The sequence below is a fragment of the Burkholderia sp. Bp9090 genome, from assembly GCF_003857985.1.
In the GTDB taxonomy this organism is placed as follows: Bacteria; Pseudomonadota; Gammaproteobacteria; order Burkholderiales; family Burkholderiaceae; genus Burkholderia.
The window spans coordinates 169,760-284,248 of the sequence record NZ_QTPV01000004.1; the positions used below are offsets into that span (position 1 = coordinate 169,760).

The 114,489-nt window shown below is 67.5% G+C and carries 101 protein-coding genes and 1 tRNA gene (1 of these 102 running past the window's edge); 40 read left to right on the plus strand and 62 right to left on the minus strand.

Translation table 11 applies throughout. The features are described from left to right. Positions 1–28: 28 nt before the first annotated feature. Complete coding sequence (locus DIE16_RS05895) at positions 29–763, minus strand: peptidoglycan DD-metalloendopeptidase family protein (RefSeq protein ID WP_124486412.1); 735 nt, start codon at positions 761–763, stop codon at positions 29–31. Between the two features lie 428 nt (positions 764–1,191). On the opposite strand from DIE16_RS05895, the gene DIE16_RS05900 reads away from it, so the two are divergent. Continuing rightward, positions 1,192–1,512 carry a hypothetical protein gene (locus DIE16_RS05900; RefSeq protein WP_044845295.1) on the plus strand — a complete coding sequence of 107 codons (321 nt, stop codon included), beginning with the start codon at positions 1,192–1,194 and terminating at the stop codon, positions 1,510–1,512. Between the two features lie 115 nt (positions 1,513–1,627). On the opposite strand, the gene DIE16_RS05905 is transcribed toward DIE16_RS05900, so the two are convergent. From DIE16_RS05905 to DIE16_RS05920, 4 genes are all read right to left on the minus strand, one after another. Next, positions 1,628–1,972, minus strand: a complete 345-nt coding sequence (locus DIE16_RS05905) for a DUF4148 domain-containing protein (protein WP_044845294.1) — start codon at positions 1,970–1,972, stop codon at positions 1,628–1,630. Between the two features lie 200 nt (positions 1,973–2,172). After that, positions 2,173–3,585: an NADP-dependent phosphogluconate dehydrogenase gene (gndA, locus tag DIE16_RS05910; protein ID WP_044845293.1), complete on the minus strand. Its 1,413-nt coding sequence runs from the start codon at positions 3,583–3,585 to the stop codon at positions 2,173–2,175. 97 nt (positions 3,586–3,682) lie between these two features. After that, positions 3,683–4,324: a DUF938 domain-containing protein gene (locus tag DIE16_RS05915; protein WP_124570558.1), complete on the minus strand. Its 642-nt coding sequence runs from the start codon at positions 4,322–4,324 to the stop codon at positions 3,683–3,685. Then, a complete protein-coding gene (locus DIE16_RS05920) occupies positions 4,321–5,217 on the minus strand; it encodes an NAD-dependent protein deacetylase (RefSeq protein ID WP_124486414.1) in 897 nt (298 codons plus the stop codon). Before DIE16_RS05920 ends, DIE16_RS05915 begins: the two co-directional genes overlap by 4 nt. A 1,181-nt stretch (positions 5,218–6,398) precedes the next feature. Between DIE16_RS05920 and DIE16_RS05930 the strand changes: the two genes are divergently transcribed. The 5 genes from DIE16_RS05930 (at position 6,399) to DIE16_RS05950 (ending at position 13,293) form a co-directional block, all read left to right on the plus strand. Then, positions 6,399–7,358 (plus strand): LLM class oxidoreductase, encoded by a 960-nt coding sequence (locus tag DIE16_RS05930; RefSeq protein ID WP_185735453.1) that lies wholly within the window; start codon positions 6,399–6,401, stop codon positions 7,356–7,358. Between the two features lie 352 nt (positions 7,359–7,710). After that, positions 7,711–10,197: a mechanosensitive ion channel domain-containing protein gene (locus DIE16_RS05935; protein WP_124892049.1), complete on the plus strand. Its 2,487-nt coding sequence runs from the start codon at positions 7,711–7,713 to the stop codon at positions 10,195–10,197. A 257-nt stretch (positions 10,198–10,454) separates the two neighbouring features. Further along, complete coding sequence (locus DIE16_RS05940) at positions 10,455–10,712, plus strand: hypothetical protein (protein ID WP_124892025.1); 258 nt, start codon at positions 10,455–10,457, stop codon at positions 10,710–10,712. A 318-nt stretch (positions 10,713–11,030) separates the two neighbouring features. Beyond that, on the plus strand, positions 11,031–11,216 hold the full coding sequence (locus tag DIE16_RS05945; protein WP_124521312.1) for a hypothetical protein: 186 nt from the start codon (positions 11,031–11,033) through the stop codon (positions 11,214–11,216). Between the two features lie 241 nt (positions 11,217–11,457). Continuing rightward, positions 11,458–13,293: a protease pro-enzyme activation domain-containing protein gene (locus tag DIE16_RS05950; protein ID WP_124646441.1), complete on the plus strand. Its 1,836-nt coding sequence runs from the start codon at positions 11,458–11,460 to the stop codon at positions 13,291–13,293. 136 nt (positions 13,294–13,429) lie between these two features. Here DIE16_RS05950 and DIE16_RS05955 read toward each other — a convergent pair whose 3' ends face one another. The 10 genes from DIE16_RS05955 to DIE16_RS06005 all read right to left on the minus strand — a co-directional run bounded on the left by DIE16_RS05955 (position 13,430) and on the right by DIE16_RS06005 (position 27,668). Beyond that, positions 13,430–14,980, minus strand: a complete 1,551-nt coding sequence (locus DIE16_RS05955; protein ID WP_124892026.1) for a phospholipase D family protein — start codon at positions 14,978–14,980, stop codon at positions 13,430–13,432. A 410-nt stretch (positions 14,981–15,390) separates the two neighbouring features. Further along, on the minus strand, positions 15,391–17,841 hold the full coding sequence (locus tag DIE16_RS05965; protein ID WP_124892027.1) for a glucose/quinate/shikimate family membrane-bound PQQ-dependent dehydrogenase: 2,451 nt from the start codon (positions 17,839–17,841) through the stop codon (positions 15,391–15,393). A 630-nt stretch (positions 17,842–18,471) separates the two neighbouring features. Next, a tRNA-Ile gene (locus tag DIE16_RS05970) sits at positions 18,472–18,550 on the minus strand. Positions 18,551–18,688: 138 nt separating this feature from the next. Beyond that, on the minus strand, positions 18,689–21,106 hold the full coding sequence (rpoD, locus tag DIE16_RS05975) for an RNA polymerase sigma factor RpoD (protein WP_124486422.1): 2,418 nt from the start codon (positions 21,104–21,106) through the stop codon (positions 18,689–18,691). Positions 21,107–21,194: 88 nt separating this feature from the next. Then, the gene (gene dnaG, locus DIE16_RS05980; protein ID WP_124486423.1) at positions 21,195–23,066 is read right to left on the minus strand and encodes a DNA primase; all 1,872 of its coding nucleotides are present in this window, start codon (positions 23,064–23,066) and stop codon (positions 21,195–21,197) included. Between the two features lie 72 nt (positions 23,067–23,138). Next, a complete protein-coding gene (locus DIE16_RS05985) occupies positions 23,139–23,585 on the minus strand; it encodes a GatB/YqeY domain-containing protein (RefSeq protein WP_059524656.1) in 447 nt (148 codons plus the stop codon). Between the two features lie 185 nt (positions 23,586–23,770). Continuing rightward, positions 23,771–23,983: a 30S ribosomal protein S21 gene (rpsU, locus tag DIE16_RS05990; protein ID WP_006479415.1), complete on the minus strand. Its 213-nt coding sequence runs from the start codon at positions 23,981–23,983 to the stop codon at positions 23,771–23,773. Between the two features lie 105 nt (positions 23,984–24,088). Continuing rightward, a complete protein-coding gene (locus DIE16_RS05995) occupies positions 24,089–25,309 on the minus strand; it encodes an NAD(P)/FAD-dependent oxidoreductase (protein ID WP_124892028.1) in 1,221 nt (406 codons plus the stop codon). 630 nt (positions 25,310–25,939) lie between these two features. Then, positions 25,940–27,016 carry a TIGR03118 family protein gene (locus DIE16_RS06000; RefSeq protein ID WP_124892029.1) on the minus strand — a complete coding sequence of 359 codons (1,077 nt, stop codon included), beginning with the start codon at positions 27,014–27,016 and terminating at the stop codon, positions 25,940–25,942. Between the two features lie 235 nt (positions 27,017–27,251). Then, positions 27,252–27,668 (minus strand): sulfocyanin-like copper-binding protein, encoded by a 417-nt coding sequence (locus DIE16_RS06005; protein WP_124486426.1) that lies wholly within the window; start codon positions 27,666–27,668, stop codon positions 27,252–27,254. A gap of 777 nt (positions 27,669–28,445) precedes the next feature. Between DIE16_RS06005 and tsaD the strand changes: the two genes are divergently transcribed. Continuing rightward, positions 28,446–29,486 carry a tRNA (adenosine(37)-N6)-threonylcarbamoyltransferase complex transferase subunit TsaD gene (tsaD, locus tag DIE16_RS06010; RefSeq protein ID WP_044845274.1) on the plus strand — a complete coding sequence of 347 codons (1,041 nt, stop codon included), beginning with the start codon at positions 28,446–28,448 and terminating at the stop codon, positions 29,484–29,486. 128 nt (positions 29,487–29,614) lie between these two features. Here tsaD and folE2 read toward each other — a convergent pair whose 3' ends face one another. From folE2 to DIE16_RS06030, 4 genes are all read right to left on the minus strand, one after another. Beyond that, positions 29,615–30,424: a GTP cyclohydrolase FolE2 gene (gene folE2, locus DIE16_RS06015; RefSeq protein WP_124486428.1), complete on the minus strand. Its 810-nt coding sequence runs from the start codon at positions 30,422–30,424 to the stop codon at positions 29,615–29,617. Between the two features lie 154 nt (positions 30,425–30,578). Beyond that, complete coding sequence (gene dxs / locus DIE16_RS06020; protein WP_044845272.1) at positions 30,579–32,483, minus strand: 1-deoxy-D-xylulose-5-phosphate synthase; 1,905 nt, start codon at positions 32,481–32,483, stop codon at positions 30,579–30,581. An 80-nt stretch (positions 32,484–32,563) separates the two neighbouring features. After that, entirely contained in the window at positions 32,564–33,448 is an 885-nt protein-coding gene (locus DIE16_RS06025; protein WP_044845271.1) for a polyprenyl synthetase family protein, read from the minus strand. After that, positions 33,445–33,738, minus strand: a complete 294-nt coding sequence (locus DIE16_RS06030) for an exodeoxyribonuclease VII small subunit (RefSeq protein ID WP_044845270.1) — start codon at positions 33,736–33,738, stop codon at positions 33,445–33,447. Before DIE16_RS06030 ends, DIE16_RS06025 begins: the two co-directional genes overlap by 4 nt. A 270-nt stretch (positions 33,739–34,008) precedes the next feature. Here DIE16_RS06030 and DIE16_RS06035 point away from each other — a divergent pair, with 270 nt between their 5' ends. Both DIE16_RS06035 and DIE16_RS06040 read left to right on the plus strand, forming a co-directional pair. After that, entirely contained in the window at positions 34,009–35,115 is a 1,107-nt protein-coding gene (locus DIE16_RS06035; RefSeq protein WP_044845269.1) for an aromatic ring-hydroxylating dioxygenase subunit alpha, read from the plus strand. 116 nt (positions 35,116–35,231) lie between these two features. Beyond that, the gene (locus tag DIE16_RS06040; protein WP_124486430.1) at positions 35,232–36,101 is read left to right on the plus strand and encodes a sulfurtransferase; all 870 of its coding nucleotides are present in this window, start codon (positions 35,232–35,234) and stop codon (positions 36,099–36,101) included. 49 nt (positions 36,102–36,150) lie between these two features. Here the strand turns inward: DIE16_RS06040 and DIE16_RS06045 are convergent, their stop codons facing one another. The 3 genes from DIE16_RS06045 to polA form a co-directional block, all read right to left on the minus strand. Continuing rightward, positions 36,151–37,026 (minus strand): dienelactone hydrolase family protein, encoded by an 876-nt coding sequence (locus DIE16_RS06045; protein WP_124486431.1) that lies wholly within the window; start codon positions 37,024–37,026, stop codon positions 36,151–36,153. Positions 37,027–37,464: 438 nt separating this feature from the next. Continuing rightward, positions 37,465–38,799: an NAD(P)/FAD-dependent oxidoreductase gene (locus DIE16_RS06050; protein ID WP_044845266.1), complete on the minus strand. Its 1,335-nt coding sequence runs from the start codon at positions 38,797–38,799 to the stop codon at positions 37,465–37,467. Positions 38,800–39,079: 280 nt separating this feature from the next. Further along, positions 39,080–41,833: a DNA polymerase I gene (polA, locus tag DIE16_RS06055; RefSeq protein ID WP_124522662.1), complete on the minus strand. Its 2,754-nt coding sequence runs from the start codon at positions 41,831–41,833 to the stop codon at positions 39,080–39,082. A gap of 1 nt (position 41,834) precedes the next feature. On the opposite strand from polA, the gene DIE16_RS06060 reads away from it, so the two are divergent. Together DIE16_RS06060 and DIE16_RS06065 are read left to right on the plus strand one after the other, a co-directional pair. Further along, positions 41,835–42,593: a TIGR00730 family Rossman fold protein gene (locus DIE16_RS06060; RefSeq protein WP_044845264.1), complete on the plus strand. Its 759-nt coding sequence runs from the start codon at positions 41,835–41,837 to the stop codon at positions 42,591–42,593. Positions 42,594–42,987: 394 nt separating this feature from the next. Beyond that, on the plus strand, positions 42,988–43,278 hold the full coding sequence (locus DIE16_RS06065; protein WP_044845263.1) for a hypothetical protein: 291 nt from the start codon (positions 42,988–42,990) through the stop codon (positions 43,276–43,278). Between the two features lie 119 nt (positions 43,279–43,397). Here the strand turns inward: DIE16_RS06065 and DIE16_RS06070 are convergent, their stop codons facing one another. Then, positions 43,398–44,924, minus strand: a complete 1,527-nt coding sequence (locus DIE16_RS06070) for an AMP nucleosidase (protein WP_124646476.1) — start codon at positions 44,922–44,924, stop codon at positions 43,398–43,400. A 140-nt stretch (positions 44,925–45,064) separates the two neighbouring features. Between DIE16_RS06070 and DIE16_RS06075 the strand changes: the two genes are divergently transcribed. The 5 genes from DIE16_RS06075 to DIE16_RS06095 all read left to right on the plus strand — a co-directional run bounded on the left by DIE16_RS06075 (position 45,065) and on the right by DIE16_RS06095 (position 48,563). Then, positions 45,065–45,472 carry a hypothetical protein gene (locus DIE16_RS06075; protein WP_044845262.1) on the plus strand — a complete coding sequence of 136 codons (408 nt, stop codon included), beginning with the start codon at positions 45,065–45,067 and terminating at the stop codon, positions 45,470–45,472. 107 nt (positions 45,473–45,579) lie between these two features. Continuing rightward, complete coding sequence (locus tag DIE16_RS06080) at positions 45,580–46,578, plus strand: homoserine kinase (RefSeq protein ID WP_124892030.1); 999 nt, start codon at positions 45,580–45,582, stop codon at positions 46,576–46,578. Continuing rightward, a complete protein-coding gene (locus tag DIE16_RS06085; protein ID WP_124486434.1) occupies positions 46,569–47,378 on the plus strand; it encodes a BPSS1780 family membrane protein in 810 nt (269 codons plus the stop codon). The genes DIE16_RS06080 and DIE16_RS06085 overlap by 10 nt, the downstream gene beginning before the upstream one ends. 159 nt (positions 47,379–47,537) lie before the next feature. Further along, positions 47,538–47,990 carry a MarR family winged helix-turn-helix transcriptional regulator gene (locus DIE16_RS06090; protein ID WP_124892031.1) on the plus strand — a complete coding sequence of 151 codons (453 nt, stop codon included), beginning with the start codon at positions 47,538–47,540 and terminating at the stop codon, positions 47,988–47,990. Between the two features lie 153 nt (positions 47,991–48,143). Continuing rightward, positions 48,144–48,563 carry an organic hydroperoxide resistance protein gene (locus DIE16_RS06095; protein WP_040139352.1) on the plus strand — a complete coding sequence of 140 codons (420 nt, stop codon included), beginning with the start codon at positions 48,144–48,146 and terminating at the stop codon, positions 48,561–48,563. Between the two features lie 108 nt (positions 48,564–48,671). Here the strand turns inward: DIE16_RS06095 and DIE16_RS06100 are convergent, their stop codons facing one another. Then, positions 48,672–48,848 carry a DUF3563 family protein gene (locus DIE16_RS06100; RefSeq protein WP_006753395.1) on the minus strand — a complete coding sequence of 59 codons (177 nt, stop codon included), beginning with the start codon at positions 48,846–48,848 and terminating at the stop codon, positions 48,672–48,674. 97 nt (positions 48,849–48,945) lie between these two features. Then, positions 48,946–50,040 carry a PHB depolymerase family esterase gene (locus DIE16_RS06105; RefSeq protein ID WP_124892032.1) on the minus strand — a complete coding sequence of 365 codons (1,095 nt, stop codon included), beginning with the start codon at positions 50,038–50,040 and terminating at the stop codon, positions 48,946–48,948. Between the two features lie 248 nt (positions 50,041–50,288). Here DIE16_RS06105 and DIE16_RS06110 point away from each other — a divergent pair, with 248 nt between their 5' ends. The 4 genes from DIE16_RS06110 (at position 50,289) to DIE16_RS06125 (ending at position 53,417) form a co-directional block, all read left to right on the plus strand. Next, positions 50,289–50,987, plus strand: coding sequence for a phosphatase PAP2 family protein (locus DIE16_RS06110; RefSeq protein WP_124486436.1), 699 nt, complete (start codon positions 50,289–50,291; stop codon positions 50,985–50,987). A gap of 136 nt (positions 50,988–51,123) precedes the next feature. Next, on the plus strand, positions 51,124–51,921 hold the full coding sequence (gene modA / locus DIE16_RS06115; protein ID WP_124486437.1) for a molybdate ABC transporter substrate-binding protein: 798 nt from the start codon (positions 51,124–51,126) through the stop codon (positions 51,919–51,921). 10 nt (positions 51,922–51,931) lie between these two features. Continuing rightward, positions 51,932–52,609: a molybdate ABC transporter permease subunit gene (gene modB / locus DIE16_RS06120; RefSeq protein WP_124486496.1), complete on the plus strand. Its 678-nt coding sequence runs from the start codon at positions 51,932–51,934 to the stop codon at positions 52,607–52,609. A gap of 106 nt (positions 52,610–52,715) precedes the next feature. Continuing rightward, positions 52,716–53,417 carry a sulfate/molybdate ABC transporter ATP-binding protein gene (locus DIE16_RS06125; protein WP_124486438.1) on the plus strand — a complete coding sequence of 234 codons (702 nt, stop codon included), beginning with the start codon at positions 52,716–52,718 and terminating at the stop codon, positions 53,415–53,417. A 182-nt stretch (positions 53,418–53,599) separates the two neighbouring features. Here DIE16_RS06125 and DIE16_RS06130 read toward each other — a convergent pair whose 3' ends face one another. The 3 genes from DIE16_RS06130 to DIE16_RS06140 all read right to left on the minus strand — a co-directional run bounded on the left by DIE16_RS06130 (position 53,600) and on the right by DIE16_RS06140 (position 56,654). Beyond that, positions 53,600–54,445, minus strand: coding sequence for a TOBE domain-containing protein (locus DIE16_RS06130; protein ID WP_124486439.1), 846 nt, complete (start codon positions 54,443–54,445; stop codon positions 53,600–53,602). A 48-nt stretch (positions 54,446–54,493) separates the two neighbouring features. After that, complete coding sequence (locus tag DIE16_RS06135) at positions 54,494–56,131, minus strand: CHAD domain-containing protein (RefSeq protein ID WP_124892033.1); 1,638 nt, start codon at positions 56,129–56,131, stop codon at positions 54,494–54,496. A 139-nt stretch (positions 56,132–56,270) separates the two neighbouring features. Further along, positions 56,271–56,654 (minus strand): tautomerase family protein, encoded by a 384-nt coding sequence (locus DIE16_RS06140; RefSeq protein WP_124571627.1) that lies wholly within the window; start codon positions 56,652–56,654, stop codon positions 56,271–56,273. Between the two features lie 109 nt (positions 56,655–56,763). Here DIE16_RS06140 and DIE16_RS06145 point away from each other — a divergent pair, with 109 nt between their 5' ends. The 5 genes from DIE16_RS06145 to DIE16_RS06165 all read left to right on the plus strand — a co-directional run bounded on the left by DIE16_RS06145 (position 56,764) and on the right by DIE16_RS06165 (position 61,457). Continuing rightward, positions 56,764–57,621 (plus strand): LysR family transcriptional regulator, encoded by an 858-nt coding sequence (locus tag DIE16_RS06145; protein ID WP_124486442.1) that lies wholly within the window; start codon positions 56,764–56,766, stop codon positions 57,619–57,621. 41 nt (positions 57,622–57,662) lie between these two features. Continuing rightward, the gene (locus tag DIE16_RS06150) at positions 57,663–58,586 is read left to right on the plus strand and encodes a DMT family transporter (protein WP_124486443.1); all 924 of its coding nucleotides are present in this window, start codon (positions 57,663–57,665) and stop codon (positions 58,584–58,586) included. A gap of 67 nt (positions 58,587–58,653) precedes the next feature. Beyond that, entirely contained in the window at positions 58,654–59,433 is a 780-nt protein-coding gene (locus DIE16_RS06155) for a sensor histidine kinase KdpD (protein WP_124486444.1), read from the plus strand. Between the two features lie 76 nt (positions 59,434–59,509). Then, on the plus strand, positions 59,510–60,850 hold the full coding sequence (locus DIE16_RS06160) for a hemolysin family protein (protein WP_124486445.1): 1,341 nt from the start codon (positions 59,510–59,512) through the stop codon (positions 60,848–60,850). Between the two features lie 22 nt (positions 60,851–60,872). Beyond that, complete coding sequence (locus tag DIE16_RS06165; RefSeq protein WP_124486446.1) at positions 60,873–61,457, plus strand: thiamine phosphate synthase; 585 nt, start codon at positions 60,873–60,875, stop codon at positions 61,455–61,457. Positions 61,458–61,494: 37 nt separating this feature from the next. On the opposite strand, the gene DIE16_RS06170 is transcribed toward DIE16_RS06165, so the two are convergent. Further along, the gene (locus tag DIE16_RS06170) at positions 61,495–63,144 is read right to left on the minus strand and encodes a DUF3459 domain-containing protein (RefSeq protein ID WP_124892034.1); all 1,650 of its coding nucleotides are present in this window, start codon (positions 63,142–63,144) and stop codon (positions 61,495–61,497) included. Between the two features lie 301 nt (positions 63,145–63,445). On the opposite strand from DIE16_RS06170, the gene DIE16_RS06175 reads away from it, so the two are divergent. Next, the gene (locus DIE16_RS06175) at positions 63,446–64,159 is read left to right on the plus strand and encodes a class I SAM-dependent methyltransferase (protein WP_124892035.1); all 714 of its coding nucleotides are present in this window, start codon (positions 63,446–63,448) and stop codon (positions 64,157–64,159) included. A gap of 216 nt (positions 64,160–64,375) precedes the next feature. Here DIE16_RS06175 and DIE16_RS06185 read toward each other — a convergent pair whose 3' ends face one another. Further along, on the minus strand, positions 64,376–65,029 hold the full coding sequence (locus tag DIE16_RS06185; protein WP_124486449.1) for a DUF1345 domain-containing protein: 654 nt from the start codon (positions 65,027–65,029) through the stop codon (positions 64,376–64,378). A gap of 136 nt (positions 65,030–65,165) precedes the next feature. Here DIE16_RS06185 and DIE16_RS06190 point away from each other — a divergent pair, with 136 nt between their 5' ends. Then, the gene (locus DIE16_RS06190; RefSeq protein ID WP_044846585.1) at positions 65,166–65,891 is read left to right on the plus strand and encodes a metallophosphoesterase; all 726 of its coding nucleotides are present in this window, start codon (positions 65,166–65,168) and stop codon (positions 65,889–65,891) included. 100 nt (positions 65,892–65,991) lie between these two features. On the opposite strand, the gene DIE16_RS06195 is transcribed toward DIE16_RS06190, so the two are convergent. Next, positions 65,992–66,690, minus strand: coding sequence for an RES family NAD+ phosphorylase (locus tag DIE16_RS06195; RefSeq protein ID WP_124486450.1), 699 nt, complete (start codon positions 66,688–66,690; stop codon positions 65,992–65,994). 2 nt (positions 66,691–66,692) lie between these two features. Further along, positions 66,693–67,112 (minus strand): MbcA/ParS/Xre antitoxin family protein, encoded by a 420-nt coding sequence (locus DIE16_RS06200; protein ID WP_044846587.1) that lies wholly within the window; start codon positions 67,110–67,112, stop codon positions 66,693–66,695. A 233-nt stretch (positions 67,113–67,345) separates the two neighbouring features. Between DIE16_RS06200 and DIE16_RS06205 the strand changes: the two genes are divergently transcribed. Further along, a complete protein-coding gene (locus tag DIE16_RS06205) occupies positions 67,346–68,128 on the plus strand; it encodes an ABC transporter substrate-binding protein (protein WP_124486451.1) in 783 nt (260 codons plus the stop codon). A gap of 976 nt (positions 68,129–69,104) precedes the next feature. Here the strand turns inward: DIE16_RS06205 and DIE16_RS37500 are convergent. The 3 genes from DIE16_RS37500 to DIE16_RS06230 all read right to left on the minus strand — a co-directional run bounded on the left by DIE16_RS37500 (position 69,105) and on the right by DIE16_RS06230 (position 72,375). Beyond that, positions 69,105–70,577 carry a sigma-54 dependent transcriptional regulator gene (locus DIE16_RS37500; RefSeq protein WP_124486452.1) on the minus strand — a complete coding sequence of 491 codons (1,473 nt, stop codon included), beginning with the start codon at positions 70,575–70,577 and terminating at the stop codon, positions 69,105–69,107. Between the two features lie 437 nt (positions 70,578–71,014). Further along, positions 71,015–71,932, minus strand: a complete 918-nt coding sequence (locus DIE16_RS06225) for a metal-dependent hydrolase (protein ID WP_124522642.1) — start codon at positions 71,930–71,932, stop codon at positions 71,015–71,017. After that, positions 71,929–72,375: a hypothetical protein gene (locus tag DIE16_RS06230; protein ID WP_124892036.1), complete on the minus strand. Its 447-nt coding sequence runs from the start codon at positions 72,373–72,375 to the stop codon at positions 71,929–71,931. The genes DIE16_RS06225 and DIE16_RS06230 overlap by 4 nt, the downstream gene beginning before the upstream one ends. Before the next feature lie 138 nt (positions 72,376–72,513). Between DIE16_RS06230 and DIE16_RS06235 the strand changes: the two genes are divergently transcribed. Further along, the gene (locus DIE16_RS06235) at positions 72,514–72,855 is read left to right on the plus strand and encodes an FKBP-type peptidyl-prolyl cis-trans isomerase (RefSeq protein WP_044846591.1); all 342 of its coding nucleotides are present in this window, start codon (positions 72,514–72,516) and stop codon (positions 72,853–72,855) included. Between the two features lie 26 nt (positions 72,856–72,881). After that, positions 72,882–73,649 (plus strand): AraC family transcriptional regulator, encoded by a 768-nt coding sequence (locus tag DIE16_RS06240; RefSeq protein ID WP_044846592.1) that lies wholly within the window; start codon positions 72,882–72,884, stop codon positions 73,647–73,649. Positions 73,650–73,943: 294 nt separating this feature from the next. Here the strand turns inward: DIE16_RS06240 and DIE16_RS06245 are convergent, their stop codons facing one another. Continuing rightward, entirely contained in the window at positions 73,944–74,402 is a 459-nt protein-coding gene (locus DIE16_RS06245; protein ID WP_124571626.1) for a helix-turn-helix domain-containing protein, read from the minus strand. Positions 74,403–74,560: 158 nt separating this feature from the next. On the opposite strand from DIE16_RS06245, the gene DIE16_RS06250 reads away from it, so the two are divergent. Next, positions 74,561–75,796, plus strand: coding sequence for an MFS transporter (locus DIE16_RS06250; RefSeq protein WP_124892037.1), 1,236 nt, complete (start codon positions 74,561–74,563; stop codon positions 75,794–75,796). Positions 75,797–75,937: 141 nt separating this feature from the next. Here the strand turns inward: DIE16_RS06250 and DIE16_RS06255 are convergent, their stop codons facing one another. From DIE16_RS06255 to DIE16_RS06300, 10 genes are all read right to left on the minus strand, one after another. Continuing rightward, the gene (locus tag DIE16_RS06255) at positions 75,938–77,062 is read right to left on the minus strand and encodes a glycosyltransferase family 4 protein (RefSeq protein ID WP_124486456.1); all 1,125 of its coding nucleotides are present in this window, start codon (positions 77,060–77,062) and stop codon (positions 75,938–75,940) included. A 41-nt stretch (positions 77,063–77,103) separates the two neighbouring features. Continuing rightward, complete coding sequence (locus tag DIE16_RS06260; RefSeq protein WP_124522634.1) at positions 77,104–78,288, minus strand: glycosyltransferase family 4 protein; 1,185 nt, start codon at positions 78,286–78,288, stop codon at positions 77,104–77,106. Next, positions 78,285–79,751: an O-antigen ligase gene (locus DIE16_RS06265; RefSeq protein ID WP_124892038.1), complete on the minus strand. Its 1,467-nt coding sequence runs from the start codon at positions 79,749–79,751 to the stop codon at positions 78,285–78,287. The genes DIE16_RS06260 and DIE16_RS06265 overlap by 4 nt, the downstream gene beginning before the upstream one ends. A 10-nt stretch (positions 79,752–79,761) precedes the next feature. After that, positions 79,762–80,898: a glycosyltransferase family 4 protein gene (locus tag DIE16_RS06270; protein ID WP_124486459.1), complete on the minus strand. Its 1,137-nt coding sequence runs from the start codon at positions 80,896–80,898 to the stop codon at positions 79,762–79,764. A gap of 148 nt (positions 80,899–81,046) precedes the next feature. Then, complete coding sequence (locus tag DIE16_RS06275; protein WP_044846599.1) at positions 81,047–82,006, minus strand: glycosyltransferase family 2 protein; 960 nt, start codon at positions 82,004–82,006, stop codon at positions 81,047–81,049. A 62-nt stretch (positions 82,007–82,068) separates the two neighbouring features. Further along, positions 82,069–84,294: a polysaccharide biosynthesis tyrosine autokinase gene (locus DIE16_RS06280; protein ID WP_044846600.1), complete on the minus strand. Its 2,226-nt coding sequence runs from the start codon at positions 84,292–84,294 to the stop codon at positions 82,069–82,071. A 50-nt stretch (positions 84,295–84,344) separates the two neighbouring features. After that, complete coding sequence (locus DIE16_RS06285; RefSeq protein WP_044846601.1) at positions 84,345–85,523, minus strand: polysaccharide biosynthesis/export family protein; 1,179 nt, start codon at positions 85,521–85,523, stop codon at positions 84,345–84,347. After that, positions 85,517–85,960 carry a low molecular weight protein-tyrosine-phosphatase gene (locus tag DIE16_RS06290; protein WP_124486461.1) on the minus strand — a complete coding sequence of 148 codons (444 nt, stop codon included), beginning with the start codon at positions 85,958–85,960 and terminating at the stop codon, positions 85,517–85,519. Before DIE16_RS06290 ends, DIE16_RS06285 begins: the two co-directional genes overlap by 7 nt. Before the next feature lie 49 nt (positions 85,961–86,009). Then, on the minus strand, positions 86,010–87,425 hold the full coding sequence (locus DIE16_RS06295; RefSeq protein ID WP_124486462.1) for a UDP-glucose/GDP-mannose dehydrogenase family protein: 1,416 nt from the start codon (positions 87,423–87,425) through the stop codon (positions 86,010–86,012). 67 nt (positions 87,426–87,492) lie between these two features. Continuing rightward, positions 87,493–88,866, minus strand: coding sequence for an undecaprenyl-phosphate glucose phosphotransferase (locus DIE16_RS06300; RefSeq protein ID WP_124892039.1), 1,374 nt, complete (start codon positions 88,864–88,866; stop codon positions 87,493–87,495). A gap of 426 nt (positions 88,867–89,292) precedes the next feature. Between DIE16_RS06300 and DIE16_RS06305 the strand changes: the two genes are divergently transcribed. Next, complete coding sequence (locus DIE16_RS06305; protein ID WP_124522628.1) at positions 89,293–90,819, plus strand: mannose-1-phosphate guanylyltransferase/mannose-6-phosphate isomerase; 1,527 nt, start codon at positions 89,293–89,295, stop codon at positions 90,817–90,819. 129 nt (positions 90,820–90,948) lie between these two features. Here the strand turns inward: DIE16_RS06305 and DIE16_RS06310 are convergent, their stop codons facing one another. From DIE16_RS06310 to DIE16_RS06350, 9 genes are all read right to left on the minus strand, one after another. Then, on the minus strand, positions 90,949–91,890 hold the full coding sequence (locus DIE16_RS06310; RefSeq protein WP_124486465.1) for a transposase: 942 nt from the start codon (positions 91,888–91,890) through the stop codon (positions 90,949–90,951). Positions 91,891–92,117: 227 nt separating this feature from the next. Continuing rightward, complete coding sequence (locus tag DIE16_RS06315; protein ID WP_185735454.1) at positions 92,118–92,471, minus strand: hypothetical protein; 354 nt, start codon at positions 92,469–92,471, stop codon at positions 92,118–92,120. 151 nt (positions 92,472–92,622) lie between these two features. Continuing rightward, entirely contained in the window at positions 92,623–93,204 is a 582-nt protein-coding gene (locus tag DIE16_RS06320) for a DUF3501 family protein (RefSeq protein WP_124486466.1), read from the minus strand. Positions 93,205–93,248: 44 nt separating this feature from the next. Next, positions 93,249–94,586, minus strand: coding sequence for a heterodisulfide reductase-related iron-sulfur binding cluster (locus tag DIE16_RS06325; protein WP_124486467.1), 1,338 nt, complete (start codon positions 94,584–94,586; stop codon positions 93,249–93,251). Positions 94,587–94,711: 125 nt separating this feature from the next. After that, a complete protein-coding gene (locus tag DIE16_RS06330) occupies positions 94,712–95,134 on the minus strand; it encodes a rubrerythrin family protein (RefSeq protein WP_040140994.1) in 423 nt (140 codons plus the stop codon). Positions 95,135–95,378: 244 nt separating this feature from the next. Then, positions 95,379–96,647 (minus strand): RNA polymerase sigma factor, encoded by a 1,269-nt coding sequence (locus DIE16_RS06335; RefSeq protein ID WP_124892040.1) that lies wholly within the window; start codon positions 96,645–96,647, stop codon positions 95,379–95,381. Next, positions 96,644–97,060, minus strand: coding sequence for a VOC family protein (locus tag DIE16_RS06340; protein ID WP_124486469.1), 417 nt, complete (start codon positions 97,058–97,060; stop codon positions 96,644–96,646). Before DIE16_RS06340 ends, DIE16_RS06335 begins: the two co-directional genes overlap by 4 nt. A 35-nt stretch (positions 97,061–97,095) precedes the next feature. Next, on the minus strand, positions 97,096–97,515 hold the full coding sequence (locus DIE16_RS06345) for a YciI family protein (protein WP_044846609.1): 420 nt from the start codon (positions 97,513–97,515) through the stop codon (positions 97,096–97,098). 125 nt (positions 97,516–97,640) lie between these two features. Further along, a complete protein-coding gene (locus tag DIE16_RS06350; RefSeq protein ID WP_044846610.1) occupies positions 97,641–97,994 on the minus strand; it encodes a YciI family protein in 354 nt (117 codons plus the stop codon). 209 nt (positions 97,995–98,203) lie between these two features. Here DIE16_RS06350 and DIE16_RS06355 point away from each other — a divergent pair, with 209 nt between their 5' ends. From DIE16_RS06355 to DIE16_RS06370, 4 genes are all read left to right on the plus strand, one after another. Further along, entirely contained in the window at positions 98,204–100,087 is a 1,884-nt protein-coding gene (locus DIE16_RS06355; protein ID WP_124892041.1) for an ExeM/NucH family extracellular endonuclease, read from the plus strand. 338 nt (positions 100,088–100,425) lie between these two features. Next, positions 100,426–100,812: a YqjD family protein gene (locus DIE16_RS06360; protein WP_044846611.1), complete on the plus strand. Its 387-nt coding sequence runs from the start codon at positions 100,426–100,428 to the stop codon at positions 100,810–100,812. 51 nt (positions 100,813–100,863) lie between these two features. Then, complete coding sequence (locus tag DIE16_RS06365; RefSeq protein ID WP_124486471.1) at positions 100,864–101,448, plus strand: YSC84-related protein; 585 nt, start codon at positions 100,864–100,866, stop codon at positions 101,446–101,448. A gap of 231 nt (positions 101,449–101,679) precedes the next feature. Then, positions 101,680–102,732, plus strand: coding sequence for an AI-2E family transporter (locus DIE16_RS06370; protein WP_044846613.1), 1,053 nt, complete (start codon positions 101,680–101,682; stop codon positions 102,730–102,732). A gap of 9 nt (positions 102,733–102,741) precedes the next feature. Here the strand turns inward: DIE16_RS06370 and DIE16_RS06375 are convergent, their stop codons facing one another. From DIE16_RS06375 to DIE16_RS06405, 6 genes are all read right to left on the minus strand, one after another. Next, positions 102,742–103,245 carry a thioesterase gene (locus DIE16_RS06375; RefSeq protein WP_124486472.1) on the minus strand — a complete coding sequence of 168 codons (504 nt, stop codon included), beginning with the start codon at positions 103,243–103,245 and terminating at the stop codon, positions 102,742–102,744. 172 nt (positions 103,246–103,417) lie between these two features. Further along, positions 103,418–104,434, minus strand: coding sequence for an NADP-dependent oxidoreductase (locus tag DIE16_RS06380; protein ID WP_124486473.1), 1,017 nt, complete (start codon positions 104,432–104,434; stop codon positions 103,418–103,420). Positions 104,435–104,468: 34 nt separating this feature from the next. Beyond that, positions 104,469–105,257: an SDR family oxidoreductase gene (locus DIE16_RS06385; RefSeq protein ID WP_124486474.1), complete on the minus strand. Its 789-nt coding sequence runs from the start codon at positions 105,255–105,257 to the stop codon at positions 104,469–104,471. 505 nt (positions 105,258–105,762) lie between these two features. Next, positions 105,763–106,350, minus strand: a complete 588-nt coding sequence (locus tag DIE16_RS06395; RefSeq protein WP_124522618.1) for a phosphatase PAP2 family protein — start codon at positions 106,348–106,350, stop codon at positions 105,763–105,765. 80 nt (positions 106,351–106,430) lie between these two features. Beyond that, positions 106,431–107,747 (minus strand): Nramp family divalent metal transporter, encoded by a 1,317-nt coding sequence (locus DIE16_RS06400; RefSeq protein WP_124522616.1) that lies wholly within the window; start codon positions 107,745–107,747, stop codon positions 106,431–106,433. Then, entirely contained in the window at positions 107,696–108,769 is a 1,074-nt protein-coding gene (locus tag DIE16_RS06405; protein ID WP_124486478.1) for a helix-turn-helix domain-containing protein, read from the minus strand. Before DIE16_RS06405 ends, DIE16_RS06400 begins: the two co-directional genes overlap by 52 nt. Positions 108,770–109,248: 479 nt before the next feature. Here DIE16_RS06405 and DIE16_RS06410 point away from each other — a divergent pair, with 479 nt between their 5' ends. Beyond that, positions 109,249–110,169 (plus strand): LysR family transcriptional regulator, encoded by a 921-nt coding sequence (locus tag DIE16_RS06410; RefSeq protein WP_124892042.1) that lies wholly within the window; start codon positions 109,249–109,251, stop codon positions 110,167–110,169. A 118-nt stretch (positions 110,170–110,287) separates the two neighbouring features. Then, positions 110,288–110,689: an OsmC family protein gene (locus DIE16_RS06415; RefSeq protein WP_063551251.1), complete on the plus strand. Its 402-nt coding sequence runs from the start codon at positions 110,288–110,290 to the stop codon at positions 110,687–110,689. Between the two features lie 100 nt (positions 110,690–110,789). Here the strand turns inward: DIE16_RS06415 and DIE16_RS06420 are convergent, their stop codons facing one another. Beyond that, positions 110,790–111,671, minus strand: a complete 882-nt coding sequence (locus DIE16_RS06420) for a Dyp-type peroxidase (protein WP_124892043.1) — start codon at positions 111,669–111,671, stop codon at positions 110,790–110,792. A gap of 486 nt (positions 111,672–112,157) precedes the next feature. Between DIE16_RS06420 and DIE16_RS06430 the strand changes: the two genes are divergently transcribed. Beyond that, positions 112,158–114,020 (plus strand): ABC transporter ATP-binding protein, encoded by a 1,863-nt coding sequence (locus tag DIE16_RS06430; RefSeq protein WP_124892044.1) that lies wholly within the window; start codon positions 112,158–112,160, stop codon positions 114,018–114,020. Between the two features lie 229 nt (positions 114,021–114,249). Continuing rightward, positions 114,250–114,489 carry the beginning of a riboflavin synthase subunit alpha gene (locus tag DIE16_RS06435; RefSeq protein ID WP_124646456.1) on the plus strand. Its footprint extends 474 nt past the window's final position, so 240 of the gene's 714 nt are visible here — the first part of the coding sequence; the start codon lies at positions 114,250–114,252; its stop codon lies beyond the right edge, outside the window.

A 114,489-nucleotide genomic window follows, 5' to 3' on the forward strand; every position in this document is an offset into this window, starting at 1 on the left:
CACGGCGCACACGTCGTGAAGCGGCGCGTCAGCCGCCGTTGCGCGGCAGGAAGTTCATCGGGTCGACGACCTTGCCGTTCTGCCGGACTTCGAACTCGAACGTCGCGCGGCCGCTCGCGTCGGTGCCCATCTCGGCGACCGGCTGGCCCGCGCGCACCGCGTCGCCTTCGTTGACGAGCAGCCTGCCGTTGTGCCCGTAGGCCGTGATGAGCCCGTTGTCGTGCTTCAGGATCACGAGCGGGCCATACGCCTTGACGCCGGAGCCGGCGTACACCACCCGCCCGTTGGCCGCGGCCCGCACCGAACGGTCGGGCCCCGACGCGGCGATCACGATGCCGCGCGTCTTGCCGGCCGAGAACGGCGTCGCGACGATACCCGTGGCCGGCCATGCCAGCGAGCCCGGCTGCGCGGCCGCCGCGGACGGCTGCCCGAGCGACGTCGCGGCTGGCGGCGGCGCGACGCGCAGCACCTGGCCGGGATACACGGCGTCATTCGGCGACATGTGGTTCCAGCCGGCCAGGTCCTGCACGCGCTGCCCGTAGGCGGCGGCGATGCCGGCGAGCGTGTCGCCCGGATTTACGCGGTAATAGCCGGCGATCACGCCCGGCGTGGCGACCGACGCAGGCGTCGACGGCCGCACCGGCTGCCAGCTGTCGGTCCACGGCGTCATCGTACAGCCCGTCAGCGCGGCGGCCGCGGCGACGAACGCCGCCTGCGGCAACCAGCGCGTGAGCGCATCGTGGATCGGAATCGTTTTTCTCAAGGGTCCTCCCGGATTTGCGTCGTTGCGCCGCCCACCGCCCTCCGGCGTGCGACGCACGATGTCCGGCCGAACGGCCGGACCAACCAGTATCCGACCGCTCTCGCGGCCGTCAGTTTCCACCGCGGGACGTCGACGCGAAAGGGCTCACCGGCCCCTTTTTCGCGCCATTTCTGCGTCGTCCCGACCGGCAAAGATACCATTTGTCGCGGTCAGGACCGCGGCAGGAGCCCCAGCCGGCAACAATCTTGCGGCGCCACGAACGGGTACCGGCGGGCTGCGGGCCGCGCCGCGCAGGGTGTCCCGCGGACTTCGGGCCGGCCGTCCCGCGGCGGGCAGCCGTATCGCGCCCATGAGCGCCGCCCCGCTGCCGGCCGCCTCCTATACTCGGAGGAGCACCACACGTTCCAGCGATAACGAGGAGAAAAACCATGAACAATGCGACGTTTCTGTCCGTGCAGCTCAACGCCGAGGATTTCGCCGGTTCCAGCGGCCTCGTCGAACTGCTCAACCGGCACCTGCTGTTCGCGACGGACGTCGCCGAAGCCGCGGACGCCCTCGTCCAGTTGGCGAGCGTCGCGCACCTGAGCGGCGCTACCCGGCACAGCGTCGAGCTGCCGGTACTCGCAATCGAGCGGCTGCGCGATGCGCTCGACACGCTGAGCGGCTACGACGAAGCATGGCTGCAGGCGCTGGAACCGGGCGACGCGCTGTTCCGGGACATCGGCCGCGGCCCGCGGCCGCTGCACTGACGCGGCGGGCGCCGCCAATGAAAACAGCCCGTCGTTCCGTGATTCGGAACGACGGGCTGTGTGTACTGCGCAGGGGTCAGATCAGGCCGCCCATGCGGCCGGCGATCGATGACGCTCAACGACCCTTGTAGACCGGTGCACCGTCCGACACGCGCTTGACCTGCCAGCCGGTCTTGGCAGCGGCCGGGGCGCCCGATTCTTGCTGGGCGGCCGGTTGCGCACCGTAGCCGCTCGTATCGGCAGCGGCGACGTTCTGTTGCGGGTTTACGCGGGCTTCAGCTGCCTGGATGCTTGCCGGGTAGTCGGTACGGTCGCTGCCCAGCTTGTAGCCGGCCTGTTGCAGCTGGGCCAGTTCGGCCTTCACCTGCGCACGGGTGACGGGGGCGTTCTGTTGGGCGAACGAGACGGCGGGAACGGCGAGGACGGCAGCTGCAGCGAACGTTGCGATCAGCGATTTCATGATTACCTCCGGGATTTTTTTGCTCCGCCGCACACACCATGTCTGCAGCGATGGAACAAAGTTTAGCCCCGAGATCACCTAGGGAAAACCATGAAAGAGCGAAAACACTGTTTCCTCGGAACCAACAATTGCGGGATCCGGGAACGAAAAACCCTACTCAAGGAATAGAATTTCGCAACAATACCGTCCTCGCCTGCCGGTTACGACCAGTTCGCGTGGAAGCTGCCCGGCTTGTCGGTACGCTCGAACGTGTGGGCGCCGAAGAAGTCGCGCTGCGCCTGCACAAGGTTCGCCGGCAGCCGCTCGGAACGGTAGCTGTCGAAGTACGCGACCGCCGACGCGAACGCCGGCACCGGCACGCCTGCCTTCACCGCGGCCACCACCACGTCGCGCAGCGACGCCTGGTAATTCGCGGCGATGTCCTTGAAGTACGGGTCGAGCAGCAGGTTCGCGAGCGCCGGATCCTTCGCGTACGCGTCCGTGATCTTCTGCAGGAAACGCGCGCGGATGATGCAGCCCGCGCGGAAGATCTTCGCGATCGTTCCGAGATCGAGGTTCCAGCCGTACTCTTCGGATGCCGTGCGCAGTTGCGCGAAGCCCTGCGCGTACGAGATCACCTTGCTCAGGTACAGCGCGCGGCGCACGGCTTCGACGAACGCGGCACGATCGCCGTCGAACGGCGCGGCGGCCGGGCCCGACAGGATCTTGCTGGCCGCGACGCGCTCGGTCTTCAGCGACGACAGCACGCGCGCGAACACCGACTCGGTGATCAGCGGCAGCGGCACGCCCAGGTCCAGCGCGTTCTGGCTGGTCCACTTGCCGGTGCCCTTCTGCGCGGCGCGATCGAGGATCACGTCGACGAGGTGCTTGCCGGTCTCTTCGTCCTTCTTGCCGAAGATCTTCGACGTGATCTCGATCAGGTAGCTGTCGAGCTCGCCCTGGTTCCACTCGGTGTAGACCGCGCCGAGTTCGTCGTTGGTCAGGCCCGCGACGTCCTTCAGCACCGCATAGCTCTCGGCGATCAGCTGCATGTCGCCGTACTCGATGCCGTTGTGGACCATCTTCACGTAGTGGCCCGCACCGTCCGGCCCCATGTACGCCACGCACGGCTCGCCGTCCGACGGCGCCTTCGCGGCGATCTGCTTGAGGATCGGCTCGACCAGGTCGTACGCGTCGCGCTGGCCGCCGGGCATGATCGACGGGCCGCGCAGCGCGCCCTCTTCGCCGCCCGACACGCCGGTGCCGATGAAATGCAGGCCCGATTGCGCGAGCTCCTGGTTGCGGCGGATCGTGTCCGTGAAGTGCGTATTGCCGCCGTCGATCAGCACGTCGCCCTTCTCGAGCAGCGGCTTGAGCGATGCGATCGTCGCATCGGTCGCTTCGCCGGCCTTCACCATCATCAGGATCCGGCGCGGCGTCTCGAGCGACGCGACGAACTCCTCGAGCGTATAGGTCGGCACCAGATTGCGGCCGGGGAATTCGGCGATCAGTTCGTCGGTTTTCTCGCGGCTGCGGTTGTACACCGACACCGCGTAACCGCGGCTCTCGATATTGAGTGCGAGATTGCGGCCCATCACCGCCAGCCCGATCACACCGATTGCTTGTTTGCCCATTAGTCAATTCTCCGGAAAAAACGGGGCGCGACCCGAGCCGGGCCGCGCGCACAGGCGAAAGGATAGTGGAAACCCGGCCGCGATGCGCGCTTGCGTGTCATTGCTCCGCGTGCGGCAGGCGCCGGAACACGACGCTCAGGTTGTTCGCCGGCATGTCGACGACCTCGATGCAGTCGAGCCCGCGGTCGAGGCCGAGCGCGACGACTGCCTCGAGATCGCGCACGCCCCACGACGGATCGCGGCTGCGCAACTGCTGGTCGAATGCCTCGTTGGACGGCGCAGTGTGCCGGCCTGCGCGGCGATACGGGCCGTACAGGAACAACACGCCGCCCGGACGCAGCACGCGCGACGCGCCGGCGAACAGCGCGTCGGTGCAGGCCCACGGCGAGATGTGGATCATGTTGATGCAGACGATCGCGTCGAACGCCGCGGCCGGCCACGACGCGTCGCGCACGTCGAATGCCAGCGGCTCGGCCAGGTTCGCGAGGCCGGCATGCGCGACCCACGCGGCGATCGAGCGGCGCGCGTGCGCGTCGGGATCGCTCGGCTGCCAGCGCAGCCCCGGCAGCGCCTGCGCGAAATGGACCGCATGCTGCCCGGTGCCGCTCGCGATCTCGAGCACGTCGCCGGTAGCCGGCAGCACGCGGCGCAACACGTCGAGGATCGGCCCGCGATTGCGCTCGGCCGCCGGCGCCGACAGCCGCGCGGACGGATCGGACGACGACGTCGGCCCGGTCACGATGCGTGCTCCGGCGCACTGCCGGCGACGCCCAGCCGCGCGTTCAGCGCGTCGAGCGCGGGCGCGCAACGCGCCTCAACCTTCAGCGTCAGCATCGGATCGGCACGCGTATGGCCGAGGTTCAGCGCGGCGACGGGCTTGTTCTGCGCCTGGGCCCACACGCAGAACCGGTAGCCGGAATACACCATCAGCGACGAGCCGACGACGAGCAGCGCATCGGCCGCATCGAGCGCCTGCGACGCCAGCGCGACGCGCTCGCGCGGCACGTTCTCGCCGAAGAACACCACCGCCGGCTTCAGCAGCCCGCCGCAGGCCGGGCAGGCAGGAATGCGGAACGTGTCGAGCGCGGCCCATTCGAGATGCGCGTCGCCGTCGGCGGCGGGTTCCGCGTGCGCGCCAAGCAGCTCGGGGTTGTCCGTTTCGAGCACGGCCTGGATCGTCGCGCGCGCGTGATGCGCGCCGCAGTCGAGGCACGTGACGCCGTTGATGCCGCCATGCAGTTCGATCACGTCGCCGCTGCCCGCGCGCTGGTGCAGCCCGTCGACGTTCTGCGTGACGAGGCGCTCGATCCGGCCGGTGCCGCCGAGCCGCGCGAGCGCGACATGCGAGCGGTTCGGCTGCGCACGGCCCACCACGGGCCACCCGATCATGCTGCGCGCCCAGTAGCGGCGGCGCGCAGCGTCGGAACCGAGGAATTCGTGGAGCTGGATCGGCGGCGAGCGCATCCATTGACCGTTGCGGTCACGATAGCCGGGAATGCCGGAATCCGTGCTGATGCCCGCACCGGTCAGCACGAGCAGCCGCGGATGGCGCTCGACGAACGCGTGCAGCGCATCGAGCGCGGCCGGTTCGATGCCGGCGGATGAGGGGTCGGGCAAGGCGATGTCGTTCATGTTGGCGGCGCGTGATCTGGCGCGGTGGCCGGCCGTGCGGCCGGCGCGCCAGCACATGATACAGAACGCCGCGCGATCCGGCCGGCGGTCCGCGCGCGACACCGGCGCCGCAAAAAAAGACGCCCATCGACCACATGGCGATGGGCGCATCAACAATTGATCCATCGGGGTAGTGGATCAACTGACAGCACAATGTCGTCGGATCCGCCGCAACGCCGCCGGCAGACCTTCCCCGGGACTACACCTTCGAATTCCTGAAATTGCCCTGATGTTTGCGAGGATCGCCGCGCGGCACGGCGCACGGCACACGCACGCATGCTTCGCGTGCGGCGCGCGTGCGTTTCGCGCGTCGGCATGACGATCCGGAAGTCATGGTCGCCCATCCGCGCACCGGCGGTTCATCCCCGACGGCCGACCGGCACGGGTCGGCCTCGTGCGTCACGCCTGCATGTCGTCGTTCGGAACGAACCGGATGGGTCCGGATGAAACGAAAAGCCACGCGCTCATGTCGCCGTAATCAACGGCGACGCGAAATCACGGGCAGGTCGGCGATTCATGTTTGCAACATGGCACGTTGCGATTCGGTCTGTTCTCATTCTCTTGTCCCCGTCTTCGATGCGTCCGACCTACGGAAGCGACGGCCGGGCCCCTGCTGCGCCCGGCGATCGCGCTCACGGCGCCTACAGACATGCAAGGAGCGCACCATGCTTCGCCGTGCAAGGCCGCGCGGGCCGTGAAACGACCCCGATGCAAATCGCACGACGACAGACAGGCGCGAACGTTTCGAAAGTGAAACGAGGGGAAACGGCCCGCGCGATCGATCGCACCGGATGCGACGCCGGTGTTGCACGCATGTGACGCGTGCGCCGGCGGCACGTTTGCGTCGGTTCGATGCCGACGATCCGCTTACAGTCGCGCGCCCGTGGCCGCGCATGCATGGTCGAACGCGCTCGTCGAACCCGCGAGCGCCGCCTGCAACCACGGACAGCACGCTGCTCGCTGCAAGACCGGCCACCACGCGCTGACGTACGTTCATGCCGATTGATTGCCGGATGACCGAAGGTGCCGATCATGCCAATACCGCCGATGCCGCCGCGCGCCGCAGGCGGCGCGCAAACACGTTAGCATTCGGACACGGTGCGGCGCGCGCACCGGCTTCGCCTCGTCTCCAAGGAATGAACATGACCCTGCCCGCCTCCGGCCGCGCCGACGTCGCGCGGCGCGTCTTCTCGGCCGAGCGGCTGTCGATCGGCCTGACGCTGCCGCTGCTGCGCAGCGGCCATACCGTCGCGGATTTCAACGAGCAGCTCGAACTCGCGGCGCTGGCCGATTCGCTCGGCTTTCGCGCACTGTGGGTTCGCGACGTGCCGCTCAACAGTGCCGATTATCCCGACCCGGTCGGGCATCTCGATCCGTGGGTGCTGCTCGGCGCGCTCGCGTCACGCACGCGCCGGATCGTGCTTGCCAGCGGCGCGATCGTGCTGCCGCTGCGTCATCCGCTGCATATCGCGAAAGGCGCGCTGTCGGTCGCGACGCTGTCCGGCGGGCGCTTCCTCCTCGGCCTCGGCTCGGGCGACCGGCCACCCGAATATGCGGCGTTCGGCGTCGACGCGCAAACGCGGCGCGACCTGTATCGCCGGCATTGGGACATCGTCGCGGCCGCGCTCGGCGTGCCGTCCCGTGTGCTGCCCGACGAGACGCCACCCGACGCGCCCGAGTTCACGCTGCTGCCGCTCGGCGACGACGCAGTGCCGATGCTTGCCGTCGGCTCCGGCGGACAGAGCGTCGACTGGATCGCACGGAACGCGATCGGCTGGATGACCTATCATCGCGACCCGGACACGCAGCGCGCTCGTTATTCAATGTGGCGCGCGGCCGTCGACCGGCTTGCACCGCCGGGCTTTCGCGCGTTCGGCGTATCGATGCGGCTCGATCTCGATGCGAATCGCGATGCACCGCCCACCGCGCTGCCGCTCGGCTATGCGACCGGTCGGAATGCGCTCATCGACATCCTGCGGGACATGCGGGCAGCCGGCACGCACCACGTCACGCTGAATCCCGGCTCGGACCGGCCCGTGCGCGATGTCATCGAGGAAATCGCCGAGCATGTATTGCCGGTCTTTCACGACGATCGCGGTTGATTCATCAGGAATCCGGAATTCTCCACCCATGGCCCATAGTCGAAGCCACGGTTGGCCATCCATCGAATCACCGGCGAGCACGTTTCGTTCCCGATCCTGCGCTTTCGCTTGCGGCGGGACCGCATGCCAACACCCGACGACCCGCCCTCATCACGGATCGTGAACGGCCGGCGCGAGACACCGCCACGCGAAAGGAACCGCACGGCAGCGCGCAAACGCCCGCACCGCCTGCCGCATGCCCGATTCGAATATTCGTCGACGGAACTATCCGGTTCCGATGGCAATCATGTTAACTTCCGTCCATCGTCCAGACCGGCGGGTCACGTTCCGATGCGCGCCCGCACGCCTACCCATGCGATATTTCCTGCTCGGCTGGCTGCTCGCCGCCGTCGTATCGGCCGCCCACGCGGCCGCCCCTGCCCCGGCCGCCGCCTCGGCCGCCTCCGGCGCCGTGCCCGCGCTGACGCCGCAGCAGGCGCAGCAGGCCCTCTCCGTCCTGCAAAACCCGCGCGAGCGCGAGCAGGTCGAAACGACATTGCGCGCGATCGCGGCCGTCGGCGTGCTGAGCACGCCCGCGCTCGCGGCGAGCGCCGCGGCGCCGGCCAGCGCGGCATCGGCTGGCACCGCTCCGGCCGCACTCACGACGAACGGGCTCGCGTCGATGCTCGTGCGGCAGGGATCGCGCTGGGCCGGTGAAATCGGCGGCGCGCTGAACGAATCGCTGCGCTCGCTGCTCGACGTCGGCTCGGTCGGCAACTGGTGGCACGAGCGGCTCGTACGCGCCGACCAACGTGCCGATCTCACGCGCGCGATCTTGATCATCCTCGCCGTGCTCGTGCCCGCGCTCGCCGTCGAATGGTTCGCGAAGCGGCTGCTGCGGCGCGCGCTGGCCGCGCTGAGCGCGCGCCGCACCGGATCGTCGCGCCGGGCCGATGCCGATGCAGATGCCGACGCCGATTCAGCTGAACCCGAACCGCCCGGTCCCGGCGACCGCGCTTCGACGCCGGAACCGGCCGCCACCGCTGCCCGCGCCGACGGCACCGGCACGCCCGATACGTCGTCGCAAGGTCGCGGCCATGCGCGGCGCCACACCACGCTGCTGCGCCGGATGCCGCGCGCGCTGGTCAGCCTCGCACTGCGGGTGATACCGCTGCTGGTATTCGTCGGCATCGCGAGCCTGACGATGTCGGTCCTCGACGGCGCCGGCACGCCGACCCAAACGGCACTCGAATCGCTGATCGACATCTACGTGATCTGCCGCCTCGTGACGATCGTCAGCCGGCTGTTCTTCCAGCCCGACGCGCGGCAGCTGCGGCTGCTGCACATCAGCGACGCATGGGCCGCGTTCGCGCAGCGCGCGATCGCGCGGATCGTGATGGTCGTCGGCGCCAGCACGGCCGCGGTCGAGATCGCCGCGAGCTTCGGCCTCAGCGACGCCGGTCACGTCGCGCTGCTGAAGGCGGTCGCGCTCGTCGGCCACTTGATGATCTCGGCGCTGATCCTCCGGTGCCGCCAGCCGGTCGCCGCGCGCATCCGCGCGGCCGGCGAAGATCGGCCGGCCTTCGCGATGGTCGGCAATGCGCTTGCCGACGCGTGGGCGCCCGTGTCCGTGTTCGTCGTGATGGCGCTGTGGTTCGTGTGGGCGCTCGACGTCCACAACGGCTACCGCGTGCTGATCACGCTCGGCGGCCGCTCGATCGCCGTGATGATCGGCATGCGGATCGTGTCGATCGTCGTGTTCGGCGCGCTCGCGCGGGTGTTCCAGCGCCGCGACGACGACCGCACGCTCGTCCACCTGCACGCGGACCGCTACTACCCGCTGGTGCGCCAGGTCGTGTCGGCGGCGATCGCCGCCGTGACCGTCGTGCTGCTGCTGCAGACCTGGGGCGTGCCGATCTTCCACGCGTTCGCGACCGGCACGATCGGCCATCGGCTCGCGTCGGCGCTGATCACGATCGCGATTGCAGCCGTCGTCGCGCTGATCGTCTGGGAAGCCGCGAACATCGCAATCGAGCGCCGCCTGCAACAGTGGACACGCGAAGGCAACCTCGTGCGCGCGGCGCGCTTGCGCACGCTGCTGCCGATGCTGCGTGCGCTGCTGTTCATCATGATCGCGCTCGTCGTCGTACTGACCGGCCTCAGCGAAATCGGCGTGAACATCGGTCCGCTGCTCGCCGGCGCCAGCATCTTCGGCGTCGCGCTCGGCTTCGGCTCGCAGAAGCTCGTGCAGGACTTCATCACAGGGATCTTCCTGCTGATGGAGAATGCGATGCAGGTGGGCGACTGGGTCACGCTCGCCGGCGTATCCGGCACGGTCGAATACCTGTCGATCCGCACCGTGCGGCTGCGCGCGGGCGACGGATCGCTGTACACGATCCCGTTCAGCTCGGTGACGACCGTCAACAATACGAATCGCGGGCTCGGCAACGCGGCCGTCAAGGTCAGCATCGCCTACGGTCAGGACATCGATCGCGCGATCGCGACGCTGAAGGAGATCGGCGCCGCGTTGCGCGACGATCCGGATTACAAGGACGGCATCCTGTCGGACTTCAGCTACTGGGGCATCGACCAGGTCGACGGCGCGGCGATCGCGCTGGCAGGACAGATCCAGTGCAAGGACTCGGCACGCTGGGGCGTGCAGCGCGAATTCAATCGGCGCATCGCGGTGCTGTTCCGCGAACGCGGAATCCGGATCGCGAATCCGCAGCGCAGCCTCGTCGCGTATGACGACGGTTCGCGGCCCGTTGCGCCCGAGAACGATGAGAACAGCGACCACGCCGCCGGCACGCCGGACGCCGAACCGCCACCGCCCGTTGCGCCGGAGCGCAAGCCGGACTGATCGTACGGATGCCGCTGGCGCGACCACCGCCGGTCGCGCCGTGCGCGCGCCAACGAACGACGGATAGCCGCGCTCAACGCGCGGCGGTTTTCTTCACGCGCCGAACGCGCTTCGCAGCGTTCACCGGCGCGGCCGGCGTCGCGCTCACCGCCGCGAACGCTGCCGGCCGGATCGTCGCCGACGATCTTTCGGTGCGCGCGGTTTACCGCGACGGTTGCCCGAGCGCCATGTCGCAATTCATCGAGGACTTCAATGCCATGACCGTTCGCCTCAAGCACGCAACTACCTTCGAAACGAGCTCGCCCGCCGATGCGGACCGCATCGTGCGCGCGCCGCTTGCGGAACTCGAAGCGCGGCTCGACGAGATCAAGACACTTGCGTCGGCAAGCGGCGACGCGCCGGACGAACGCCTGCTGCACTGTATCGACGGCCTGTTCCGGCTCGTCGACGACCTGCAGGCCGTCGAGCGGCACGACACGCCGAAGCTCGAGCTTCGGCGACGGGAGCGCCGTTGAAGTTTCCGTGCGAATGGCAGACCGGATTGCGTTACGCATTCGCCGGCGAGCGCGCTGCGCGACGCATGACCGGCTCGGCCGGTGTCTACGGCTCGAATGTTTCCTCCACAACCATTCGCTCATTACGAATGGAATCGTCAATTATCCGGCGCGCCGATCCGTCATTACATCCGACAGCGTCCTTGAAAATTACAAAATACCCCACAACTTTTCAAAATCATTTCAGCTTATTCAATTTAATTTTGTTTCATATAATCAGAAAAAGTTTGACACCGAACTTTCGTTCTTGATACCGTCCGATTCAAGCAATCTGACGAATTGTCCACCACGCAATCGATTCCGCTCGACGCATTGCGCTTGCGCCGCACCGACGTTCTCGCCGCCGACCGCCTCTTCTTCCGTTGGCGCATGCAACATCCCGATGCAATTGATTGGGCAGCTGCCGTCCGGCAGCAGGCCGAAGGACCGAACCGAATGAGCAGGACACCGAAACTGTTGCTCTAGTCATCCCGCCTGCATCAAACCCGCTGGCGCGGCCGCCCTGCTTCGCGGCGCAGCGCCTCCATTGCCGAGCATTCCAGCATTTCGCCCCCGGAGGATCACCACCCTTGCGGACCGGGCGAAAGGCCCCGTCGCGTCCGCGCCATCCGCGCGAGCGCGGCGGATATCGGCGGCGCACGATCCGCGCCGCTGTCGACCGTCGTTGTTCGTGCCGTTCGATGTTCAACCGGAGGGGTAATTCAACATGAATCAGGTTGCAGACAAGAAACAAAAGCACATCCGCATCGTCAAGCTCGCCTTCGCCGCCGCGGCAGCCGCTTCGTTCGGCATGGCGAGCGTCCATGCCGCACCGGCCGCCGGCTGGACGGAAACGCGCACCAAGGGCTTCCTGCCGCTCGTCCAGCAAGGTGAAAGCAGCAGTACCGCCGGCGCGCCGGCGGCCAGCACCGCCGCCGCTGCCGCGGCTGCCACCGAGATGGCGCCCGGCGAATCGGTCGACATCGTGCTCGGGCTGAACCTGCGCAACGAAGCGCAACTCGACCAGTACCTGCACGACCTGCATACGCCCGGCTCGCCGCACTACAAGCAGTTCCTCACGCCGGCGCAGTTCGCCGCGCAGTACGCGCCGACCGACCGGCAGGTCGCCTCCGTCGTCGCGCACCTGCGCCAGGCCGGCTTCGTCAACATCGTGGTCGCGCCGAACCGCCTGCTCGTGTCCGCCTCCGGCACCGCGGCAACGATCAAGTCGGCGTTCCGCACGACGCTCAAGCGCTTCACGCGCAACGGCCGCAGCGTCTACGCGAACACCGATGCCGCGCAGGTTCCGAACGCGATCGGCGGCATCGTCGGCGCGGTGCTGGGCCTGCAGAACGTCGAACTCATGCACACCGGCGCGGGCAGCAAGCCGCAAGGCAACACCAGCAACCTGACGATCCCCGCCGGCGCCTCCGCGGTACCGCACAACCCGACGGAATTCTCGTCGCTCTACGGCGGCGACGGCACGCCGACGGCCTCGCAAACCACGGTCGGCATCATCGCCGAAGGCGACCTGTCGCAGACCGTCAGCGACCTCAACACGTTCGCCGCGAACAACGGTCTCGGCACGATCAGCAGCAGCGTCGTGCCGACGGGTCCGTCAGGCAGTTCGTACACCGATACATCCGGGACCGTCGAATGGAACCTCGACAGCCAGTCGATCGTCGGCGCCGCCGGCGGCAGCGTGAAGCAGGTCGTGTTCTACGTGGCACCCTCGATGACGCTCACGGCGATCACCGCCGCGTACAACAAGGCGGTGAGCGACAACGTCGCGAAAGTCATCAACGTGTCGCTCGGCGTGTGCGAATCGTCCTCGTACAGCACCGGCTCGCAGGCGACCGACGACACGATCTTCAAGCAGGCCGTCGCGCAGGGGCAAACCTTCTCCGTGTCGGCCGGTGACCACGGCGCGTACGAATGCGCGAGCGGCACGCCGTCGCGCTCGACCTACACCGTGAGCGAGCCCGCGACGTCGCCGTACGTAATCGCGGTGGGCGGCACGACGCTGTTCACCAACACGTCGACCAATGCGTACAACAGCGAAATCGTCTGGAACGATCCGAGCTGGCAGCCGGGCACCGTGTGGTCGACGGGCGGCGGCTACAGCAAGTACGAAGCTGCGCCGGCGTGGCAATCGTCGAGCCTCACCGGGTCGACCAAGCGCGCGCTACCGGACGTCGGCTTCGACGCCGACCTGCGCACCGGCGCGATCCTCGTGGTGAACGGCCAGACGTCCGACACGCTGTGGGGCTCGGGCTACCTGAACAACGAAGGCGGCACGAGCCTCGCCGCGCCGATCTTCACCGGCATCTGGGCGCGGCTGCAATCGGCGAACAACAACGCGCTCGGGTTCCCGGCGTCGAGCATCTACAAGTACTTTCCGAGCAATGCGGCGCTGCTGCACGACGTGACGTCCGGCAACAACGGCAGCGGCACGTACGGCTACAAGGCGAAGGCCGGCTGGGATGCGACGACGGGCTTCGGCAGCGTGAACATCTCGAAGCTGAACGCGTTCATCCAGAGCACGGCGGATTTCGCGCGCTGATCGTGCGATGAGGTGCGGTTCCGGGTGCATGTCGTTGCGCGCACCCGGAACCGTGTCGGCGGCTGTGCATGCGGCGCGTCCCGATCGACGACGACCGTCGGCACACGTCGCCCGCGGCTGTCGCGCGCAGGCGAAATCACAGCTGCGATTCGATCGGAAACAAGCCGAGAAACCACACTTCCATGCGCCGCGCCGCCGACACTTCCGGTTCGTGATCGAGTTCGGTCACCTTCCCGTCCGCGTCGGTCTGAATCCACTTGAGGCGCCCTTTCCCGGCCGGATCGGTCCGCAACTCGACGCGCCACGCGATTCGATCGAGCCGCGGCTCCAGATCCATCGCGACTTCGGATGCAATCGCCGGGCTCTCGCAGTAAACGCCGATCTCGGTATTGAGGTTCAGCGAGCGCGGGTCGAGATTCATCGACCCGATGAAGATGCTCTTGCGATCGAACACATACGTCTTCGCATGCAGCGATGCGCGCGACGAGCCGATGATGACCTGCTTCGAGATGCTCTTGTCGCCGAACGGGCGTCGCTCGTAAAGCCGCACGCCGGCTTCGACGAGATCGCGCCGATAGCGCCGGTAGCCGGCATGCACGGCCGCGACGTCGGTCGATGCGAGCGAGTTGGTCAGGATCGTCACTCGGACGCCGCGCGCCGTGAGCGCACGCAGCCGTTCGACCATGTCCTTGCCCGGCACGAAGTACGGCGACACGATCAGCAGCTCCTGCTCGGGCCGCAGCGCGAGTGCGCGCAGTTGCGGCATCAGGTGCCCGTCGCTGTCCTTCGGCGAGCGTGCGATCTTCGCCGGATCGTCGTACAGGACCGTCGCCTGCCCCCACGACAGCTCGGTCCCCTGCCCGTGCACGATCTGGTCGAGCCGTTGCCGCGCTTCGAGCACGTACGGATTGTCCTCCATCGCGCGCAGGTAATCGCGCAGCCGTTCGCGCTCCCGGTCGAGGCCGCCGGGCGCCGCATCGTGCCCGACCAGCGCATCGACCGGATATGCATACGGCGAATTCCAGAACGTATCGAATTCGGTCGAGATGTCGTTCACGACCGGGCCGTGCACGACCACGTCGAGATCGCCGAACTCCAGCATCGACGACGCGCCGAAGTACTCGTCGCCGATATTGCGGCCGCCGACGATCGCCGCCTGGTTGTCCGCGATCATCGCCTTGTTGTGCATGCGCCGGTTGACCCGCGAGAACTCGAGCACCGTGCCGATCTTCTTGAAGTGGCGCGTGGCGACCGGATTGAAGAGCCGGATCTCGATGTTCGGATGCGAGCTGATCTCGAGCAGCTTGCGGTCGTCCGCGTTCGTCCCGAGATCGTCGAGCAGCGCGCGCACGCGGACCCCGCGATCGGCCGCGCGGATGATCGCATCCGCGAGCTCGTGTCCCGTCAGGTCGTCGTGCCAGATGTAGTACTGAAGGTCCAGCGAGCGGTCCGCGCGATCGGCGAGCAGCACGCGCGCGTCGAGCGCATCGACCGGGTCGCGCAGCAGATGAAACGCATCCTGCCCGGGATGGGTGGCGGCCTGCTGGCGGAACGCCGCGCCGAGGCGCGTGTTCTCGGTATCGGAGAACGCATGCGTCGGCGCACGATCAGCCTGCGGCGGCAGGCTGGCGCACGCGGCAAGCATCAGCAACGCAAGAATCGCACTCCACGAACGCAACATGATCATGATGGCCACCCCACGGTCGGGCGAAGTCTGTTTGTGTTTGTTCTGGCTGCCGGACGGGGCGCGGCGCGGATCCCCGGTCCGCGCGCTGGACGAATCCCGAGCGCGCGCGCCGGTCGCGCCACAGCATACTTCGATTGACATCGGGACGGCACGCGCTCCGTGTTTCCCGGTGGCGGCGATACGACATGCGACACGGACGTGAACACGTTCGACACGTTCGCCACGTTCAGGCGGCGCGCAAAAGAAAAACCCGCGAGGCCTTGCGGCGTCGCGGGTTTCGAGATTTTGCCGAAGGCCAAAGAGTCGCCAGAAAGCGGGAAAAAAAGCGGCATGCCACGCATGCCATTTCGGGGATCGGACCGTGCGCAGCGATACCTCTGTCCGGCGCTCCGTGCGAACAGCAACGCGTGTTAGTTCGGCAGCGCGTAAGCGATCACGTAATCGCCGAGCTTCGTGCCGAAGGAGCCGTGGCCGCCTGCGGCGATCACGACGTACTGCTTGCCGTTGATCGAGTAGCTCATCGGCGTGGCCTGGCCGCCTGCCGGCAGGCGGGCTTCCCAGAGTTGCTTGCCGTCGTTCACGTCGAACGCGCGGATGTAGTTGTCCGCCGTTGCGCCGATGAACGCCACACCACCGGCCGTGATCATCGGGCCGCCCAGCATCGGCATCCCCATCTTGAACGGCAGCGGGATCGGCGAGCTGTCACGCACCGTGCCGATACGCTTCTTCCAGACGATCTCGTTGGTCTTAAGATCGATACCGGCGATGTAGCCCCATGCCGGTTGCTTGCAGGGTAGGCCAAGCGGCGAGAGGAACGGGTTCAGCGTCACGCCAAACGGCACGCCGTACTGCGGCTGGATACCCGATTCCGTACCGCTCCCCTTGGCACCCGATGCCGGTTCGATCGGGTTGCCCGGACCGCGTGGGATCAGACGCGACACGAACGGCAGCGCAATCGGGTTGGCGATGGCGATCTGACGATCGGTGTCGAGCGCAATGCCGCCCCACTCGAACATGCCCAGGTTGCCCGGGAACACCAGCGTGCCTTGCAGCGACGGCGGCGTGAAGGTGCCTTCATACCGCAGCTTGTGGAACATCACGCGGCAGACCAATTGGTCGTACATCGTCGCGCCCCACATGTCCTTGTCCGTGAGCAGGTTCTTCGGACGGAACGTGAGTTCGGAGAACGGTTGCGTCGGCGAGGTACGGTCGCCAGGCGCGGCGCCTTGCGGCACCGGCAGTTCCGGAGCCGGCACGACGGTTTCGCCGGTGCGGCGGTCGAGCACGAACAGGTTGCCGGTCTTGGCCGGCCCGTACACGACCGGCACGGTCTTGCCGTCCTTGGTCGTGATGTCGGCGAGCGTCGGCTGCGACGGCATGTCCATGTCCCACAGATCATGGTGAGCGGTCTGGTAGAACCAGGCCAGCTTGCCCGTCGACGCGTGCAGCGCGAGCAGGCCGCTTGCGTATCGCTCCATCTCCGGCGTACGGTCGCCGCCCCAAATGTCCGGCGTACGCACGCCCATCGGCAGATAGACGATGTCGAGCTTCGCGTCGTAGGCGGCGGGCGCCCATGAGTTCGGCGAGTTCCAGGTGTAGTGCTCGTCCGGGCCCGGGATATGGTTCGGATCACTCGCGCCCGGATCGAACGCCCACATGAGCTGGCCCGTGCGCACGTCGTAACCACGGATCACGCCCGACGGTTCCCGATTCGAGAAGTTGTCTTCCACCGCGCCCGCTACGACGATCACCTTGCTGGTAACGACCGGCGGCGAAGTGGGCTCGTACATACCCGGCGTGGTGACCGGCATGGCATGCTGGAGATCGAGGTCGCCATTGCTGCCGAAGCCCGCGCAGCGCTCGCCTGTCAGTGCGTCGAGCGCGTACAGGTGGCCGTCGTTGACCGGCAGGTAGATACGGTGCGAGCACGCCCCCGTAGCCGATACGGCTGAGTCGTTTGCCGGTGCGGCGGCCTGCGGCGCCGAAGCAGCAGCGTCGCTAGCTGGAGCAGCCGTTGCCGATACATCGGCGCTCGCCGTCAGATCGACATACGACACGCCGCGGCAAGTCACGTGCTGGAACGACGGATCGGTCTTGAGCTTCGGATCGAAGGTCCACTTGAGCGCGCCGCTCTGCGCGTCGAGCGCGAAGAGCTTCTGGTGCGGCGAGCACAGGTAGAGCAGATTGCCGATCTTGATAGGCGTGACTTCGTCGGTGATTTCACCCGGATCGTTCGGGCCTTTCATGTCGTTCGTGCGGAACGTCCAGGCCACCTGCAGGTTCTTCACGTTGTCCCGCGTGATCTGCTGCAGCGGCGCGTAGCGCGTGCCTTCCTGAGTGCGGCCGTACGCGGGCCAGTCCGAGGCGTCGATGCCGTTGGCGTTCGCGGCGGGCGAACCGACAGACGAAGCCATCGTGCCATTGACCGTCTGCGGATCGTTGAAGCAGGCGTACACGAGCACGCCCGCCCAGATCACCAGCGCGCCGACGAGCGACTGCACGCCGAACTTGCGTGGCGCGTCGAGACGCCAGCTCACGAGCAGCAGCAACCACACGCCGAACACGACGAGCACCCCCGAGCGCGGCGCGAGCGCCCAGAAGTCGGGACCCGACTCCCACAGCGACCAGATGGCAGTGCCCCCGAGCACGAGCGCGTAGAGCACGAGCGCAGTGGGACTGCGGCGATACAGCAGCCACGTCACTGCCAGCAGCACGACGCCGGTCACGACGTAATACGCCGAGCCACCGAGCGAGAGCAAGTACGCGCCGCCTATCAGCAGAAAGAGCGATGTAAGCGCGATAAACAGGAGCGTTACGACGCCGATGAACCCCGGCGATGATGATTCGCTTGATCTGGTCATGATGATCTCAACCTTCTTTTGAGGACGGCGCCAGCATCGCTTGTCACGCGATGCCTGTGGCGAGGCTCGCCCGCGCGAACACCGGCGAGTCGTCCAGCCACTGCGCTGTGCCCGCAGTGGCCGGCTGTGCGGAAAACGCTCCGCGAAACGGCCTGTTGCTTTAGAAGACGTGCATCATCCCGACGTACGCGCCGGTTTGCCCTTCGTCCATGTTCGGACGGGTCGGCGAGCTGGAAGCTGGAATCGCGAGCCGTCGCAAACACCGGGAATTTACCGTTCCTGCTGTTGTCCACGTGTGCGACCGTGCCGTACAAGGAGGCGCGCTTGCTCGGATTATAGGTGGTAGCGAGTGCGTCGAGCTCGCCTGCGTATGCCGATGGTCGGCTTCGATGCGCACCGGTCTGTCGTCGAATACGCAGACAAGCGATCGCTCGCCGCGAAATCTTCGGGAAGGCAGTTTAGGGATGGGGAACACGAACGGTCCCTACCCGTTCGGGTAGTCCGGAGCCATGGATTGCCCGGATCCGACGCGTTGAAGCCCGGAAACGAAAAAGCCGGCCCACCGGGCCGGCTTTTCGCGTCCAATCGCGGTCGGTTGCACCGCGTGGAAACTCTCGAACAAAGCGAATCTGGTGGGCCCCCCGGGAGTCGAACCCGGCACCAACGAATTATGAGTTCGCTGCTCTAACCAAGCATGAGCTAGGGGCCCAGACGGGAAGCAACCTGTGCTACACGCCACCCCGGCAACGAAGCCGGGCCGGCATTGTAACAACAAAGCCGCTAAAGAGGACAAACGCCACCGGCATCACGCGGATACCGGCGGCGTTCGCAAGTGAGACGCTGGAAATCAGTTCCCTTCGAGGAACGACTTCAGCTTGTCGGAACGGCTCGGGTGACGCAGCTTGCGCAGCGCCTTGGCCTCGATCTGACGGATCCGCTCGCGGGTAACGTCGAACTGCTTGCCGACTTCCTCGAGCGTGTGATCGGTGCTCATCTCGATACCGAAGCGCATCCGCAGAACCTTCGCCTCACGCGGCGTCAGCGAATCGAGCACATCCTTCACGACGTCGCGCATGCTGGCATGCAGCGCGGCATCCGCCGGCGCGACCGTGTTGTTGTCCTCGATGAAGTCGCCGAGATGGGAATCGTCGTCGTCACCGATCGGCGTTTCCATCGAGATCGGCTCCTTCGCGATCTTCATGATCTTGCGGATCTTGTCTTCCGGCATCTCCATCTTCTCGGCGAGCGTTGCCGGATCCGGCTCGAGACCGGTTTCCTGCAGGATCTGCCGCGAGATGCGGTTCATCTTGTTGATCGTTTCGATCATGTGAACCGGAATACGGATCGTGCGCGCCTGGTCCGCGATCGAACGCGTAATGGCCTGGCGGATCCACCACGTCGCATAGGTCGAGAACTTGTAGCCGCGACGGTATTCGAACTTGTCCACCGCCTTCATCAGGCCGATGTTACCTTCCTGGATCAGGTCGAGGAACTGCAGGCCGCGGTTCGTGTACTTCTTCGCGATCGAGATCACGAGACGCAGGTTCGCCTCGGTCATTTCACGCTTCGCCTGACGCGCCTTCAGTTCGCCGGCCGCCATCTGGCGGTTGGTTTCCTTCAGGTCCTTCAGCGGCAGCACGACGCGCGCCTGCAGGTCGATCAGACGCTGCTGCTGCTCGCGGATCGCCGGAACGTTACGCGACAGGACCGCGCTGTACGCATGGCCTTCGGCCGCGATCTTCTCGGCCCAGTCGAGATCCGTCTCGCTGCCGGGGAAGCGCGCGATGAATTCCGAACGCGGCATGCCGCACTTGTCGACGACGATGTGCAGGATCTGACGCTCGACCTGACGCACTTCGTCCACTTGCGCACGCAGCGTGTCGCACAGACGCTCGACGGTACGCGCGGTGAAGCGGATCGTCATCAGTTCGGTCTGGATCGTTTCCTGCGCCTTCAGGTAGGACTTCGACTTGTAGCCTTCCTTCTCGAACGCGCGGCGCATCTTGTCGAACCACTCGCTGATCTGCGAGAACTTGTCGAGCGAGGCACGCTTGAGGGCTTCGAGCTGGGCGGCATTGGCCGACGCCTGAGCGGCACCGTCGTCTTCCTCCTCTTCCTCTTCTTCCTCTTCCTCTTCGGCTTCCTCGTCCTCGTTCTCGATCGCTTCCGCTTCCTTCGCGGAGAAACCGTCCGTATCGGCGGAGTCCGAAGCATTCGGATCCAGCAGGCCGTCGACGAGCTCGTCGACGCGGATCTCTTCGTTCGCGACGCGCTCGGCCATCGCGAGGATGTCGGCGATCGTCGTCGGGCACGCGGAAATCGCCATCACCATGTGGCGCAGGCCGTCCTCGATCCGCTTCGCGATCTCGATTTCGCCTTCGCGCGTGAGCAGCTCGACCGTGCCCATCTCGCGCATGTACATCCGGACCGGATCGGTCGTGCGGCCGAATTCCGAATCGACGGTCGACAGCGCGACTTCCGCTTCTTCCTCGACTTCATCGTCCGACGACGCGGCCGGCGCGTTGTCGTTCAGGAGCAGCGTTTCCGCGTCCGGAGCCTGCTCGTAAACCGCCACGCCCATGTCGTTGAACGTGCCGATGATGCCTTCGAGGGCTTCGGTCTCGGTGAAGTTGTCCGGCAGATGGTCGTTGATTTCGGCATACGTGAGGAAGCCGCGCTCCTTGCCGAGCTTGATCAGCGCGCGCAGTTTCACGCGGCGCTCTTCGAGCTCCTCGGCCGTGCCGGGCGTGCTCGTCGCGAACGCTTCCTTCAGCAGCGCCTTTTCCTTGGCGCGACGATCGCGCACCTTGGATTTGCCCGGGGCAGCCGCGGCTGCGGGCTGCTCGTCGCTCTGATTTGCGTCGTCATCGACGGATACTTCGTTCAGCTTTTTGGTCATGGAGTTCGCCGTACCGGCTATATCGACTCGCGGCTGCTGGACGACAGCCGGTTGAACCGTAGGTGCATGAGTAGTACGTACTGCCGTTTCGTCCGCGGCGGCAGTCGTGTCCCTTGCGCTTTTCGCACTTGCCCGCTTCGCCGCCGGCTGGGCCGGCCCGGAGTCGGGTCTGGCGGCAGCCCGTGTTCTGGCTGCCGGCGCCGGCGCAGCCTGAGCAGTGCCGGCCGCGGTTTTCTTTCCTGCAGGGGCTGACGTGGCTGAAGACGTTGTCCTGGTGGAAGAAGCAGACTTGGCCGCTGTGACCTTGGTGGTCGGCTCCGTCGAGCCCTTGCCTGTTGCTTTCTTTCCGCCTGTCGTCTTTGCCATCGCGAATCTCGCCTCTGCTTAGAAAACAAACCGCTGGAAACCTTATATTATAGCACGCTGGGGCGCCCTCTCTCAGCGCCCCGGCCGCCTACAGCCCGAGCCGACGTTTCATGTCGGTTCGCTGCTGGTTCAATTCCGTCAATTCGGCCAGTTCCTCGGGTGTGAAGGTCGATTGCCGCGCCAGCCGATCGAGCCGGTCGCAGCAGGCGTCATAGCGCATCTTGAGCACCGCGGCCTGCAGTTCCTCCCCCGCGATCCGTTCCTGTTCACGCTGCCGCTCGGGCACCGTCTCGTCTTCCGGATTCTGTAACAGCAAATCGCGGACGTTTTCATCATAGTCCAGAATTTCGCGGAAGATTTCCTCGTAAGTCGCGCCGTTCGAGGAGGTCCGCAGGACATCGGACAGCAGCCGGAACTCCGCGCCGTCACCCAGCGCACGCGCATGCTCGACGACTTCGGCGAACAGCTCGCCGATCCGCGGCAGCGCGCGCAGGGTCGCAAGCTGTTCGTCGTCGAGCTGCGACGCGATCCGCGGATGCATCACGAGCGTGCGCAACGCGCGCTTTTCGCTGTCCGTCACGCGCCGCCGCTCGCTGCGCGCGGGCGCCTGGCGCGGCGGCGCCGCGATGCGCGCATCGACGTCCGACAATCCCGCGACTTCCTCGAACGGGATATCGAGACGGTCGGCGAACATGTGCATGATCTGCGCGCGCAACGCGTTCGCCGGCAGCGCCTGCAACAGCGGCTTCGCGTCGAACAGCGCCTTCGCGCGACCTTCCGGCTGATCGAGCGCCTTGCCCGCGATTGCTTCGTTCAACAGAAATTGCGACAGCGGCATCGCGCGCTCGACCTGCTCGGAGAACGCGTCCGCACCGAATTCGCGTACATAGCTGTCCGGATCGTGCTCGGCCGGCAGGAAAAGGAATCGGATCGTCCGGTTGTCCGCCGCATGCGGCAGGCACGCTTCGAGCGCGCGGCGCGCCGCGCGCCGGCCGGCCGAGTCGCCGTCGAAGCTGAAAATGACCGTGTCGGTCTGGCGCAGCAACTTCTGTACGTGGATCGGCGTGCATGCCGTGCCGAGCGTCGCGACCGCGTTCGGGAAGCCGAGCTGGGCGAGCGCGACGACGTCCATGTAGCCTTCGACGACCAGCACGTACTTGCGCTCGCGGATCGCGAGGCGCGCCTCGAACAGCCCGTACAGTTCGCTGCCCTTGTTGAACAGCGGCGTTTCCGGCGAATTCAGGTACTTCGGCTCGCCGCTGCCGAGCACGCGTCCGCCGAACCCGATCACCTGCCCCTTCACGTTGCGGATCGGGAACATGATCCGCTCGCGGAACCGGTCGTAGCGTCGCGCCACACCCTGCGCGTCGGTTTTCTCGCTGACGATCACGAGCCCCGATTCGACGAGCGAGTCGTCGCGATAGTCCGGGAACGCCGTTTCGAGGTTCTGCCAGCCGTCCGGCGCATAGCCGAGCCCGAAGCGCGCGGCGATCTCGCCGGTCAGGCCCCGGTTCTTCAGGTACTGGATCGCGACGGTCGCGCCACGCAGTTGCTTGCGGTAGTAGTCGCACGCGGCGGACATCACGTCGGACAGCGCGGTCGCGACCGATTTCGACACGGGCGCCGGATAGTCGCCGCCGCCTCCACCGCCGCCGCCGCGCATCGACGGCTCGTGCGGCACGGTCAGCCCGACCGACTGCGCGAGCTCCTGCACGGCTTCCGGGAACGTGAGCCCCGCATGCTCCATCAGGAAGCCGATCGCCGTGCCGTGCGCGCCGCAGCCGAAGCAGTGATAGAACTGCTTGGTCGGGCTGACGGTAAACGACGGGCTCTTCTCGTTATGGAACGGGCACAACCCCATGAAGTTGGCGCCGCCCTTCTTGAGCTGCACGTACCGGCCCACCACGTCGACGATATCGACGCGGTTCAGCAAATCCTGCAGGAACGAATGCGGAATCACCGTGGGATCGAGCGAAAAAAAGACAATACGACGCCCCGGCGCACGCGCATGCGACGCGCCGGGAAGCGGGTTTTACTTCGACAGCGCGGCCTTGACCTGCGCGGAAACGGCCGTCATGTCGGCGCGGCCGGCGAGCTTGCCCTTCAGCACGCCCATCACCTTGCCCATGTCCTGCGGGCCGGCTGCGCCGGTTGCCGCGACCGCGGCCTGGACTTCGGCGGCCACTTCGGCGTCCGACAGCTGCGCGGGCATGTAGGCGCCCAGCACCGTCAGTTCGGCCTGCTCCTTCGCGACGAGATCGTCGCGGCCGGCGGCCTCGAACTGGCTGATCGAGTCCTTGCGCTGCTTGATCATCTTGTCGATCACCGCGGTGATGCCCGCGTCGTCGAGGGTCACCCGATCATCGACCTCGCGCTGCTTGATCGCGGCCATCAGCAGGCGAATCGTCGCCAGACGCTCGCTTTCCTTCGCGCGCATCGCGGCCTTCATGTCTTCGCTGATCTGCTCTTTCAAACTCATCTTGCACCCGGGATGGAAACGTGACTTCGACGCCCGCGAACGGGCGTCAACACAAAAACCCGCTTGGGACTAAGTCTCAAGCGGGTTGCTCGAATCCGGCATCGGCGACTCGCGGCCCCGGAACGAGGCCGATCGTGCGGAGGTCGCCGGTGCGCCGCTCAGCGAACCGCGCGGCGCTCAATCGTTCAGTACAGCTTCTTCGGCAGCGTCTGGCTGCGAATCCGCTTGTAATGACGCTTCACCGCAGCAGCCTTCTTGCGCTTGCGCTCGGCGGTCGGCTTTTCGTAGAACTCCCGCGCACGAAGCTCGGTCAGCAGACCGTTCTTCTCGATCGTGCGCTTGAAGCGACGCATGGCGACTTCGAACGGCTCGTTTTCTTTAACGCGAATGATCGTCATGATCCGACACGAATAAAGGTTTGCAGGGAAGACTTACGAGTATAGCAGAGCGTCGTGCAAAGACATAAGGGCCGGGTCCCGTCAACGGCAGGGCGCGCAGCCGTGTCAGGCGCCGCGCGAGAACTCCGCCGCAGCCTGCCCGGCCGCCGTGCCGGACGCCCATGCCCACTGGAAGTTGTAACCGCCGAGCCAGCCCGTCACGTCCACCGCCTCGCCGATGAAGAACAGCCCCGGCACCCGCGCGCTCATCATCGTCGCCGACGACAGTTCGCGCGTATCGACGCCCCCTTTCGTCACCTCGGCCTTCTTGTAGCCCTCGGTGCCGTTCGGTGTCAGCGTCCAGCCGGACAGCGCGTCGCCGATCTGGCGCAGCGTCTTGTCGGGCAGGTCCGCGAGCCGCGCGTCGGCCGCGACGCGGTGCGTGTCGAGCCAGACGTGGGCGAGGCGAGACGGCACCCAGTCCGCGAGCAGCGAGCCGATCTGCCGCTTCGACGTGCGCTTCGCGTCGAGCAGGTCGGCCACCGCGTCGCGCTGCGGCAGCAGGTCGATACGGATCGGGTCGCCGGACTGCCAGTAGCTGGAGATCTGCAGGATGCCGGGGCCCGACAGGCCGCGATGGGTCAGCAGCAGGTCCTCGACGAATTCGCCGCCGCGCTTCTTGTCGCCGGTCGACACGCGCACTTCGAGCGACACGCCGGACAGCACCGCGAACGGCTCCCAGTCCTGCGACGCAAAGGTGAGCGGCACGAGCGCGGGCCGCGTATCGACGAGCTTGTGGCCGAACTGCTTCGCGAGCCGGTAGCCGAAGTCGGTGGCACCGATCTTCGGGATCGACAGGCCGCCGGTGGCGACGATCAGCGCGCGTGCGCGGATCGGCCCCGCCTGCTGCGTGTCGAGCGTGAAGCCGTCGGACGGCGCGTGGCGCACCGCGTCGACGACCACCGGCCGGCGCCAGGCGATGCCGCCCGCGTCGCATTCATGCTTCAGCACGTCGATGACCGCGTCGCTGCCGTGATCGCAAAAGAGCTGCCCCTTGTGCTTTTCGTGCCAGGTCACGTGGTGGCGCTTGAGGAGCCCGAGGAAGTCGCGCGGCGTGTAGCGCGCAAGCGCCGAACGCGCGAAATGCGGATTCGACGACAGGTAGTTGTCGGGACCCGCATGGAGGTTCGTGAAGTTGCAGCGGCCGCCGCCCGAGATGCGGATTTTCTCGGCGAGCCGCGGCGCATGGTCGATCAGCACCACGCGGCGGCCGAGTTGCCCGGCGACCGCGGCGCTCATCATCCCGGCGGCGCCCGCGCCGATCACGGCGATGTCGTAAGTTTCCATGGCGCGGTTTGTTCAGGAACTTTGCATAGGCTAGGAATTATGCATATTTATCAGCCACTTAGAGGTAGGCGACTGATGAATATCTTGAGGAAGGGCGAATGATACATGCGACGGCGGAGAACGCAACGCTTGGATGGTGGCGCAGCCTCGATTCGCAGGTGGCGCTCGCAACCGTGAATCGACGGCCCCCATCCTTGCTGGTCGGCAGGAGAACCTGAATGCGGCTGATCTCATCCACCAGCGACTTCCTCGTCAGCAGCCGGCCCGATCCCGGGTTCCCGATCCTGCTTTGGGACAACATGGACGGTTGCCGTCCAGAGACACTCTCGGATTCGGTTCGGACGATGCGATTGTTCTCTTTCCGTTGACCGCACGGTATTTGATTGTTTTTAGTGGAAGTCAAGGTCGCATTGGAACTGGCTCCGCACAGCCTCGGCAGGTTGAGCGAGTCAATGAGGTCACTTGTGAAGCTGCGAGGCGCTTACGAAAATTCACTTGCCCCTGCAGATCGACCGCCCCAATCGATGAATGAGGTGACATTTGGCCAAACCGACGCTTATGGATTTCGGCTGCCCGATCAAGTCTCGGCGCGGCTCGCTCCTGAGTTGGCTGCTGAGGTCATCCTGGCGATCACGGCCCCACGTCGATGCGGCCATAGAGACCATCCGCTTCGTCGTTCGTGCCGGCCGCGAAGAACAGCGTATTAGTGGGCTGACTGTTGAGCCCATTCCCGAATGCGATGCCCCACAGTCCAGCCTCGACGATTGCGCTGCCGTCAGCGTGCTCAAGGGTCCCGAGCATGGTCCCGGAAGTCGCATCGAACGCGTGGATCATGCCATCGCCAAAGTTGCCGATCAGGACGGCGTTGCTGAAGCGTCCAAAATTCGCGGGAGCCAGTGCCATACCCCACGGTGCATTCAGTGACCCGCCGGTAGCGAAGCGCTGCAGGAATTGTCCCGACGGACTGAACACATCTATCACGCCGAAGCCTGCGCCCTTGACGTCATCATGTGCTGCCGCATCCTGCTTCGCGTAGGCGACGAACAGTTTCGAGCCGAGCGCCTGGATGCCGAATGGCGCGAATCCCGCAGGTAAAGCGGGATCCTGAAACGCGCCGACTGGCGTGACTTTGGCGAAGTTCCGGTCGAACACGTCGATCCGGTTGTTGTGGAAGTCCGTCGCGTACAGGAAATTCGCCCCGTTGTTACTGGCAATCGCGAGCCCCTTGTAGACGGCGGCGCCGCCGCTGTCGAACACCGTGATTGCCGACGTCGGGTTGACCGCGGGCGACCATGCGGTCATGGTCCCGCCCTCGCCAACGAAAATGAACGCTGCAGGCCCCGATTTGGCGCCCTGGGTCACCATGAAGTCATTCGTGCCATTGAACACGATCCCGGTCGGAGCGGGGTCGCCGCTCGTGCCGGGCGGGATCGTCACGACGAGCGATTGCGGCACGCCGTTGCCATCGTAAAGCGTCGCGTGCTGCGTGCCGTTATCCGCGACCCAGACGAAGCCCTTGGGATTGAAGGCAATGCCCCATGGATTCTTCAGGTTGGCATCCACATGCGCAGCCGGAACGGCGCCGTCGGAGACCAGCGCACTGACCGCGTACTGTCTCTCGTGAGACGAACCGCCGCCACACGCCACGACGCTCGCCAGCACGACAGCCGACAACGCAGCACCGAACGCCGCATGGATCTGTTTCATGATGGAACTCCGAACGTGGAAGAGCAGCTAGTAAACGAATCGGCAACCTCGTTTATTCCGCCCGTCTCGCCCGCGCATCATGAATTTTCGAAGCATGGTCACCGAAGCGGGCGAACTCGCTCCGATCGATGTCGATCCATAGTTGTCGACGCAAGCCGAACGCCGATGCACGTAAGTCTCCTCATATCGACACGTGTCGTTGACGGCCATTGTTCGAGCAAGCCCGCGTTGCAATTCACGGTGCCACGACAAGCACTGTGTGCATGCCGGATTCATAGTGCCCCGGCTTGTTGCAGATCAGCACGTAGTGGCCGGGTGCGAGCTTGAATGACACACGCTTGCTCCTGCCGGGCGCGATATCTTCGACTTCCCCGATTTTCGCCAGCCTGTGCTCCATTACCTCTCCTTTTCTGACAGGGAGCGCATCGTCAGACAGATCCGTCTTGAGCACGACGAGCTCATGTTCCATGTTGTTGTCAGCGGCATTTTTGACATCAAGCGTGACCCGACCAGACTTCACGGTGTGCGTCTTGAGCTGAATCGAGTTGGATAGCAATGTCGCGTCGACTGTATGCTGCGCCCAGCTTGCCTGCGGCGTCACACCAAGGACGGCCGCGCCCGCGACGACGATGACTCTGCAAATGGCATACATGGCTCCCTCCATAGACATTGAAGCGTCGCGTCTGCCGCGAGTTGAGCGACTGCGTGCGCCATTCATCGAGCACGCAAGACCCCCGCCTGTGTGACGGCATGAACGTTCTCGGTGGCGCGCGATACCTAAACGTACGCATCGGGGCACTTATTCCCGGAGCCGCGCAGGGGCGGCGCCGTCCATTCTCGCCGCGTTCATCACGGTACTGGCCATCGTCTTCCTGCAATGGTCGTTCCGTGCAACGCAGGTGCGTAGCCGCCAACTCGCACATGTTGGCTGGCTCCATGCAGCCTTTGCCGCGATGCTGTTCGCCATCTGACGAAATCGGCGGCGGCATCGACGCGTGAAGATCGATGCCGTCGCGCAAGTGTCCGACAACTCGCTTCAGCTCGATTTCACCGGAAACGCGCTGCATCGGCCGTCAACCTGGCCGTCGTGTGCCGGCTTGTGCGCTCGCGCGACTCATACGTCTTCCCCGGTACAGGGAGGCGATCTGGAACATGGCCTACTCCGAGCCTCCACGAGAACGCGGCCGAGAGTCTTGACGTCTATCGCCACAGAGCCATCCGTCGTCGACCGGCGCGGATTGGAACCGCGTTGAAGCGGCAGCATCCTGTTCGACATGTGAACCGACCCGACGAAGGTTACAGAAGCGTTGAACCTGCCCGGCCTGCGGCCCGGGCCGCGCAAAGCGGCGATCGACCCTCGCCTGCTATAATTTCCGGCTACGTTTACCTTCCTGCGGCGCGCTCGATGCAGCGCGCCCCGCCCTGACCCATGCTCGTTCTCGGCATCGAAAGCTCCTGCGACGAAACCGGCCTCGCGCTCTACGACACGCAGCGCGGCCTGCTCGCGCACGCGCTCCATTCGCAGATCGCGATGCACCGCGAATACGGCGGCGTCGTGCCCGAGCTCGCGTCGCGCGACCACATCCGCCGCGCGCTGCCGCTACTCGAGGAAGTCATGGCGCAAAGCGGCACGCGCCGCGACGACATCGACGCGATCGCATTCACGCAAGGCCCCGGCCTCGCCGGCGCGCTGCTGGTCGGCGCGAGCATCGCGAACGCGCTCGCGCTCGCATGGAACAAGCCGACCGTCGGCATCCATCACCTCGAAGGCCACCTGCTGTCGCCGCTGCTCGTCGACGAACCGCCGCCGTTCCCGTTCATTGCGCTGCTGGTGTCGGGCGGCCACACGCAACTGATGCGCGTGACCGACGTCGGCGTGTACGAGACGCTCGGCGAGACGCTCGACGACGCGGCCGGCGAAGCGTTCGACAAGACGGCGAAGCTGATCGGCCTCGGCTATCCGGGCGGCCCGGAAGTGTCGAAGCTCGCGGAAACGGGTACGCCGGGCGCGGTCGTGCTGCCGCGCCCGATGCTGCATTCGGGCGATCTCGACTTCAGCTTCAGCGGCCTGAAGACGGCCGTGCTCACGCAGATGAAGAAGTTCGAAGCGGCGAAGCTGGAGGGCGTCGCGCTCGAGCGCGCGAAGGCCGATCTCGCGCGCGGCTTCGTCGACGCAGCCGTCGACGTGCTCGTCGCGAAATCGCTCGCCGCGCTCAAGAAGACGAAGCTCAAGCGCCTTGTGGTCGCGGGCGGCGTCGGTGCGAACCGCCAGTTGCGCGCGGCGCTGTCGGCCGCCGCAGCCAAGCGCGGCTTCGACGTGCACTACCCCGATCTCGCGCTCTGCACCGACAACGGCGCAATGATCGCGCTCGCCGGCGCACTGCGGCTCGGCCGCTGGCCCGAGCAGGCGAATGCGGACTACGCGTTCACGGTGAAGCCACGCTGGGATCTCGCGTCGCTCGCACGCTGAGTCGCGCGGCGCTGCGCAACGTCGCTCGCACACCCGCACGCGCCGGACGGAAAACGAGAAGGCCGCTCGATTCGAGCGGCCTTCTTCATTGCAGCGGCAAGTCGACGCAGCGCCGCAGCGCCCCGACGTTACGCAGCGTGTCGCTTGTCGCGCTCGATCAGCGCATACGCGCTGTGATTGTGGATCGATTCGAAGTTCTCGGCTTCGAGCACGTAGGCGATCACGCGCTCGTCCGCGTCGAGACGCTGCGCGACGTCGCGCACCAGATCCTCGACGAACTTCGGGTTTTCGTACGCGCGCTCCGTGACGAACTTCTCGTCCGGACGCTTCAGCAAGCCCCACAGCTCGCACGACGCCTCTTCTTCCGCGATGCGGATCAGCGCCTCGACCGGCAGGTCGGCTGCGAGTTCGGCATCGATCGTCACGTGCGAGCGCTGGTTGTGCGCGCCGTACTGCGAAATCTTCTTCGAACACGGGCACAGGCTCGTCACCGGCACGAGCACCTTCAGGAACAGGCGCGTTTCGCCGTTGCGGCATTCGCCCGCGAGCGTCACTTCGTAGTCGAGCAGGCTCTGCACGCCCGACACCGGCGCCGTCTTGTTCACGAAGTACGGGAACGTGACCTCGATGCGGCCGGCCTCGGCTTCCAGCTTCTCGAGCATCGACGCGAGCATCGCGCGGAAGCGCTCGACCGTCAGCGGCGCACGGTTCTCTTCGAGCAGCGCGACGAAGCGCGACATGTGCGTGCCCTTCTGATCGGCAGGCAGGCGCACGTCGAGATTCCAGACGCCGACGCTCGGCTGCACGTCGCCGCTCTCGGTGCACACCGTCAACGGATGCCGGACCGCCTTCACGCCCACGCGCTGAATCGGAATCTGGCGGGTATCCACCGTGCTCTGCACGTCGGGCATCACGAAGGCGGGATTCATCTGGTTCATCTTGTTCAATCCTTGTAAGCCGCGCGTTCGACGACGCGCACGCCGCGTCACGCGGCAGCCGGAAAAGCAACATGGGCCCGCAGGCCCATGTTTTCCGCATCAATGTAGACCGGTTGCGCCAGTCGCACCGACGCCGCCCGCAGGCGGCGCCAGCTTATGCGACGCGCTTCGCCTGATCGGCGACATCGGCCGCCGGGCTCAGGAAGCGTTCGCGAATCGATTTCGCGATGCCCGCGCCGTCGAGGCCGCATTGCGACAGCAGCTTCGCGGGATCACCGTGATCGATGAACTGGTCAGGGAGGCCCAATTGTATTACGGGTCGGATAACCCCACTCTCCATCAGGGCTTCGACGCAGGCCGAGCCCGCACCGCCCATCACGCAGCCTTCCTCGACCGTGACGAGGTAGTCGTGCGTCTCGGCGAGTTCACGCACGAGCGCCGCATCGACCGGCTTCACGAAACGCATGTTCGCGACCGTGGCGTCGAGCTCCTCGCCCGCCGCGAGCGACGGCGCGACCATCGTGCCGAACGCGAGGATCGCGACGCGCTTGCCTTCCGGCTGCGACGTACGGCGACGCACTTCACCCTTGCCGAGCGGGATCTCGGTGAATTCCTTCACCGTCGGCACGCCGGTGCCCGCGCCGCGCGGATAGCGCACCGCGGTCGGGTTCGGCTGCTGCAGCGCCGTGTGCAGCATCTGGCGGCACTCGTCCTCGTCGGACGCGGCCATGATCGTCATGTTCGGGATGCAGCGCATGAACGCGAGATCGTATGCGCCCGCGTGCGTCGCGCCGTCGGCGCCGACGAGGCCCGCGCGGTCGATCGCGAACACGACCGGCAGGTTCTGCAACGCGACGTCGTGGATCAGCTGGTCGTACGCACGCTGCAGGAACGTCGAGTAGATCGCGACGACGGGCTTCAGCCCTTCGGTCGCGAGACCGCCCGCGAACGTCACCGCGTGCTGCTCGGCGATGCCGACGTCGTAGTAGCGATCCTTGAAACGCTTCTCGAACTCGACCATGCCCGAGCCTTCGCGCATCGCGGGCGTAATGCCGACGACGCGCGTATCGCGCTCGGCTTCATCGCACAGCCATTCGCCGAATACTTGCGTATAAGTCTTTTTCGCGGGCGTGGCCGACGGCTTGATGCCTTCCGCCGGGTTGAACTTGCCGGGGCCGTGATAGAGCACGGGATCCGCTTCGGCGAGCTTGTAGCCCTGGCCTTTCTTCGTCACCACGTGCAGGAATTGCGGGCCGCGCAGTTCGCGGATGTTCTGCAGCGTCGGGATCAGCGAATCGAGATCGTGACCGTCGATCGGGCCGATGTAGTTGAAGCCGAACTCCTCGAACAGCGTGGCCGGCACGACCATGCCCTTCGCGTGCTCCTCGAGCTTGCGCGCGAGTTCGAGCACCGGCGGCGCCACGCTCAGCACGCGCTCGACGCCCGCACGCGCGGCCGCGTAGAAGCGGCCCGACATCAGGCGCGCGAGATGGCGGTTCAGCGCGCCGACCGGCGGCGAAATCGACATGTCGTTGTCGTTGAGGATCACGAGCAGCTTCGCATCCTCCGACACGCCCGCGTTGTTCATCGCCTCGAACGCCATGCCGGCCGTCATTGCGCCGTCGCCGATCACCGCGATCGAGAAGCGGTCGTCGCCGTTCAGCTGGCTGCCGATCGCCATCCCGAGCGCCGCCGAGATCGACGTGCTCGAGTGCGCGGTGCCGAACGTGTCGTATTCCGACTCGCTGCGGCGCGGGAAACCCGAGATGCCGTCGTACTGGCGCAGCGAATGCATCTGGTCGCGGCGGCCCGTCAGGATCTTGTGCGGGTAGGTCTGGTGACCCACGTCCCAGACGATCCGGTCGTTCGGCGTGTTGAACACGTAGTGCAACGCGATCGTCAGCTCGACCGTCCCGAGGTTGGACGACAGATGGCCGCCCGTCTTCGACACGCTGTCGAGCACGAACGCGCGCAGTTCATCCGCGAGCGGTTGGAGTTGGCGACGATCGAGGCGGCGCAGATCCGCCGGGTCGTCGATGGTTTTCAGCAAGTCGTACATCGTCGTTCCATTGTAGGAAATCAAACGCGCCCGCATTCTATTGCACGCACCGTAGCGTGTGCGCAGCGGCGGGCTTCGCGTCAGCTGACCCGGTTCACCACCAGGTCGGCAAGTTCGGCGAGACGCTGTGCGCGTGCGCCGAACGGTTTCAGCGCATCATGCGCTTCGGCGCGCAGCTGGGCTGCGAGCTCACGCGACGCGTCGAGGCCGAGGATCGATACGTAGGTCGGCTTGTCGTTCGCCGCATCCTTGCCGGCCGTCTTGCCGAGCGTCGCCGAATCGGTCGTGACGTCGAGAATGTCGTCGACGACCTGGAAGGCCAGACCCACGGCCCCCGCGTAGACGTCGAGCGCGGCCATCGCCTCCGCCGACGGCGTGTCGCCCGCCAGCGCGCCCATCCGCACGGCCGCGCGCAACAGCGCGCCCGTCTTCATCCGGTGCATCGTCTCGAGCTGCTCGCGCGTCAGCTTGAGGCCGACGCTCGCCAGGTCGATCGCCTGCCCGCCGGCCATGCCGATCGAGCCGCTCGCCAGCGCCAGCTCGCGCACGAGCGCGGCCTGCTGCACCGGCGACAGCGCGGCGGCGTCGGTCAGCGCGACGAAAGCCTGCGACTGCAGCGCATCGCCGACCAGCAGCGCCGTCGGCTCGTCGTACTGCACGTGCACGGTCGGCTTGCCGCGTCGCAGCGCGTCGTCGTCCATGCACGGCATGTCGTCGTGCACGAGCGAGTAGACGTGGATCATCTCCAGCGCCGCCGCTGCCGCGTTGCGCGCCGCTTCGGTCGCGCCGGTCAGTTCGCCTGCTGCATGGCACAGCAGCGGGCGAACGCGTTTGCCGCCGCCGAGGACCGCGTAGCGCATCGCTTCGTGGAGTTGCGTGGGCACCACGTTGTCAGCCGGCAAATAGTGGCCGAGTGCGTCCTCGACACGGTCGAGCACGGACCGCATCCATTGTTCGAATGTCATAGATCGTCGTCTTCGCCGTCCGTGGCGGCCGTTCCGGACGAAAGCGGCTTCAGCGTCGCGCCGTCGAGCACGCGAACCTGCTGTTCCACTTTCTCGAGCTGCTGTTGGCAAAACGCAACGAGAGTCGCACCGCGGCGATACGCAGCGAGCGAATCCTCGAGGCTCAACGTGCCGCCTTCCATCCGGGCAACCAGCGTCTCGAGTTCCGCGAGCGCCGTTTCATAGTTGTCCGGCAACGGTTCGGTGCCATTGCCGGGCGGGGTGGCGCCTTGGGATGCGGTTTTCGCCATGGACGAGGGTGTCAAATTTCAAAACAAGTCGGACATTCTACGGCAAAAGAGAATTTTCCGACCTGCCGACTTGGCACCCGGGCACGCATTCGGGCCCCTTCTTCGACACACATTGTGCGCCACCCGATCGCCGCCGGACAAAAAATTGACACAAATCAGGCACTTAATCCTAGCCTTGCGAGGCGAACCGGGTATAATTCCGCGTTTCCCTAAATCGATTTTTCGATGGTTGGGTTGTTCACTGCTTTCACGCTAACACCGGGAGTGGGAATGTCCAATCTGAGCGATGCGCTTCAGTTGAAGTCGGCTCACAGCCAGCTTCCAGTCACTGCATACTTCGATGAGGCGCTGCTCGAGCGCGAGATCGAAACCCTCTTCAAGAAAGGACCTCGTTACGTCGGGCACGAGTTGATGGTGCCCGAAGCGGGGGATTATTTTGCGCTGCCGTCCGAGAAGGAAGGCCGCGTGCTGGTCCGCAACCCGGCGAACCAGATCGAACTGCTGTCGAACGTGTGCCGCCACCGGCAGGCGATCATGCTGAACGGGCGCGGCCACACGCAGAACATCGTGTGTCCGCTGCACCGCTGGACGTACGATCTGGAAGGCCAGCTGCTCGGCGCGCCGCACTTCCCCGACAAGCCGTGCCTGAACCTCGGCAAGAGCCCGCTGCAGAACTGGCAGGGGCTGCTGTTCGAGGCCGAAGGCCGCAACGTCGCGCGCGATCTCGCGAACCTCGGCACGAAGCATCACTTCGACTTCTCCGAGTATCACTTCGATCACGTCGAAGTGCACGAGTGCGATTACAACTGGAAGACGTTCATCGAGGTCTACCTCGAGGATTACCACGTCGTCCCGTTCCACCCGGGCCTCGGCAGCTTCGTGTCGTGCGACGATCTCAAATGGGAGTTCGGCGACTGGTACAGCGTGCAGACGGTCGGCGTGCACAACGCGCTCGCGAAACCGGGCAGCGCGACCTACAAGACTTGGCACGAGCAGGTGCTCAAGTTCCGCAACGGCGTGCCGCCGGAGTTCGGCGCGATCTGGATGGTCTACTACCCGGGCCTGATGATCGAGTGGTATCCGCACGTGCTCGTCGTGTCGTGGCTGATTCCGCGCGGCCCGCAGAAGACGACCAACATCGTCGAGTTCTACTACCCCGAGGAAATCGCGCTGTTCGAGCGCGAGTTCGTCGAGGCCGAGCGCGCCGCCTATATGGAAACGGCCATCGAGGACGACGAAATCGCGATGCGGATGGACGCAGGCCGCCGTGCACTGATGGCGCGCGGCGAATCGCAGGTCGGCCCGTACCAGAGCCCGATGGAAGACGGCATGCAGCACTTCCACGAGTTCCTGCGCCGCCATCTCGGCGATCTCTGACCTGCGCGCGGTGCTTGCGCGCCGCACGGCATTCGGCATATGAAAAGACGGGTTCCGGCCCGTCTTTTTTTGTTTAGACTTGGAGTATCAGGCCGTTTGCACTCCAGGGAGCCGTCATGCCACATACCCACTACACCACGCTCATCTCAGCAACCAATCTCGCCGAGCGCCTGGCCGCGGCGCCGGGCAGCGTTGCCGTGTTCGACTGCCGCTTCGATCTCGCCGATCCGGGCGCAGGCGAAGCCGCCTACGCAGCCGGCCATATCGCGGGCGCACAGTATCTCCATCTCGACCGCGACCTGTCCGGCCGCAAGACCGGCACGAACGGCCGCCATCCGCTGCCGACCCGCGACGCGCTTGCCACGCTGCTCGCCAGCCGCGGTGTCAAGCAGGGCCAGCAGGTCGTCGCCTATGACGCACACGGCGGCGCCTATGCGGCGCGCCTGTGGTGGCTGCTGCGCTGGCTCGGGCACGATTCCGTCGCGGTGCTCGACGGCGGCCTGCAGGCATGGGAAGCAGCCGGCCAGCCGCTGACCGCCGACGTGCCGCACCCGGCCGCCGGCGACTTCCGCGCGGCAGCCCCGCTCGAATCGACGGTCGACGCGGCGGCCGTGCTCGCGAACGTGACGTCGGCCCAGCGCGTCGTGATCGATGCGCGCGCGCCGGATCGCTATCGCGGCGAAAACGAAACGATCGATCGTGTCGGCGGCCATATTCCCGGCGCACGCAACCGGTTCTTCAAGGACAATCTGGCTGCCGACGGCCGCTTCAAGACCGGCCACGAACTGCGCGAGACGTTCACCGCGCTGCTGGCCGGCACCGAACCGAACAACGCGATCCTGCAATGCGGATCCGGCGTGACCGCGTGCCACAACGCACTCGCGCTCGAGATCGCCGGGCTTCACGGTGCGTCGCTGTATCCGGGCTCGTGGAGCGAATGGAGCGCCGATCCGTCGCGGCCGATCGCGACCGGCCCGAACCCGTAAGCACCGGCGCGACACGTCGACGAGGCGACGGCATCTGCCGCCTCGTCGCTTACATCACGCCGTACTTGTGGAACCACTCGATCGCGCGCTTCCAGCCGTCCTCGGCATCGCCCTTCACGTAACTCGGCCGGTAATCGGCGAAGAACGCATGACCGGCATCCGGATAGACGACGATCTCCGATTGGCGCGCGAGCTTCGAATCGCTCGCCTGGATCGCCTTGCGCATGTTCGCGAGCGCCGCCTGCGTGATGTTCGTATCCTTCTCGCCGTACAGCCCGAGCACCGGCACCTTCAGCAACGACGCATGATCGACCGGATTGAACGGTGTCATCTCGTCGGTCTTGCCTTCGACGAACCCGTACCACGCGACGGCCGCCAGCACGTGCGGATTGTGCTCCGCATACAGCCACGCCTGGCGGCCGCCCCAGCAGAATCCCGTCACGCCGAGACGCGACAGGTCGCCGCCGTTCTTGCCGGCCCACGCGACGGTCGCATCGAGATCCTCGGTGACCTGACGGTCCGGCACCTTGTTGACGATGTTGTCGACGAGCGCCTGGATGGTCGGATACTTCGACGCGTCGCCCTGGCGCGCGAACAGGTCGGGCGCGATCGCGAGATAGCCGAGCTTCGCGAAGCGACGGCAGACGTCGGCGATATGCGCATGCACGCCGAAGACCTCGTGGATCACGATGACGACCGGCAGGTTCGTCTTGCCGACCGGCTGCGCGCGATACGCGGGGATGCTCGCGTCGCCCGAGCGGATCTCGATGGTGTCGACGTCCAGCCCGGCGCTGTCGGTCGTGATCGTCTGCGCCGACACGGGCAGCACGGCCGCCGCGAAGGTGCCGCCCAGCGCGGCCTGCATGAACTTGCGGCGCGAGAACGGAACACGGGGAACCAGGCTGTCGACTTCGGGTTTCAACATGAATGCACTCCTCGATTGGGCGCCGCCGTCACGGTCATGGCTTGGACCTGACGGGGCATCGCGCCGGCGGACGGCGCGGATGTCGCGGCGGTTGACACTCCGCCGCAAGCGGAAACCCGCACAAGATGCCCAATAATCCGTTGTCACGTCAACTGTCAGATGTGTAAGACTCGATTACGAAGGCGTAATCCGGCGGCGTCCGTAACGGTATCGACAACCGCGATCCGGCCCGGCAAGTTCATCCGCGGCGCACATGCGGCAAGCGCCTTCACGCGCTCGAATGCTTGCGGGTCGGCACGAAACGACGCGCAATAGAGATGCGCAATAAACAGGCCCGGCACGCGAACGCACGACCACCCTGCACTTGAAACGACAACGGGCAGGAAATGCGCGCGATGCGCATTTCCTGCCCGCCCGGCGCACGAACGTGCGGCCGCGTCAGTGCAGCTTGACGCGCGGCAGCGTCGTGCGGCGCAGCCAATGCGCGACCGTATCGAGCATCATGCGCGGATAGCCGTGCAGCGCCGCGATGTGCAGCCGGTACAGCGACATGTACATGAAGCGCGCGAACAACCCTTCGATCAGCATGTTGCCGCCGATCAGCCCGCCCATCAGGTTGCCGACCGCGCTGAAATGACCGAGCGACACGAGCGATCCGAAATCGCGATACGTGAATTCCGGCAGCGAACGCCCGTCGAGCCGGCAACCGATCGCCTTCAGCAGGAAGCTCGCCTGCTGGTGCGCCGCCTGCGCGCGCGGCGGCACGTTGCGCTCGTTGCCGGGCCATACGCAGGCCGCGCAATCGCCGAGCGCGAATACGTTGTCGTCGGTGAAGGTCTGCAGCGTGCGGCGCACGTCGAGCTGGCCGAGCTTGTTGACCTGCAGGCCGTCGAGATTCGACAGCACGGACGGCGCCTTGATGCCGGCCGCCCAGACCGTGAGATCCGCACGCACCGTCTTGCCGCTCGCGGTGTGCACGAAACCCGGCGCGACTTCGGTCACGCGCTCGGCGAGCATCAAGCGCACGCCGAGCTTTTCGAGCAGCTCGGCCGTTGCCGTCGATACGCGCTCCTGCAGCGCGGGCAGAATCCGCGGCCCCGATTCGATCAGCACGATGCCGACGTCGTGCTGCGGGTCGAGCTTGTGCAGCCCGTAGACGGACAGCACCTGCGCGGTATTGCGCAGCTCGGCGGACAACTCGACGCCCGTCGCGCCGCCACCGACGATCACGACCTGGATGCGCGGTTCGGCCGCCGCCCCGGGCGCGGGCTGCGCCGGCGCCTGATGCTCGGCGCGCATGCACGCGGCGATCAGGCGCTTGCGGAAGCGCTCGGCCTCGCCGACCGTATCGAGCGCGATCGCGTTTTCGGCCGCGCCCTGCACGCCGAAGAAGTGCGTCGTGCTGCCGATCGCGATCACGAGCGTGTCGTATTCCAGGTCGCGCGCCGGCAGCAGCTCCGCGCCGTCGCTGTCGTTGACGGGCGACAGCGTGATGCGCTTCGCCGTGCGGTCGAGCGCGGTCAGTTCGCCCTGCTGAAACTCGAAGCCATGCCAGCGCGCCTGCGCCGCATATTCGAGCTCCTGCGTGAACGGGTCCATGCTGCCGGCCGCGACCTCGTGCAGCAACGGCTTCCAGATGTGGGTCGGATTGCGGTCGACGAGCGTGACGAGCGCACGTGCGGGACGATTGCCGCGCGCGCCGTAACGGTCGCCGAGCCGCGTCGCCAGTTCCAGGCCGCCTGCGCCGCCGCCTACGATGATGATCCGATGCATCTGATTCCCCCTTTGCGATTCGAAACTGCTGCCGCCGCACGAGGCAGACGCGATGCGTTCGCGCCGCCCGTTGGATTAACCGGTTCGGACATCATCGATGTGCAGTTCGAAACACTTCGATGCGTCCGATGCCGGAACACGGGGCGCGCTGCCCCCGCGACAATGACCTGACTGACTTGCATTGTCCGGGAGCTTGCGCGTTGACCACAAGCAAACCATCTCGATATTCAGCATCCCTGCAACAATATGCCGCGGGAAACGGGAATCGCACGGGGGTGCGTCAGTGTGCCTCTTCCCAGTTCGCGCCGGCGCCCACTTCGGCGACCAGCGGCACCTTCAGCTTCGCCACGCCGCACATCATTTCCGGCAGCTTCTCGCGCACGAGCGACAGTTCTGCGTCGGGCACCTCGAGCACCAGTTCGTCGTGCACCTGCATGATCATCCGTGACGCGAGCCGGTCGCGCGTGAGCCAGTCGTCCACCGCGATCATCGACAGCTTGATCAGGTCGGCCGCCGTGCCCTGCATCGGTGCGTTGATGGCGGCGCGCTCGGCGGCCTGACGGCGCGGGCCGTTGCCGCCGTTGATCTCCGGCAGCCACAGGCGGCGGCCGAAAACGGTTTCGACGTAGCCCTTCTCCTTCGCCACCGTGCGCGTGTTTTCCATGTACTGCGCGACGCCCGGGTAGCGCGCGAAATAGCGGTCGATGTAGAGCTTCGCCGCATCGCGCGTGATGCCGAGGTTCGACGCGAGGCCGAACGCGCTCATCCCGTAGATGAGCCCGAAGTTGATCACCTTCGCGATCCGGCGCTGGTCGGAATTGACCTCCAGCGGCGTCACGCCGAACACTTCGGCGGCGGTTGCGCGGTGGATGTCCTCGCCCTGCGAGAACGCGCGCAGCAGCGACGCGTCGCCGGAAATGTGCGCCATGATCCGCAGCTCGATCTGCGAATAGTCGGCCGACACGATGCGGTGCCCCGGCGATGCGATGAACGCCTCGCGGATCCGCCGGCCTTCGGCCGTGCGCACCGGAATGTTCTGAAGATTGGGATCGTTCGACGCGAGACGGCCCGTGACCGCGACCGCCTGCGCATAGTTCGTGTGCACGCGGCCCGTTGCGGGATTCACCATGCGCGGCAGCTTGTCGGTGTAGGTCGACTTCAGCTTCGACAGCCCGCGATGCTCGAGCAGCAGCTTCGGCAGCGGGTAATCCTCGGCGAGCTTCTGCAGCACTTCCTCGTCGGTCGACGGTGCGCCGCTCGGCGTCTTCTTCACGACCGGCAACTGCAGCTTCTCGAAGAAGATCTGCCCGATCTGCTTCGGCGAGCCGAGATTGAACTCGCCGCCCGCCAGTTCGTACGCCTGGCCCTCGAGCTCGATGAGCCGCGTCGCGATCTCGCTGCTTTGCGCCTGCAGGCGTGCGTCGTCGATCAGCACGCCGGTGCGCTCCATCTTGCGCAGCACGAGCGACACCGGCATCTCGATCTCGCGATACACGCGCTCGAGGCCCGCCTCGCGCGCGACCTGCGGATACAGCGCCTGATGCAGCTGCAGCGTGATGTCCGCATCCTCGGCCGCATACGCCGCGGCCTGCTCGAGCGCCACTTCGTCGAAGCCGATCTGCTTCGCGCCCTTGCCGGCCACGTCTTCATACTTGATCGTCTTGACGCCCAGATGACGCAGCGCGAGGCTGTCCATGTCGTGCGTGCGGTGCGATTCGAGCACGTACGATTCGAGCAGCGTGTCGTGCTCGATGCCGTTCAGCGCGATGTCGTAGTTCGCGAGCACCTGCGCGTCGTACTTCAGGTGCTGGCCGACCTTCTTGCGGTCGGCCGATTCGAGCCACGGCTTCAGGCGCGCGAGCACGTCGTCGATCGGCAGCTGCTCGGGCAGGTCGGGACCGCGATGCGCGACCGGAAGATATGCGGCCTTGCCCGGCTCGACCGAGAACGACAGGCCGACGAGCCGCGCGGTCATCGGGTCGAGCGACGTGGTTTCGGTGTCGAACGCGGTCAGCGCGGCCGCGTCGATCTTCGCGAACCATGCGTCGAACTGCTCCCAGGTCTGGATCGTGTCGTACTCGCGGACGATGTCTGCGGCCACCACCGGGGCGGGGTCACCTTCCGGCGCATCGGCGCCGCCGCCTTCGGCGGGCGCGCTGTCGACTTCGCGCAGCCACGTCTTGAAGCCGTAGCGCGCGAAGATGTCGCGCAGCAGGTCGCGTGCTTCGCCGTCGCTCTTCAGCGACGCTTCGATCGATTCGAGATGCGGCGCGAGATCGCAGGCCGTGTCGACGGTCACGAGCTTGCGGCCGAGCGGCAGGAAGTCGAGCGCGCGGCGCAGGTTGTCGCCGACCACCCCCTTGATCTCGCCTGCGTGTTCGATCACGCCGTCGAGGCTGTCGTATTGCGACAGCCACTTCACGGCCGTCTTCGGCCCGCACTTCTCGACGCCGGGCACGTTGTCGACGGTGTCGCCGATCAGCGCGAGGTAGTCGATGATCCGCTCGGGCGGCACGCCGAACTTCGCGACCACGCCGTCGCGATCGAGCGTCTCGTTGGTCATCGTGTTGACGAGCGTGACGTGATCGGTGACAAGTTGCGCGAGGTCCTTGTCGCCGGTCGACACGATCACGTTCATCCCGTGCCGTTCGGCTTCGCGCGCGAGCGTGCCGATCACGTCGTCGGCCTCGACGCCCTCGACCATCAGCAGCGGCCAGCCGAGCGCGCGCACGGCGCCGTGAATCGGTTCGACCTGCAATGCAAGATCGGGCGGCATCGACGGACGGTTTGCCTTATAGTCGGCATAAAGGTCGTCGCGGAACGTCTTGCCCTTTGCATCGAACACGCAAGCGCTATACTCTGCACTGACTTCCTTGCGCATACGACGCAGCATGTTGATGATTCCGTAGAGCGCTCCGGTCGGCTCCCCGCCAGGGCCACGCAAATCAGGCATCGCATGGTAAGCCCGATACAGATAGCTCGAACCGTCAACCAATAGCAGGGTCTTACCTTCCAGATTTCGTTCTTCAGGCATTATGAACAAGAGAAAAGTGATTCCGAGTCTGCGTTCGCTCGCAGATCAAGAACGCGCGACGGCCAAGAAGGCGCGCGCATCGTGGCAGATGTTCACGATTATGGCAGAGTTTATCGAGGCGACCGAGTACCTGTCGGAGATCCGCCCGGCCGTCAGCATCTACGGTTCTGCCCGTCTGAAGCCCGATACGCCGCACTACAAGTTGGCCGTGCAGATCGCGCGCAAGCTGTCCGACGCCGGCTTCGCGGTGATCTCCGGCGGCGGCCCCGGCATCATGGAAGCCGCGAACAAGGGCGCGCACGCCGGCAAGGCGCCGTCGGTCGGCCTGAACATCGAGCTGCCGCACGAACAGGCCGGCAACCACTACCAGGACATCTCGCTGCGCTTCCGCCACTTCTTCACGCGCAAGGTCACGTTCGTGAAGAACTCCGACGCGGTGATCGTGATGCCGGGCGGCTTCGGCACGCTCGACGAACTGTCCGAAGTGCTCACGCTGATCCAGACGAAGAAGTCGCGCCTCGTGCCGATCATTCTCGTCGGCAGCACGTTCTGGCAGGGGCTGCTGCAATGGTTCCGCGACCAGTTGATCCCGAACGGGCTCATCAATCCGGAAGACATGGACCTGATGCAGGTGATCGACGATCCCGACCAGGTGCTCGACGCCGTGCTCGCGTTCTACGAGGACAGCGGCGAGGAAGAAGGCGCGGACGGCGACGATCATCCGCCGCGGCCCGAAGAAGACCGCATGTTCTATCTGTAATTCGATCGGCTCGATGGCCGGCCGTCGCGGCCGGCATCCCGCTTCCCGCGCGGCAGGCATGGCGATTCCGCCACCTGCCGCGCGTCATTTTGTAACGCCGCGTTAATCCCGCAACGCGGCCACGCACCGTCGAATGTCAAATTCGGGCGGCCGGTGCCGCACAACGCCTTCGACGCGTGCCACGCCCGGGACCGACCATTGTCAAATCACGCTGCCGTCCATCGGTCCAGCCGGCCGGCCTGACGTCAATCTGCCGTAACAAATGCCGCTCGCCTTTTCCGTGCGGCGCCCGCACACTGCCTCTTGTCGGCGTGGCGCCCCCCCGGTGGAACGATCCCCCCTCGCGTCCATCGCGTCGCGCCGGCCTTTTGACAACGACATCACGGAAAACAACATGAAACGTTCGCTGATCGCCCTCGCCTTCGCCGGCCTCGGTGTTTCGCTGTCCGGCCTCGCCCACGCCGTCAACGTCGACGTCAACATCGGCACGCCCGCGCCGGTCGTCGTCGCGCCCGCGCCTGTCGTGGTCGCACCGGCTCCCGCGGTCATCGTCGGCTGGCACGGCGATCGTTACTGGGACGGCCGCCGCTACTGGGAACGCCGCGAGTGGGAAGATCACGAGCGCCATCATGGTCACGGCGGCTACCACTGCCCGCCGGGACACGCGAAGAAGGGTGAGTGCTGAGCATCCGAGTGCGGGTTCGATCGGGCTCGCGCACTGCAGGACAAAGAACAAGGCCGCACGTGAACGAAAGTTCGCGTGCGGCCTTTGTCGTTACGCCCGCGGCTTGCGCGGCGTTCACATCACTGAAACGCCACTTCCGCGAAGCTCCGCAGCTTGCGGCTATGCAGCTTGTCGAGCCCGTTCGTGCGCAGGATCTCCATCGCCTTCACGCCGATCTGCAGATGCTGGTCGACCTGCCCGCGATAGAACGTGTCGGCCATGCCCGGCAGCTTCAGCTCGCCGTGCAGCGGCTTGTCGGACACGCACAGCAGCGTGCCGTACGGCACGCGGAACCGGAACCCGTTCGCGGCGATCGTCGCGCTTTCCATGTCGAGCGCGATCGCGCGGCTCTGCGACAGCCGCTGCACGGGTTCGCGGTGATCGCGCAGCTCCCAGTTACGGTTGTCGACGCTCGCGACCGTGCCCGTGCGCATCACGCGCTTCAGTTCGGCGCCTTCGAGACGGGTGACCTCGGCCACGCCGCGCTCGAGGGCGAGCTGCACTTCGGCGAGCGCCGGGATCGGCACCCACAGCGGCAGGTCCGCATCCAGCACGTGATCCTCGCGCACGTAACCGTGCGCGAGCACGTAGTCGCCGAGGCGCTGCGTGTTGCGCAGGCCCGCGCAGTGGCCGAGCATCACCCACGCGTGCGGTCGCAGCACCGCGATGTGATCGGTGATCGTCTTCGCGTTCGACGGGCCGACACCGATGTTGACCATCGTGATCCCGCTGCCGTCCGCGCGCTTCAGGTGATACGCAGGCATCTGCGGCAGCCGCGGCGGCGCGGCGCCCTCGGCCGGCTCGCTGCCGAGGTTCGCGTTGTACGTGATGACGTCGCCCGGCTCGACGAACGCGCTGTACTGGCTGCGGTACTCGCGCACCTCGGGATCGTCGCTCTCCGTCATCATCGTGCGGCCGAGCTTCACGAATTCGTCGATGTAGAACTGGTAGTTCGTGTAGAGCACGTAGTTCTGGAAATGCGTGGGCGACGTCGCCGTGTAGTGACGCAGCCGGTGCAGCGAGAAGTCGACGCGCGCGGCGGTGAACAGCGCGAGCGGATGCGGCTCGCCGGGCGCCGGCTCGAACGTGCCGTTGACGATGCGGTCGTCGAGGTACGACAGGTCGGGCGTGTCGAAGATGTCGCGCATCGCGAGCAGGCGGTCGCGGTCGAGCTCGCCTTCGAGGTGGATGCCTTCGGGAAACGCGAAGTGAACCGGAATCGGCTGCGACGACACGCCGATCTCGATCTTCACATGGTGATTCTTCGACAGCAGGCGCAGTTGCTCGCGATAGTAGTTCGCGAACAGGTCGGGGCGCGTGACGGTCGTCTCGAACACGCCGGGACCCGCGACGAAACCGTACGAACGGCGCGAATCGACGTGCGTGTTGACGTCGGTACGAATCCGCACGAACGGATAGCACGCACGCACGTGCTCGGTGATCGGTTCGTGGCGGCGATAACGCGCGAAGGCATCGCGCAGGAAGCCCGTGTTGGTGTCGTAGATGGCCGACAGCCGCGCGACGGCGGCGACGGAATCGTCGAATGCTTCGACGGGCGGACTCTCGGGCGTCAGCACCCGATGCCGGCGGCTCAAATCGTTCTTCATTTTCATCACCTCGTCTGATCGAACGACATTACCACGGAACCCGGTCATGCTCATGGCCACTCGCTTGCACGCCGCTTGCACGCGAGGGCCGGGCCGCGCGCAGTATTTGCTAAAATCGGAAGGTTCACTGGAGACTCATCATGAAGCCGCTCATTCTCGTCGCCGCTGCCGCCGTGTTCGCGGGCACGTTTGCCGCTGCCGGCGCCGCTTACGCCGCCGGCGGCACGCCCGACGCCGACGCGCAGGCCCGGGCCGAGGCCAACGAGGCCGCCGGCCTGCCCGATCTCCGCAAGATCAACCGGCCGGGCGCCGAAGTCACGTCGAAGGTCGACTTCGCCGACATCCGCCGCACGCCGAGCTTCCACGCAAAGAGCAAGAGCGGCACCGAGGTCACCGAGTATCGCGATCGCGGCAAGCCGGTCGAAATCGACGTGAAGTCGAACTTCGGCACGCGCTACCAGATGAGCTCGACGCTCGACACGTCGCCGAAGCCGCACGACGCGGGCGTCCCGATCACGCGCCTGCCGTCGGTCAACCTGCGCTACTGATTTCCTGCCGCGCCGCGTCGGTCCCGACGCGGCGCGCCGGCATTCCCTTCACCTCCTGTCGCGCCGCACGCCGCGCGCGTGCCGACAACTGACCAGACGCATCTCGCATGGCCGTTTTCACCGCTGTTTCCGACTCCGATCTCGCGCAATGGATGCGCCACTACGAACTGGGCGACGTGCTGGCGTTCCGCGGCATTCCGTCCGGCATCGAAAACAGCAACTTCTTCCTGACGACGACGCGCGGCGAGTACGTCCTGACGATCTTCGAAAAGCTGACGGCGGAACAGCTGCCGTTCTACCTCGACCTGATGCGCCATCTGGCGAGCCACGGCGTGCCGGTGCCGGATCCGGTCCCGCGCGACGACGGCGCACTCTTCGGCGAGCTGCACGGCAAGCCGGCGGCGATCGTCACGAAGCTCGACGGCGCCGCCGAACTCGCGCCGGGGGTCGAACACTGCATAGAGGTCGGGCAGATGCTCGCGCGCCTGCACCTCGCGGGGCGCGACTATACGCGTCACCAGCCGAACCTGCGCAGCCTGCCGTGGTGGCAGGAGAACGTGCCGGCGATCGTCCCGTTCGTTTCCGACGCGCAGCGCACGCTGCTCGAGGACGAACTCGCGCACCAGGCCGCGTTCTTCGTGTCGGATGACTACGCGGCGCTGCCGGGCGGCCCGTGCCACTGCGACCTGTTCCGCGACAACGTGCTGTTCGCGCACGCGGCTCCCGGCACCGGTCATGACGTACGGCTCGGCGGCTTCTTCGATTTCTATTTCGCGGGCTGCGACAAATGGCTGTTCGACGTCGCGGTCACCGTCAACGACTGGTGCGTCGACCTCGCGACGGGCGTGCTCGACGTCGCGCGCGCCGATGCGCTGGTGCGCGCCTACCAGACGGTCCGGCCGTTCACGGCCGAGGAGCGCCGCCACTGGAGCGACATGCTGCGCGCGGGCGCGTACCGCTTCTGGGTGTCGCGCCTGTACGACTTCTACCTGCCGCGCGCGGCCGAAATGCTCAAACCGCACGACCCCGGTCATTTCGAACGCATCCTGCGTGAGCGTATCGTCCACACGCCCGCGCTTCCCGAGACCCATACCGCATGCAACTGATCGAAGTGCCCGCGAAAGCGGGCTATGTCTGGTTCCGACAAGGCATCTGGCTGTTCCGCCGGAACCCGCTCGCGTTCATCACGCTGTTTTTCACGTACCTGCTGGCGATCACGCTGGTGTCGATGGTGCCGGTGATCGGCGCGGCGCTGCCGCTGCTGTTCATCCCCGGCATCGCGGTCGGCTTCATGGCGGCATGCCGCGACACGGTGGCCGGCAAGCCGGTGATGCCGACGATCCTCATCGACGGCTTCCGCTCGTACGGCACCGCGACGACGCAGCGGCTGCTCGTGCTCGGCGTGGTCTATGTCGCGCTGATGGTGCTGGTGTTCGCCGCGTCGTCCCTCGTGGACGGCGGCGGGCTGCTCCAGATGATGCTCGGCGCCACGAACGAAGCGAGCCCGACGCCGGAAACGCTCGCCGCGCAAGGCACGCTCGGCGCGCTGCTGCTGGCGACGCTGCTCTACGCGCCGGTCGCGATGCTGTTCTGGTTCGCGCCGGTGCTCACCGCGTGGCACGACATTCCGCCCGCCAAGGCGCTGTTCTTCAGCATCGTCAGCTGCTGGCGCAATCGCGGCGCATTCGTCGTGTACGGGCTGCTGTGGTTCGGCGTCGCGCTCGGCACGTCGTTCGGCCTGTCGCTGCTGCTGCAGGCGCTCGGCGCCGGCGCCTATGTGCTGACGATCATGATGCCGGTGACGATCCTCATCGTCACGATGATGTACTGCTCATTCTACGCGACCTATCGCGGCTGCTTCGGCGTGCAGGAACCGGGCGCCGCGACGCCCACCACCGGCCGCTGACGCCGTTCGGCCGGCGCCCGCCGCCGGCCGTCCATCCCTCCTCCCGGCCGGCCCGGCGCGGATCCCCGGCGCCACGCCCCACCCCTGTTCAACCGAATCTTTTGCGCGCAAAATAATTTGCGTACAAATCGTTAGCGCGTCCGCCGCGCCGCCCGAATCATGGACCGCCCGCCCCCGCTGCCCCAGACGCTCGACGAGCAACTGTGCTTCGCGCTCTACTCGACATCGCATGCGATGACGAAGGCGTACAAGCCGCTGCTCGACAAGCTGTCGCTGACCTATCCCCAATATCTGGCGATGCTCGTGCTGTGGGAGCGCGACGACATCGCCGTAAAGGACATCGCCGCCCGGCTCGACCTCGATCCGGCCACCGTCACGCCGCTGCTGAAGCGGCTCGAGGCACTCGGCTACGTCGAACGCGTGCGCAGCGTCACCGACGAGCGCATCGTCAACGTGCGCTTGACGACGGAAGGCCGCGCGCTGAAGGACAAGGCGCGCTCGGTGCCCGCCGATCTCTTTTGCGCGATGCAGCAAACGCCCGAGTTCCTGGTCAGGCTGCGCGCGGATCTCCAGCAGTTGCGCCACGCGCTGTCGGCCGCCAACGAAGGCTGACGAACCCGCGGTCGCAAACGGCTCGGCACTGCCGGGCCTTTTCTTCAAAATTTCATTTGCACACAAATCATTTGTGTTCTATATTTTCCTCGTGGCCGGCGACACCCGTCCGACCGGACCGCTTCCTCCCATTCTTCCGACAGGAGCTGCACCATGAACATTCTGTACAAGACCAGCGCCACGAGCACGGGCGGCCGCGACGGCCGCGCGGTATCCGCCGACAACAGGCTGGAAGTGAAGCTGGCCGCGCCGCGCGAACTCGGCGGCACGGGCGCGGAGGGCACGAACCCGGAACAGCTGTTTGCCGCAGGTTACTCGGCCTGTTTCCTCAGCGCGATGAAATTCGTCGCGGGCCAGAACAAGCAGACGCTGCCGGCCGACACGCAAGTGACCGCGGAAGTGGGCATCGGCCCGAACGACGCAGGCGGCTTCGGGCTCGACATCGAACTGCGCGTGTCGCTGCCGGGGCTCGACAAGGCCGATGCGCAGGCGCTGGTCGACAAGGCGCACCACGTGTGCCCGTACTCGAACGCGACCCGCAACAACGTGCCGGTGCGCCTGACGGTCGTCTGACGCGACGCACGACGTCGAATGCAAAAAGGGCGTGTGCGGCTGCTTGCCGCACACGCCCTTTTGCGTGATTCGCCGGACCGGCTGACATGCCGGCCCGCGCTGCGCTGCTTAACGCGAGCCGAACGAGAACGGACGGTTCATCGCCGCTTCGCGATCGATCTTGCGCATGCGGAATTCGAGATCGTAGATGTCGGTTGCTTCGGAAAGGTACGCGTCGGCGCGCTCTTTCGCGGCCTTTTCAGCGTTCTTGGTCAGCATCAGGAAGAGGTGGCTCAGCAGGTACATGGTCGATCTCGCAATCCAAAAGGTTCTTTGACTAGGGTTTTCCCGAATTATAGGGAAAACCCTAGGCTTTGGCCAGCGTCGATCGGAAGGTGCGTCGTCAGGTCGCCACAGTGCGGCGATTCTCTTCGAAAAAGGCCCAGATCATTGCGCTCGCATCGGGGCCTACCGCCGCGTGGAACGGCACCGCCTCGTCGCCGCCCGACCATGCATGATCGAGCCCTTTCACGTGACAGAGCCGCACGATCGACTCGCCGTCGCGACGTACGTCGGTGATCTGCGCGCCGGCCTCGCGCGTCTCCACCCGCTCGCCGCCGCGCAGCGCGCCGCGGCTGTCCGCGAGCCCGTTCAGGCGCATGAACTGCACCGTCAGCTGGTCCGCATTCTTCGGTGCGACGACATGGTCGCCGTCGCCCTGCACGATCAGCACCGGCATGCCCGGATAGGCCCCGGTGTCGACCAGCGTGTCGACCACCGCAGCCGGGTTCTGCCGCAGGCCGCGCCGCATCACGTCCATCGCGCTGATCCCGGAATTCGCCTCGCCGAGCGCGGGGCCCGAATGCAGCGCGACCGCCGCGAAGCGGTCCGGGTGATGCAGCGCGAGCAGCGCCGCCAGCCCCGCGCCGGCAGACAGCCCGGCGACGTAGACGCGCGATGCGTCGAAGCCGTGCTCGTCGACGAGCGCATCGACGAGCGACGCGACCGCATCCGCCTCGCCGCGGCCCGCGCGGTCGGTGTCTTCATACCAGTGCCAGCAGCCGTGCGCATGCGCACGCAGCGACTGCTCCGGATACAGCACCGCGAAACCGTACTTGTCGGCCAGCAGGTTCATCCGGGTGCCCTGCGCGAACTCGTCGACCGATTGCTGGCAGCCGTGCAGCATCACGACCAGCGGTATCGCGCCGCGCCGGCGGCCGGGCGGGACGTACAGGCCATAGGCGAGCTGCTGGACCAGGCGGCCGAGCGCGGGCGCCATCGGATGCTCGCCGCGCGTCCACTCGCCGGCCGCCCAGGCGGCCGCGCGCGGCCGCACGCGCGACTCACGTGGCGGGGACAGATCGGTTGCGACGGGCGATGCGGCGGCCTCGAGCGTATCGCGCGCGATCCGCTGGGCCTCGCGCGCCGCGCGTTTGGCGGCCGGAGACAGCATTCGTTTCATGCCGCCTAGCCATACCTTCGTCAGACTTTTGGTCATCAATCGGGCTCGCAGTCAGGAAAAATAGGGATACGACACGGGGTGCATCATTCGACTTTGTGCAATGCACCATAACATTGTTTCTGGGATTTTTCCTGCGCGCGGAGAGTTCCCCTCGGCGCAAAAAACGGGCCTCGAACACACGCGGCGCTATACTGGGGTTTGGCCGCTTGTATCCGTTGTAGTCGTTCTTCCCGGCTCGCGCGTTGATTTAAGCATTCGTTCCGCCCCTGCTCGTTCCCCTCCCGATGTTCGACCTGCCCTCTCACCTGTGGATCACGATCACCGCGTTCGGTGGCGCCGGCCTGACCTTGCCGCTCGCGATCACGATCGCCGTATGGCTCGCGCTCGGCTACTCGTGGCAGCGCGCGGCCGCGTGGCTCGGCGTGCTCGCGGCCGCGATCGGGGTCGTCGCGCTCACGAAGATCGCCTTCCTCGGCTGGGGAATCGGCATCCGCGCGTGGGATTTCACGGGATTCAGCGGCCACGCGATGCTGTCGACGTCGGTCTATCCCGTCGCGATCTTCCTCGCGCTGATCCGCACGCGCACGCCGGTGCGGATCGCCGGCATCGCGCTCGGGCTCGCGGCCGGCATCGCGGTCGGCGTGTCGCGCGTCGCGCTCGACGCGCATTCGCCGTCCGAATCGATCACCGGCTGCATCGTCGGCGCGATCGCCGCGCTGGCGTTCATCGCCGGCTCGTGGCACGCGGTACCGCACCGCTGGTCGGTGGCGGCGGTCGTCGCGAGCCTCGCGCTCGTCACCGTCGCGCTGCACGGCATCACGGTGCCGTCGCACCGCTGGGTCACCAAGGTCGCGCTGGAGCTGTCGGGGCACGAGCGGCCGTTCGTCCGCGCCCGCTGGAAAGCGAATCCGAACTACCGGCCGGCATCGCAGCCGTCGTCGCTGCAGCGCACCGATTCGTCGCAGCCGCTGCTGCACGCGTGACGGGCCGCACGCACGTCATCCGGTCGCCGTTCAAGTCTGAAGATCCTCATGCGCGCCATCGCATGAACGGTATGTCGAGCGTTATAACCCACCCTATATTACGATTACGGTTTCCAACCATTCAAACGCCCCGACCATGCGCTCGACCGTTCGCCCGCTTCGCCGCACCCTGCTCCGCCTGCTGCCGCTCGCCGCGCTTGCCGCGGGCATCGCGTTCAGCGCGCCGGCTTGCGCTGCCGACGAACTGGTCGTGTCGGCGGCCGCGAGCCTGACGAACGCGTTCAAGGCCGTCGGCGATGCGTTCCAGAAGCAACATCCGGACACCAAGGTGCTGTTCAACTTCGGCGCGTCGGACGTGTTGATGCAGCAGATCGCCAAGGGTGCACCGGCCGACGTGTTCGCCTCGGCGGACCAGAAGGCGATGGATCGCGCGGTCAGCGAAAAGGTCATCGTGCCGGGCACGCGCCGCGATTTCGCGGCGAACTCGCTCGTGCTGATCGTGCCGGCGGACAGCCGTGCGGCCGCGCCGACGTCGCTGAACGACCTGGCAGCGCCCGGCGTGAAGCGCATCGCGTACGGCGACCCGGCGTCGGTGCCGGTCGGCCGCTACACCGAAGGCGCGCTGCGCGCGGCAGGCGTGTGGGACGCCGTCAGCGCGAAGGGCGTACTGGCCGCCAACGTGCGCCAGAGCCTCGATTACGTCGCGCGCGGCGAAGTCGACGCGGGCTTCGTGTTCGGCACCGACGCGGCGATCATGCCGGGCCGCGTGAAGGTCGCGCTGACCGTGCCGACGCAGACGGCCATCACCTATCCGATCGCGGTGGTCAAGGACAGCCGCCATGCCGCGCAGGCGCAGTCGTTCATCGACTTCGTCGCGTCGCCGCAGGGCCAGGCCGTGCTGGCGACCTTCGGTTTCAAGCCCGCGGGCAAGTGAGCGCAGCATGATGCAGGACGCCTGGGTACCACTGCTGTTGTCGCTGAAGGTCGCCGGCTGGGCGACCGCGCTCGACATCGTGCTCGGCGTCGCCGCCGCCTTCGTGCTCGCGCGCTGGCGCTCGCCGCTGCGCGACGTGGTCGATTCGCTGCTGACGCTGCCGCTCGTGTTGCCGCCGACGGTGCTCGGCTATTACCTGCTCGTGCTGCTCGGCCGGCACGGCGTGTTCGGCGCGTGGCTCGACACGCTCGGCATCGAACTCGTCTTCACGTGGCAGGGCGCGGTCATCGCGTCGATGGTCGTCGCGTTTCCGCTGATCCTGAAATCGGCGCGCACCGCGTTCGAAAGCGTCGATCCGCATCTCGAGCGCGCGGCACGCACGCTCGGGCTCGGCGAAGCCGCGGTGTTCTTCCGCGTGACGCTGCCGCTCGCCACGCGCGGCATCCTGGCCGGCGCGCTGCTTGCCTTCGCGCGCGCGCTCGGCGAATTCGGCGCGACGCTGATGATCGCGGGCAACCTGCCCGGCCGCACGCAGACGCTGTCGGTCGCGATCTATGCGGCGGTGCAGGCCGGCGACGACAGCACGGCCAACTTCCTCGTGCTGGTGACGTCGATCACCTGCGTGCTCGTGCTGCTCGCGACCGGCTGGCTCGTGCCGTCGCGTGCCGGACGGAGCCAGCCGACATGACGCGCCGGCCGCATCCGCACCGCTGCGCCGCACCGGTCGCGGCAACACGCCGTCCCGTCGGGCGGGCGGTTTCGCGCACGCACGGCGCGGCACGACGGAGGCCCGCATGAGCGTCGCCGTCGATATCCGCAAGACCTACGCGAACGCCGAGCGCCGCTTCACGCTCGATGTGTCGTTTACGGCCGGCACGCAGCGCGTCGTGCTGTTCGGGCCGTCCGGCGCCGGCAAGAGCATGACGCTGCAGGCGATCGCCGGCTTGCTGTCACCCGACGAAGGCACGATCACGCTGAACGGCGAAACGCTGTTCGATTCCGCGCGCGGCATCGACGTGCCGACCCGTGCACGCCGCGTCGCGTATCTGTTCCAGGACTATGCGCTGTTTCCGCACCTGAACGTGCGCCAGAACATCGCGTTCGGGCTCACGCCGGGCCTGCGCAACCCGCGTGCGAAGGCGGTGCCGCCCGAAGTCGCATACTGGCTGCAGGCGTTCGAGCTCGACACGCTCGCCGGGCAATTCCCGTCGCAGTTGTCGGGCGGGCAGAAACAGCGCGTCGCGCTTGCCCGCGCGCTGGTCGCGCAGCCGCACATCCTGCTGCTCGACGAGCCGTTCGCGGCGCTCGACGGCGCGCTGCGCCAGCGCATGCGCCACGAGCTCGCCGAACTGCAGGCGCGGCTCGATATCCCGATGGTGCTCATCTCGCACGATCCCGACGACGTCGCCGCGTTCGGCGACCAGGTCGTGCAATTGAGCGAAGGACGCGTGCAGGCCGCAACGCCGCACGCCGAGTGGCCGACGCGCGTCACGTGATCGCGCGAAGGCGGTGGCCCACGCGGCCACGTTTGAGCCTGAGAGAAGCCGCACGGGCGGCAGAAGCTGGAACGAGCTGAAAACGGGATCGAAGCCGGCGCCTCGTGCATGTCGGGCGGCGCCGGTTTCGCCGCGTCCGCCCACGGTCATCGACAGGGACGGCGCGCGCCGCCGTCGTGCGATCAGCCCGTCACCGCGAGAATCACGCTCGATGCCTTGAACAGCGCGATCGCCCGCCGGCCGGCGTCGAGTTGCAACGCGCCGACACTGTCGTTCGTGACCACGGCCGTGAGCGTCCCGCCACCGTCGAGCGCCAGCGTCACCTCGCTGTTCACCGCGCCCGCCGTGACCGTTTCGACCGTCCCGTGCAACTGGTTGCGTGCGGACACCTTCAAGGTCGCGTCGGCTCCGCCGTCGTCGTCGACCGCCAGCACGACCCACGACGCCTTCACGAGCGCGCACGCATCCGCGCCCGGCTGCAGGCCGAGCGCGTCGGCGCTTTCGTGCGTCAGCACCGCGACGATCGCCTGCCCGCCCGGCAGCACGAGCGTCACCTCGTCGTTCACCGTGCCGCGCACGATCGACTCGACCTTGCCGAACCACTGGTTGCGCGCGCTCGTCTTCATCCCGATCCGGCCGATCAGCGCCCAGTCGACGTCGAAGCCGGACACCGCCGCGCTCGCGGCGTCGATGAAGCGGCGATGCTCGCGCTCGATCGTGCGGAACGCGGCGATCAGCGACGTCGCGCGCGGCGTCAGCGTCGTGCCGCCGCCGCCCTTGCCGCCCGTCGAGCGCGTCACGAGCGGCTCGCCGGCCAGGTTGTTCATCGTATCGATCGCCTCCCACGCGGCCTTGTAGCTGAGCCCGACGGCCTTTGCCGCGCGCGTGATCGACCCGGTGTCGCCGATCGCCGCGAGCAGCGCGATGCGGGTGGCGCCGCCGAGCGTCTGCTCGCCCGCGCGCAGCCACAGTTCGCCGCCCAGTTCGAGCGGCCCGGCGGAAGAGGAAGGAGGCGATGCGTCGCTCATCGGTCTGTCGGAAGAAAACGGGTGGCCATTATAGTGAGCGCGCGCCGCTCAACGCGGCTTGCCGTCGAGCTTCGGCGGGCGCAGGCTCGCGAGCAGCGCCTCGGCGTCGCGCGCGGCGCGTTGCTCGAGCGCCGCACCGTAGCCGCGCACGAAACCGAGCTGGTACGCGGGCGCCGCCAGTTGCTCGAGATGATGCAGCGCGACGATCGTGTCGTTCGCCTCGCCGAGCACGCTCTGCACGCGCGCGAGCGTCTTGACCGTTTCGTTGCGCGTGCGGCGCGAGGCCAGCGACGCGAAGAACTCGAGCGCGTAGCGCAGCCGCTTCGCGTCGATCCGCACCTGGTGCCGCGCGGCCGTGTCGAGCGACGTGAGCGACGGCGATGCATACAGGTGACCGAACAGCCGCCGCACGCGCTTGGTCGCGTGGCGCCGCAGCGACGGCGTGTCGTCGTCGCCGGCGGCCGGCGGCAGCGCGAGCGCGCTCAGCCATTCGAGCCAGCCGAGCGTCAGGCGCGCATAGCGCGCCGAATGCAACGCCTGGCGCAATTCGACGCGCGCCGCCGTCGCCTGGACGCGCGCGGCGTCGAGCGTGCCGTCCCAGTCGGCGCTGCCGCCGTCGGCCGCGATCAGCGCGGGCAGGCTTTCGGTCGAGAACACGTCCCAGTCGCGCACCGTGCCGAGCAGCGACGCGACCCAGCGCAAGTCGGCGCCGAACGTGTTCTTCCATTGCTCGTCCGCGAAGCGTGGAAAGAAGCGCATCAGCGTGCGCAGCCGGCGCAGCGCGACGCGCATCTGGTGCACGAACTCGGGATCGTCGCGATCGAGCACACCGCCCTCGTTGCCGAGCCATTGCGTGGCAATGTCGCCGGACAGCGCGAACAGCGCGGCCCGCTGCGTGCGGATGCCGGTCAGGTCGACGAGTTGCGCCTTGACCGGCCGGGCGACGGCGGGCTCGCCCGCGCACGCGCGATCGATCACGCTGGTGAGCTGCACGAACGCGGGCCATGCGCCGCTGAGCTCGCGCGCGGCGGCGAACAGCGCGCGCAGCGCGGCCGTGCGCGCGGCGACGGTTTCCCAGTCGGGCGCCGCGAGGCGCAGCTCGACATGGCGGCACGGTGGTTCGGTGCCACGGTGCAGAATGATGTCGTCGAGCGTCATCTCGACCACCACGCCGCTGTCGTCCGCCCAGCGCCCGCGCCGCCGCTCGCTGACGAGCCGCAACGGCGCCGGCCCGGACGATGCGGCGCTCGCCGCTTCGGCAACGGCGTCGGGCGTCACGCGGTCGCCCTCGCCGGTCGCCTGCGGGGCATCCGCATCCGCATCGGCGATCGGCGCCGATGCGGGCGTGGCCACGGCGATGCCCGCGTGTTCGGCATCGAACAGTTCGCGCTCCACGACGCCGGGCGCGAATGCCTTCGTGCGCGACGCGACGACCCGCCGCCCGTGCGCGTTCGACTCGATCCACGTCCACCAGCACTCGCCGGGGCTCGGCTCGGCTTCCTCGACCTGGCATGGCTCGATCGTCACGCGTTCCTGGCCGCGCCGCATCCGCACCTGCGGACAGATCCGCCACGCACGGACGAGTTCGGCGCCGAAGTCGCGCTGCTCACCACGGGCCCGGCTTCCCGCCCTGACCGGCCAACCTTCCAGCGACAGGCACAACACGATTTCCAGCACACGCGACATGGAGGCTCCTGCACATGAAGAATCGCCGGCACGTCCTCCGTGCCGGCGTCGTCCGTGAAGCAGCTTCCATAGTACACGCGGCCAACATGCGCTGGCGACGATCTGGCCCTGTCGCCCCTGTCACGCATCAAACGACGTATCAGACGACGTATTGCGCGATGCCGTTGCCGAACGACCAGTCCTCCTTCAGCACTTCGACGAGACTGATGAAGACGTCCTGCGGCCGCACGCCGGGCTGCCGCGCGAGATTCTCGGCGATGGTCCGGTACAGCGCCTGTTTCTGCTCGAGCGTACGCGTGTTGTTCGCCGTGATCTGGACCATCACCAGATCGTCGCTGCGTTCGATGTCGAGGTAGTGGCGGCCGAAGAAGAAGTTCTCGGCCGAATGCTCGGTCACGACCATGAAGATGTCGTCTTCGGGCACGTTGAACGTATGCATCAGCGCGCGGTGCACGCCGTCGACGAGCGCCGCACGGTAGGCGGCCGGTTTGCCTTCGCGCACGGCGATACGGGTGAATGGCATGGTGCTGCTCCTTTCGGTGACGTTGAGAATCGGAAACGCAAGGTCAGGTTAGGCGCGCGGAGCTATAATGAACAGTCATCATCCGATATTTCATTCATTTACATTTGCAATGAAAGTCCTCGACCTCGATGCTGTGCGCGCATTCGTGCTGGTCGCCGATCTCGCGAGTTTCACGCGCGCCGCCGACGCGCTCGGCACCACGCAATCGGCCGTCAGCCTGAAGCTGAAGCGGCTCGAAGCGCACCTCGGCAAGCCGCTGCTCGCACGCACGCCGCGCGTCGTCAAGCTGGCGGCGGACGGCGAGAACTTCCTGCCGGCCGCCCGCGCGCTGCTCGACGCGCACGACCAGGCGCTCGGCGCGATTTCGGCCGGCACGCACCGCCTGTCGCTCGGTGTCAGCGAGCACGTCGCGGTGCCCGACCTGCCGGCCGTACTGACGAGCCTGCATCGGCAGGATCCCGGGCTGTCGCTGGAGATGCACCTGGGCATGTCGGCGAGCCTGCTCGCGCAATACGACGAACGGCGGCTCGACGCGGCGATCGTGCGACACGAACCGGGCGAGGATCCGCCGCGCGACGACGGCACGCTGCTGTTCACCGAACCGCTCGCATGGCTCGCCGCGCCCGACTGGGCGCCGCGCGCGGGCGAGCCGCTGCCGCTCGCGGTGCTGGCCGGGCCGTGCGGCGTGCGGGCCGCCGCGCTGCGTGCGCTCGAGCATGCGGGGCGGCCGTGGCGCGAGCGCTTTACGGGCGGCGGCGTCGCGGCGGTCACGGCCGCCGCCGCGGCCGGGCTCGCGGTCTGCCCGCTGGCCCGGCGGGTCGCGCCGCGCACGCTGGTCGACGTCGGCACGAAATTCGGCCTGCCGCCGCTGCCGCATTCGCAGGTCGTGCTGTATTCACGCGTGCGCGACGCCCGCGCGGCGGCCGCACTTCGCAGGTTTTCCGACAGCCTTGCAATCTCGGCGTAAACTACGCGGTTCCGCTGCCCGCAATCCCCTGACGAATTCCGATGAAACCCGACGCCCGCAAGCACCTCCGTGCCAACCTGCTGATGCTCGCCGCCGCCGCGATCTGGGGCTCGGCGTTCGTCGCGCAACGACTGAGCCTCGACGTGATCGGGCCGTTCCTGTTCACGGGGCTGCGCTTCCTGCTCGGCGCGCTGGTGCTGCTCCCGCTGCTGATGGTCAACGCGGGCTCGCGCGCGCAGTTCGCGGCGATTCGCCGCGAGCCGGCCCTGCTCTCGCCGGGCCTCGCGCTCGGCGTGCTGCTCGCCGTATCGATCTCGCTGCAGCAGGTCGGCCTGCAGTACACGCGGGTCGCGAACGCGGGCTTCATCAGCTCGCTGTACGTCGTGATCGTGCCGCTGATGGGCGTGTTCGTCCGCCACCGGATCGGCGCCGGCACGTGGTTCGGCGCGCTGCTCGCGGCGCTCGGCCTGTACTTCCTTAGCATCGACGAGCATTTCTCGGTGCTCTACGGCGACTGGTTCCAGCTCGCGGGCGCCGTGGTCATCGCCGCGCACGTGATGACCGTCGGCCATTTCGCGAAGCGGCACGATCCGCTCGTGCTCGCGTTCCTGCAATTCGTCGCGTGCGGCGTGCTGTGCCTCGCGGCCGGCCTCGCGATCGAGCCGGTCAACCTCGCGATGCTGAAGCGCGCGCTGCCGACGCTGCTGTACGGCGGGCTGCTGTCGGTCGGCGTCGGCTATACGCTGCAGGTCGTCGCGCAGCGCGATGCGGCGCCGGCGCACGCGGCCGTGATCTTCAGCATGGAGGGAGTGTTCGCGGCCATCGCCGGCTGGGCCGCGCTCGGCGAGACGCTGACGCTGCGCGCGCTGGTCGGCTGCGCGCTGATGCTCGCCGGCCTGCTCGCCTGCCAGTTGCTGCCGAACGGCGACGCACGGAAAAAGGACGAGGACGCGCTGCCGGCGTGACACGCACGATCCCTATAATGGCGGTTCGCGTGCTTTTCATGCCAACCGCTTCCGACAGGCCAGCCCCGTGACGTCCACTCCCGTCGATCCCGCCGCCGACCTGCTGCGCGAACGCGCAGCGCACTATGCCGCCGAGGCCGCGCTGTTCCAGCGCGACCAGGCGCTGTCCATCGCTTCGCACGACCTGCGCAGCCCGCTGAACGCGATGCACAGCTGGGCGTACGTGCTCGAGCGCCAACTCGCCAGCGCCGACCCGAACCTGCAACGCGCGCTCGCGGGCATCCGCGCGGGGATCGACCAGCAGGTCGCGCTGATCGACGACGTGCTCGACGCACCGCGCGCGGCCACGCGCACCCTGGCGATCGCCGCACAGCCGTTCGCGCTGCGCCCGCTGCTCGACGACACGCTCGCACTGGTGCGCTGCGCACTCGCCGACGCACGACAGGTGAGCGTCGACGCGACGCTGCCCGACGGCGAGCCGTCGCTGACCGCCGACCGCGAGCGCATCGCGCAGGCGCTCTGGACGATGCTGACGACGGCCGTCGAAGCCAGCGCCGCCGGCAGCCGCGTGACGTTCACGTGCGCGCGTGACGGCGCGCAGTACGTCGCGCACGTCGCCTGCGACGTGAACGCCGCCGCCCTCGCCGATCCGGCGCTGCCGCATGCATTCGAACCGTTCGCGCGCCGCGAGATGCTGCACCCGCGCGACGCGAAGCGCGTCGCAGCGGCGCTCGCGCTGTGCCAGCGTGTCGCGCTCGCGCACGGCGGCTCCTTCACCCACGCCCCGTTCGCCGACGGCGCCGCCGTCACCCTGTCGCTCACCGTCCCCTGCGAGGCGCCGGTGTAAGCCATCGGCCGCCCGACACATTACATTTCCCTTTCCGGCCCTATACTGTTGGGCCTGTCATGACTGGAGCGATTCTTTGTTACAGATCTTCGCGCTCATCGGCGCGTTGTTCCTGGTGGCCCTCAACGGGTTTTTCGTCGCAGCCGAATTCGGCCTCGTCAAACTGCGCGCGACGCGCGTCAAGACACTTGCCCGCAAGCACGGCCTGCGCGGGCGCATCCTCGCGATCGTGCACGGCCGGCTCGACGCGTATCTGTCCGCCTGCCAGCTCGGCATCACGCTCGCGTCGCTCGGCCTCGGCTGGGTCGGCGAGCCGGCGTTCGCGGAACTGATCGGGCCGCTGCTCGACCTGATCGGCGTGCAGTCCGAGCGCATCGTGCACCTGATTTCGCTCGTGTTCGCGTTCTCGCTGATCTCGTTCCTGCACATCGTGGTCGGCGAGCTCGCACCGAAATCGATGGCGATCCGCCAGTCGGAGAAGGTCGGCCTGTGGGTCGCGCTGCCGCTCTACGCGTTCTACTGGGCGATGTATCCGGCGATCTGGGTGCTCAACACCAGCGCGAACGCGGTGCTGAAGCTCGCGGGCCTGTCGGCCGACCACGGCGGCGATGCGCACTACTCGACCGACGAGCTGAAGCTGATCCTGCGCAGCCGCCGCAGCGCGGGCAACGCGGCCCAGCCGGCGCGCGGCACGTACACCAACGACGAGTGGAACACGCTCGCGCACTCGCTCGATTTCTCGTCGATGACGGTGTCGGACCTGATGCGGCCGGCGCATGAAATGATCGGCCTGCGCCGCGACCTGCCGCTGCCCGACAACATGGAAATCGTCGCGCGACACCGCTTCAGCCGCTATCCGCTGTTCGAGGATGCGTCGCGCGAGCAGGTGAGCGGGCTGATCCACCTGAAGGACCTGCTGCTCGCGCGTCACGCCGGGGCGGCGCTCGAAGACCTGTCCGACTACGTGCGCCCGGTGCAGTACGTGAAGCCCGACACGCCGGCGCTGGAACTGTTCCGCCGCTTCCGCAAGGGCGCGCCGCACTTCGCGCTGGTCGGCAACAAGGGCGAGAAGCCGATCGGCTTCCTGACGCTCGACAACCTGCTCGGTGCGCTGGTCGGCCAGATCCACGACGAGTTCCGCCAGGGCGACGCGGACTGGAGCCGCCTCGACGACGGCACGCTGATGGGCAAAGGCAGCCTGCCCGTCGTGTCGCTCGAGCAGGCGCTCGGCATCGACATCGACGAAGGGCGTGCGGAATCGGTCGGCGGCCTGGTGATCCAGGCGCTCAGCGATCTGCCGACCGAAGGGCAGCGCGTGTCGTTCGATCGCTTCGACGTCGTCGTGAAGAAGATGAACGGTCCGCGCATCGTGCTGGTGCGCGTCTATCCGAAGATCGCGAAGGAGGCCGACGAATGACGGCCGCCGCGGGCCGCGCGCGATGACGCCGACGCTGCCGCGCTGCTGCGTGATCACGCCGGAGCCGGCGTCCGCGTCGACCGCCGATTGCCACGCATTCCTCGACACGCTGTCGGCCGTGCTCGCGCGCGGCGAGACGCTCGTGCAGCTACGCGTGAAGTCGTTCGACGCGGCCGCGTTCGCGCGGCTGGCCGCCGATGCGCTCGCGCGCTGCGACGCGGCCGGCGCGCAACTGATGCTCAACGGGCCGATCGACGCGGCCGGCGTGATGCGGCTCGACGGCGCGGGCTGGCATCTCGACGGCGCCGCGCTGCGCGCCGTCGCGCAACGACCGCTGCCGGCCGCTCGCCGCATGTCGGCCGCCTGCCATGCGGCCGACGATCTCGTGCTGGCCGCGCGTGCGGGCGTGGATTTCGTTACGTTGTCGCCCGTGTTGCCGACGCTCAGCCATCCCGGCGCGCCGACGCTCGGCTGGACGCAATTCGCTGCGTTGGCCGCGCAGGCCGCGATGCCGGTCTATGCGCTCGGCGGCATGACGCGCGCGCATCTCGACGACGCGCGCCGCCACGGCGCGTACGGCGTCGCGGGCATTCGCGGTTTCTGGTAAGGGCGGCCGGGCGCGCCAGCGCCCGACCCTCCGGGCATCACGCGTGCGGAACGGGACGCATCGCGCGCCATGCGCGGTCGTCGATCCGACGCACGTCGTGCGTCAGCGCGTACCGATTGACGTCGCCCGTCAGCCACGCGACGAGCGAATACGGCGGCAACTCCCCTTCGTCGACCCGGTCGCGTGCGCGTGCCGGCGTCTCGAACACGACCTGCCCGCGCGGCGCATCGAACGGCACCGCGTCGGGCGACAGGTTCAACGCGATGGTCAGCGTCTCGTCGTCGGCGAGCCGCCATGACGCGAGCAGCGCGTCGGCATCGCCGTCACCGCTCGCCTTCAACGCATGCGCGTCCTGCGGCCGGCAATCGGACAGCCGCGGCGCGATCAGCTTCGCGCGCACCGCGAGCGCCGACTGCACGAAATGCGCACGATCGACATCGCGCGCGGTTTCGTCGAAGATCAGCGGGATCTGCGGCGTGAGCAGCGACAACGCAAGCGCCGCGAGGCCCGCCGCCTGCTCGCTGTCGCGCTGTTCGCTGTCGCGCCACGCGCCGTCGGACAGCACCAGCGACGTGAGCGACAGCCCTTCGGCGCACGGGCCGTCGCCCGCCGTGGCCGGCTGGAACGCCGCGCCTGCCGCGGTCAGCGCGCGCGCGAGCGTGTGGATCGACTGGTGGGGCGAAATCCCTTCGTGCGCCGACGTGTCGCGCCCCGTCAGCCGGTGCAATGCGCGTTCTCCGCAACCGTTCCACTGCGCATCGAAATGCGTATCGGCCAGGTGCACCGGATGACGCTCGCTGCCGAGCACGAGGTGGATCATCCGGTCGGCCGGCACGGCCGCGCGCACGCGGTCGGCGATCTCGCGCAGCCACGACGTGCCGATCCGGTCGGCCTCGCGCAGCCGCAGGCCGTCGCAACGGTATTCGTCGATCCAGTACAGCGCGTTGTCGCAGAAGAAGTCGCAGACTTCCGGATGGTCGAGCGCAAGCGGCGCCGCCTGCAGCGGATCGTCGCGCGTATGGAAGAACGGCACGGCGTAATGGCGCAGCGCGTCGGTGCCGCTGCCGAAGCGCGCGTAATCGAGTTCCAGCAGCACCGCGAGACCGTAGCCGTGCGCGGCGTCGATCAATGCCTTCAGCGCGTCGGGGCCGCCCTCGGACGCGAGCGGCGCGAACGGCAGGCTGTCGTGCGGCGACGCGAGCAACTCCAGCGCGGTCACGCCGAGGCGCGCGAGCTGCGGCAACCGGCGGCGCACGCCGTCGAAGCCGCCCACCGCGTGCGGACGAATCGCGTACAGCGCGATGTCTTCCCACGGGCGGCCGCGCCAGAACGTGTTGCGCCATGTGAACGCGCGCGGATCGACGACCTCGCTCGGGCCGTTGAGCCCGTCCGGTTGCGAACGCGACGCGGGATCGGGAATCGACACGACATCGTCGAGCCGGTAACGGTAACGCGCGCCCGCACCGCATTCGACGAACACTTCGAACCAGTGTGGACCGGCCGCCATCATCGGGACGAGCGTCGGGCCGGAGCCGGTATCGAGTTCGAGCTGAACATGCGTGCTGCCCGGCGCCCACACGCGGAAATGCGTGCGCGGCGACGTGCCGAGCGCACCGCAGGGCTGCGCGCCGGACGGCAGGCAGTGTATGAAGTGCTGCGCATACGGATCGTGCGGACAATCTGACATGATGCGCTCCTCGTGCGTGCCGAGCGGCATGGCCGCGCGATTCGCGCGGCGCATCGGGCCCGGCATGCGACGGCCAGGCAGGGGGGAAGAAAAGTATGCGCCGCTTTCACGATCGCGACGCATCGAATCCTCACATTTTTAAATGCGAATCGACCCCGGCATCGATTGCGTCGCGATGCGCGCAGAATCGGGTAGTTCGCATACCGGAATGGCTGCTCGCCTTGTTGCGCCGCAGCCCCGCGCTTACGCTCGGTGCGATGCGCGTGAGCACCCCGCCCGCGCCCGAATTCGAGGAATCTCCATGTCGCTCCCCGCCAGCGCCGCGAAGTTCGATCCGGCACGCGCGCACGAATACGCCGAACAATCCCGCATCGCGCTCGCCGGCTACGACGCGTGCCACGAACTCGCCGCGTGCATGCTCGCGTCGGCGATCGGTGTACGCGATGCGCGGCTCCTCGTCGTGGGCGCAGGCGGCACGGGGCAGGAAATCTGCGTGCCCGCGGCGCTCGAACCGGGCTGGCAGTTCACGGCCGTCGATCCGTCCGCGCCGATGCTCGCGCTCGCGCGTGCCAACGTCGAAGCGGCGGGGTTCGCCGCCCGCACGCAATTCGTCGAGGCCGGCGTCGACGCACTGCCCGATGCGCCGGCGTTCGACGGCGCGACGCTGATCGGCGTGCTGCATCACGTCCCCGGCGATGCGGCGAAGGCCGCGCTGCTGGATGCGATCGCGCGCCGCCTGAAACCCGGTGCACCGCTCGTGATCGCGGGCAACTATCGCCGCCATGCGGAGCACCCTCGCCTGCTCGACGCTTGGCAGCAGCGCTGGCGCATGAAGGGCGCGACGCCCGACGCCGTGCGTGCGCAGCTGGCGAAAATCCTGCAGGGCGCCGATCCGCCCGCTGCCGAGGAAGCCGTCTTCGCGTTGCTGCACGATGCGGGCTTCGATGCGCCGCTGCGCTTTTTCTCGAGCCTGTTCTGGGGCGCGTGGATCGCGGTGCGGCGCGTGACGGCGTAAGTCGGCGTGAGGCGGCGTGAGGCGGCGTGAGGCGGCGAGCCGCAGCGTCAGCGCGGCCACCATCCGGACGAGCTTTCCGCTCGAAGCCGCGATGGCGCGTGGCGACGGCGGCACGCATCCGCAGATCGCTCGCTGTCTCGATAGCGAGCCACGCGCGGGCCGCCGACCACCGAGCTCGAGCGCGGCGATCGGTAAGAACGGCTCAAGGCATCCGCGTCAGCTCAGCAACCCTGCCGCGACGTTGATCGACAGCCCGAGCACGGCCATGTTGAAGTAGAACGACAGGATCGACTGCGCGAGCACCGCGCGGCGCGCGGAGCGATTCGCGAGCGACACGTCGGCCGTCTGCGACGCGACCGCGAGCGTAAAGGCGAAATACAGGAAATCCCAGTAGTCGGGCTCGGGGTTGCGGTCGGGAAACCGCAGCGCGCGATCGCTGCTCGGCGAGCCGTAATAGAGCCGCGCATAGTGCAGCGTGAAGATCGTCGGGATCAGGAACCATGCGCCGAACAGCGTCGCGCCCGTGACCGCATAGTGGCCGAGCCCGGCACGAAAGCCGACGTTCTTCGCGGTGGCGAGCTCGATCGCGATCGCGGCGACGCTCGCGACCGTCGCGATGCAGATGACCGTCAGCACGGTCGTCGCGTTCTCGTCCTCACGGATCGCGATCTCGCGCACCTGGTGGTGATGTGCGGTGACCATGCGCCCCCACATCAGCACGAGATACAGCCAGACCGTGCAATCCCAGCCGATCAGCGCACGCGCGGTCGGTCTCAACTGCAACGGCAGCAGCAACGCGCACAGCACGCCCGCGGCGAAGGCGGCGACCATGCGCGGCCGGTTGCGTAATACCTGCGGATAAAGCGTCATCGTGTGATTCCGAAAGCGGATGGAAAGGGTTCGGCCCGCGTGCGAACGGCCCGCCGGGCAGCGCCGGCGGGTACCGCCCCGATTATCGCCATTCCTGCATGACGTTGCGACTGGCGTGAGCGCCTAAGATATCGGGATGACTCCCGTCCTCTGCCACCATCCCGCGAACGCGGCCGGCCGCGACTTCGTCGTCGGCGATCTGCACGGCTGCGTGGATGTGCTGCGCGCGCTGCTGCACGACATCGGCTTCGATCCGGCTCGCGACCGGCTGTTCTCGGTCGGCGATCTCGTCGACCGCGGCCCCGCGTCCGAAACCGCGCTCGAGCTGCTCGACCGCCCGTGGTGCCACGTGGTGCGCGGCAATCACGAAGAAGTGCTGAGCCTCGTCGCGCGCGGCAAGCTGTCGCACGATGCGTGGCGCGGGATCGGCGGCGACTGGGGCGCCGACCTCCCGCCGGAACGGCTGCACGCGCACGCGGCGCGCGTCGACGCGCTGCCGCTCGTACGCGTGATCGGCGACGGCCCCGCGCGCTTCAACGTGCTGCATGCGGAATTCCTCGGTCCGGACGCCGAACTCGACGCGGGCAGCTATTCGCCCGACGTGCGCGAGCGGCTGATCTGGGGGCGCGACCTGGTCCAGGGGCTCGTCGACCCGGCCCGGCAGGCCGGCCTGTCGCTGACCTGCACCGGCCACACGCCGGTGCGTGCGCCGCAGCGTATCGGCGCGCAATGGTTCATCGACACCGGCGCGTTCGCACCGTCGGGACGCCTGACGATCGTCGAGCCGCGCACGGGCGACACGTGGTCGCTGACGCAGGCCGACGCGCGCGCGCGTCATGCGGGCGACCTGCCGCTGCCTTAGGCCCACGTTCACGCCGATAACGGGCCTGCGCAGGCCGCGGGCCGGCAACCCTCGGCGGACTCACGCTCACGCGCGCGCGTTTGCGTGCGCGAGCACTGCGCTAACCCACCTGGTTCAGCTCGAACACCGCGTCGATCGCGGATCCGTTCCAGTTGTATTCGAGATACGCAGCGTGATGACAATCGCGCAGCAGCGTCGTGCGAAACGCCGCGAGGCACTCGCCGCGCGGGTCGCGCACCGACGGATAGACGATCCCCGCGCCGCCCGCGTTGCGCACCGCGCGGCCGAGTGCCTGCCCCGCGCCGTAATCGAGCGGATCGAGCAGCGCCGGGCTGCGCTGCGGCCACGTGCGCACGTCGGCGACGTCGCCCTGCGCATACACCGTGTAGAGCCGCATCTGCTGACGCATCGGCGCCTCCTTCGTCGCGGCCAGGAACAGCCCGCTGTGATAGCGCGTTTCGGCGATCGCCGTATCGCGCGACCGCCCGCAGTAGAACACGCCGTAGCTGCCGTCCGAGAAGCGGCTGCCCTGCGGATTCAGATGCGTGAACGCGGCCATGATCGGCCCCCAGCCCGTGCCGTAGCGACGCTCCGCCGGCGGCACGAGTTCGAGCGTGCCGACTTCGTTGCGGATGCGATCGTTGGTCAGCGATTCGAGCGCATAGAGCGCATCGAAATCCTCGGCGGACGCGACGCGGTCGAACAGGTTGATGGCTGGAAAACGAGTGGGAATCACGCGATAGGCAGGTGCCCAGTCGACGACGGTCATGGGCCAGTGCTGTACTGCTTCGATCGGCATCGTCACGCCCAGCCACCCCGCATCGCGTCGAGATATTGACGGACGGCGACCAGGTCGCCGACGTTGCCGGCGAGCATCCGGTCGAGCGCGCGCTTGCCGCCGAACGGCGCGGCGTCGTTCGGCCGCTTGACCCAGGTGTCGGCCGCGGCCGGCTGCGGCAGCAGGATCTGCAGCGCCTTGTAGATGCCGAGCAGCAGCGATAGCCGCTCGAGCGTATCGCGCGGCAGGCGCGCCGATTCGGGCGACGCCTTCCACTTGAAGAACGTCGAGCGGCCGGGCGAGCCGAGCAGGACGATCTGTTCGTCGATCGTCAGTTCCCAGTCGCGCGCGATGTTGAAGAACGCGCGCAAGCCGGCCGCCGACATCTGCGCGACCGAAGCCTGCCGCGGGGCGGAATGCGGATCGAAGGCGGGCTGTGACATGATCGTTAGTCTCGAAACGAATTTACTAACAAGATTAGTCCATTTTCGTATTTTTGCAAGGGTCGTCCCCCGACGTGCCGGCATTCCTCCCGAAGGATCGATATTTTTTGTCCATTCTGGACTGCGATTTTATTTTCTGCGTTAATGTCCGTGCGGACAGCGCACCGGGACGCGGTGCGTCCCCGCAGCAACCGTGTCGCCCAGAACCGGATAGACCACGCCAAGGAACCACCATGAAGAGACTGATTGCCGCCGTTTCGATCGCCCTGCTCGCGGTATCGACGGGCCCCGCCGTCGCGAAGGACTGGACCACGCTGCGCTTCGGCACCGACGCCAGCTACGCGCCGTTCGAATCGAAGGCGCCCGACGGCAAGCTCGTCGGCTTCGACATCGACCTCGGCAACGAGATCTGCGCACGGCTGAAAGCGAAGTGCGTGTGGCTCGAGAACGATTTCGACGGGATGATCCCGGCGCTGAAGGCGAAGAAGTTCGACGCGGTGCTGTCGTCGATGTCGATCACGCCGCAGCGTGCGGAACAGATCGGCTTCACGACGAAGATCTACAACCAGCCGACGCGGCTCGTCGCGAAGAAGGGCTCGCCGCTGCTGCCGACGGCCGAATCGCTGAAGGGCAAGTCGATCGGCGTCGAACAGGGCACGACGCAGGAAGCGTATGCGAAGGCGTACTGGGCGAAGCAGGGTGCGAACGTCGTGTCGTACCAGAACCAGGACGGCGTGTATGCGGACCTGACGTCGGGCCGCCTCGACGCCGCGCTGCAGGACGAGGTGCAGGCCGCGATCGGGTTCCTGAAGTCGCCGCGCGGCGCGGGCTACCAGTTCGTCGGGCCCGAACTCGTCGACGAGAAGGTGCTCGGCATCGGCGCCGGTATCGGGCTGCGCAAGGAAGACGCCGACCTGAAGGCGAAGATCGATCGCGCGATCCTCGACATGGTCAAGGACGGCACCTACAAGCGGCTCGCGTCGAAGTACTTCGACTTCGACATCTACGGCGGCTGAAGCGGCGCCGCGCGCGCACGGGTGCGATGCCCGTCGCGCGCGGCCCGACCGCCCCTCCCCTGCTCGCCGGACGGCGACGCCTCCCTGACGTCTGCCGTCGCACCGGTTTCATCGTCCGTATCGCGCAACCGGATGCCGCACGTCATTCGCATGGCAAACGGATCGCCTGCGCTGGCGACCGCAGGCGCTCGACGTCGTCAATAAGCGAAGACCGGGCGCCGGGGTATCGGCGCCCGCGTGCACATCCCCATGCGGACCGGATTGGCGAGCGGGAAAGCACCGGCCCGGCGCGGATGACCGGGTATCAGCCGGATCCGCCTCGCACCGGGCGCGGAGAGGTGGCCTGTCGACGCGTGCCGGCCGGCAGCAAGGTGCGCGGTCGACCGGCGATGGGTCGAATCACTGCGATCGCGGCCTGCCGGCCGCGGCGTGTTGAGATCGTTCATTTTTCTACCCCGTATTCGAGTCGTTGCTTGTGCCGGCAACCGGACACCGCCGGTGCTCCGACGATCCGACGACGACGGCCCATGCCGCCCGGAACGGGGCCATGTTGCCCGTCCGGCCGTCATCCCCGCGGACTGCGTCCTAGCCGGTTCTCGAATGGTTCGCTGCCGAACCGGCCGGACGTCGCGTCGTCGACTCTCGCACCCCAACCTGTGCAAGGAGCGCGCCAGCTTCGTTCGGGGCCGGCGGCACAAGCCTTTCATCGGACCAGTGTGCGGCCCGGACGGGCAGGACATGCCGGACGTTGCGAAACTGAAACATGCCGGGCGCGAGCGGCCTCGGTCGCGTGGCGGCAACGCCTTGCCGGACAAGGCGCGCGGACGAGCCGGAAAATTTTCCCGGCACGGGCCGCGCGTCGCCGCCCGCGTTTGCCGGGGCTTTTTGCACAGCCGTCGGCAGGAAACGTTTCACGCCCTTTACATGCCGCCGGACGCCCGCGCACGGACCGGCCGCGGACGCTTCCGGGCCGCCTTCAGCCGACTCGCTGGTGGTCGGCGTCGTCGGGCGGCGAGCCGTCCTTCCCGCCGTTGTCGCCGGTGTTGTCGTGGTCGTTGAGTCCGTGCTCGATCATCATCCGGTACAGCGTCACGCGCGAGATGCCGAGTTCGGCGGCGGCCTTGTTGATCCGGTGATCGTTGCGCAGCAGCGCGTTCTCGATCGCGACGCGCTCGGCGAGCGAACGCGCCTGCTCGAGGGTCACGGGCTCCGTTTCACCCGGAACCTCGAGCCCGAGATCGTGCGGCGTCAGCAGCCGGCTCTCGGCCATCACGATCGCGCGGCGCACCCGGTTGATCAGCTCGCGCACGTTGCCGGGCCACTCGTAGCGGCGCATCGCGTCGAGCGCGGCCGACGTGAAGCCGCTGATCTTGCGGCCGCTGTCGCCCTTGAATTTCTGCAGCACGTAATGCGCGAGGATGTCGATGTCCTTGCCCCGCGCGCGCAGCGGCGGCTCGTGAATGCGCAGCACGCAGAGCCGGTGATAGAGGTCCGCGCGGAAGCGGCCGGCTTCGACCGCGCCGTCGAGGTCCACGTGCGTCGCCGAGATGATCCGCACGTCGACCGGAATCGATTCCTGGCCGCCGAGCCGCTCGATCTTCCCTTCCTGCAGGAAACGCAGCAGACTCGCCTGGCTTTCGACCGGCATGTCGCCGATTTCATCGAGAAACAGCGTGCCGCCGTTCGCCGATTCGATCCGGCCCGCGCGCCGCTGGTTCGCGCCGGTGAACGCGCCGCGCTCGTAGCCGAACAGTTCCGACTGCAGCAGGTGATGCGGGATCGCGCCGCAGTTGATCGCGACGAACGGCCCCTTGCCGCGTGCCGAGCGCTCGTGGATCGCGAGCGCCGTCAGCTCCTTGCCGGTGCCCGACTCCCCGGAGATGAACACGCTCGCGTCGGTTTTCGCGACCTTGCGGATCGTGCTGAACAGCTGCTGCATCGCTTCGCAGTTGCCGATCATCCCGTGCTCGCCGATCGATGCCGCGTATGCGGCGCCGTCGACGCGATCGAGCGCGGCCATCCCGCGCGCGTGGCCGAGCACGTGCGAAATCCATTCGTACGGCAGCGGCAGCGTCACGTAATCGAAACAATAGCTGCGGATCAGTTCGCGCACGGCAGCGCCGATCGTGATGCCGGCCTGCGCGATGGAAATCCAGCCGATCGCCGGCTGGCTCAGGCACGCCTTCAGCGCGGGATAGTCGCGCGACGTGAAGCCCGAGAAATCGATGAGCCCGGCGGCGACGTTCACGCCGGACGTCATGTTCTGCGCGGCGCCGGCCGTCTTCGCGACCGAGATATCCCAGCCGAGCCCGCGCAGTTGCGCCAGCAACGGCTCGTCCGGCGAACGCATGATCACGAACAGCTTGCGTCCGGCCTCGGGAGCGGTGACGGATACGAGCGGCGTCTCGGACGCCGCCGTCCCGCTTGCGTCGGGTGACCTTGCAACCATCGTTGTTCCCCGCTTGGCGTTGGTATCGTGCGCTGGCTCGCCGCCGCGTCCGACGGACGTCGATCGAACCGACATATTGGCCGCATTTTCGTCCGAATAAAATCCCCCCGGGGAATAATCGCGTGCCGGGCGAACCCTTTCATGAACGGTATATCGACGCCGCCGACGCGCGGCTAGATGGGTGTTATCCCGGTGGCGCGGCGGGCGCGAAGCGAGGCCGGACCAATCGCGAACACCCGACGCCGCGCCGGTGCTGGCGCGCGGGGACGGCACGCGAGGCCGGGCACACGGGATCGGACCGGCGTCACGGGCCGGCACGCCCGGTCGGCCGCACCGGCCCGGTACCCGCAACCGTTTCCGCTTGATGCCGGTCAATCGTCGGATAAAACGGGGATGATGCAGGAATGCAACACGCGCCGGGCAGCGCGGCGAGCGGCTCAGCGTCCCGATGCGAGCGGCGCGAGCGCGTTGGCGCGACCACGGCCGGCCGACGCGCCGTCGTGTTCGCCGTACGCGGCGACGAGCGCGTCGACCCGCGCGAGGTGATGGCGGTTGTCACGGTCCCACGGGTGGAAGCCGGGCCGGAAAAAGCTCAGCCACTCGCCCGCGATCCGCGGAAACAGCCCACGACGCGGCCCGTACAGGAACGCGAGCATGCGCAGCATGCCGCGCACGCGATGCTCGATGTCGCGATCGCGCGACAACAGCGTCGCGTGCAGCAGGAACACAGTCGGCCAGAACGTCAGCGTCGTCAGCAGATAGACGCCGATGCGGATCAGATAACGGCGCAGGCCCGGCTTCATCGCGACGTTCCAGACGTCGAACGACACGGCCTTGTGTTCGGTTTCCTCGAGCGCGTGCCACACCCACATCTGACGGTAGCCGTCGACCGAGCCTTCGAGGCGCGTCGGATCGCGCAGCAGCCAGTCGGCGAGCATGGCCGTGTAGTGCTCGGCGGCGACCGTATGCGCGAGCTGCACCGAATGCGGCAGCTTGCGCTTCATGTAACCGAGCACGGTCCAGATGCGCTTGTCGAGCTTGCGCGCGGGCAGGCGGTTCGCCTGCATCAGCTCGTTGTATTCGACGTGCTCGCGCGTATGCATCGCCTCCTGCCCGATGAAGCCGAGCACCTGCCGCTTCAGCACCGGATCGTCGATCCGGTCGCGATAGTGGCGCACGGAATCCATGAAGAATCGTTCGCCGGCCGGAAACAGCAGCGACAGCGCGTTGAAGAAGTGCGTCACGTGCGGGCCGAGCCCGTGCCAGTCCTTCGCGCGTTCGACCGGCAGGTCGAAGCGCAGGTCGCGGCGCACCGGCATCACCTCGGCCGCGGTGGCGGAAGCGGCTGACTTCATGTTCGTCGTTCTCCTTGTTTCCGGGCGGCCCGGCCGGCGGTTGCGGCCATTGCGACCGTACCGGCGCGGGCCCGGGCAGCGCATCGCGCAACGCCCGGATCTTGACATCGATAGCTGTAAAGATAGGCGCCGGCGAACGCCGCGCGCAAGCCGCGCGGTAGATGCGCGCTTCCAAACAGGGCACGTTCGGCAACGCGACAAAAGCGGCGTTCGGGCGGGTCGCGATTCGAACGCGCGCATCCGTGCGCAACCGCGCAGGTGGGCGACGCGCGCGCGAATCGCAATCGGCGCGCAAGCCCCGTGCGACGGGCGTTTGCGGCGTCGCGCGACGGTTTTTCGATGCGACGCCGAGCGGCCGGATAGCGCCGCTTCATACGCGCGTGGCGTTCGCGCGGCGCAACCCCTTCGAGCCGGTCCGCGAACGATTCAAACATGCGTTCCATTCGCGTATCGCGCGAGATGCGTCAGCACCGCCGCGACCGGCGCGCGACAGGCGCGCGGCCGTGCCCTCGCCGCCTGCGGCGGCCCCCTGCGCGCTCGCCTACAATAGCGGTTTTACCCAACCCCTTTCAGGAGAAGTCATGTCTGTCACCACGACCGCATCGGGCCTCAAGATCGAAGAGCTGACCGAAGGCACCGGCGCGGAAGCGCAAGCCGGCCAGACCGTCAGCGTCCATTACACGGGCTGGCTGACCGACGGTCAGAAATTCGACTCGAGCAAGGACCGCAACGACCCGTTCGCGTTCGTGCTCGGCGGCGGCATGGTCATCAAGGGCTGGGACGAAGGCGTGCAGGGCATGAAGGTCGGCGGCGTGCGTCGCCTGACGATCCCGCCGCAACTCGGCTATGGCCCGCGCGGTGCAGGCGGCGTGATCCCGCCGAACGCGACGCTCGTGTTCGAAGTCGAACTGCTCGCCGTCTGACGACGCCGCCGGCCGACGTCCTTCCGATGGAACGCATCCCGTCTCCCGCCATCGCGCTGCGCCGTTACGACACGTGCGAAGCGTCCGACGTGCACGACTTTCACCAGGTCGTGCTCGGCGTCGACGGCGCGATGGTGATGGCGGTGGACGGCGTCGGCCAGCGCATCGACCGGCACGCGGCCTGGCTGATTCCGGCCGGCTCGCGCCACGATTACGCGGGCCTCGGCGACAATCGCCAGCTCGTGCTCGACCTGCCCGCCGCGTCGCTCGCGGTGCCGCAGCGGCTGTTCGACAGCGCGCGTGCCGTGTCGATCGACCCGGCGCTGAAGTCGCTCGTCGCGCAGGTCGCGACAGCGGCCGCGCAGCTCGACGGCCCGGCCGGCGACACGCGGCACGCGCATCGCTTCCAGTGGCAGGCCGCCGCGCGCCTGTGCGACGCGCTGCTCGGCGACGCCAGCCTCGCCGCGCCCGCGGCGGGCCTCGATTTCGCGCGCATCGACCGCTGGCTGCGCGCGCGGCTCGCGGAGCCGCTGCGCATCGCCGATCTCGCCGCGCACTGCGGCTACGGGATGCGCCGGTTTCACCAACTGTTCGTCGACGCGTTCGGCGAAACCCCGCATCGCTACCTGCAGCGGCTGCGGCTCGACGCCGCCGTCGTGCTGCTCGCCGACGGCCGCCATCCGCTCGTCGACATCGCCGGCATGGTCGGCTTCGCCGACCAGAGCACCTTCACGCACGCGTTCACGAAACGCTTCGGCGTCGCGCCGGGGCGCTGGCGCGGCGAACGGCACTGAGCGGCCGGACGCCACCCGTTTTCCTGCAATAGCGAACGCGATTGCGCCGATTGCGCCCCTGCGTCATGGCCGGATGGTTTTCGACAGGCGTTGTCATCGCGCGCGACATCGTGGCGCGCATGAAAGCGGTGCGCATCGGGCGGGGTCTGCAGCCGCTTGAACGGGACTCTCGGCCGCCACCGGGCGCGCGACCGATGCGGCGACGCCGCGCAACGGTAAAGACACGGTCCTTGCGTCGCACGGCGTCCTGGGCACGGCGTCCGGGGTCATCACGTCCGGATCATCACGCCCGTATCACCCCCGCTCGTCGCCCACTTTCCGCACGACCGTATCCGCCGCCTTCAACGGCCGACCATCGTCGTGCCGCAGCGCGAGCTTGCGGATCGCGCGGCCCGTCTTGCGCTCGACCAGGACAGAATGCGGCTCGCCGCGCGCGAACAGGTTCGCCTCGCCCCACTGCCGCAGCATCACGATCACCGGAAACAGCCCCTCGCCCTTCTTCGTCAACGCGTACTCCTGATACGCGCTGCCGTCCGACGCGGGCACGACGTCGAATACGCCCGCGTCCACCAGCATCCTGAGCCGGTCCGACAGGATGTTGCTCGCGACGCCGAGGCTCGCGCGGAAATCGCCGAACCGGCGCACGCCGTCGAACGCGTCGCGCACGATCAGCAACGCCCAGCGATCGCCGACGATATCGGTCGCCCGTGCCACCGGGCACGGCGAATCCGCAAGACTTTTCTGCCTGGCCATGTTGTTCTCCGCTGTCGCGCCGGTCGCCTTCGCACGCGCCCGGCACGTCGGTGCGCGGACCCGTTGCCCGCCGCCCCACAAGTTGCATTTTAAAACTACTTTTCCTACACTCACACTGGTTTCAAATTGCAACTACTTAAGCGAGTGCGAGGCAGCCCATGGAATCGTCTTGTCGTTCGGGAACCGTCGCGTCCAGCGCGACATCGCGTGCCGCGCGCCCGGCCGATCGCGCGCGCGTATCCACGGCGCTCGTCGCGCTGCTGACCGTCTGCTGCGCGGCAAGCGTCGCAAACGTGTACTACGCGCAGCCGCTGCTCGATTCGATCGCCCGCGATTTCCGCGTATCGCAGGCGACGGTCGGCGGCGTCATCACGGCGACGCAGCTCGGCTGCGCGCTCGCGTTGCTGTTCGTCGTGCCGCTCGGCGACCTGCTGAACCGCAAACGCCTGCTCGCCGTCCAGCTTCTGCTGCTGACGGCGGCCTGCATCGGCGTGGCCGCCGCGTCGACGCGCGTCGCGTTGCTGGCGGGCATGGTCGCGGTCGGGCTGCTCGGCACCGCGATGACGCAAGGGCTGATCGCCTGCTCGGCCGCGCTTGCGGGGGCCGGCGAGCGCGGCCGCGTGGTCGGCGCGGCACAGGGCGGCGTCGTGATCGGTCTGCTGGCCGCACGTTCGCTGGCGGGTGTCGTCACGGATATCGCCGGCTGGCGTGCGGTCTACCTGGTGTCGGGCGCACTTGCGATCGCGATGCTGATCGCGCTGGCGCGGCTGTTACCCGATGCGGACGCGCCGCGCGAGCGCATCGGCTACGCAGCGCTGCTCGGTTCGATGGTCACGCTGCTGCGCAACGAGCGCGTGCTGCGTGTGCGCGGAGCGATCGCGCTGCTGATGTTCGCGGCGTTCAGCATCTTCTGGAGCGCGCTCGTGCTGCCGCTGAGCGCGCCGCCGCACGCGATGTCGCATACGCAGATCGGCGCATTCGGGCTCGTCGGCGCACTGGGTGCGGCGGCCGCCGCGCGCGCGGGCCGGCTCGCGGATCGCGGGCTCGGCGAAGCGACGACCGGCGCCGCGCTCGCACTGCTCGCATGCTCGTGGCTGCCGCTCGCGTTCACCGGTACGTCGATCGCGCTGCTGGTCGTCGGCATCGTGCTGCTCGACGTCGGCGGGCAGGCCGTCCATGTCGTGAACCAGAGCATGATCCTCGGCGCGCGGCCCGATGCGCATGCGCGCCTCGTCGGCTGCTACATGCTGTTCTATTCGATCGGTAGCGGACTCGGCGCGATCGCGTCGACGATGACGTATGCGCACGCGGGATGGATCGGTGTCTGCGGGCTCGGCGCGGCGGTCAGCGCGGCCGCGTTCGGCGTATGGGCCGTGACGCTCGGGCGTGCCTGAACGACGCGTGTCGAGCCCGGCGCGCGAGCCGCCGCATGCCCGGCTTCGAACGACAAAAGCCGGCTCGCCCGGATCGGGCGGCCGGCCTGCGAACCGGACGTGTATGCCGGCTCGACCGTCGCGACGATGCGTCGCGTTCGCTTACCCCGCCGCCTGGATCGCCTCTTCGTACACGCCGGCGACGCGTCGCGCGATCACCGCGTTGTCGAAATGGTCGCGCGCGTAGCGCTTGCACGCCGCTTCGTCCGGCAACGCGATCGCGCCCGACAGCGCGCCGCCGAGCCCTTCCGCGATCGCGTCCGCGCCCGTCGACGGCAGCACGAGGTCGTTGGACAGCCCGGCGACCGCCTCCGGCAGCCCGCCGACCGGCGTGACCAGCACCGGCGTGCCGGACGCGAGCGATTCAACGGTGATCAGCCCGAAGCCTTCGAGCGCGACGGTCGGCACGACGCTGACCGTCGCCGCGCGGTACAGCGCCGCGAGATGGTTGTCGGGCACGAAACCGAGCAGCTTCACGTTGTCCTGCAGCCCGGCTTCGTCGATGCGCTGCTGCAGTTCCTCGCCGATCTTGCCCTTGCCGGCGATCAGCAGCAGCACGTCCGGGTGACGATGCTTGACGAGGCCGATCGCGTCGATCAGGTCCTCCAGCCCCATGCGCCGCACGAGCCGGCGCACGGCCAGCACGATCGGCCGGTCCTGCGGCAGTTGCAGCTTGTGCCGCGCCTCGGCCGGCGTGAGCGGCGTGTCGAACTGCGCGGTATCGACGCAGCCGGGAATCACGCGCACGCGCGACGGATCGATCCCGTAGCGGTTCGTCAGGATCTGGCCGAATGCCTGCGACAGCACGATCAGGCGCGACGAGCGCGTATAGACGGCCTGTTCGAGATAGCGCTTCGCGCGCTGCCCGAGCGATGCGGCGCCCTCGACCTGGCTTTCGTCGGCCCACGGCCCCTGGAAGTGCGACACCTGCGGAATGCCGCGCGTGACGTCGAGCCCCGGGAACGTGTACAGCGCGAAGTGCGACGAAATCACGTCCGGCCGCTCGCTGCGGATCTCGTCGCGCAGCGCGCGGCGCGCGGCGAGCATGCGGCGCGCGAGCGGCTGCGACGCAGGTCCGAAGCCCTGGATCGCACCGCCCGTGTCGTCGGCGACCTTCGGCGAGCCGGCGACGAGCCCGCGCACCGCGACGCCCGCGCCCGGCAGCGCGCCGACGAGCGAGTAGTACATCCGGTCGAGGCCGCCCGCGCGTTCGGGGAACCAGTGCATGCCGATTTGCAACGATTTGATCGGCCGGGAAGATTGAGACGTCACGGTTGCTCCTGCGTGATTGCATGCTCGACCCGCTCGAAGGCGGACGGCTGCGTGGGTTGGCCGATGCGCCGGTAAAGCGCGACGTACTGGGCGCCCATGTGGGCCCAGCCGAAACGGGTCATCAGTTCGCGGGCCGCGTCGCCCATCGCGCGACAGGTGTCGCGCGACGCCGCGAGCGAGCCGATCGCCTGCGCGAGCGCGGCCGGATCGTCCGGGTCTTCCAGCACGATCCCGCAATCTCGCGTGATGATCTCCGCGCCGCCGGCGGTGCGCGCGGTGACGACCGGCAGCCCGGCCGCCATCGCTTCCAGCAGCGACAGGCTCATCGCTTCGTAGCGCGAAGGAAACACATACGCGTCGACCGAGCGCATCAGCGTCGGCATGTTCTTCACGAGCCCGAGGAAATGCACGCGCGACGCGATGCCGAGCGCGCGCGCCTCGTCCGGATACGGGCTGCCGGGCAGATAGCCGGCCACCGCGAGATGGACGTTCGCCGGCAGTTTCGTCAGCGCCTTCAGCACGGTGCCGAGGTTCTTGCGCGGCGTGCGCAGGTCGCCGACGAACAGCAGCAGGAACGCGTCGTCCGGCAGCTTGAACGCAGCGCGATCGGGCTGCGCGCCCGCGAACGCGCTGCCGTCGACGCCGTTGTAGATCACGCTGATCTTGCGGCTGTCGATGCCGAGCCCGGCGATCTCGTCGGCCACCTTCTGCGACACGGCCGTGATCGCGCGCGAACGCTTGTACGCCCAGCGCTCGAGCGCCGTATTCACGCGCGTATAGACGTACTGGTACGCCGACCACAGCCCCTTCGTCGGGCCGAACGGGTAGTACGGGCTCTTGAACCAGCCGCCGTGCACGAAGTGCGCGGTGTTCACGTCGGCCTTGATCCACGAGATGAAGCCGTTCACGTGCAGCACGTCGTATTCGCCGCGATGCGCGCGCAGCCAGGCCGCGCTCTTGAGCGCGAACACCTGCTGCTTGACGAGATTCGACGGCCAGAAACCGCCGACCTTGACCGGCACCCAGCGCACGCGCGGGTCGGCCAGCAGCTCGGGCGCGACGTGCGACGCGACCAGCGTGACCTCGTAGTGTTCTGCCAGCGCCGCGCGCGCGATTTCGTAATTGACGCGGCCCTGCCCGTCGTTATGTCGCACGACGTGCGTGACGATCGCGATTCTCAATGGTCGCCTCCCCGTGAACGCGCGGCGGCCAGCAGGCGCTGTGCCTTTTGCCAGTGCGCCGCGGATAGTATGGAAAAAATGGCCGTGAACAGCAGCAGGCCGCCCGTGCCGATCAGCGAGTTCGTGAACACGAGCATCGCGAACACCGACAGGCACAGGCTCAGGCATGCGCCGACGAACTTGTCCTTGCGCAGCTTGAACGCCGCGCGCAGCGTGCGGGCGAGCAGCATCACGACACCCGACAGGTACAGCAGCGTGCCGGGCCAGCCGAGCACGAACGGCACGTTCATCACGCCGCTGTCGAAGCTGCCGTACTTGCCGAGCTCGCCGCTGTCGCTCGACAGCTTGGTGGACGCGCCGGTCGCGCCCATCCCTTCGCCGGCGACGTCGGTGAACGCCGTTTGCGCGAAGGTCGCGTAGAACTTGTTGCGGTCGTCGTAGCTGCGGTCGTCCTTCAGGTTCGTGATCGACTGCAGGCGCGCGCCGAGCCGGTCGGCCACCGGCCCGACGGTCAGGAGCGGCACGCACAGCCCGACCAGCACGACCCCGCTGATCAGGATCCGCATCCGCACGCGGTTGCTCGACTGCACGAGCTGGATCGCAAGCGCGATCACCCAGCCGCCCCAGGTCGAGCGCACGAGACACAGCGCGAACGACACGAAGCCGGCGGCGCCCGCGAACCAGCGGACCTTCTGCGGCGCCGCGAACACGAACACCAGCGCGCCCATGATCGCGAACGCGAACGGCCCCGACGAGTTCATCGTGCTGAAGACCCGCACGCCGTACGGCACCGGCTCGCCCTGCGAACCCATGTCCGAGCCGATCATCCACAGCACGTCCCACTGCGGCATCACGAAGTACTGCACGACCCCGTACACGCCCATCACGAGCATGCCCCACATGAACGTGGACAGCAGCACGTCGCGGTACTCGGGATAGTCGCGCGCGTTGACCATGATGTGAAAGCCGATCAGCACCGGGTACACCCAGTTCGCGAGGTCGTAGGTCGCGGCCATCACGCCGCTCGACACGATCCCGACGAGGTACGCGTACGTCAGCCCGAACAACATCAGCAGCACGGGAATCCCGCGCCGCTGGGCAAGCACGCGGTAATGCCTGAGCAGCCCCAAGCCAGCGATCATCGTCACCGCGAGCGGCGCGACCTGGATCAGGCTCGTCGGCGTGAACGCGCCCTTCGACCAGTCGGCGAGACGCCGCACTTCGGGGCTCAGGAACCACACCCACCACATGAAGCCGACGTAGCGCGCCGGGCTCTTGAAATACAGCCAGATGCCGACCGCGATCGCCAGCACCGGAAACGCGAGCGTCAGCACCTTGCCCTGGTGAATGGCGATCAGCGCGGCGGTCAACGTCCACAGCCCGGCCTGCCCGACCCAGTGCTTCGGTTCGGGTAACCGGCTGCGGTTGCGCGACGGTGCGCGTTCGGCGGCAATCGTACTCATCGATCCGCTCTCACCGCGACGACGGGCGCGAATCCGCGAGCGGCATCGCGAGACCGGCGGCCGCCGACGTGCGACGCCGGCGCAGCAGGTCGCGCGTGATCCGCACGTGCTGCTCGGCGAACGCCTGCGTGGTCAGGTCGCGCTCGCGCAGGCACGCGGCCGCGGCACGCGCGCATTCGAGCGCGGCGGCCGGATCGGCCACGAAGCGATCGGCGGCCTGGCGCATCGCCGCTGCGTCGAACGCCGGCACGTAGGCGGCCGTGTCGTGCGGGAAGTAGTCGCTGAGGCCGCCCACGTCGGACACGATCATCGGCTTGCCGACCGCCGCCGCCTCGAGCATCACGGTGATGCCCGACGCATGGAAGTTCGGCCGCAGCGGCACGACGATCACGTCGGCCCATGCGTACAGCTCGTGCTGCTTCGCGAGGCCCGATGCCGAGCCGATCTTCACGTTCGGCGCATGCCACTCGCGCGGTACGCGGCGGCGCGTCGCGAGCCGCACGTCGTAGCGCTCGTCGCCGCCGAACGCGGCGAGGAACGTGCGCCAGTCGCGGTCGCGGTCGTTGCCGATCGCGGCGATCCGCAGCGGCCGGTTCGGCTTCCATTGCTGCGGTTCGGCCGGCGGGAAGTCCTGCGTGTTCAGCCCGTAGTAGACGAACTCGGCTTCGCGCCCGAGATAGCGGCGGCACAGCTCGGCGTTGTCGCGGGCGAGCGTCGTCAGCGCGTCGGCGCGCGCGAGCAGCTTGCGGTACAGCCAGCGGCGCGGGCCGCCGAAGGTGTTCCACTTGTCGAACAGCCACACGCTCTGCGCGAGCAGCAGCGGGCGCTTGCCCTGCGCGCCGGCGAGCTTCAGGACCAGCGCGGCGGCCAGGTGCTCCTGCTCGGTGTGCGTCCAGATCACGTCCGTGCTCAGCAGCGCGGCGCGATTGCGCCATGCGTGCACGACGTCGAAGCCGAGCGCCGCCTTCAGCGCACGGCGCGCGAGACTCGCGACGCGGTTCTCGCGGCGGTCCTGCGAATAGGTCAGCCGGAATTCGTCGGATTCCGCGTGGTGATAGCCGTACAGGCAGCCGATGTTCTCGCCTTGCCGATAGGTACGCGGATCGGCGCCGTAAAACAGGTGAACGTGAACCTTCGTCGAAGTCATGTCAGCCTCCGCCAGGCCGTCGGATGCACCGACGGGCAAGCTTCAGGGAGCTGGAGGGGCTGCGCCCCTCCAAGCGAATCAAGTGAGCGCGGGAGTCGGACCATTTCATGCCCTTCGCGGGTGGCCGTGCATCGTGCGCGCGGCCCGTTCAAGACGTCACCGGCGGCATCGCCGCACGGTGGGGGGCAAGATTCGCGCGGCGCGCCTCGCGCGCGCCGCGGCGCACCGCGCGCCAGTGGTCGCGCACGCGGTCGCGCCGCGCGGTGTGCAGCGACAGCAGCACGTGCGCGAAACCCGGGTAGACGCGCGTGCCGACCAGCGTCCACCACCACCACGCGATCTCGCGCCGCAGCGGCGGCAGATGCTCGCGCAGGATCAGGTGCAGGTTGTACGCGCCGTTGCTGATCGCATTCAGCGACGCGGCGTCGCGCCGGTCGTCGTCGAAACGCTCGGCCGGAAAATGGTCGACCGCGATCGCCGGGTCGTAGACGAGCTTCCAGCCGTCGCGCTGCACGTGCATGCTGAAACCCATGTCGTTGTGCACCTGCGCACCGGCGCCGCGCAGCCGCGTGTCGAAGCGCAGCCGCTCGATCGCGGCACGGCGGTAGCTCATGTTCGCGCCCTTGAGCATGTCGACTTCGCGCGCGCCGCCGACGCCCAGGTGATGGTTGCCGACGATCTTGCCGGACAGTGTGAGCTGGCCGACTAGTTCGCGCGATTCGTCGAGCACGCGACCCTTCTCGTGCACCCAGTCGCGGCCGCCCACCGCGCCGACGCGCGGGTCGGCGAGGAACACGGCCTCGATGCGCGCGAGCCAGTCGGCGTGCGGCGCCGCGTCGTCGTCGGTGATCGCGACGATGTCACCGTGCGCCGAGTCGAGCCCCTTGTTCAGCGCGGCGACCTGCCCCGGCACGTCGACCGGCACGATCCGCAGCGGCAGCGCGCCGCCGACCGACGGATCGGCGAGGCGCTCGTGCGTGGCATCGTCCTCCGGGCGCGCGACGACGATCACCTCGTCGGGCAGCCGCGCCTGGCGCTGCAGCGCCAGCAGGCAGCGCGCGAGGTCGGCGGGACGCCGGTAGGTCGGAACGAGCACGGAAATTTTCATCGAAAGTTCTCCAGTCGGCCGGGCCGATGCGGCTCGCGCCGGCCCGGTTTCGTGCAATGCGGTCAGGCGCTCAGGTATTCGTGGACGGCCGCATAACCGCGGCCGTAGCCGCGTGCCTTCGGCGGCACGCCGTTGAAGATCCCGCCTTCCAGATCGACGCCCGCGGTGCGCAGGCGCTTGATCGCGTCGGCGATCTCGCCTTCGGTATGCATGCCCGAGCGCAGCACCAGGAAGGTCGCGCCGGCCATGCGGCCGATGATGGTCGCGTCGGTCACCGCCAGCACCGGCGGCGAGTCGATCAGCACGACGTCGTAGCGCTTGCCGAGCCCTTCCAGGTATTGCGGCAGACGGGCCGACATCAGCAGTTCCGACGGGTTCGGCGGGCGCGTGCCGGCCGAGATGAACGACAGGCCCTGCACCGGCGTCTCGCGGATCGCGTCCTCGAGCGACGACTGGTCGCTCAGCAGCTCGGACAGGCCCGGCTGCGCGGTGAGGCCGAAGTAGCGGTCGAGCATGCCGCGCCGCATGTCGGCGTCGACCAGCAGCACACGCTTGCCGGAATGCGCGAGCAGCACCGCGAGGTTGACCGTCAGGAAGCTCTTGCCGATGCCCGGCGTCGGGCCGGTCAGCACGACCACGCGGTTCTTCGCGTCCATCATCGCGAACTGCATCGCGGTGCGCAGGCTGCGCATGCTTTCGACGCTCAGGTCCTTCGGACGCAGGCTCGCGAGGATCGGCCGCGCGCGGCCGCCGCCCTTCTCGGCCATGGCGTCGAGCTTCACCTGCTCGGCGCTTTGCGGCACCAGCCCGTACAGCGGCAGGTTGAACGTGCGCTCGACGCGGTCCGGATCCTCGATGCCCTGGAACAGGTTGCGACGCAGGAACACGATGCCGGTGCCGAGGATCAGCCCGAGGAACACCGCCGCCGACAGGATCAGCACCTTCTTCGGCTTGACCGGATCGCCCGGGCGCAGCGCCGAATCGACGAGGTGGATGTTGCCGCCCGTGCCGGCCTTCTGCACCGACAGCTCCTGCACGCGGTTCAGCAGCAGCACGTAGATGTCCTCGGCCACCTTCGCGTCACGCTGGAGCTGGACGGCCTTCACTTCGGTGGCCGGCAGGCTGCGGAAGCGGTTGCTGAACTTGTCCTTCTCGCCCTGCAGTTCCGCGAGCTGCTGCTTCGCGGCGATCACCATCGGGTGCGAATCGGTGAAGCGCTGCGCGAGCGACGCGAGCTGCAGGCGCTGCGCGGCGATCTGCTGCTCGTACTGCACGCTGCCTTCGAGGTAGACCTTCGCCTCGTCGCTCGCGTTGATCGAGCCGGACGTGCGCTGGTACTGCGTCAGTGCGGCTTCCGCGCGCTCGAGGTCGGACTTCAGGCGCGGTTCCTCGCCCTTCAGGAAGTCGAGCATCTTGGTCGCTTCGGCCTGCTTCGCGATCACGTGCTGGTTCAGGTACGACTGCGCGAGCGCGTTCGCGATCGCGGCGGTCTGGTCCGGGTCCTTGCCTTCGAGCGAGATCTGGACGACGCCCGTCTGCTTGCCCTGCTCGGACACCTGGATGCCCGACTGGAAGCCGGTGATCGCATCGAGATCGTTGTAGCGGACCACCGTGAATTGCGTGCCCGGACGCGCGACGAGCTTCTGCACGAGAAGCGTCACGCCGCCTGCCTGCTCCGATTCGCCGACACGGCCCGACAGAAGACGGTTGCCGTTCTGGTCGACCAGCGTGTAGGTGCCGTTCGGGCCGGCCGTCAGCGTCAGCTTCTTGCCTTCGAGCGCGGGCACGACGTTGATCGTGTCGATGTCGGCGACTTCGCCGCCCCATGCGTACGAGCGCAGGCCGAACCACGCACGCGCCGGTTCGCCCGGCGTCGCGACGCGCGCGGCCAGGCTGCCGAGCACCGGCAGCGTCTTCGGCGCGACCGAGAAGTTCAGCTTGAACTGCTCGACGACCGGCGCGACGACGCCGCGGCTCTTGATGATCTCGATTTCCGCTTCGGTCGGCGCCTGCTGCGGACCGCTGTTGATCATCGCGCCTGTCTGCGTCTGGGTGAGCGCCTGCGACGTGTTGTCGTTGCCCTCGACCCGCACGTGCACGTCGGCCTGATAGACCGGCTTCGCGATGTAGCAGTACAGGCCGGCCATCGCGATGACGGTCACCGCGATGCCGAGCAGCAGCCAGATGTCGTCCATGAGCACCTGGAGCAGCTGGCCGAGGACGACGTCCTCTTCCTCGGTTTTCGCGGTCAGATCCGCGTAGGAGTGTTTCGCTTGCGTGTTCACCATTCGTTCCCGCTTGAGTGGTGCCGGGGGGCAGGCGCCGCCCCGGCGGGCTATCAGCGCGTGATTTGCCGCATGTAGAAGATCGTCTGGATCGTCGGCAACACCTGCTGCAGCACGCGGTTGAACTGCACCGAGCCGGCCGTGCTGACGTAGACGACGTCGAGCGGCTGGAGCGGGAAGCGGCTCGACAGCATCAGCGCATCCGGCTGCGTCATGTCGAGGCGGAACACTTCCGGCTTCGTCGGGTTGTCGCGCATGCCGCGCATCACGTAGATCTTGCGCGGGTTCGCGTCGGTGTCGAGGATGCCGCCGCCGGCCGTCAGCGCGTCGGCGATGGTCAGCTTGCCCTTGAGCATCGGCACGGTGACCGGCGTCTTGACCTCGCCCATGATGAACACGCGGCTGTCGCTGCGGTCCGGCACGTTGACGATGTCGCCCGGCTGCAGCATCACGTTCTGCTTCACTTCGCCGCGATCGAGCACGCCGTTCGCGTCGAGCGTGTAGAGCTTGCCGTCGCGCGTCAGGCGCACGCGCTGCAGGTCGGCCTCGTTGGTCGAGCCGCCCGAGCGCGAGATCGCGTCGACGAGCGTCAGCGGCACGTCGCTCACCGCGAGCGGGCCCGGCTGCTTCACCTCGCCCGTCACCTGCACCTTCTGGCTGCGGAACGACAGCACGCGCACGTCGAGCTGCGGATTCTTCACGTAGCGCGCGAGGGTCGATGCCATCTGCTCGCGGATCTGCGCGACCGTCTTGCCCGCCACGCGGATGCGGCCGACGAACGGGAAGAAGATCGTGCCGTCGGCGGCGACCGTCTGGCCGTATGGATCGGCCTGGCCCGGCAGCGCGGTCGTATACGGCTGCTGCAGCGCGCCTGCGACCGACTGCGTCGTGTTGCCGCCGCTCGAGAACGACTGGCCCTGCGGCGTCGTCAGCTCGGGGTGATCCCACACCGTGACGCCGAGGATGTCCTGCGGACCGACGCGGTACACGTACTCCGACGGATCGGTGTATCGGCCCGGCGGCAGCGGATGCTCGACCTGCTGCTTCTGCAGCTGATCCATCACCAGCTTCGCGTCGATGTAATGAACCGGATAGGTTTCGGCCTGCCCTTGCCGGCCTTCGTCCTTCAGGTTCGACGAGTCGAGATAGTTGCCGGGCGCGCTCGCGCAGGCCGACAGGAATGTCGTCATCGCGACGGCGAGCGCCAGCGGGCGCATGGGACGTTTCAGCATAGTTTTTGCAGCCATCCTTGAACCAGACGTTCGATCAATGAGTAGCTCTCGCGATAGTCGGCCTCGGGGCCGCCATGCGGATCCGCGATCTCGGCGTCCTCCCACTTGCCCAGCAGGTGGACCTTGCCGCGCGCGAACGGATCGACCGCCTCGACGGCCTTGATCTGTTCGCGCTCGCTGACGAGAATCAGGTCGGCGTCGCGCACGATCCGGCGCGACAGCCGCCGCGAACGGTGCGTCGTCGCATCGACGCCGCGCTCGGCGAGAAGTTGGCGCATCACCGGATCGATGCCGTCGCCGTCGTTGGCACGCACGCCGGCGGAGTGGAACGTCACGCGCGGGCCGCCACGCGACGCCGCGTGCGACTTGAACAGCAGTTCCGCCGCCGGGCTGCGGCAGACGTTCGCGTGACAGACGATCAGGATGTTGCGGAACATGGCGTCTCGATTCGGTAACGGGTAACGACGGGTAACGGCAACGCGCCGGTTACGCGTTCGCGCGCGCGGCGCCCGGCACGCGCGCGGCGACGGCCTGGCGCGAGCCGGGGCGGCCGATCGGGTGGTATTCGATGCCCTGCTCGCTCATCGTCTCCGGCTCGTACAGGTTGCGGCCGTCGAAAATGACCGGCGACTTCCACAGGCGGCCGAGCGCGACGAAATCCGGGCTCTTGAATGCCTTCCATTCGGTGACGATCACGAGCGCATCGGCGTCGCGTGCGGCCTGCGCCTCGTCGTCGACGAAGCTGAGGCGCTCGAGCCAGCTCGGGTGATCCGCGAGATCGAGCGCGAGCACGCGGCGCGCTTCCTGCTGCGCGACCGGGTCGTACGCGGCGATGCGCGCGCCGCGCGACAGCAACTCGGCGATCAGCTCGCGGCTCGGCGCTTCGCGCATGTCGTCGGTGTTCGGCTTGAACGCGAGACCCCAGATCGCGAACGTGCGACCGGTCAGGTCCTCGCCGAAGCGCGCGACGATCTTGTCGGCCAGCACGCGCTTTTGCGTCGCGTTCACCGACGACACGGCCTTCAGGATCTGCAGCGCCTGGCCGTGCTCGTCGGCGGTGCGGATCAGCGCCTCGACGTCCTTCGGGAAGCACGAGCCGCCATAGCCGCAGCCCGCGTACAGGAAGTGATAGCCGATGCGCGGATCGGAGCCGATCCCGCGGCGCACGGCCTCGATGTCGGCGCCGAAGCGGTCGGCCAGGTTCGCGAGCTCGTTCATGAACGAGATGCGCGTCGCGAGCATTGCGTTGGCCGCGTATTTCGTGAATTCGGCCGAGCGCACGTCCATGTACAGCGTGCGTTCGTGGTTGCGGTTGAACGGCGCGTAGAGCTTCTTCATCAGCTCGCGCGCACGCTCGCCCGGCACGTCGTCGTCGCAGCCGATCACGATGCGGTCCGGCCGCGTGAAATCGTCGACCGCCGCGCCTTCCTTCAGGAATTCCGGATTCGACACGACCGAGAACATCGGCGCGTCGCCGCCGCGCTTCGCGAGTTCCTCGGCGACCGCCGCACGCACGCGCTCGGCCGTGCCGACCGGCACCGTCGACTTGTCGACGATCACCTTGAAGCCTTTCATATAGCGGCCGATGTTGCGCGCCGCCGCGAGCACGTACTGCAGGTCGGCCGAGCCGTCCTCGTCGGGCGGCGTGCCGACCGCGATGAACTGCACGTCGCCGTGCGCGACCGCGGCCTCGATGTCGGTCGAGAAGCGCAGGCGGCCGGCCGCGCGGTTGCGCGCGATGACTTCCTTGAGGCCCGGCTCGTGGATCGGCACGCCGCCGTTGTTCAGGACGTCGATCTTCGCCTGATCGACGTCGAGGCAGAACACGTCGTGCCCGATGTCGGCGAGACAGGCGCCGGTGACAAGACCTACGTAACCGCTGCCGATGATAGTCAGATTCATGATGTGTCGGACCTCGTGACCAATGATTCGAAATTCGTGAAACCGGGGTGTCCGCGCGCGTTGCGCGTCAGTAAGCGTTGCTGCCGGTGAAGCCTTTCCAGAGCGTCAGCACGACGATCTTGATGTCGAGCCAGAACGACCAGTTCTGCATGTAGTACAGATCGAGCTTCACGCGTCCCATCATCTTCTCGATCTGGTCGGTCTCGCCGCGAAAGCCGTTGATCTGTGCCCAGCCGGTGATGCCCGGCTTGATCCGGTAGCGGAACATGTAGCCCTTCACCAGATCCTTGTAGATGTCGTCGTGCGCGAGCGCGTGCGGCCGCGGGCCGACGACCGACATCTCGCCCTTCAGCACGTTGATGAACTGCGGCAGTTCGTCGAGGCTCGTGCGGCGCAGGAACCGCCCGACCGGCGTCACGCGCGTGTCGTTCTTGGTCGCCTGCGTGACCTGTCCCGCGACTTCGTGATGCACTTTCATCGAGCGGAACTTGTAGATCTCGAACTCGTGCCCGTCGATGCCCTTGCGCTTCTGGCGGAAGAACACCGGCCCGCGCGACGTGAGCTTGATCAGGCACGCGATCAGCACCATCACCGGCGCGAGCGCCGTGAGCGCCGCCAGCGCGAACAGCCGGTCGAACACGAACTTCGGCAGGATCCGCACGTCGGTGATCGGCGACGCCGCGAGGTTGATCGCCGGCACGCCGAGCACCTCGACCACTTCCTGGTTGAAGAACGACAGCGTGCGCACGTCCGGGATGAAACGGATATTCACGAAGTCGTGGCGGAACACCGTCACGATCTGGTGAATCCGGCGCTCCTCCGTGATCGGCAGCGTGAGCCACAGCTCGCTGATCGCGCGGCTGCGCACCAGCCACACCAGCGATTCGAACTGCCGCTCGATGCGCACGTCGTCGAGCGCGACTTCGCCCGGCGCTTCGCTTTCGTCGTATACGCACACCGGGTTGAAGCCCGCTTCCGGCCGCGAGCGCATCTGCGCGATCAGCCGCCGCGCCGCCGGCGTGCCGCCGACGATCGCGACCGCCTTCAGGTTGTAGCCGCCGCGGCGCAGTTGTCGCAGCACGACGTGCACGCAGGTCTTCGAGCCGGCAAGCAGCGCCATCGTCGCGACGGCCCAGTAACCCAGCCACAGCCGCGACAGGTCGCCCGACTGGTGAAAGCTGAAGCTCATCAGGATGCCCGCGAGCTCGACCACCAGCCACGCGAACGCCACGCGCCCCACCAGCCCGACGAGACGCTTGCCGCGCCACGACTGGTAGATGCCGATGGCCGGAAAGAACACGACCACCAGCAGGCAGTCGAACAGCACCGTCGTGCGCTGCAGGTCGTTGAGCCAGATGCTGCCGCCGTGCAGCGCGGCGGCGATCAACGCCCCCAACACGACCATCGCGATATCGATGACTCTCGCCAGCACGCTCAACATGTCCGCTTCCTCTTTGAACAGGCGTTTGCCGAACAGCTCCTCGTGCAGCCCGTGCCGCACCTTCGATTCAAACGTTGCATGACGCTATTGAAGCGGTAAGAAAATCCCTTCTCAAGCGCACAAGTATTTCGAAAAATAATCGGAAATTCTTGCCGCGACATTCTCGAATTAATTCGGCACGTTTTCCCGAATCGATCGTGAATCGGGATTTTTTCGGAAACTTTACGGTTCCCGGCATCCCTTTACGGGAAAGGACTCCAGCGCGCTCACCCGAATTATTTTTTATTTTTTTATTTGCAGCGGATGCTATCGCGGAAAATTTTCCCGGATCCGTGCGCGACGAATATCTTGCAAAAGGTCCGGTTTTATTGTCGATTTACTTCATGCTACAAACAGGCACTGACTTCAATCGAGGAGAGTGTCATCATGAATGCTCCGGCCGTGGCAGCCGATACGCGCCCTTCTTCTTCCGCCGCCAGCGACGCCAGCCTGCGCGTCGCGGTGCAGCCGGTGATCCTTGCCGGCGGTTCGGGCACGCGTCTGTGGCCGATGTCGCGCGAACACTATCCGAAGCAGCTGATCGGCCTGCTCGGCGATCATTCGCTGCTGCAATCCACCGCGCTGCGGCTCGACGGCCTCGCGACCGGTCATCCGCTGAACGACGACGTGCTGATCGTGTGCGGCGAGGATCACCGCTTCACGACCGCCGAGCAACTGCGCCTGACCGGCAAGCGTGCGTCGATCATGCTCGAGCCGCTCGGCCGCGACACCGCGCCCGCGCTGACGCTCGCCGCGCTGCGGATCGTCGCCGGCGGCGGCGATGCCGTGATGACCGTGATGCCGGCCGACCACGCGGTGGCCGACCAGCCGCGCTTTCATGCGGCCGTCGCGGCCGGCGTGCACTGCGCGGCCCAGGGCAAGATCGCGACGATGGGCATCGTGCCGGGCCGCGCCGAAACGGGCTACGGCTACATCCGCGTCGGCGCGCCGCTCGGCGATGCCGGCACCGGCAACCTCGACGTGCGCCGTCTCGACCGCTTCGTCGAGAAGCCGCATCTCGAACTCGCGCAGCAGTACGTCGCCTCCGGCGAATACTGGTGGAACAGCGGGATCTTCATCGTGCGCGCATCGGTGTGGCTGAACGCGATCCGCCAGCTCGAACCCGAGATCCTCGCGGCCTGCGAGCAGGCCGTCGCACGCGGCAAGGACGACGGCGACTTCTTCCGCGTCGACCGCGACGCGTTCGCGTCCTCGCCGTCGAACTCGATCGACTACGCGGTGATGGAGCGGCTCGTGAACCTGCCGCAGCTGTGCGAAAGCGTCGTCGTGCCGCTCGACGCAGGCTGGTCGGACGTCGGTTCGTGGGACGCGATCTGGCAGATCCTGCCGAAGGACGATGCCGAGAACGTCGGCCGCGGCCACGTGCTGTTCGAGAATGCCGAATCGACCTTCGCGCATTCGGAAAGCCGGCTCGTCGCATGTGTCGGCACGCAGAATCTCGTCGTCGTCGAAACGCCCGACGCCGTGCTCGTCGCCGACAAGTCCTGCGTGCAGGACGTGAAGAAAATCGTCGGGCGCATCAAGGCCGAACGCGGCGCGGAAGCGACCGATCACCGCAAGGTCCATCGCCCGTGGGGGCACTACGACTCGGTCGACACGGGCGAGCGCTTCCAGGTCAAACGCATCGTCGTGAAGCCGGGCGCGCGACTGTCGCTGCAGATGCACCACCACCGCGCAGAGCACTGGATCGTCGTGCGCGGCACCGCGCGCATCACGCGCGGCGACGAAACCTTCCTGCTGTCCGAGAACGAATCGACGTACATCCCGCTCGGCGTGTCGCACCGTCTCGAGAACCCCGGCAAGATGCCGCTCGAGCTGATCGAAGTGCAGTCGGGCGCGTACCTCGGCGAGGACGACATCGTCCGCTTCGACGATACCTACGGACGCCAGTGACGCAATGCCTGCCGGGCGCGCCGTCGCGGCGGTGCGCCCGGCATCACGGGCAATGGAAGCGACAAAAAACAACGCGCGGGCGCCGTGACACACGACGGCCCGCGCGTTTTCTTTTCGTGCGGACGACGATCAACCTACACGGTACGCGTATTCGCGGCGGTCCGACTGCACCGAGTCGTTGCGGCTCTCGGACAGCGCGCCCGCGCGACGCTCGGCAATGAAGCGCTTGATGTCCGACTCGGCCCGCGCCAGCGCGGACAGGCCGGCCAGCACCTCGCTTTGCGGCGCACGCACCGGTTCGTCGCTCGCACCGTGGCGATCGATCCACTGACGCGCCCAGTCGAGCGCGTACTGCTCGGCTTCCTCCGCATCGGTGAAGCGCGGGCCGATCAGGCCCGAGCGCTCGACGCGCCGATCGTCCTGCATGATCTCGGCCCACGCGCGATACATCAGGTTCTGCACCGGCTGCGCGCTGCCGCAGATCGTATAGCCGCGGTATTCATCGACTTGCGGCTCGGCCGCGGCAAAGCTCGCGGCGGACGGACGCCCGTGGCGCAGCCCCGCGGGCTGCGCGCCCGGGACCGCGAACGACGCTCCGGACGACGCGTGCGCGGCGTCGTTCGGCATCGCGGACAGCGTCGCGCCCTCGCCATCCCAAACGTTTGCGTGCGCGACCGGCAGTTGCCACGACTCGGGGTTCTGCCAGAACACGCCGCGCAGACGATCGTTGTCGGGCGCCGGCTCCGCACGGCATGCCGGCGCGACCGGCGCCGGCGGCGGCGGCACATACGCGAACGTGCGCCCGCTGAACTGGGTCAGCACGTCGATCATCTGCAGCAACGTGCCGTTCGCGAGCCACTCCTCGTAGCGGCGGCGGCACGTCGGCCCGGACGGATAGCGCCCGGGCAGTTTGGACCACGCTTCACCGGTCGTCAGGATCCAGAGGACCGCGTTGGCGACGACGCGCGGTTCCGCGCGTGGACGGCCTCGACGGTTCAGCCGAATCGGCTCGTCGGCGATCAGCGTTGAAAGACGAAACCACTCTTCATCGTTAAGCTCATCGAAGAACATAGTTGTTTCTCCACACAGCCAGGCCGGGGCTGCGATTGTCGGCGCCGCCGTCACGCATCGCGTCACGGGGCGGCCCGGTTGCACATTATGGTTATCCGCTTGTTGTGCATGCCGGCGCGACACCGCACTTTCACGGTGCCGCCATTCCCGGCAATGGCGCACAAATCACGGTCTCACTCCAATGTGGGAATTTTTGTGCACGAAGCATACCATCCTCAGGGTTTATCTCAATATGACAATGACTTAATGTTACGCACTGAAACAACCTGCCATGGATGCGCAATCCATTTACCGTTGAATTTTTTTACGCGATCGTTATGCGCAACGCTGGGAAGCCCCGTCTGGCGGGGCTCTGCGGGGTGCGGCCGCACCCCGCCCGGCAAGCGATCCGCCATGTTCCGACCCTTGCCGGCAACCACCCCGCGAATGCCCGGCCAAAATCGGTAAATCAGGGAAAATTTCGTAACAAGATATTCACGGATCGGTAAATCATTCAAATTGCCTTGAACCGAAATTTCTCCGTGCACAATCTTTTTATTGTTTCTCGGCGAGTAATGAAAGCGATCGGACAGGCGAGGCACATTGTTTCCCGGCATGCAAGCGTGGACGGGCCTGTTACATCTTCGGCGGTAATGGGCAGGCGACAGCGGCCGGCGCGACGGTCGGGCGCCGCGTTTCGCGGCCGGACGACGTGCGATCCGCGCGATATGGAGCGCGGCGCCCGGCCGCGCGTCAACGCAGATCGCCGGCCAGCGACGCGGCCACGTCCGCCGCGATGCGTTGCGGCGACACCGTATAGGCCGGGTGATCGCAGCCGATCGACAGCGTCGCGCCGTCCTTGAGCGCCGCGCGCATCGGCCCGCTCAGTTCGAAGCGCACGAAATGCACGGCCGAGGTCTTCTCCGCGTTGTCGCGGTCGAGATCCTCGTCGGCGATCGCATAGACGTCAGGGTGCCCGTCGACCCGCAGGTACACGCGATCCTCGACTCCGATCAGCCGCGCGAGCGCCGCGCGCCGCTCGGCTTCGTGCTCGTATTCGATCTGCAGCGTCGCCTTCAGGTTGGTGCCGTCGGGCACGAGCGGCAGATAGGCTTCCAGTTCGCCTTCGATGCCGGCCTCGTCGAAGATCTTCTCGATGTGCAGCATTTCCTGGATCTGGTAGCGGATCGTGGTCTCGTCCTCGAACAGGAGGCGCAGATGGTTGCCGAGCGCCACCGCGCGGCGGCGCTTGTGCGCGACGAGCCGCGCATGTTCGGTCTTGCGGATCTTCGCGTACGCTTCGAGCGTCAGCAGCGAGTCGCGGGTGAGCGTCATGGGATGTCCTCGGATAGCGTCGATGTCGTCGTGAAGCGGCCGGTTCAGATGCCATACGCGCGGCGCAGCAGCGTCAGCGGATGCGCGAGCGGCGCGGCCGGCAACCCTTTCTCGTCGATGCCCTGCACGATGTGATGGCCGGCGAGCGCGCAGTCCGACGACACGAAATCCGGCTTCGGCTCGGCCATCGCCTTGAACACCGGCGCGCCGATCCGCATCGCGTCCGCATGGAAGGCCTTCTTCACGCCGAACGTGCCCGCGTGCCCGGAACAGCGCTCGACGACGTTCACGCGCGTATCCGGCACGAGCGACAGCGTGTCGGCCGTCTTGCGGCCGATGTTCTGCACGCGCGCGTGGCACGGCACGTGATACGACACGGTGCCGAGGCCCTGCTTGAAATCGGTCTTCAGCAAACCGTCGCGATGCCGCGCGATCACGTACTCGAACGGATCCCAGAATGCATCGGCCACCGCGCGCACGGCTTCGTCGCCGGGGAACATCAGCGGCAGTTCGCTCTTGTACATCAGCACGCAGCTCGGGATCGCGCCGATCAGCGCATAGCCCTCGCGCGCATAGCGCTCCAGCACCGGCATGTTCACGGCCTTCTTCGCGGCGACGCCCGCGAGATTGCCCTGCTCGAGCAGCGGCATCCCGCAGCACGCTTCGCGCGTGACGAGTTCGTACGGGATCTCGTTGTGCGCGAGGATCGCGAGCAGGTCGTGGCCGATGCCCGGCTCGTTGAAGTTCACGTAGCACGTCGCGTAGATCGCGACCTTGCCGGGCGTGCGTTCGCCGTCGCGAACCGGCGGGCCGTCCGAGCGCTTCGCCGCGCGCCGGAACTTGCGCGGCGCGAACTCCGGCAGCCATGCGTTGCGATCGACGCCGAGCGCCGCTTCGAGCGCGTGGCGCGCGGGCGGCGTGCGATTGACCGCGTTCACCGTCTGCGTGACGATCGGAATGCCCGCGAAATGGCCGAGCGCGTCGGTGTTCGACAGCACCTTGTCGCGCAGCGGCGCCTCGCCGCGCTTGTAGCGCGCGGCCTTGCCGCGCAGCATCAGGTGCGGGAAGTCGACGTTCCATGCATGCGGCGGCACGTACGGGCATTTCGTCATGTAGCAGAGGTCGCACAGGTAGCACTGGTCGACGACCTTGCCGAACGCGTCCTTCGGCACTTCCTCGATGTCGCCCGTCGGCGTGTCGTCGACGAGATCGAACAGCGCGGGAAACGCGCCGCACAGCGACACGCAGCGCCGGCAACCGGCGCAGATGTCGAACACGCGCGTCATTTCCGCATCGATCGCGGCCTGGTCGTAGAACGCTTCGGACTGCCAGTCGAGCGGATGCCGGGTCGGGGCTTCGAGACTGCCTTCCTTGTGGGGCATGAGGCGCTCCAGCGTGGCGCGCATGCGCGCGAACGCGCCGCCCGCGCGGCGCGGGCGGCGATCAACGCACGGCCGGCCGCGGGACCTGCCCGGCCGGGCCGTGCGGCCTCGGGGCGACGCCCGCGTCAGTCGACGAGTGCGTCCAGCGCTTTCGTATAGCGGTTCGCGTGGCTGCGTTCGGCCTTCGCGAGCGTCTCGAACCAGTTCGCGATTTCGTCGAAGCCTTCTTCGCGCGCCGTCTTCGCCATGCCCGGATACATGTCGGTGTACTCGTGCGTCTCGCCGGCGATCGCCGATTCGAGGTTCAGCCGCGACGAGCCGAACGGCAGACCCGTCGCCGGATCGCCGACTGCTTCGAGGTATTCGAGGTGACCGTGCGCATGGCCCGTTTCGCCTTCGGCAGTCGAGCGGAACAGCGCGGCGACGTCGTTCTGGCCTTCGACGTCGGCCTTCGAAGCGAAATACAGATAACGCCGGTTCGCTTGCGATTCGCCCGCGAATGCGGCCTTCAGATTCTCTTCGGTCTTGCTGCCCTTGAGTTGAGCCATGTGCGCCTCCGTTCGAGTCGGCGCGGCCGCGTGCGAAGCCGGGCCGATGATGGATATGGGGAACGATGCGTACGCCGGACACGCACGCTTCGTGCCTTTTAATCTAGGCGCTGGCGTTCGCATCCCCCAATAGGCTTTTTCAATCCGTCCGATAGCGGGGAGCGGGAATGAGGGACGGGTGGAGGCGGGGCGCCGGCGTTCGATGCGACGCGCGGTGTACGCACACCGGCGTCGCCCGTCTGCGTCACGCATCCGTCGCGCGCTTCAACAGCAATTCCCTTTCGCGCTCGTTGCGGGTCAATTCCGCCGCGCGGCGGAACTCGACCTTCGCCTCGTCAGCGCGGCCGAGCTTCGCGAGCAGGTCGCCACGCACGCTCGGCAACCAGTGATAGCGCGCGAGCGCCGGATCGTCGCGCAGCACGTCGACGATTTCCAGCGCCGCGGCAGGCCCGAACGCCATCCCCACCGCCACCGCGCGGTTCAGCTCGACGACCGGTGACGGCGCGACTTCGGCGAGCGCGTCGTACAGCGCGACGATCTGCGCCCAGTCCGTGTCCGACGCGTGCCGCGCGCGTGCATGACACGCCGCCAGCGCGGCCTGCAGCGCATACGGGCCGCGCACGCCGCCGAGCTTCGTCGCCCGCTCGAGCGCCGCGAGGCCGCGCCGGATCAGCAGCGGATCCCAGCGGCTGCGGTCCTGGTCGAGCAGCAACACGGGCCGCCCATGCGCATCGGTCCGCGCATGCATGCGCGACGCCTGCAGTTCCATCAGCGCGACGAGCCCGAGCACTTCGCTTTCGTCCGGCACGAGCCCGGCGAGCACGCGGCCGAGACGCAGCGCCTCGTCGCACAGCGCCGGGCGCGTCCAGTCGTCGCCCGCGGTCGCCGCATGGCCTTCGTTGAACACGAGATAGATCACTTCGAGCACCGACGCGAGCCGCGCGGGCCGCGCGTCGGCGGCCGGCACCTCGAACGGCACGCGCGCCGCCGCGAGCGTGCGCTTCGCGCGCACGATGCGCTGCGCGATCGTCGGCTCGGGCGACAGGAACGCACGCGCGATCTCGCTCGTGGTCAGCCCGCCGAGCAGCCGCAACGTCAGCGCGACGCGCGCATCGGTCGACAGCACCGGATGGCACGACGTGAAGATCAGCCGCAGCAGGTCGTCGCCGATATCGTCGTCGCGCGCGTCGGCGAGCGCCTCCGCGATGTCGGGGACGACGTGCGCCTCGAGCGCGTCCATTTCATGGCCGAGCTGGTCGCGCTTCGCCGCATGCAGCGACTCCTGCCGCACCCGGTCGAGCGCGCGCCGCTTCACGGCCGTCATCAGCCATGCGGCCGGATTGTCGGGCACGCCGTCGACGGGCCAGTGCTCGAGCGCCGCGACGAGCGTGTCCTGCGCCAGTTCCTCGGCCACGCCGACGTCGCGCACCACGCGCGCGGCGCGCGCGATGATCTTGGGCGCCTCGATCCGCCAGACCGCTTCGATCGCACGGTGAGTCGCCTCACGCGTCACGACGCTTGCCCCTGGGCGGACACATCGAGCGGCATGGCCATCAGCTCCCATGCGTGGCCGTCCGGATCGTCGAACCCGTGGCCGTACATGTTCGGATACTCGCGCGGCGCTTGCGGCGCGGACCCGCCGGCCGCGAGCGCCTTCGCGACGATCGCGTCGACCTCGGCGCGGCTGTCGCACGACAGGCACGACAGCGCTTGCACCTGCGTCGCCGGATCGACGATGGTCTTGCCGGTGAAGGTCTGGAAAAACGGCCGCACGAGCAGCATCGCGAAAATCGTGTCGCTGATCTTGATGCAGGCAGCCTGATCGTTGGTATAGGCCGGTACGACTTCGAAACCGAGTGCCTGGTAGAACGTCTTCGAGCGCGGCAGGTCGGCCACGGGCAGGTTGATGAAAACCATCTTGTGCATGACGGGTGCTCCGGTGAGATTGGCTTGGGGTGGAGTCAGGCGTGGCCGTGCCCGACATTGAGTTCGCGGAACCGCTCGACCGCCTCGCTGGGCGTCAGGTCGTCGAGTTCGAACAGCGGCCGCACCTCGATCTCGCAGTCCATCTCCGCACCGAACGGCGCGGGAAACCGGCGCGTCCATTCGAGCGCCTCGTCGCGCGAGCGCACCTGGATCAGCGTATAGCCGGCAATCAGTTCCTTCGTCTCCGCGAACGGGCCGTCGACCACCGTGCCCTTGCCACCTGAGTAGCGCACGCGCCAGCCGCGCGCGCTCGGCCGCAGGCCGTTCGCATCGAGCAGCACGCCGGCCTTGGCCAGCTCCTCGTGATAGACCGTCATCGCCTCGACCAGCCGGTTGTCCGGCAATGCGTCGGATTCGCTGACGGCGTTCGCCCGGATCATGATCATGAATCGCATCGTTCACTCCTTGTCATCGGTGGAAAGGGGCGTCCGTTCGTCGGCGCCTTATCCCTACGACGGGCGGCAGACTGCCGGATCGACGTACGGCGCGACGAATCCGGGTTAACACCGAGTCGTGGCCGTCACAGGAAGCACGGGCCGACCGCGCGCACTTCGACCGTGCACCATTGCGCGGCCGGGCACTGGCGCGCGATCGCGATCGCTTCCTCGCGCGTGTCGACGTCGACGATGAAGAACCCGCCGACCATTTCCTTCGCCTCGGCGAACGGGCCGTCGACGAGGCGCGTCTCGCCGTCGCGCACCTGCACACGCGTCGCGCGCTCCGAGCGCTCGAGCGACTCGACGCCGCGCAGCACGCCGCGCGCCTTCAGCGTCTGAGCGAAATCGACCATCCGCGCGTACAGCGCCTGCCCCTCCTCGAGCGTGCGTTCGGCGCGCTGGCCGGTCGGTTCGACAATCAACAGCATGTAGGACATGGAACTCTCCAGTGGGGGGCCGTGCGCAAGAAGCGTTCGGATCGCAGGCCGGAATGACACGTCAGATGCGAAGCGTAACAGCCGCGGGCGGCCCTGCCGTCATCGTTGGCCGTTCGACACTGGCCTGATGGCCAATTCGATCGCAGCACGCGATTTTGCCGTCAAGATGCTTGCCCGAACCTTCGAATTTTCTTCCTGTGGAGCACTCCATGTCACGCCTGCCGCCGCCGCTCGCGCTCGCCGCATCGCTCGCCCCGCTCGCCCCGCTCGCCCCGCTCGCCCCGCTTGCCTCGTTTGCCTCGTTTGCCGCATTTGCCGCATTTGCCCTTTCAGCGCCGGCCGCCACCGCCGCCGCCACCGCGCCTCCGGTCAGCGCGGGCTGCGGCGGCCCCACGACGGCAATCGCCGACCTCCGGCATTCCGGCGGCCGGTCGCCGCTGGCCGGGCGCTCCGCGTCGATCGAAGCGATCGTCACCGCGGCATTCGGCGGCGCCGACGGCTTCGGCGGATTCTTCGTCCAGCAGGCGGATGCGCAGCGGCGCCACCGGCCGGGCGTCCCGGAAGGCCTGTTCGTCTACGCGCCGCACGCGCGTGTCCGCCCGGGCGAACGCGTGCACGTCACCGGCAGGATCGAGCAGAAGTACGGCCGCACGCAACTGGCTCTGTCGGGCCGCGTGGCCGTCTGTGCGCGCGGGCAGACCGTCACGCCGGCCGCGCTCGTGCTGCCGGTCGACAGCGAGTCAGTATTCGCCGCGCATGAAGGCATGCGCGTGCGCTTTCCGCAAACGCTGACCGTCAGCGATACCTACGACCTCGGCCGCTACGGCAGCATCGTGCTCAGCCACGGTCGCCTCTACATGCCGACGCACGTGGTGCCGCCGGCCGACGCCGCCGCGCAGGCGGCGGCCAATGCCCGCAACCGCATCGTGCTCGACGACGGTTCGAGCCGCGTGAACCCCGCGACCGCCCGCTATCCGCCGCCTGCGCTGGGCGCCGCCAACACGCTGCGCGCGGGCTACACGGTGCGCGGCGTCGAAGGTGTGCTCGAGCAGCGCTACGGCACGTGGCGAGTGCAGCCCGTGCCGGCGTCGGCGCCGGTCTTCGACGCCGCATCGAATCCGCGGACCGATGCACCGCCGCGGCATCCGCAAGCCGACGTGCGGATCGCGTCGTTCAACGTCTTCAACTATTTCAACGGCGACGGAAGCGGCGGCGGCTTCGACGATCCGGCCAATCGCGGCGCGAAGACGCCCGCCGTCTTCGCCCGCCAGGAAGCGAAGATCGTCGCCGCACTGCGCGCACTGCGCGCCGACGTGATCGGCCTGATGGAAATCGCGAACAACGGCCACGGCCCCGCGAGCGCCGTGCAGCGTCTCGCGGCGCGGCTCGGCGACGGCTGGCGCGCGGTCGACCCCGGCACGGCGCGACTCGGCCGCGATGCGATCGCGGTCGCGTTGCTGTACGACAGCCGGACGATCGAACCCGTCGGGCGCGCCGCGACCGTCGCGCTCGACGGCGGCAATCGCCCACCGCTCGCGCAGACGTTCCGGCGCATCGGCGGCACCCGCGCATTCACGGTCGCGGCCAATCACCTGAAATCGAAGAACTGCCCACGTGCGACCGGCCCGGATCTCGACCAATCGGACGGTCAGGGCTGCTGGAACGCGACGCGCACGCGTGCGGCCGAACGCATCGCCGCGTGGCTCGCCACGTCGCCGACCGGCGCCCCGGCCGACGGCGTGCTGCTGATCGGCGACCTCAACAGCTACGCGAAGGAAGACCCGCTGCGTGCGCTCGAATCGCGCGGCTACACGAACCTCGTCGCCCGCTTCGCCGGCAACGCCGGCTACAGCTACGTATTCCGCGGCGAAGCGGGCAACCTCGACCATGCACTCGCCACGTCGCCGCTCGCCGCGCGCGTGAAGGCCGTGCATGCGTGGCACATCAATGCCGACGAACCGGTCGCGCTGCAATCCGTGCCCGATTACAAAACCGCGGCGCAACGGGCGGCCTATTACGCACCCGATGCCTATCGCTCGTCGGATCACGATCCCGTCGTCATCGACCTCGCGTCGGACGAAGGCGCCACCTGAGCCATCGCGGGCACAAACCGTGCTCCATCAAGAGACGGGCGATTAGTGCAATTGCATCAGCATGATGCGTGCAACGGCACTATTTACCTGGCGCATCGGGCGACGCCATATTTACCGGACTTTCACGTCGCGCCAACGGCTTGCTGGTCGCTTCGCCCCAAAGCGCGAAATTTTTTCAACCGCCGCCCCGCCCCATTGCGCGGGGCTTTCCGGGAAATTTGCCGGCGAATTGAAAATTTGTCTCGAAACTCAATTGGCTGATGTGAATCACATTGGTTGCTGGGATTCGTCTTATCTTCAAATTGGCCTGCAAATCAAATCGAAGGAGGATAAACACCATGGCGCTCACCGACTCGATCGAACACAAGCTGGACCGCGGCCTGTCCGACATCCGTCGCACCGGCCGGCGCGTGGGACGCACGACGCGCTCGGCGGCTCGCGACCTGCATGCGGACGTGTCCGACGATCTGCGCGGGCTGGTCGATGAACTGGAAGACCTGCTGAAGAACGACGGCGACGGCGATATCGCCGCGTTGCGCAAGCGCGTGCAGGCGCGGCTCGACGAGGCGCGCAGCACGCTCGACTACGCGTCGGGCACCGCGGTCGCGCGGCTGCGCGATTCGGCCGAACGCGTATCGCAAGCCGTGCACGACAATCCATGGCAGACCGCAGGTGTCGTCGCGGGCCTCGCGTTCGTCGCCGGCCTGCTCCTTTCCCGCCGTTGAACGGGGCGATCACCCCGTCCTTCCTCACCCCGACAACGAAGGAGAAACGCCATGCAGAAGTCCCTCGCCCTGAAAGCCGCCGCCGCCGTCATGCTCGGCAGTCTCGCACTTGCCGGCTGCACCACCACCCCCAACAAACCCGACAACGCATCGGCCAGCGCGTCGAAACGCGAGTCGATCGACGCGAGCGTGAACGCGACGTTGTCGCGCCTCTATTCGACGGTGCCGGGCTCGCGTGAACTCGTCGCGAAATCGCGCGGCGTGCTCGTGTTCCCGAACGTGCTGCAGGCCGGCCTCATCGTCGGCGGCCAGTCCGGCAACGGCGCGCTGCGCGTCGGCGGCAGCACCGTCGGCTACTACAACACGTCGTCGCTGTCGGTCGGCCTGCAGGCCGGTGCGCAATCGAAGGCGATCGTGTTCCTGTTCATGACGCAGGATGCGCTCGACTCGTTCCGCAAGTCCGAAGGCTGGTCGGCCGGCGCCGACGCCTCCGTCGCGGTCGTGAAGATGGGCGCGAACGGCGCGATCGACTCCAACACGGCCACCGCACCGGTCGAGGTGCTGGTGCTGACCAACGCGGGCCTGATGGGCGATCTGTCGGTCAGCGGCACCAAGGTCACCCGGCTCCACATCTGACGATGCGGCACGGCCCCCGGGCCGGTTCGCTTCCCGGCAACGCCGCGGCCCCGGCCGCGGCGTTTTCTCGTGCGCCGCGCGCGGCGGGTATGATGGCGGCACCTTTGCGGGCATACTGCCGATCAGGCCGCCCTGCCGCGCTGCGCCGCGACATCCGTGACGTTCGCGAGCCGATCGCGCCCGAGGCAACGAAATTCAATCAAACCAGGCATCAATCTGCGCGAACCATCCATGGATAGCGGACACGATCACCAAAAATTCTTCTATTTCCTGCTGTTCGCGGTCACCGTCGGACTGTGCTGGATACTCGCGCCGTTCTCCGGCGCCGTCTTCTGGGGCACCATTCTCGCGATCCTGTTCCAGCCGGTGCAGCGCTGGCTCGCCGCGCGCTTCGGCAAGCGGCGCAACCTGGCCGCGCTCGTGACGATGTCGCTGATCATCCTGATCGTGATCCTGCCGCTCGTGTTCGTCATGGCGACGCTCGTGCAGGAAATCGCGTACGTGTACCAGGAACTGAAGAGCGCGCAGCCGAATTATTCGCAGTACTTCCATGACATCATTCATGCGCTGCCGACGTCGATCCAGAACCTGCTGCAGAAATACGGGCTGACCAACATCCCCGGCATCCAGAAGAAGCTGACCGACGGCGCCGCGCAGATCAGCCAGTTCGCGGCGACCCAGGCGCTCAGCATCGGCCAGAACACGTTCCAGTTCGTCGTCAGCTTCGGCGTGATGCTGTACATGGTGTTCTTCCTGCTGCGCGACGGCGGCGAGATCGGCCGCCGCGTGCGCCGCGCGATGCCGCTCGACGAAGAGCACAAGAACCTGCTGCTCGCGAAGTTCACGACGGTTGTGCGCGCAACCGTGAAGGGCAACATCGCGGTCGCGCTCGTGCAGGGCGCGCTCGGCGGCCTGATCTTCTGGATCCTCGGGATCGAGGGTGTCGTGCTGTGGGGCGCGCTGATGGCGTTCCTGTCGCTCCTGCCGGCGATCGGCGCGAGCCTCGTGTGGGTGCCCGCCGCGCTCTACTTCCTCGCGATCGGCGCGATCTGGAAATGCGTGATCCTCGTCGCGTTCTGCGTCGGCGTGATCGGCCTCGTCGACAACCTGCTGCGCCCGATCCTCGTCGGCAAGGACACGAAGATGCCCGACTGGGTCGTGCTGATCTCGACGCTCGGCGGGATGGCGCTGTTTGGCATCAACGGCTTCGTGATCGGGCCGCTCGTCGCTGCGCTGTTCATGGCGAGCTGGGACATCTACGCGCGCGCCGAACAGGGGGAATGACGCCGCGCGTCACGGATGACGAATCCTGATCACGACGGGCGCCACGGCGCCCGTTTCCATGTCCGGCCCCGCGATCGTCAGCACCCCGCCATACGGCCCGACACGATGCGCGCGCCCCGCTTCCAGCGGCACGGCTCGATCGTCGCGCGCATCGTGCCAGGTTGCGCGAACCGCCGCGCCCGCAGGCTGCGAAAGCGGCTGGCCGTCCGGCCCCACGAGCGCCAGATGCGCACCGGGCAAGCGCCGGCCATGCGCATCGAAGCGGAGTGCCGCCGCGCTCGCGCTGCCCGACGCCCCGAGCGACGGCGTGTCGAATGTCACGTCGTACCGATCGACGAGCGCGCCGGTGAAGCGCACGATGCCAGCCGCGCCCGCGTGCCCGGCCGCACCGGCGCTCGACACTGCGAGCGCGATACCGAACCCCGCTGCCGCCATCCGCGCCCGGACACCGATGCGCCGCTTCGTTCGATCGCGCGCCGCCGTCGGTGCCGCCCATGTCGTCTTCATCTGCATGTTCCGCCTCCCTTCCCGCTTCTCGCCGCTCAAATGAAAACGGCGGCGTGACGCGCAGGTCACGCCGCCGCTTGCCGGCAATTACTTTAGGGAGAGCGGCCGGAACAATAAATGAGACAAGTCCTAAACTGATACCGGAATATTCGGACTCAATGCGCGCGAGCGCGACGGCTCATGCATCCGGATCGACGCGCAGCACGAGCTTGCCGCGATGGTCGCCGTCGAACAGGCGGTTCAGCACGTCGGGGGCGTTTTCGAGCCCGTCGGCGACGGTTTCCTCGGCCTTGAGCCGGCCGTCGCGCAGCCATCCCGCGAGCGTCTGCACCGCTTCGCGGCTCTTGCGGTAGTCGAGGATCAGGAAGCCGCGCATCGTGATCCGCTTCGAGATCAGCACGCCGACGTCGTCCGCCGCGCGGCCGCTGTTGTAGTTCGAGATCACGCCGCACAGCGCGACGCGCCCGCCGATCACCATCCGCGACAGCACCGCGCGCATCACCTCGCCGCCGACGTTCTCGAAGTTCACGTGCACGCCGTCCGGCGTCGCCGCCTTCAGCTGCTCACGGAAATCGTCGGCCTTGTAGTCGACGGCCGCGTCGAAGCCGAGCGTCTCGGTCAGGTAGCGGCACTTGTCCGCGCCACCCGCGATGCCCACCACGCGCGCACCGTGGATCTTGCCGATCTGGCCGGCGATCGAGCCGACCGACCCGGCCGCCGCCGACACGACGAGCGTCTCGCCAGGCTGCACCGGCGCGATGTCGGTCAGCCCGTAGTACGCGGTCAGGCCGCTCATCCCGCACGCGCCGAGCAGCGTCGGCAGCGGCAGGCCCGACTGCGCGGGCAGCTTCACGAGCTGCGCGGCCTGGTCGGCCGGCACCCGCGCATAGTCCTGCCAGCCGAGCAGCCCCTGCACGAGATCGCCTTGCGCGAACCCCGCGTGGCGCGACCCGACCACGCGCCCGATGCCGAGCGCACGCATCACTTCGCCGATCGCGACGGGCGGCAGGTATTGCGGCACGTCGCTCATCCACACGCGGTTGGTCGGATCCATCGACAGATACAGCACACGCACGAGCACTTCGCCGTCGGCGAGCGCCGGCACCGGCGTTTCGACGAACGAAAAGTGTTCGCGGCCGACCCGGCCTTCCGGGCGTGTCTTCAGCAGCAGCTGGCGGTTCACGGGTGTCGACACGATGTTCTCCTCCGGTTGTGTTTATCGATGCGCGTCAAACTGCGCACATGCCGCCGTCGATCACGAGTTCGGCGGCCGTCACGAAGCGGCTTTCGTCGGATGCCAGATAGACGGCCGCATGCGCGACGTCGTCCGGTTCGCCGAGCCGGCGCAGCGGAATGCCGCGCGCGAGCTTGCGCGTCGCATCGCGTTCGCCGAGCGACTGGAACAGCGGCTCGACGATCCCCGTGCGAATGAACGCCGGGTGAATCGAGTTGCAGCGCACGTCGAGCTCGCGGCGCGCGCAGTCGATCGCGACCGACTTCGTCAGCGACGCGACCGCGGCCTTCGACGCGTTGTACGCGGTGAAATCCGGCTCGACCTTGAACGCGGCCACCGACGAGATGTTGATGATCGATGCGGGATGGCTCTCGGCCAGATACGACAGCGCATGCTTGCAGCCGAGCACGATGCTCTCGACGTTGACCGCCATCACGCGCCGCCATTCGTCCAGTTCGATCTGCGCGGGCGAGCCGATCGAGCCGACACCCGCGTTGTTGACGAGCACCGACAGCCCGCCCATCGCATCGACCGCCTGCGCGAGCAGCGCTTGCCAGCGCGCTTCGTCGCGGACGTCCTGCGTCGCGGCAAACGCGACCGGCGTCGCGTGGCCCGCGTTGAGTTCGTCGGCGAATGCATCGAGCACCGCCGCGTCGGCAACGTCGGTCAGGAACACGCGCGCGCCCTGCTCGACCATCCGGCGCGCGATCGCGCGGCCGAGGCCGCCGGCGGCGCCCGTGATGTACGCGCACTTGCCTGCGAGGCGCGTGGAAACGATTGTCATGGGACCTGCTCCTGTCGTGAGTCGTCGCGGCGGACCGGTGCCGCGACGGCGGTTGCCGTGCGCCGGCCGACGGCCGCGCGGTATGCGCGAGTATAGCGAGCCGGCCGCACCGGGCCGGACGAATCCGGCGGCCGGCCGCTGCCGGCCCCGCTCGAACGAACGCCAGCGTACGCGATTGCCGCCAATCGATGAAATGAATCTTCGTAATGCCCGGTCATAGACATCACTCATGACCTTCGGATCCGCGGGCGGCGGGACGGGCGGGCGGACGGACGGGCGGACGGGCGGACGGGCGGGCGGACGGGCGGGCGGACGGGCGGACGGGCGGGCGGGCGGGCACAGCAACAGCACAGCACAGCCGATCATCGCCGATGTCGGCTCGATAACGATCGGGAAACGGCTTTTGACAATAACCAAGAAGGAATGGGACGGGACTCGGGGGGCCACCGCCGCGGCGACGACCGCATCCGGCACCGGCGCACCGATGCGCGGCAACGAACAGCCGTCAGAACCCGTCGCCGGACGTGCGCATGAACGCGCAGAACTGCGGGGAATGCGTGTCGATCATCTGCTGGAACGGTGCGCGATGCCCGTACGCGATGCCGGACACGAGGAGCAGGCAGACGGCCGCGATGCGCGGCGAGAACGCGCGCTTGTGCGCCCGCCGGTAGGCGCGCAGGAACACCAGCGCGACCAGCGCGCCGAGCAGCCAGCCGACGACGACTTCCGGGACCGTGTGCGAATGGTCGAACACACGCGCGACGCCCGTCAGCGCGCCGACGACGAGACCGGCCGCCACGCCCGGCTCCTTGCCCGGACGGAATGCCTGCCACAGCATCGACAGCGCGACGGTCCACACGGACGTCGACAGCATCGTATGGCCGCTGATCACGCGGAAATCGAACTGCGGGATCTCGACACCGCAGCCCGCGTAGAGAATCTTGGTCGCCCCGACCAGGCTCATGCCGGCCGCGAGCAGCACGATCCAGCGCACCGCGAGCCGCCAGTTGGACAGCGCGAGCCAGACGGCGCAGGTCAGCGCGACCGGCAAGGTCAGCGCGGCATCGCCGATGTTGCTGATTTCACTCCACATGACGGACGTCGAACGGCTGGCAAAAGGCGCAGTTTAACGCAGGCGCGCCACGCGCCTGTTTCAGCCTGTGACAAGCTGTATCAGCCCGCGACACCCGTGATCAGCAGCAGGTTCGTGCCCGTTATGACGGCGAACAGTACCCAGGCGGCGGCCTGCATCCCGCGGCCGATCGCATGCTCGCCCATCGTGTTGCGATCGCTGACCGACCGGATCAGCGGCCACATCGCGAACGGCAGCTGCAGGCTCAGCAGCACCTGGCTCCAGACGAGCAATTGCCCGACCGAGTTTTCGCCGAGCCACAGCACGCCGATCAGCGCGGGCACCAGTGCGAGCCCGCGCGTGATCAGCCGGCGCTGGTAGCAAGGGATTTTCGTATGCAGGAAGCCGTCCATGATCACCTGGCCGGCGATCGTGCCGGTCAGCGTCGAGCTTTGCCCCGACGCGAGCAGCGCGATGCCGAACAGCAGCGCGGCCGCGCCGCCCGCGATCGGCGTGATCAGCCGGTACGCCTGTTCGATGTCGGTCACGTCGTGCTGGCCGGTCGCATGGAACGCCGCGCCCGCGACGACCAGGATCGCCGCATTGACGAGCATCGCGACGAACAGCGACACGCAGGTGTCGATGCGCACCAGCGCGAGCGTGTCGCGGATCAGGCCGCGCGCGCCGCCGACGACATGGCGCGTCTGCACGACCGACGAATGCAGATACAGGTTGTGCGGCATGATCGTCGCGCCGACGATGCCGAGCGCGAGCACGATCGCGTCCTTGCGGTCATGGCCCGGATTGCCCGGCACGAGCCCCTTCGCGACCGCATGCCAGTCGGGCGGCGTGATCGCGACCTGCGCGACGAAGCAGAACGCCATCGTCGCGATCAATCCGAGCACGATCGCCTCGATCTGCCGGACGCCCTTGCCTTGCAACCCGAGCACGATCACCGTATCGAGCGCGGTCAGCACGATCCCCCACGCGAGCGGCACGCCGAGCAGCAGCTTGAACGCGAGCGCGCAGCCGAGCACTTCGGCGATGTCGCACGCGATGATCGACACCTCGGCGGTCACCCACTGCACGATGCGGCCGAAGGTGCCATAGCGGTCGTAGCTGGCCTGCGCGAGATCCTTGCCTGCGACGAGGCCGAGCCGCGCGGCGAGCATCTGCAGGAAGATCGCGGCGAGGCTCGAGAACGCGACGACCCACAGCAGCGAATAGCCGAATTGCGAGCCGGCCTGGATGTCGGTGGCCCAGTTGCCGGGATCCATATAGCCGATCGCGACCAGCAGGCCCGGGCCGAAGAAGCGCTTGAGCTTCATCCAGCGCGACGCGCCGGCGTCGATCGTGATGCTGCCCTTTACTTCCGACGGGCAGAAGGGGGCTGTGGCGGTAGTGGGAAGCAGGGGCATGGAAACCGGGGATCGTGATCGCGACACGGTGATTTTACGTTCATCCGCCCCGCTTTCTCCCGCGCATCGCCGCGCACACCCCGGCTCGCCCGCTCGCCGTCGGCAGTCGCGAGTCGAGGCGCGGGCTGCCGATCGGCCTGCGGGTGCGGCGTCCCGGCACCGTTCGTCAGGATCCGCTCGCGCTCGGCGACGCGAAATTCGGTCGGCGACACCAGCAGGCGCTGGCGAAACAGCTTGGCCAGACGCTCGCCGCTGCCGAAGCCCGTGCGCCGCGCGACCTTGTCGGCCGGCAGCGTCGTGTGGACCAGCATGTGGCAGGCGCGCTCGAGCCGCACGTGCTGCACGAACTCGGTCGGCGTCACGCCGATTTCCTTCTTGAAGCGCCGCAGGAAATTGCGCTCGCTCATCGCGACCGTCTGCGCGACTTCCGCAACCGAAATGCGGTTCGCGCTCTGCGCGCGCAGCCGCTGCACCGACATCCGGATCGACGGGCTCGCGCTCAGTTCGCGAAACGCCCACATCGACTGCGCATAGCGCTGCTCGACCGGCTGCATCAGGTTGCTGGCGATCTCCTGTGCGGCGCTGTCGCCGAGATCGGCGCGGAACATGTCGAGCACGGTCGCGAACACGTCGGCCTCGCCGGCCTGCAGTTCGATCGTGGCCGCCGCACCGCGGGCGCGATCGGTTCGCGCGCGATCGGCTTCCGTCTGCCGCTGCGACGCGGCGAGCGTCGACAGGCCCATCGCATCGACGATCCAGCGCGCATGGCGGCGGATGTCGCTCAGGCGGCGCCGCAACGCATCGTTCCAGTTGATCGACGCGCGCTCACCATGAAGATGAAAGAACGCGTGTGCACGATGGCCATGCTCGTCGCCGAGCGAATCGGCGGCGATCTGCACACCGGACGACGACTGCAGCAAGCCCCCCTTTTCGGATACGTACTTCAGCTGGTAATCCGCATTGAACGCGTTCAGGCGATTCGCCAGGTTGAAGGCCTCGCTCAGACGCGCGGCCTCGGCCAAGGAAAACCCCGTACTCAAATAGATTACGACCCACCTCTGATCTGCTGCTTCCACTGGCCAAGCCCCCGGACTGTTTCGACTTCTTTTAATTGCCGTCGAACTGTCAGGCTTATATTTGGTTTGAACACGTGCGACAGGGACGGCTATCTCGAAATATGAAGCGACGGCATCTTAGCCGAACTAGCCGAACGGGTCGTCTCTTTGTCACGAAATGGCCGACCGGGACAGCATGATGGCGGATTTTTACAGGCTATCGCCGACCGATGATCTGGCCGCGCGGAAATGCGCGTGCCGACGGGCGGACTCGCATCGTGACGCCTGCCTCGCATCGCGGATCGGCTCAACGCACGCTCGCGTAGCGGGACGATCGTCATCGGCATGCATCGGACGGCATCGGTCGCCGGTACAACGCGCACCCGCGTTCCGTTGTTCGCGCATCCATTAGAATCGCCTCACCGCCCACCACGCCGCCTTCGTCCGTGCCCGCCGACCATCGTCTCGACCTGAACCTGTTCCGCGTGCTCGATGCGGTCTACGTGCACGGCGGCATCGGCGCGGCCGCCCGTGCGCTGCACCTGACGCAGCCGGCCGTCACGCATGCGCTCAACCGGCTGCGCGCGCATTTCGACGACCCGCTGTTCGTGCGCCAGGGCAACCGCGTCGTGCCGACCGAGCGCACGCGCGCGATCATCGCGGACGTGCAGCTTCACCTCGCCGGCCTGCAGCGCGCCGCGCGCGACCCGGCGGCATTCGACCCGGCGACGCTCGACCTGAGCATCGCGGTCGGCATTCGCGACGTGCTCGAATCGATCGCGCTGCCGCAGATCGTCGCCGCGTTCGCCGGCGCAGCGCCGGGCCTGCGATTCGTGAGCCGCCGCGTCGCGGTGCACGACATCGAACGCGAACTCGCGTCGGGCAATCTCGATCTGGCCGTCGATCGACGCGTGCAGACCGGCCCGCGCATCGTGACCGAGCACCTGCTCGACGATTCGCTCGTCGTCGCGATGCGGCACGATCATCCGTTGACCGGCGGTCCGCTGCGGCGCAGCGACTATTTCGCCGCGCGGCATGTCGCGGTGTCGTCGCTCGGCGAACCGCAATCGCTCGACGTGCTGCTCGGCAACGACGGGCGCTTCCGTCACATCCAGCTCGTCTGCCAGCATTACTTCGCCGCCTGCCAGATCGCCGCGGCGGGCGACCTGCTGCTGACGCTGCCGCGCACGTATGCGCTGCGCATGGCGGCGATGCTGCCGATCGCAGTGCAGCCGCTGCCGCTGCGGCTCAAGCCGTTTCCGCTGCTCGCGTACTGGCACGAGTCGCGCGAGACCGACCGCGCGCACCAGTGGGTGCGCGAACGCGTCGCCACGCTCGTGCGCCGGAGTGCCGGCGTCGCCGGCTGATCCCGGCGAGCCCCGTCGACGCGCGTGGCGCCCGCGTTTTTCGTCGAGACGGTATGCTGACGGCTCGCACGCCGCGCATCGTCGCGGCCGCCTCTTACCCGCTTACCGGAGACTTGCCATGCCGCTCATCCACGCTGCCGCCACCCTCGCCGCCGACGCGCCCGACTACGTCGTCCAGCTGCAGGCCGGCACGCACGCGCTGACCGGCGACGAAGCGCCGCGCGAAGGCGGACAGGGCCTCGGGCCGGCGCCGTTCGAGTTCGTGCTGGCCGGCCTCGCGCAATGCACGGCCGCGACGCTGCGCATGTACATGCAGCGCAAGACGTGGCCGGCCGCGCGCATCGACGTGCGCACCGAACTGCATGCCGATCGTGAAGGGCAGCAATACGTGCGCCGCGTCGTGACGCTCGACGGCCCGCTCGACGACGCGCAGCGCCAGCGGCTCGCGGAAATCTGCGAGAAGACGCCGGTGACGCTGTTCATCAAGCGCGGCACGCGCATCGAAACGACGCTGAACTGACGGGCGGCGTACCGCGCCGCACGCGATCGCCGCGTCACAAGCAAAACGGGCGGGCCGCGCGCGATGCGCGGCCCGCCCGTTTGCGGATGTCGTCCGGCGCTCAGAGTCCGAGCGCGGACAGGTCCAGCTTGCCGTCCTTCACCGGCGGACACCAGAAATACGCGCCCGTCAGCGGTCGCGTGAAGCGGAACAGGCCGTCGACGATGCCGTCGTCCGCGCCGCTCATCCGGCGCATCTGCACGTCGAACGCGCGGAACGAATGGCCGAACGCGACGAAGTAGAGCCCCGCGCGCCGCGCATCGGACCACGGCGACGAACGGCGCAGCATGAATGCCTCCGGCTCGAAGCTCTCCTGCGCGGTGCGCTTCACGTGCGCGAACTCGGGCGCGTCGTCGAGTTCCTCGTTGTCCGAGCGGCGGCGGCCGATGATGTGATCCATGTCGCCCGACGCAATGCGCTCCATCTGGTCGAAGTCGTGCAGCCATTGCTGAACCGCGACGAAGCTCGAACCGTCGAGCCCCGCGCCCTGCCCCGTGACGACCGCCGCGGCCAGCGCGTCGTCGCCGGTCGGGTTCTCGGTGCCGTCCTCGTAACCCGACAGGTCGCGATCGGTCGAATAGCGGAACCCGTCGACCGCGTCCTGCAGCACGAACGCCGGCGCGAGCGCCCGCTCGATCGCCCGCGCGCGCAGCACGAGTGCGCCGCGATCGTCGCCGCGCAGCCAGACCCAGACGTCGGCCGGCGTGATCGGCAGCGTGCGGTCGTTCACCGCGAACGCCGGGTATTCGGTGAGCCCCGGAACCGGGCGGCCGAGATGCGCGGCCAGCGCCTGCCCGAAGCCTGCGACCGCGTCGCGCCCGTCGACGAGCTCGCGCAATTCCGCGAGCGCCGCGGCCACATTGACGTTGTTCGAAATCGTGAAAGTGAGGTATCGGGCCGCCGTGTCGATCGGAGCCAGGATGCCTTGCTGAACGTCGCTCATCGTTTCCTCAGGAGTGTATCGGGGTGAATCCGCGGGGCCGCAGCGGCCGGCGCGCAACGGCAGAGTGTAATCGATGCCGCCCGCCGCCCCGTGCGGCACCGCACCGCGGAACACGCACGAAAGAGGGCCAAAAACCCGAATACTAACCGCATCGCTGCTGCAACGCCGCATTCGTCAGACGTTGCGGCGCGTCCGGCTCTGCTGATAAAATTCCTTCACGTCTTTTTCGGCGTCCTTTCAACCGTTCACTTCAGGGAGGTGCAGATGTTCCGAATGCCAGCAACCTTCCCGAACGTGGTCCCACGGCGCGGCTGATCCAGCCCGTCGTCCGCGCCGGCTTCCGGGTGCTCCGCTAACCCGCCCGCCTGCGCAATTTCCCGACAGCCCGTTTCGTTTCGCCCGCGTCGTGCGCGCGGTCCGGCTGTCGCGTTTTCGACGTTCTCCGAACCGGAAAGTCCCGTCGCGCGATGCGCCGGGCAACGATACATGACCAGAAAAACCACCCATCTGGGCGGCCAGGCATTCCAGGCCGTCTTCGGCTTCACGTTCCGCTACTGGCGCAAGCAGCCGGTGCGCATCGCGACGATCACGACGCTGGCGCTGCTCGGCGCGCTTGCCGACGTGCTCACGCCGCTGTTCGCCGGGCGCCTCGTCGATGCGCTGTCGAGCGGCCTGACCGACCGCGCCGCCGCGTGGCATGCGGCCGTCACCGCGTTCGGCACGCTGGCCGCGCTCGGTATCGGCGCGACGCTGCTGCGGCAGGGCGTCTACCTGAACATCATCACGCTCACGCTGAAGATGATGAGCGAGATCGCCGCGGCGTCGTTCCATCGCGTGCAGCGTTTCTCGACCGACTGGCACGCGAACAGCTTCGCGGGGTCGACCGTGCGCAAGATCACGCGCGGGATCTGGGCACTCGACCTGCTGAACGACACGGTGCTGATCGCGCTGCTGCCGTCGGTCACGATGCTCGTCGGCGCGACCGTGCTGCTCGGCACGCACTGGCCGGTGATGGGGCTCGTCGTCGGTGCGGGTTCGCTGCTGTACATCTCGGTGACCGTCGCGGTGTCGCTCGGCATCGTCGCGCCGGCCGCGCGGCTCGGCAACCTGTGGGACACGCGCATGGGCGGCGCGCTCGCCGACGCCGTGAGCTGCAACGCGGTCGTCAAGGCGTTCGGCGCGGAAACGCGCGAGGAAGCGCGGCTCGATCGCGTGATCGGCAAGTGGCGCCAGCGCACGCGCCGCACGTGGGTGCGCGGCACGTTCAACGGGGGCCTGCAGGGCGCGATGCTCGTCGCGATGCAGGCGGCGATGATCGGCGTCGCGCTGCGGCTGTGGGCGAACGACGAAGCGAGCGTCGGCGACATCGCGTTCTCGCTGACGATGTTCTTCATGCTGCAGGGCTACCTGCGCGACGTCGGCATGCACATCCGCAACCTGCAACGCTCGGTCAACGACATGGAAGAGCTCGTCGCGCTCGAGCGCCAGCCGCTCGGCATCGACGATCGGCCCGGCGCGCCCGCGATCCGGATCGGGCAAGGCGAGATCCGCTTCGAGCACGTGACGTTCCGCTACGGCAACCATCCGGTGCCGCTGTACGACGACTTCTCGATGCGCATCGCGCCCGGCGAACGCGTGGGCCTCGTCGGCCATTCCGGGTCGGGCAAGACGACGTTCATCAAGCTGATCCAGCGCCTGTACGACGTGTCGGGCGGCCGCATCACGATCGACGGCCAGGACATCGCGCAAGTGCGGCAGGATTCGCTGCGCAGCCAGATCGCGATCGTCCAGCAGGAACCCGTGCTGTTCCACCGCACGCTCGCGGAGAACATCGCGTATGCGCGCCCCGACGCGAGCCGTGCGGAGATCGAGCGCGCCGCGCGTCTTGCCAGCGCGCACGACTTCATCGTCGCGCTGCCGGACGGCTATGACACGCTCGTCGGCGAGCGCGGGATCAAGCTGTCGGGCGGCGAACGCCAGCGCGTCGCGATCGCGCGTGCGTTCCTCGCGGATGCGCCGATCCTGATCCTCGACGAAGCGACGTCGAGCCTCGACAGCGAAAGCGAGGTGCTGATCCAGCAGGCGATGGAGCGGCTGATGGTCGGGCGCACGACGCTCGTCGTCGCGCACCGGCTGTCGACGGTGCGCGCGCTCGACCGTCTGATCGTGCTCGAGCGCGGCAAGGTGATCGAGGAAGGCAGCCACGACGCGCTGATCCGCATCGACGGCGGGACGTATCGCCGGCTGTTCGAGCGGCAGGCGCTGGAACTCGCGAAGGGCCTGATCGATCCGCCGCGGCGCACGGCGGACGATAATGCCGGGCCGCTTGGGGAGCCGGCGCAAGCCTGATGGCAACCCGATCGCAACCGGACGCGCGGCACACCGCCGCCGCGCCCGGTTGCGCCACACGGTACGTCGATGCGATCGTCAGGAATTCACCAGGCCGTTGCGTGCGTCGTCGATTCCATTCGACGGCGCCACGCGAGCCGCCGTGCGCTGCACGGCAAACCCGTTGCGAACGAGGCGAGCCGGGATCACTTATCATACCGGCCAGGCAATTTGCGACGAAAGGCGGATCATGTTTACAGGCATTGTTCAGGGTGTTGGCGTCATCAAGGCCATCAAGGATCACGGCGAACTGAGAACGTTCAGCATCGAATTCCCCGAGCGGTTCACCACCGACATCGAGATCGGCGCAAGCGTCTCGGTCGACGGCGTCTGCCTGACCGTGACGACCATCCACTCGCCCGAGCTGATCGACTTCGACGTGATGTTGCCGAGCCTGCGCATCACCACGCTCGCCGACCTCACGACCGGC

What these genes read in the sequence shown, in the direction of transcription:
- DIE16_RS05900 (WP_044845295.1), top strand. Translation starts at nt 1,192, where the DNA reads ATGAACAATGCGACGTTTCTGTCCGTGCAGCTCAACGCCGAGGATTTC.
- DIE16_RS05905 (WP_044845294.1), bottom strand. Translation starts at nt 1,972, where the DNA reads ATGAAATCGCTGATCGCAACGTTCGCTGCAGCTGCCGTCCTCGCCGTT.
- gndA (WP_044845293.1), bottom strand. Translation starts at nt 3,585, where the DNA reads ATGGGCAAACAAGCAATCGGTGTGATCGGGCTGGCGGTGATGGGCCGC.
- DIE16_RS05920 (WP_124486414.1), bottom strand. Translation starts at nt 5,217, where the DNA reads ATGAACGACATCGCCTTGCCCGACCCCTCATCCGCCGGCATCGAACCG.
- DIE16_RS05930 (WP_185735453.1), top strand. Translation starts at nt 6,399, where the DNA reads ATGACCCTGCCCGCCTCCGGCCGCGCCGACGTCGCGCGGCGCGTCTTC.
- DIE16_RS05935 (WP_124892049.1), top strand. Translation starts at nt 7,711, where the DNA reads ATGCGATATTTCCTGCTCGGCTGGCTGCTCGCCGCCGTCGTATCGGCC.
- DIE16_RS05940 (WP_124892025.1), top strand. Translation starts at nt 10,455, where the DNA reads ATGACCGTTCGCCTCAAGCACGCAACTACCTTCGAAACGAGCTCGCCC.
- DIE16_RS05950 (WP_124646441.1), top strand. Translation starts at nt 11,458, where the DNA reads ATGAATCAGGTTGCAGACAAGAAACAAAAGCACATCCGCATCGTCAAG.
- DIE16_RS05955 (WP_124892026.1), bottom strand. Translation starts at nt 14,980, where the DNA reads ATGATCATGTTGCGTTCGTGGAGTGCGATTCTTGCGTTGCTGATGCTT.
- DIE16_RS05965 (WP_124892027.1), bottom strand. Translation starts at nt 17,841, where the DNA reads ATGACCAGATCAAGCGAATCATCATCGCCGGGGTTCATCGGCGTCGTA.
- rpoD (WP_124486422.1), bottom strand. Translation starts at nt 21,106, where the DNA reads ATGGCAAAGACGACAGGCGGAAAGAAAGCAACAGGCAAGGGCTCGACG.
- DIE16_RS05985 (WP_059524656.1), bottom strand. Translation starts at nt 23,585, where the DNA reads ATGAGTTTGAAAGAGCAGATCAGCGAAGACATGAAGGCCGCGATGCGC.
- rpsU (WP_006479415.1), bottom strand. Translation starts at nt 23,983, where the DNA reads ATGACGATCATTCGCGTTAAAGAAAACGAGCCGTTCGAAGTCGCCATG.
- DIE16_RS05995 (WP_124892028.1), bottom strand. Translation starts at nt 25,309, where the DNA reads ATGGAAACTTACGACATCGCCGTGATCGGCGCGGGCGCCGCCGGGATG.
- DIE16_RS06000 (WP_124892029.1), bottom strand. Translation starts at nt 27,016, where the DNA reads ATGAAACAGATCCATGCGGCGTTCGGTGCTGCGTTGTCGGCTGTCGTG.
- DIE16_RS06005 (WP_124486426.1), bottom strand. Translation starts at nt 27,668, where the DNA reads ATGTATGCCATTTGCAGAGTCATCGTCGTCGCGGGCGCGGCCGTCCTT.
- tsaD (WP_044845274.1), top strand. Translation starts at nt 28,446, where the DNA reads ATGCTCGTTCTCGGCATCGAAAGCTCCTGCGACGAAACCGGCCTCGCG.
- folE2 (WP_124486428.1), bottom strand. Translation starts at nt 30,424, where the DNA reads ATGAACCAGATGAATCCCGCCTTCGTGATGCCCGACGTGCAGAGCACG.
- dxs (WP_044845272.1), bottom strand. Translation starts at nt 32,483, where the DNA reads ATGTACGACTTGCTGAAAACCATCGACGACCCGGCGGATCTGCGCCGC.
- DIE16_RS06025 (WP_044845271.1), bottom strand. Translation starts at nt 33,448, where the DNA reads ATGACATTCGAACAATGGATGCGGTCCGTGCTCGACCGTGTCGAGGAC.
- DIE16_RS06030 (WP_044845270.1), bottom strand. Translation starts at nt 33,738, where the DNA reads ATGGCGAAAACCGCATCCCAAGGCGCCACCCCGCCCGGCAATGGCACC.
- DIE16_RS06035 (WP_044845269.1), top strand. Translation starts at nt 34,009, where the DNA reads ATGTCCAATCTGAGCGATGCGCTTCAGTTGAAGTCGGCTCACAGCCAG.
- DIE16_RS06040 (WP_124486430.1), top strand. Translation starts at nt 35,232, where the DNA reads ATGCCACATACCCACTACACCACGCTCATCTCAGCAACCAATCTCGCC.
- DIE16_RS06045 (WP_124486431.1), bottom strand. Translation starts at nt 37,026, where the DNA reads ATGTTGAAACCCGAAGTCGACAGCCTGGTTCCCCGTGTTCCGTTCTCG.
- DIE16_RS06050 (WP_044845266.1), bottom strand. Translation starts at nt 38,799, where the DNA reads ATGCATCGGATCATCATCGTAGGCGGCGGCGCAGGCGGCCTGGAACTG.
- polA (WP_124522662.1), bottom strand. Translation starts at nt 41,833, where the DNA reads ATGCCTGAAGAACGAAATCTGGAAGGTAAGACCCTGCTATTGGTTGAC.
- DIE16_RS06060 (WP_044845264.1), top strand. Translation starts at nt 41,835, where the DNA reads ATGAACAAGAGAAAAGTGATTCCGAGTCTGCGTTCGCTCGCAGATCAA.
- DIE16_RS06065 (WP_044845263.1), top strand. Translation starts at nt 42,988, where the DNA reads ATGAAACGTTCGCTGATCGCCCTCGCCTTCGCCGGCCTCGGTGTTTCG.
- DIE16_RS06070 (WP_124646476.1), bottom strand. Translation starts at nt 44,924, where the DNA reads ATGAAGAACGATTTGAGCCGCCGGCATCGGGTGCTGACGCCCGAGAGT.
- DIE16_RS06075 (WP_044845262.1), top strand. Translation starts at nt 45,065, where the DNA reads ATGAAGCCGCTCATTCTCGTCGCCGCTGCCGCCGTGTTCGCGGGCACG.
- DIE16_RS06080 (WP_124892030.1), top strand. Translation starts at nt 45,580, where the DNA reads ATGGCCGTTTTCACCGCTGTTTCCGACTCCGATCTCGCGCAATGGATG.
- DIE16_RS06085 (WP_124486434.1), top strand. Translation starts at nt 46,569, where the DNA reads ATGCAACTGATCGAAGTGCCCGCGAAAGCGGGCTATGTCTGGTTCCGA.
- DIE16_RS06090 (WP_124892031.1), top strand. Translation starts at nt 47,538, where the DNA reads ATGGACCGCCCGCCCCCGCTGCCCCAGACGCTCGACGAGCAACTGTGC.
- DIE16_RS06095 (WP_040139352.1), top strand. Translation starts at nt 48,144, where the DNA reads ATGAACATTCTGTACAAGACCAGCGCCACGAGCACGGGCGGCCGCGAC.
- DIE16_RS06100 (WP_006753395.1), bottom strand. Translation starts at nt 48,848, where the DNA reads ATGTACCTGCTGAGCCACCTCTTCCTGATGCTGACCAAGAACGCTGAA.
- DIE16_RS06105 (WP_124892032.1), bottom strand. Translation starts at nt 50,040, where the DNA reads ATGACCAAAAGTCTGACGAAGGTATGGCTAGGCGGCATGAAACGAATG.
- DIE16_RS06110 (WP_124486436.1), top strand. Translation starts at nt 50,289, where the DNA reads ATGTTCGACCTGCCCTCTCACCTGTGGATCACGATCACCGCGTTCGGT.
- modA (WP_124486437.1), top strand. Translation starts at nt 51,124, where the DNA reads ATGCGCTCGACCGTTCGCCCGCTTCGCCGCACCCTGCTCCGCCTGCTG.
- modB (WP_124486496.1), top strand. Translation starts at nt 51,932, where the DNA reads ATGCAGGACGCCTGGGTACCACTGCTGTTGTCGCTGAAGGTCGCCGGC.
- DIE16_RS06125 (WP_124486438.1), top strand. Translation starts at nt 52,716, where the DNA reads ATGAGCGTCGCCGTCGATATCCGCAAGACCTACGCGAACGCCGAGCGC.
- DIE16_RS06130 (WP_124486439.1), bottom strand. Translation starts at nt 54,445, where the DNA reads ATGAGCGACGCATCGCCTCCTTCCTCTTCCGCCGGGCCGCTCGAACTG.
- DIE16_RS06135 (WP_124892033.1), bottom strand. Translation starts at nt 56,131, where the DNA reads ATGTCGCGTGTGCTGGAAATCGTGTTGTGCCTGTCGCTGGAAGGTTGG.
- DIE16_RS06140 (WP_124571627.1), bottom strand. Translation starts at nt 56,654, where the DNA reads ATGCCATTCACCCGTATCGCCGTGCGCGAAGGCAAACCGGCCGCCTAC.
- DIE16_RS06145 (WP_124486442.1), top strand. Translation starts at nt 56,764, where the DNA reads ATGAAAGTCCTCGACCTCGATGCTGTGCGCGCATTCGTGCTGGTCGCC.
- DIE16_RS06150 (WP_124486443.1), top strand. Translation starts at nt 57,663, where the DNA reads ATGAAACCCGACGCCCGCAAGCACCTCCGTGCCAACCTGCTGATGCTC.
- DIE16_RS06165 (WP_124486446.1), top strand. Translation starts at nt 60,873, where the DNA reads ATGACGCCGACGCTGCCGCGCTGCTGCGTGATCACGCCGGAGCCGGCG.
- DIE16_RS06170 (WP_124892034.1), bottom strand. Translation starts at nt 63,144, where the DNA reads ATGTCAGATTGTCCGCACGATCCGTATGCGCAGCACTTCATACACTGC.
- DIE16_RS06175 (WP_124892035.1), top strand. Translation starts at nt 63,446, where the DNA reads ATGTCGCTCCCCGCCAGCGCCGCGAAGTTCGATCCGGCACGCGCGCAC.
- DIE16_RS06185 (WP_124486449.1), bottom strand. Translation starts at nt 65,029, where the DNA reads ATGACGCTTTATCCGCAGGTATTACGCAACCGGCCGCGCATGGTCGCC.
- DIE16_RS06190 (WP_044846585.1), top strand. Translation starts at nt 65,166, where the DNA reads ATGACTCCCGTCCTCTGCCACCATCCCGCGAACGCGGCCGGCCGCGAC.
- DIE16_RS06195 (WP_124486450.1), bottom strand. Translation starts at nt 66,690, where the DNA reads ATGCCGATCGAAGCAGTACAGCACTGGCCCATGACCGTCGTCGACTGG.
- DIE16_RS06200 (WP_044846587.1), bottom strand. Translation starts at nt 67,112, where the DNA reads ATGTCACAGCCCGCCTTCGATCCGCATTCCGCCCCGCGGCAGGCTTCG.
- DIE16_RS06205 (WP_124486451.1), top strand. Translation starts at nt 67,346, where the DNA reads ATGAAGAGACTGATTGCCGCCGTTTCGATCGCCCTGCTCGCGGTATCG.
- DIE16_RS37500 (WP_124486452.1), bottom strand. Translation starts at nt 70,577, where the DNA reads ATGGTTGCAAGGTCACCCGACGCAAGCGGGACGGCGGCGTCCGAGACG.
- DIE16_RS06225 (WP_124522642.1), bottom strand. Translation starts at nt 71,932, where the DNA reads ATGAAGTCAGCCGCTTCCGCCACCGCGGCCGAGGTGATGCCGGTGCGC.
- DIE16_RS06230 (WP_124892036.1), bottom strand. Translation starts at nt 72,375, where the DNA reads ATGGAACGCATGTTTGAATCGTTCGCGGACCGGCTCGAAGGGGTTGCG.
- DIE16_RS06235 (WP_044846591.1), top strand. Translation starts at nt 72,514, where the DNA reads ATGTCTGTCACCACGACCGCATCGGGCCTCAAGATCGAAGAGCTGACC.
- DIE16_RS06240 (WP_044846592.1), top strand. Translation starts at nt 72,882, where the DNA reads ATGGAACGCATCCCGTCTCCCGCCATCGCGCTGCGCCGTTACGACACG.
- DIE16_RS06245 (WP_124571626.1), bottom strand. Translation starts at nt 74,402, where the DNA reads ATGGCCAGGCAGAAAAGTCTTGCGGATTCGCCGTGCCCGGTGGCACGG.
- DIE16_RS06250 (WP_124892037.1), top strand. Translation starts at nt 74,561, where the DNA reads ATGGAATCGTCTTGTCGTTCGGGAACCGTCGCGTCCAGCGCGACATCG.
- DIE16_RS06255 (WP_124486456.1), bottom strand. Translation starts at nt 77,062, where the DNA reads ATGCACTGGTTCCCCGAACGCGCGGGCGGCCTCGACCGGATGTACTAC.
- DIE16_RS06265 (WP_124892038.1), bottom strand. Translation starts at nt 79,751, where the DNA reads ATGAGTACGATTGCCGCCGAACGCGCACCGTCGCGCAACCGCAGCCGG.
- DIE16_RS06270 (WP_124486459.1), bottom strand. Translation starts at nt 80,898, where the DNA reads ATGACTTCGACGAAGGTTCACGTTCACCTGTTTTACGGCGCCGATCCG.
- DIE16_RS06275 (WP_044846599.1), bottom strand. Translation starts at nt 82,006, where the DNA reads ATGAAAATTTCCGTGCTCGTTCCGACCTACCGGCGTCCCGCCGACCTC.
- DIE16_RS06280 (WP_044846600.1), bottom strand. Translation starts at nt 84,294, where the DNA reads ATGGTGAACACGCAAGCGAAACACTCCTACGCGGATCTGACCGCGAAA.
- DIE16_RS06285 (WP_044846601.1), bottom strand. Translation starts at nt 85,523, where the DNA reads ATGCTGAAACGTCCCATGCGCCCGCTGGCGCTCGCCGTCGCGATGACG.
- DIE16_RS06290 (WP_124486461.1), bottom strand. Translation starts at nt 85,960, where the DNA reads ATGTTCCGCAACATCCTGATCGTCTGTCACGCGAACGTCTGCCGCAGC.
- DIE16_RS06295 (WP_124486462.1), bottom strand. Translation starts at nt 87,425, where the DNA reads ATGAATCTGACTATCATCGGCAGCGGTTACGTAGGTCTTGTCACCGGC.
- DIE16_RS06300 (WP_124892039.1), bottom strand. Translation starts at nt 88,866, where the DNA reads ATGTTGAGCGTGCTGGCGAGAGTCATCGATATCGCGATGGTCGTGTTG.
- DIE16_RS06305 (WP_124522628.1), top strand. Translation starts at nt 89,293, where the DNA reads ATGAATGCTCCGGCCGTGGCAGCCGATACGCGCCCTTCTTCTTCCGCC.
- DIE16_RS06310 (WP_124486465.1), bottom strand. Translation starts at nt 91,890, where the DNA reads ATGTTCTTCGATGAGCTTAACGATGAAGAGTGGTTTCGTCTTTCAACG.
- DIE16_RS06320 (WP_124486466.1), bottom strand. Translation starts at nt 93,204, where the DNA reads ATGACGCTCACCCGCGACTCGCTGCTGACGCTCGAAGCGTACGCGAAG.
- DIE16_RS06325 (WP_124486467.1), bottom strand. Translation starts at nt 94,586, where the DNA reads ATGCCCCACAAGGAAGGCAGTCTCGAAGCCCCGACCCGGCATCCGCTC.
- DIE16_RS06330 (WP_040140994.1), bottom strand. Translation starts at nt 95,134, where the DNA reads ATGGCTCAACTCAAGGGCAGCAAGACCGAAGAGAATCTGAAGGCCGCA.
- DIE16_RS06340 (WP_124486469.1), bottom strand. Translation starts at nt 97,060, where the DNA reads ATGCACAAGATGGTTTTCATCAACCTGCCCGTGGCCGACCTGCCGCGC.
- DIE16_RS06345 (WP_044846609.1), bottom strand. Translation starts at nt 97,515, where the DNA reads ATGCGATTCATGATCATGATCCGGGCGAACGCCGTCAGCGAATCCGAC.
- DIE16_RS06350 (WP_044846610.1), bottom strand. Translation starts at nt 97,994, where the DNA reads ATGTCCTACATGCTGTTGATTGTCGAACCGACCGGCCAGCGCGCCGAA.
- DIE16_RS06355 (WP_124892041.1), top strand. Translation starts at nt 98,204, where the DNA reads ATGTCACGCCTGCCGCCGCCGCTCGCGCTCGCCGCATCGCTCGCCCCG.
- DIE16_RS06360 (WP_044846611.1), top strand. Translation starts at nt 100,426, where the DNA reads ATGGCGCTCACCGACTCGATCGAACACAAGCTGGACCGCGGCCTGTCC.
- DIE16_RS06365 (WP_124486471.1), top strand. Translation starts at nt 100,864, where the DNA reads ATGCAGAAGTCCCTCGCCCTGAAAGCCGCCGCCGCCGTCATGCTCGGC.
- DIE16_RS06370 (WP_044846613.1), top strand. Translation starts at nt 101,680, where the DNA reads ATGGATAGCGGACACGATCACCAAAAATTCTTCTATTTCCTGCTGTTC.
- DIE16_RS06375 (WP_124486472.1), bottom strand. Translation starts at nt 103,245, where the DNA reads ATGCAGATGAAGACGACATGGGCGGCACCGACGGCGGCGCGCGATCGA.
- DIE16_RS06385 (WP_124486474.1), bottom strand. Translation starts at nt 105,257, where the DNA reads ATGACAATCGTTTCCACGCGCCTCGCAGGCAAGTGCGCGTACATCACG.
- DIE16_RS06395 (WP_124522618.1), bottom strand. Translation starts at nt 106,350, where the DNA reads ATGTGGAGTGAAATCAGCAACATCGGCGATGCCGCGCTGACCTTGCCG.
- DIE16_RS06400 (WP_124522616.1), bottom strand. Translation starts at nt 107,747, where the DNA reads ATGCCCCTGCTTCCCACTACCGCCACAGCCCCCTTCTGCCCGTCGGAA.
- DIE16_RS06415 (WP_063551251.1), top strand. Translation starts at nt 110,288, where the DNA reads ATGCCGCTCATCCACGCTGCCGCCACCCTCGCCGCCGACGCGCCCGAC.
- DIE16_RS06420 (WP_124892043.1), bottom strand. Translation starts at nt 111,671, where the DNA reads ATGAGCGACGTTCAGCAAGGCATCCTGGCTCCGATCGACACGGCGGCC.
- DIE16_RS06430 (WP_124892044.1), top strand. Translation starts at nt 112,158, where the DNA reads ATGACCAGAAAAACCACCCATCTGGGCGGCCAGGCATTCCAGGCCGTC.